Raw genomic sequence first — 112643 nt, forward strand, 5'->3', positions numbered from 1 at the left:
CTTGCGTGTCGAGCACGCCGCGCAGGATGTGGTAACGGACGCCCGGAAGGTCCTTAACGCGGCCGCCGCGGATCAGAACAACGGAGTGTTCCTGCAGGTTGTGGCCTTCACCCGGGATGTAGCACACGGCTTCGATCTGCGAGGTCAGGCGCACCTTGGCAACCTTACGCAGAGCGGAGTTCGGCTTCTTCGGGGTCGTCGTGTAGACGCGGGTGCAGACGCCGCGGCGTTGCGGGCAGCCCTTCAGGGCCGGGACCTTGTTGCGAACCGGCTTCGGATGGCGCGGCTTGCGGAGGAGCTGGTTAATTGTAGGCATCGTAGGCGATGGCTTTCTTTATGTATGACCTGTGCCGTTTGGCCGAAGCGATCATGGTTTTCAGAAGCTTCCCCCCAAAAACGTGATAGGGCGGAAGCGGCTTGTATTCCGGAGGCCTTTCCGAACAAACGCAAAAGCCGCAACCTGCGCTTTGGAGGTTACGGCGGGGACACAGCCCCTGCATATCTTCGGTTCGGGACGCGCTTTTAACGGCGCACCTCAAAAATGATCCGCGGGCTATAGAGGAAGCGCACCTGAAGGTCAAGGCGATTCACAATTTTCCTTAAAGCGCCTGCCATAGGCTGGCTATTTCGACTTTCATTATTTTCTCTTTATAAAAATTACCGGATAAGAACACCTGCTCCATATCAAGCCTCCAGCCATGCGTCTTATCGAAGCCTTACGTACCCATACCCGCCTGCAGCACGAGGCCCTTCATACGCATCCCCTGCTGAATGGCCTGTCCGACACGTCCCTTACCCTTACGGACTTCCATCATATCCTGCTGGCCTTCGAAGCCTATTACACCCATGCCGAGACCGCCTGCCTGGCCGGCTGGCCGGAAGACGTGCCCAATGCCCCCGTTCTGACCTGGCTCGGCAGCGACCTGGCCCAGCACCGGCTGGAAAGCTGCGCGCGCCATATCGCCTTTGTGCACCCCCCCATCGATACGCGCTCGAAACTGGCCGGCTATCTCTACACCAAACAGGGCTCGACCCTCGGCGGCCACGTCATAAGCAAGCATCTGGAACGCCAGCTCGGCCTGATTCCGCGCCTCGACCAGTGGTTCTTCGCCGGCTACGGCCACGATAACGGCCCGCACTGGAAGACCTTCACCACCTATATCGAAACGCTCGGCGACGCCCTCAATCCCGAGGAAGTGCTGACCAGCGCCCGGCGCGCCTTCGAGACCATCGCCTGGTTTTGCGATTCCCTGTTCGACCTGAAGCAGGCGGGCAGCCCCCTCGCCCGGACGGCGCGCCATGAAGCTTGACCCGCGCACAGAGCTGACCGAGGCCGAACTGGAAGACGCGCTCAAGGAATGCGCCAAGGAACCGATCCATATTCCCGGCTCGATTCAGCCTTACGGCATGCTGTTCGTTCTGGAAGGCGATGACCACCGCGTCATACAGGTGTCTGAGAATGTCGGGCGCTGGCTGCCGCAGCTGAGTGTCGAGGCGGTGCTGAACCGTACACTGGGCGATATCATCGGCCGCGAACAGGCCGAGCAGATTCGCCATATCGTGGTCGAGCGCAGCCTGATGCCGATCCAGTCCACCATCATCAAGATCGACGACCTGTGGTTCGACGCCGTGGCGCACCGTGTCGACGACAATATCGTGGTCGAGCTGGAAATCGTCGACGATAAGAAATCTCTGGTGCGCGACTTCTTCTACGACGAACTGCGCGATTTTGCCGTCGGCCTGCGCAACGCCACCACCCTGCCCGACCTCTACGACTTCGTCACCCAGAAGATCCGCGACATCACCGGCTTCGACCGCGTCAAGCTCTACAAGTTCGATGAAAACTGGAATGGCGAGGTCGTCGGCGAGAACAAGGCCGAATACATGCCGAGCTATCGCGGCCTGCACTTCCCGGCCTCGGATATTCCGGAGCAGGCGCGCAAGCTCTACATGACGAACTATATCCGCCAGATCGCGGATGTGAGCTACGCCCCGGTGCCAATTATCCCGCCGGTGCATCCCGATACCGAACGGCCGCTCGATATGAGCTTAAGCGTCCTGCGCAGCGTTTCGCCGGTCCATGTCCAGTACCTGGCCAATATGGGCGTAGCCGCCTCGATGTCGGTATCGATCATCCAGGATGGCAAGCTGTGGGGGCTTGTCGCCTGCCACCACAATGTCGGCTATCACGTGCCCTATCGTGTGCGCATGGTCTCCGAGATCATGGGCCACATTTTCTCGGCACAGCTGTCGTCGCTGGAAGGCCTGCGTGACCGGCATGAGCAGGAAAAGCGCAACCTGATCGTCGAGCGCCTGACCGCCGGCCTCAAGACAGACTTCAATCTCGAAGAACTGCTGAAGGGCCGCCAGACCCTGGCGCTCAGCGCCCTCAATGCCACCGGTATGGCGGTGATGACCCGCAAGCGCCTGCTGCGCTTTGGCGAAACACCGCGCGAGGAGACGATTCACCGCCTGGCGGACTGGATACAGGCCCAGACCAGCGGCATCTATCACACCCAGGAAGCCGATCAGGCCTGTGCCGCCGATCCGGACCTGTGTCACCTCAAGGGCGGTTTCCTGGCGGCCCCGATCAGCGTGGCCAAGAAAGACTACATCATCTGGTTCCGCGGCTCCGAACAGCAGCAGGTCAACTGGGCCGGCACACCAGAAAAGACGCCGGAAAAGACCAAGGCCGGTTACCGCCTGATGCCGCGCGCCTCCTTCGAGCTGTGGAAGGAAACGGTCCAGCACCGCTGCCGGCCATGGACGCGCGACGACGTGGAGACCGCGCAGAACATTGTGCAGGTCGTGCTCGAAGGCGAGCGCCTGTCGGCCGAACACGCCAATGTCGCCAAAAGCGAATTCCTGGCCAATATGAGCCATGAACTGCGCACGCCGATGAACGCCATCGTCGGCATTGTCAGCCTGCTCGATCGCGGCACCCCGCTGGACGACAAGCAGAAGAAACTGCTGGGCGTGCTGCGCCTGTCCTCGGATTCGCTGCTCAATCTGATCAATGACCTGCTCGACTATGCCAAGATCGAGAGCCATGAACTGGTGCTGGAATCGGCGCCGATGAACATTGCCGACATCGTCTCCGAGGTGGGTTCGATCATGAGTATACGCGCCGCCGAAAAGGACCTGATGCTGAACATCAAGTGCCCGCCGCGCCAGGAACTGCATGCGCGCGGAGACGCGATGCGGCTGCAGCAGGTGCTGACCAATCTCGTCAGCAATGCCGTCAAATTTACCGACGAGGGCTTCGTCAATATCATCGTCCGCACTGAGCCCCGCGACGACAATCAACGGCTGGTCCTGATCGATGTCGCCGATTCCGGTATCGGCATGTCCCACGGTCAGGCAGAGCGCATCTTCGACAAGTTCGTCCAGGCTGACCCCAGCATTTCGCGTCGCTTTGGCGGCACGGGCCTGGGCCTGGCCATCACCCGGCAGCTCACCGAACTGATGGGGGGGACGATCAGCGTCTCCAGTCGCGAAGGCCTCGGCAGCCGCTTTACCGTGGCCCTGCCGATGGAATTCCAGCCGGCGCCGGCCATCGAGGCCGCCAATGACGCCGGGGCTTCAGGCCATTCGACAAAGACGGATGCCCGTGGCCGCATCCTGTTGGCGGAAGACTATGAAGGCAATGTGGTGGTTGCCGTCGCCATGCTGGAAGACCAGGGCTATGCGGTCACCGTGGCGCGCAATGGTCAAGAGGCGCTGGACGCCCTCGATTCTCACAAATTCGATCTGGTCCTGATGGATGTACAGATGCCGGAAATGGATGGTTTCGAAGCCACACGGCGCATCCGCGCGGCGCAAAAGACTGGTGACCTGCCCGACATGCCGGTCGTGGGCGTCACGGCCAACGCCCTGGCTGGCGACCGGCAAAAGTGCCTAGATGCCGGTATGGACGATTATCTGGCCAAGCCGTTTACACCCGCCCAGCTCGAACATGTGGTCAGCAAATATCTCGACCCGAAGGTCGCCGAATAGTCATCAGGCCTGCTTCGATTCCGGGATTATCGTGGCGTCCAGAATTTCAGCTGTTCACCGGCCGGCTCAAACGTCGCAGAGGCAGAGCGACGGCGGCCAGATTATCTATGACATTCGCCGGCTTTTGCTCAACAAACAGATTTTGCAGAAACAGAACACCAGCCGGGCGGGCATTGGCGAAATGGCGTGGGGACCACATGAACATCTACCTTTCAACGCGTGAGGCTTCTGACCTCTTGGCATTATCATGCGCGCGGAAACTGTAAGTTTGGCAGACGATTCCCCGCCCCGTCCATAAGCGGAAAATAAATCCGCTCCAAGCAAGCTTATGACTTCATTACACTTTACTTGCCATTACGGCATTTCACCCCGACGTCCCCTCACCTATCCCTGAATGACAGTCAATAATGGGAGGTTCCGATGGCTAGAGGTATTTTATTATGGCTTCTGGGGGTGCCGATCCCCGTCATCATCATCCTGGCCCTTTTGTTTCGCTAAGGGAGGCAGATCATGGCACTTCCCGATCCGATCGCACCGACCGATGGCCCGAATATGGAATCTTCCCAATCCGGCATCCACTGGGCCTCCATACTGGGTGGCGCTGCCGCCGCGGCCGCCATATCCGCCCTGCTGCTGCCCCTGGGTTCGGCCCTCGGTTTTGCCTCCACCAATGCCTATAACCCCGGCGCCAGCCTCATCACCTTCTCAGCCGGCATGGCTATCTGGCTGGTCATCATGCAATGGATATCGTCCGGTGTAGGCGGTTACATTGCCGGACGCCTGCGGGTGAAATGGGCCGATACTCACAGTGACGAGGTATTTTTCCGTGATACCGCCCACGGCTTCCTGGCCTGGGCGGTGGCAACCCTGCTGACCCTGGGTGTTGCTCTTTGCGTGGCGACCACCGTGGTCAAGACGGGTGTCGAGGTGGCAGACGATATGCCCTATTATGCCGACAGCCTCTACCGCAGCAGCACACCAATCATCGCTACGGCTCCGGAAGCCACGGCGGAAACGGCGCGCATTCTCGCAAAGGGCGCCAGGGAAGGTGTCGTCTCGCCTGCGGACAGGGCCTATCTGGTAAGTCAGGTCGTTACCCGCACGGGCCTGTCTCAGGACGCGGCCGAACAAAGGGTCAGCGGCACCCTGACACAGATCGATACCGCCAGAAGCAAGGCCCTGGCAACGGCGGAAACCACACGAAAGGCCATGGTCGCGTTCCATACGGCCTTAACCCTTTCGCTGCTCATCGGCGCCTTTATCGCTTCGGTCTCCGCTGCCCTGGGCGGCAAGCTGCGCGATAATTATTAGAAGTGCTAGGGTATCAGCGCCTGGAAGGCGGCCGCCTCACAGCTTTCACCCCCACAGGCGGGAATAGTCACTGGGGCCGTATCTCCGGCCGCCAGATCCGTCAGATTGCGGATTTCTTCCAGGGACTGGGCACGATAACGCACACGCACCGTCTCGGCGCCGCTGGCATCGCGCCACTTTTCGAAGATCAGCGCGCCACCTGGCGCCGGGTCATTCTGCGCCAGGCCGGGCGCCTGGAAATTGATGTCCAATGCGCCAGCCACCTGGGCGATATTAGTGTCGTGCCCGACCAGCACCGTATAGACGGCTCCATTACCGAAAAGGCCGGCCTTCACTTCGTCCAGCAAGGGCTTGGCGCCGAAGCGCGCAATCGCCTTCGGCCGCGCAATCGTATTGAATTCCAACGCATGAAGCACCGACAGATCGGCGATTTGCGCCGGTGTCACCTTGCCCCAGCCGACCTGATCCATCGGCTTGCCATCGGTATATTCCAGCAGCAGAATCTGGGCCAGGGTCGAAGCGGTATCGAGCCCGCCGGCAATCTTCACCCGGCCTTCCTTGTCGGCAAAGCGCGTCGGCTGGGCGGTCAGGTCACAGGCCGCGGCGTGACAATCCAACATGCGGGTCAGGAGTGCCAGACGGGTGTGGTTGTCGGCATCAAGCCGTGCCAATCCACCGGTGGGCAAGGCATCCTGAGCTGCCTTCTCCGCTTCACCCGGCATCATTTTGGCCGTGCCCTCAAACGGCGAGAAACGTGCATCAACCTGCCCATCGCCGGCGTTTTCAACCGTCACGGCACAGCCTGGCAACAGGGTATCGGCATAGGCCGAGGCTGTTTTCAGCGTCCGCTGGTCGGTATCGGCCACCACGCGCACACGCCCCTTCTCCGGGCAAGCATTACCCAGCAGCGAACCATAGCTCTGGCGATCAAACGCCCCCAGCCTGTTGATCGCCTTTTCACCATGAGCGGTCAGCCAGCCTGCCGGCACATCCCATTTCGGCCATGCCTGCGACGTATAGACCGGCGGCAGCGGCTGGTCTTTCGTAGGCGGGCGCACGCCATGACGCATAATCACAACAACATGTTCGAGCGTCTCCTGTGCACCGGCAAAAGTGGGGACAGTCATCCCCAGACAAAGAGCGGCGGCGAGCAAGCACGATTTCGACATGGAATACCTCACAAAAACATACCCGCCTGTTACTCGCACCATATGACAGATTGACGACAGAAAACCCATTTGGTCCGCCTGTGTCGTCGCCGATGAAAAGAAAAAGCGGATGGCATCCCTGCCATCCGCTTTCATGTCTTGTGTCCGTCTGAAGCTAGTACCCCGAGCTGGAATAGCTGCTGCTCGAATAGCTGGACGATTCCTCATGCCAGCCGCCATCGCGGTCGCGCCAGCCATAGGCGACCACCTGGCCGATATGCCAGTGGCCGTCATCGTCCTGCCAGCCCACGGCGCGCGGACGGCCATAGTGCCACTGGCCCTGGTCGTCACGCCAGCCTTCATCGGGCCGTGCCGGCTGGTCCGAGCCATAGCGGGAATCAGAACGGCTATCGGCATAAGGGCGAGCCGGAGGCAGGGGTGCCGTATTGTCATAACCCGAGTCGGATGGGCGGCTCTGATAGTCGCTGTTGTCGCTGTAGGCCGGATCATAGCGGCTGTCATCGGCGCGGCTATAGGCGTTATTACCCGACGGCGCGTCATAATAGACATTGTCGTAATAGCCGCTCTGCGGGCGATCGCGGAAGTACAGCACCTGATAGCCATCCGGCGCGGCCGGCGGGGCATAGTACTGGCCCTGGCGATAGGCATAATAGGCGCCATTATAGCATTTCACTGACGACTTGCCGACCTGGTTGCCGATTACGCCACCGATGACCGCGCCGCCAACCGTGCCAAGGCCGCGTTCATGCTTCGAAACCTGGCTGCCGGCCAGGCCGCCGACCACGGCGCCGATCACTGCGCCATTGGTGCCGGCATTGTCCTTCTTGGCGTAGCAGTAGCCGTCATAGGACTTGGTGTCATACTGGGCATGCGCCGCAAACGGCGTGGCCAGGGTGGCCGCCATCAGGCCGAGCACGGCCAGCGAGGGCGCCAGATATTTTTTATGCTGAGTCATCTCAAGGTTCTCCTCCAGGCGCAAAGCCTTTGCCTGCCAGCCTGAACCTCGGAGTATAAGTATGCAATAAGGCGCGCTTGCGGCGGGAATTCGCTTATTCCGCAGGAACTTCCAGCGCGTTACGATGCAGGCCCGCTTTCAGCGCCGCCTTGTCCAGTTCGCCTTCCCAGCGCGAGACCACCACGCAGGCCACGCCATTCCCTACGAAATTGGTCAGGGCGCGGCATTCGCTCATGAACTTGTCGATGCCGAGCACGATGGCCATGCCGGGCACCAGGGCCGGATTGACCACGGCGAGCGTCGCCCCCAGCGTGATGAAACCCGCGCCGGTCACGCCCGATGCGCCCTTCGAGGTCAGCATGGCCACGCCCACCAGGGTCAGTTGCTGCATCAGGCTCAGTTCAAAACCCAGGGCCTGAGCAATAAACAGCGAGGCCAGGGTCATATAGATATTAGTGCCGTCGAGATTGAAGGAATAGCCGGTCGGGATCACCAGCCCCACCACCGGTTTCGAGCAGCCGAGCGCCTCCATCTTGCGCATCAGGTTCGGCAGGGCGCTTTCCGAGGACGAGGTGCCAAGGATGATCAGCAGTTCGTCCTTGATATAGGCGACGAAGCGCAGGATCGAGAAGCCGCATAGCCAAGCGACCGCCCCCAGCACGACCACGACAAACAGGATGGACGTCAGATAGAAGGTGCCGATCAGCATCAGCAGCGAACCCAGAGCCGCTGCACCGAACTTACCCAGCGTATAGGCCATGGCCGCGCCGGCACCGACGGGCGCCAGTTTCATGATCAGGGTGATGATGTCGAAAATGATCTTCGCCCCCTGATCAATCAGGTTGCGGATTTCCTGCACCGGCGGGCCGATGCGCTGGAGCGCGAAGCCGGTCAGGATGGCGACCAGCAGCACCTGCAGGATATTGCCCTCGGCAAAGCCGCTCAGGAAGGTGTCCGGGATCAGGTGAAGAAAGAAGTCGACCAGGGTTTCATGGGTTTCCGGCGCCACGAATTTCGCCACGGCCGCGGCATTGCCGGCGGCGTGCATACCGGCGCCCGGACGCACCACATTGGCGACGATCAGGCCCAGAATGAGCGCCAGGGTCGAGATCACCTCGAAATAGGCGATGGCCTTGACGCCGACGCGCCCGACCTGCTTCGCCTCATTGACCTGGCCGATACCGGAGACCACCGTGCAGAAAATCAGCACGGCGATAGTCATCTTGATCAGCTTGACGAAGCCGTCGCCAAGCGCCTTGACCCAGGGCTGCGCGGCCACCTCGGGCCAGATCAGGCCAATGGCCGCACCGATCGCCACACCGAACAGCACCTGCACATAGAGATGGGAGTAGAAGGGTTTCCGTGTCGCTGCCATAAGCCGCCCCTGTTTGTCATTGGCGGACAGTCTATAAGCGGTTAGGCTGGATCACAATGCGCGAAATACGCCGACTGACCTTGACTGAAATGAACGCCTTGCCAGCTGGCCTGCTGTCGCGACTGCCGGTGGCCGAGGTGCGGCTGGTGAACGCTCATCACTGGGTCTCCTGGCTGGCGCAAGGGATCGGGCGCGGGCCGCAGATCGTGGTGCGCGGGCGGCGGATTTTCTGGCCACGCCTCCTGCCGGATTTCAGCGACAATCCGCTCGCCATGAGCCTGCTGGCGCATGAGCTGGTCCATGTCTGGCAATACGAAACCGGCATGACCCTGTGGTCCTATATCCAGCGCGAACGCGGACATTACCATTACCGTATCGACGGCCGTGACTACCTGGATTACGGCTATGAGCAGCAGGCGGCGATCATGGAGGACTGGATGCGTCTCCGTGCCGGACTGGCGCCGAGATACAGCGCGGTTGATATGGCCACACTGGAGGAGACCCTGCCATTTCTATAATCGACAACACTCCCGATCTCTGGCTAATGAGGCTGCCGGCTTTAAAAGCCCACGGCAGCAAGTATGACCGCGGCCATTGTATCGTGCTGGGCGGGCCTGTGGCCTCGACCGGGGCGGCCCGGCTGGCGGCGCGGGCGGCCCTGCGTATCGGCGCGGGGTTGGTTTCGGTGGCCTGCGATCCGTCGAGCCTGATCGTCTATGCCACGGCGCTGGAGGCCGTCATGACCAAGCCGGTGAAGGACGAGGCCGCCTTTGCCGTGCTGATCGGCGATCCGCGCGTCACCAGCCTGATCATGGGGCCGGCGGCGGGCGTTAATGAGCGCACCCAAGCGCTTGTGCTGGCCGCGCTTAAGGCGGGCAAGGCCTGCGTGCTCGATGCCGACGCCCTGACCGTTTTCAGGGATGATCCGGCCGAGCTTTTTCAGGCTATCCGCTCCCCCGTTCTGCTCACGCCGCACGAAGGCGAATTCACAAGGCTGTTCGGTCCGATCGGAAATCGCGAAACCGCCGCTCAAAACGCCGCCCAAACCAGCGGCGCCGTCGTGCTTCTGAAAGGCCGCGATACGGTCATCGCCGCGCCGGACGGCCGCCTCGTAATCAATCGCGACGCGCCGCCAACCCTTGCCACCGCCGGTTCCGGCGATGTTTTGGCTGGTTTCGCTGGCGGACTGATGGCGCAGGGCATGCCGGTGTTCGAAGCTGCCTGCGCCGCCACCTGGCTACATGCCGAATGCGCCCGCCGGTTCGGTCCGGGCCTGATCTCGGAAGATCTCAGTGAAATCCTGCCCAAGGTTCTGGCCGACCTCAGAAGCCGTTGACCGACACCAGGAAAATGCTCGTCACCAGCACGGCAAAACTGACCGTGGTGGTCAACCACAACAGCAGCGTCTTGATAATGGCGCCGAAAATGCCGGAACCATAGGCGCCGCGCAGGGTCATGAAGATGTTGATCGGTGTCCAGATCGTCAGCACCAGAAAACCAAAACTCATCAGATTGTTCGGCAGGGCCAGCACAAGGGCATTGGTAAAGAAGATAAAGGACATCAGGTTGCACGCCACCAGGAAGTGGTCGAACAGAAAGAACTGGCGGCGGTAAAAATACAGCATACCCAGCACCAGTGTCATCAGCGGCAGGAGCAATACGGCCAGCCGATGCCCCCAGCCAAACATGGTCAGCATCAGGGCTTCGGGATTCTTCAAGGCCTTGTTGATCTTCGCCTGAAGGGAGCCCTCACCGCTTGCCTCGTGACCCAGGGCGGTAACGGCTTCCTCCTCGTCATCCAGCACCGCCATGCCCCTGGACTTCAGTTCCAGATCCTCGATCGCAGCCTTGATGGGATCGGCGGCGATTGCGTCATATTCCGCTTTCGCCGCTCCCTGCCGTTTTGCGTAATTGGCCTCGATCGCCTGCCGGTCAGCCTCGGTTTTCGCCGCTTTCAGGTCCGTCGACTGCTTCTTTTGCAGGGTCGCGGTCGCCTCGGCATAGTCACGCGCCGCCTTCTTCAGCAATGCCTCACCGTGCGTTTTTACCGCTGCGGGATTATGCAGGGCTTGCGCATATTCGTCGGTCTTATGCTCGATTTCCTTGGCCAGATGGTGTGTCAGCCCCTCTGAAACGAAGATAAAGATCAGCAACGCCACCAGAAAGGTACGGAAAGGCGGCACATGGCGCGCCAGCCGCCCCGTCATATAGTCCCTCGCCAGGGTACCCGGCCGGAAAAACAGCGGCGGCAGGGTGCGCCACAGGCGGCCATCGAGATGGAACAGGCTTTCGACGGAATCGACGATCATATGCAGGATATGGCGGTGGTGATTGCTGGCGTCCTGACCGCAGGAAAAGCAATAACGGCCCTTGAGTTCCGTCTCGCAATTCAGGCACTTTTGCCCCGGTTCCGGCACAAATGCCTTGTGCCTGCCGAAAAACGAGCCCAGCCCGTCCAGAGTCAGCAGTTCAACCTCTTTCACGCTCCACGCCCCCGGTAAAAAGATGCCCGCCGCAAGGATTAGGTGCGGCGGGCATTTTGTAAAGCGGTTTCAGCAGAGATCAGATGGCGCAGACCGCCCCTGTACCCTTGAGGCCGCAATAGCCTTCCGGATTCTTGGCCAGATAGCCCTGATGATAGCCTTCCGCGAAGTAGAAGGGCGCATCCGGCATGATCTCGGTGGTGATCAGTCCCTTGCCCATGGCGGTCAGCGTCTTCTGGAAGGCGGCCTTGCTGGTGACAGCTGCATCGTACTGCTCATCCGTCCTGGCGAAAATGGCCGAGCGGTACTGCGTACCGATATCGTTGCCCTGACGATAACCTTGAGTCGGGTCATGATTTTCCCAGAAAACCTTCAACAGTTGCTGGAAGCTGATCTTTTTCGGATCATAGACGACGAGTACGCCTTCGGTATGACCGGTCTGGCCGGTGCAGACCTCCTTGTAGGTCGGGTTGGGCGTATAGCCGCCGATATAGCCGGCGGCGGTGACGTAGACGCCGTCCTGCTGCCAGAACTTGCGCTCGACGCCCCAGAAACAGCCCATGGCGAGGACAACCGTTTCCATGCCGGCCGGATAAGGCCCCTTCAGCGGCGTATGCAGCACGAAGTGGGTTTCCTCGGTCGGGATGGGCTCATTGCGGCCCGGCAGGGCCTGGTTGGCGGAAATCATCTGGGATTTAAGGCCGAACATGTTGTTTTCCTTTTCGTTGCGCCGAATATACGCGCTTGCCGCCAATATAGTTACAAAAAAAGCGGTGGTAAGAGGCAAACTCCCCTTGCTCATTCGCGCGGCATGGGTATAAAGGCCGCCTTCCGCGCACTGCCGACCCGGTGCGACTTGATGGATGGACAGATGGCGGAGTGGTCGATCGCGCACGCTTGGAAAGCGTGTGTACGTGCAAGCGTACCGAGGGTTCGAATCCCTCTCTGTCCGCCATTCCTGTAAAATGCCACACCATGGCTGCCTCAGCATCATAAGCAGGCGGTAATTGCCTCCTTTAAAAAAGCATGAGACTGTGGTTTGCCTCAGGAGGCTGACATGCAAGAAGCTATTGGCGGTATTGAAAGTGCAGAGAACCTGATCCCCAGGATCAACACTTTTGCAAACACCATCACAACCAGGGTGGCAAAGGGCGAGCTGGACCCCGCGCAGGCCGCCGACGATATCGCCGAGATGATCCGCGCCGCACTGGCAGGCGATACCAGTTTCGAGACGCTGCTCGATCTGTCCCAGAGATAGACCAGGTTACCGCTATTGACCTCCCGCATAAACGCAGGCATACGGCCGCCATGTGCAAGATTATTCATCCCGTTAATTGGCAGCAGAACCAGAATAGCTAATTCTGGGGTGCCTCGCTGCGCCCATCAGAGGGTGTAGCTCAACGGTAGAGCACTGGTCTCCAAAACCATTTATCGCAGTTCGATTCTGCGCTCCCCCGCCAAATTCGCCTGACCACTGCAGGTTCAAGCCTCGCCGGTCCAGCCATTCAGCCTTCGTCTAGCGGTAGGATACCTGACTTTGACTCAGGGGAGCGTGGTTCGAACCCACGAGGCTGAACCAACTAAGCCATCAGGCTTAACTTGTACTTGTCTTCAAATCCCTGGATGGCGGCCCTGACTTCGGCGCCCATCATCAGCAGCTCGTTATATTCGCGTGACTCGAACGACGTGTCCGCGCATGCACTCCTGGAAATATTAATGGCTGACAGCTTCTCGAACAGAAGATCGATCACAGCAGAATCAACAGCGATTTCCGCAGTCGTGACACGACCGGCAAGCACTGCAGACGAGCCCGCCAGCGCTTCGGTGATTTCATCTATACGTGTCAGGCGGTCATGCATGCCGGCGAATCTCTGAAGGTTTGCCCTACCCCCTGTATGCGACCCTAACACTGAAGGCTGGGTTAAAACCGGCAGGGCCTCATGTGAAGATCTGTTCCATACGCAAAGACCGGGTCAAGGAGCCAGTCAGGGGCATGACCGCCAGATTAAGCATCAGTATGCACCACCAGGGCACATCTCCGAGCTGTGGGATACGCAGCAAAGCCGCCAGATGGTCATCGAAGCAATACCAGAGAAAAAACATGAAACAACGCCACACAGGTAAAGAACGATCTTGTCCTGCAGGTAAGGCAAATCAAAGGCTGAATAATTTGCAGAATGCGTAGAGAGGTTACACATCGCAACTAAGGGCCGAGTTCGTTAACTGAGCTTGCGTTTTCTCACAGCCTGACGATGGGATATGCCCCGCTCATAATTCTCATCCGGAAAACGCATGGTTTGTTGATGCGCCCCCTGCCACCATGGGATGGAAAACAGGAGGCAGTCATGATCATTACGGACGACATCCAGATTATCAAGGCGCAGATGGCCGCGTTCCTGCTGGCCTTCCGGCTGGAAGACCGTAATGAGGATATTTCCCTGGATATGATCGAACTGGTGGCCCTGCGCATGCGTCGACGCGAGGATGCCGATGTCTTTCAACTGGGGCTTTTCGTCCGGACCAACCTGGCCTGTTTCGAACTGGGCACCCTCTCCTTCCCGGACATCCATGCCCGTTTCATGGCGGCCGCCCTGGCCGCTTCCGTGGGCCCGGCTGAATTCACCGAAACCCTGTATCTCGGCACACGCGGCTGCCAATCCTAGAGCACTTTCCTTGAGCGCCAATCTGATACAATCAGATCGGAAAACGCTCTAGCCCAATCGCCACAGTCCTGCACCATGTGACGGCACGGTCGCGATAAAACGCCCGGTGGCCGGAGCGATATCCGCCTTGGCCCACAGATCGCGAACTCTGGCCGTCTTCAGACCAAGCCGGCCCAGGTCGATGCTGAGATCGGCCGGCTTGTCGGTCGTATTGAATAGCGCCAGATAATGGTCGCCATTCTCCGCCCGCGCCGTCCAGACACGCTGACCATCGGCCAGGAAATGCGGCTGGTTGTCATGGCTTTTCTGATTGACCGCCAGCACTTCGTCATTGGTCAGCAGGTCGAGCGTCGGCTGATCGAGGTGACGCAGATCACCGCCCATGATGAGCGGCGAACGCGCGATCGACCACAGGGTCATCAGGGTCTTCTGCTCATCGGGCGTAAACTTGGTGTCGCGATTGCCGAGGGCCAGACGGCCGAGCGGCAACATGTCGGCATCGGGCCAGCCGCCGATCGTGCGATGCTCGTTCCAGTTTTCCAGACGGGTGAACTGGTTTTCCAGCATGGTCCAGTCATCCCAGAAGTCGTCGCTGATCCGCCACATCTGGGCGTATTTGCGCACGTGGGCCGCGCGCGGCACCGGCGTCTCGCCGGGCGACAGGCTGAGAATAATCGGCCGGCCGCTCTTGACGATGGCGGCGTGCGCGCCCTCGATCTCCGGTGCGTGGGCATCATAGGGCCGGCTCATATCGTCCATCTTGACGAAATCGACGCCCCACGAAGCATAGAGCGCGAACACACTGTCATAATAGGCCTGGGCGCCCGGCTTAGACATATCGACGCCGTACATATCCGGGTTCCACGGACAGGTGCTTTGCGTATTGGCGATATCCTGCGCGCGGACCTTCGTGCCGAAGACCGGCAGGTTGCGCTCGACCGCCAGACGCGGAATGCCACGCATCAGGTGGATGCCGAATTTCATGCCCAGAGCGTGGACCTGATCGGCGATCGCCTTGAAACCCTTGCCTTCAGCCGCCGAAGGGAAGCGGTTGGGCGCCGGCAGGAGACGGCCATAACCATCCAGGGTCGGCACCGGTTTTTCGTTATAGACGTAGCTGGTGGCCGCCGGATCGTACCACTGGATATCGATGGTGAAGATGTCATAGCCGTGCGGCTTAAGCTTTTCCGCCATGATATGCGCGGTTTCCAGCGCCTGGGCTTCGTTGATGGTGGTGGCGAAGCTGTTCCAGCTGTTCCAGCCCATCGGCGGTGCAGGCGCCAGAATCGGGGCCGAAGCTGCCGCAGCCTGCGTCGCTGAACCCACCAGTACTGGCAGCGCGCCCAAACCGATCATCAGGTGGCGTCGATTGGCGGTCATCGTCATGGTATACTCCCGTTCTTATTGTCTGAGGAATAGCAGGTTAAATCGGAAAATCCAGTGCCTCAGCGTTTTATGGAGAATTTACAGCCACTTTCCGGCATCGGCATAATAACCTTACGGCGGGGCGCGTAGAGTGCGATAATGAATTGTTGAAAAACGACAAGAAATCAAGGCGTTGACGTTTCGTCCGCTCACCGGATACCGAAGGAGTCACCATGGCCACCACCGGACCCTCGCAAACCACTCAGGATAAAGGCGCCACCAAGGTCAGGAAGGGCTCAGCCGCACGTGTCAAAACGCAGAACGATACGGACAAGGCTCACAATCCGGCCACACTACAGGACAGCCGCGACCGCGATGAAGGCGAGCCCTTCCACGCCGCTGATGACCGTTCGCAGGTCTCAGGGCGCCGTTGGCGCGAAGAGGGTGATCGCAGACACTATGACGACAACCGCGCCGATCGTGAGCCCTACGAACTAAACGACCGGCAGAACTGCTGGCAGGCCAATCTACGGGTCGATAATCGCGGCGATGATCGCCGGCGTGATGACCGAAGCTACAACAGCAACTGGCGTGACCACCGGTGGCGTGAAACGGCCTATGCCAGCGAAAGCCATCCATGGCGCGAGAATGACGACTGGCGCAACGAACAGCGCAACGGCAGCGAATATGATCGCGACCGCGGCTCTTACGGCAATTCGCGCTTCCGCGACGACGATTACGGTTACCACACCTCGCGTCATGACGACCGCGATTACAGCCGGGATGATAGTAACGTCGACCCCCGCCAGCCACGTGCCTATGCCGCAACTTCGGAACGCGACTACGAGGATCGCAATCCTTCACGCGAATGGACGCGCGACCGCGATCATTCGGGACGCGGCCGCCACCGCTGAATACCAGTTTACGGGCGGATACCCGCTCGTCTTTCCGGGAGGCGTAACATGCATGTCAAGGATATCATGAGTACCGAATTCCACCTCGCCACGCCGCAGACAACGGTGCGCGACGCGGCACAGATGATGCGCGACGGCGATTACGGTTATCTGCCCATTGGCGACCATGTCAAACTGAAGGGGGCGGTGACCGATCGCGACCTGGTGGTGCGCGCCCTGGCCGCCGGCATGGGACCGGATACACCGCTCAGCGAGGTCATGTCGGAAACCATCATCTACTGCTTTGAAGAGGATGATCTGCGCGAGGCCGGCGACCTGATGAAGCGCGAGCAGATCCGCCGCCTAGCCGTGCTCAACGATCACAAACGGATGGTCGGCATTATCACCCTGGGCGATATCGCCCGCGCCGATGAGCAAAGGCTGGCCGGGGAAATCGAGCTTCAGGTGGCCCAGATCTAGCCTATCAGCACGGTCAGAAAACCCGCATTGACTTTTCGGGCGAAAAGCCGACACCTACGCGCTTATCACACCAAAGCAAGGGAGCGATGTGATGGCGAAGGTGACCGGCCTGTCAGGCAATGAAATCTACTGCATGGCCCTGAAAGGCTATCGTTCAGGCGAACTGGTGGTAGGCAACAGCGTCAATTCCATGGGCTTTCTGGGGTCTCTCGGCGCCGGTCTGAACAATATCCTTGGCGGTGAAATCCCGCAGGTGACCCAGGCCATCCAGGATGGCCGCATGCACGCCTTCGCCCGCATGGCCAAGGAAGCCCAGACCCACGGCGCCACGGGCGTGGCCGGCGTTTCGGGCGATCTGCGCGGCCTGTCAGGTAATACCGAGTTCCTGTTCGTCGGCTCCTGCGTTTTCAAGGAAAACAGCGGCCCCTTCTTCACCACCGCCGGCAATGCGCAAGAACTGTGGTGCCACATGGATGCCGGCTATACGCCGATCCAGCACGTCTTCGGCAATATCGCCTATTCCATGGGCATAGGCGGCGGCTTTATCGGCGCGCTCAAGCAGCTGGGCCGCGGCGAAATCTCCGAATATTCCGACGTCTTTAACAAGACCCGCCACAAGGCGCTGGAGCGCATTACTTCAGCGGCGCGGGCTGATGGTGCCAATGCCGTGCTCGGCATCCGCACCACCATCCTGCCGTGGATGGGTACGCACGAAATGGTCATGACCGGTACGGCCATGTCGCATCCGGCGCTCGGCAGCGGCGAGGTCGTCACCTCCGACCTGACCGGCGAGGAATTGTGGTCGATGGCCAGCCTCGGCTATGCGCCAGTCAAACTGCTGATGTCGACCTCGATCTATTCGCTCGGCCTGGTGGGCGGCATCTTCTCGGCGCTTAAGGCCTTCGCCAAAGGCGAGATCAGCGAACTGACCTCGCTGGTGCACGATGCCCGCGAACACGCGCTCGACCGCCTCAAGGCCGAGGCCGACTCCATTGGCGCCGCCGAGGTGGTGGGCGTGAAGACCTATATCATCGAGATCGGCCAGGGCCTGATCGAGTTCATGGCCATCGGCACGGCGGTAAAGAAGGTCTCCGGCATGGGCACACAGACCCAGATGATGCCCGCTCAAGCCATTGTCCATGACAAGGACACCTGGATGGATTCGGATATGGGCATGTCGCTGATGCGCCCGGCGGATAATCAGGGGGCTTGATCCCGCTTCTCGACGATATCACTGCCTGTACGCTTTGTGCCCCATATCTGCCGCTGGGACCACGGCCGGTTTTGCAGGCTGGCGATCCGCGCGCCCGCATCCTGATCATCGGCCAGGCGCCAGGGCTCAAGGTGCATATGACCGGCATCCCATTCAACGATGCCTCCGGCGATCGCCTGCGTGACTGGATGGGCGTGACGCGCGAACAGTTCTACGATCCGTCACAGGCCGCCATTATGCCCATGGGCTTCTGCTATCCCGGCAAAGGCAAAAGCGGCGACCATCCCCCCCGTCCGGAATGCGCGCCTTTGTGGCACGCCCGATTGCGCGCAACCCTGCCGGATATCCGCTTCACCCTTTTGATTGGCGCCTATGCTCAAGGCTATTATCTGGGCAAGCGCCGCAAAGCCAATCTGACTGAAACCGTTCGAGCGTGGCGGGATTACATCGGCGAAGGTATCCTGCCCCTTGTCCATCCCTCACCGCGCAACCGGATATGGTTGAAGCGCAATCCCTGGTTCGAAGCCGAGGTCATACCGCACCTTAAAACCGCAATCATGACAGCGCTGACATAATTCTCGCGACAATTGCCGGGCTTCGTGGTAAGAAGTGCCCGCACAAAGACCACCTCCATGTTCGACCGTACGCAGCGTTATCTCTTCGAGGATTTTATCAGGGACAGCCAGGCCGCTGGAACCGCCGAAGTCTTGTTTGCGCATCTAAAGCGATGCGTCGGGCAATATGGCTATGACCGGCTAATCTTCTCGGTGGCCTATGATCCCAGCCTGCCGGCCGATCATCACCGCCCCAATATCTTTAACCTCTATCCGGAAGACTGGCAGAAGACGTATCTGGAAAAAGGTTATGCCCGCCTGGACCCGGTGCTGCATGCCGCCGTGACGCATAGCTCGGCCTTTACCTGGGCGAACCTCGAAGCCACCTCCAGCTACAGTCCCGCCCAGTCACGCTTAATGAACGAGGCGATCGATGCCGGCCTGAACAGCGGGATCGGCGTACCGATGCGGGCTCTGCGGGCCATTGGCGGCCTGGGCCTTGCCTCAACCCTCGCCCATGACAGCGCGGAAGCCCATCTCGGGCTGATCAACGCCCTATGTACGCAATTCTACCTCTCCTATCGACGGCTTCATGCGCCGCCGCCGCCCGCCGTCTTGCTCTCCGCCAAGGAACGCGAGGTACTCACCTGGGTGGCTGCCGGCAAGACGGATGACGAGGTCGGTGCCATTCTCGGCATCAGCCGCAATACGGTCGATACCCACATGCGCCATATCTTCCGCAAGCTGGACGCCACCAATCGCGTGACCGCCGTGGTGACCGGATTGACACATGGCCATATCTCTCCGTAACGCCATACCGAATTTACGCGACCCGTTCGCAAGTCCATGTTAAAAACGGTCTGCTTTCCGAGATGTCCGCCATGTTTGACCGTGACCTGCATTACCAGTTCGAAGACTTTGTGACCGACACCCGCCAGGCGCGCGCCGATGAGGACCTGTTTCGCCTGCTGAAAAAAGCCGTGGCCCAGCAGGGTTATGATCGTATCAGCCTGTGGGTGATCGACGATCCCGACCTGCCGCAACGCGTACATGGCCGGGGCGTGTTGCACAACTTCCCGGAAGAGCTGCGCGGCTATTACAAGGAAAACAACTGCGATTCCTATGATCCGGTCATGCAGGCCCTGCGCATGCAGACGGGCAGCCTGGATTGGGAAGCCCATGAGGCGCACTCCAATTACCGCCCCCTCCAGACCCGGTTATATAATGTAGCGCGCGAAGGCGGTCTGAACCACGGGGTCTCAACCCCCATATGGGGCCGCAACGGCCTGATGGCCAGCCTGGGCCTGGCCGCGTCTGAAAAACATGACGCCACACATGCTGATCTTGACATGATCGGCGCGCTGACCGCCCAATTCTATCTGAGCTATAAACGTCTGAATGCCCGGCCGGCTTCGCCTTGCACGCCGCCGGCGGGGATCACGCCGAAGGAAGCCGAGATTCTGAGCTGGGTGGCCGCAGGCAAGACGGACGCGGAAATCGCGACCATACTGGGCATCAGCCGCAATACGGTCGATACCCACATGCGCCATGTCTTTGCCAAGCTGGAGACGCACAGCCGCGTTACCGCCGTGGTCAAGGCCATTGCCGAAGGCATTATCCACCCCTGATTTGCAAAATTTTGCAGGAACCGCGTTTTCCTCACGAATTTTCGTGATGGCGCGCAATGAGGTGATATGATTGGCTGACCAAGTGCAGGTGGCGTTTGGAGAGTGTCATGGCGACCAGGATCAGAGCGGAAACGGAACGGCCGCGCGAACTATCCACCTATGACCAGACCTGCATGGAAATCCTGGAGCGGCTCGACGCGCTGAAAGGCCTTGCGCTGAAAACCGGCGATCAGGAACTGGTGGACGGCCTGGGCTATGTCTTCGAAGCCTTCATCACCCGCTATTGCGATTCAAAACACGCCGAGCTGAATACGCAACTGCGCCGGCATTTCCTGCCACCGAAGACCTATATGAATTAACGCCATTAATGAGGCACCGCTCCGAATCGGGGCTTGCACCGGGGGGCGCGGGGGGCCAGAATTGTCCGCACATTGGGAGGCAAACCTATGTGCGGACAATTTGAGGCCGCCCTCTATCTTAATTTCCTGAAAAACACGCTGCACCTGCCGGACGCGCCGGATCAGATGGAGTTCGGGCATCCCTCAAAAGTAGTGCCTACGGGCGGCGCGCCCATCGTGATTGAAAGTCCTGAAAGCGGAAGGCTGGAAATCATTCCGGCGCGTTTCGGCTTGATCCCTCACTGGTATTCCGGTTCGCTGAAAGACTGGAAGGCCACCACCTTCAATGCCCGGCTGGATACGGTGGCGGAAAAGCGTGTGTTCCAGGGCGCGTGGAAATATCGCCATGCGCTCGTACCGGCCGATTGCTTTTACGAATGGTCAGGCGAACGGAATACGCGCCGCAAATGGCGCATTACCCGCGCCGATAACCAGCCGCTGGCCTTTGCCGGCCTGTGGGACTGCGCCAGCCTGGCCGAAGGGGAAATCTGGAGCTTCAGTCTGCTGACACACGAAGCCGGCCACGATATGGCGCCCATCCACGACCGCGAACCGGTTATCCTCGCTCCGGAACAGTGGGATAACTGGCTACGGCGCAGACCGGTCGATCTGGCGGCGCACATACCGCTCAGGCTCTTGGCGGAAACGCCCGCAACCCCTGTTCAGGGGATGCTGTTCTGATCACATCTCTCCGAAGAATTCGCGCTGGGAACGCTCCAGTTCCTCGACATAACGGCGGTTGACGTATTTTTCCGTCAGCAGGCCCAACAGCTTGTGGTTCTCATCCACCACGGCCAGGTCATCGACGCCGAAATGCTCGAAGACACGCATGATGGCCGAAATGTCCATATCCGGCCGCACATAGACCTCGGTCTGGCGCGCCAGTTCGCGTAACGGCGTCAGGGTTTCCTGGGTCTCGATCCACACCTCGGCGGTCAGGACAATGCCGCGATAATCACCCACGCCGTCGACCAGCAGGACGCGCGAGGTCGAGCCCAGCGGCACCTGTTCGCGCATGGCCGCCACGCTGGTATCGTCCGGCAGGGTTGTATGGTTCTTGCGCATCAGGGTCTGGGCCGTCAGGGCCTTTACCCAGCCGATGTCGCGGGCATTGCGCACGGTCTCGCCGCGCAGGTGCAGGCGCCAGGTCGAGAAAGAATAGCCAAAACGCTCGCGGATAATGGCGCTCGAACAAAGCGCCGCCGTCACCACCGCCGCCGTCAGGTTGAAGTCGTGCGTCACCTCCAGCACCATCAGTGACATGGTCATCGGCCCACCGACCACGGCCACGGCCAGCGCCGCCATGCCGACCAGCGAGGCGTTGAGGATATCAAGATCGGCGGCGGGATAGATCTGGTTGACAATCTGAGCGAAGGCCGCGCCGAGCAGCGATCCCAGGAACAGGGAGGCGAAGAACAGACCGCCGCGAAAACCGAAGGCCAGGGAAATGACCGAGGCACACAGTTTCAGGGCGAAGACGCCCAGCAGGGTCACCACCGCTGCCTGCTGCGCCATATAGAGATGCATGGCGCCGTGCCCTGATGACAGGGCCTGCGGCGCCGCCCAGGCCACGGGCATAAGGAACAGGCCGCCAATCATCGGCCGCCAGATATCGCCGATCGGCAGCTTGCGCACTACCGCCTCGACACTCGCCACCAGCCGGATGATGGCGATGCCGACACCGGCGCACATCACCCCCAGCACGGCATAGAGCAGATAGCCGCTGATCTCGATGGACTGCCCTGCGGTCGAGGCAATGACAAAGGGCTCGATATTCATTAGCTGCGCCGCCAGCACCGCCATCAGCGAAGCCGCCGCTACCGGGGCCAGGGCCGCCACCGTATAGCCGCCCAGCACCAGCTCGAAGGCATAGAAGGCACCCGCCAGAGGCGCACCGAACGCAGCACCAATCGCCGATCCCGCCCCAGCCCCGACCAGGGTGCGCAAGGAGACCCGCTTGAGATCGAGCCACTGGCCAATCTTGGAGGCAATCCCCCCACCCAGCTGGGCATAGGCCGCTTCCAGCCCGACCGAGGCGCCGAAGCCATTGGACAGGAAGGTCTGGAACGAGACGATCAGGCTGTCGCGCAGGGGAATACGCCCGCCATAGAGCGCATTGGCCTCGACCACGTCGATCGGCTGGCGGGTGCGACGCGGAAAGATGAAACGCACCAACCCCAGTGCGGCACCGCCGAGCGGCAGGGCGATCAGGTGCCAGGGCTGGATGGCCGGCAAGGCACTAAGTCGCAGATCGGGCGAGAAGCCATACAGCAACGCCTGAAGCGCGTGCGCAAAGTGGCCGAGCAAGGCCGCCATGACGCCAGCGATCAGTCCGACACCGGACGCCAGGACGATGAACCACACCTCCGAGCCTTGCAGATGGCGCTTGATCAGGGCCACACCCCGCAGGACCGGTCGCTTGACGACCTTTCCCAGAATGTAATCACTCAAGTGCGCGTTCGGCAGTGACATGGCGCCAGACGGAGGTTTACGAACAAGATCTCACCCTAAGCCGGCAACATGACCTTGTGAAGACAAATCGTGCTTTCAGATCAATATGATGCGCATTTACTTGTCTTCCACGAACATCTCGCGAATCCCCTGCGTCCAGGGCAGGCAGAGCGCGAAGGCTGCACTCAGCAGACCCACCGGCAACCAGACAGCCGCATGGCCCCAGTGCAGGGTCGCTATCGCCCCCAGCAAGGCGCCGCCGATGAAACAGACACACAGGCACAGGAAAAACAGCGATTCCCGCCGGCTTTCGCGCCCCTTGCCATAGACCAGCCAGGCAATGGTGGCACTGGCGAAATGGCGCAGATTGGCGCTGGTCGTGACCGAGGTATAGGCGAATTCGTTCAGGCGGGTGAACGCCGTGGCCTGAAGCGCCGCCACGAAAGCAATCCCCGTCACCACCAGCATATTGGGCACGCTTTTCGGCAGGAAGGCCACCACAATGAGGAAAGCGATCTCCAGCCCCAGCGAAAAGCGCGCCGGTGACGGCAACAGGGCGCGCAACGGTTTTTCCTTGAGCACCTGCGCCACAGCCACACCGCAGATATAGGCAATGATCGGCGCCGCGAACGGCAGGCTGCCCGCTATTTCGCCCTTCGCCAGTCGCACGACGAGCAGGACAATATTACCCGTCATGGCGTTGGCGAAGACGCCGTCATAGCCGACATAGGTAAAGGCATCGAGCATCCCGGCCGCCATGATCAGCAGCGCCGCCACCGGCAAGGTGCGTTCGGGCTTCTTACCGAGAAGCAGATGGGTGAAATCGACCGTCATTCGCCCTTGTAAAACCAGATAATATCAGGCCGCAAGCAGGATATGCGCCGCCTTTTTGGCGATGTCGAATACCGACGGGTCCTGCTGCATCTGGGCGGTCAGGGCCGCGCCCTGGAACAGCAGCCCGATCTGGCGGCCGGTGTCCTGCGGATTCCGGCACCCCGCCTGTTCGCACAGCGCGATAAACCGGCCTTCGACATAGGTCGAGGCCGCCCGTCCGCGCGCGGCGATGCCTTCATGCTTACCGATATATTCCTGCCCGGCCTTCATGGCGAGGCACCCCCGGCAAGACGTCTCCATCATCTCTCGTCGGACATCGAACAGCGCCAGAATCTGTTCGCCCGGATCGTCGCTACGCGCCAGGGCCGGCCGGAAGAGAAAGGTATCCGTATCCTCGCCGTACTGGTCCAGCACCGCCTCGATCAGGTCTTCCTTGCTGGGGAAGTATTTGTAGAGGGTGCGCTTGGAAATGCCGCTGTTGGCCATGACCGTATCGATGCCGGTGGCATGGAAGCCGCCATCATAAAAGGCATCATAGGCCTGGGCGATGATCTCCTGTTTCTTGGTGGGCGTGGCAGTGTCGGCCATGGCGAAATCTCCTTGAAAAATTTTCTATCATGTCCGCTTGACAATGTAAACCGATCTGTTTACCTATAGCGATGTAAACAGATCGGTTTACATATTTAAGGTACCTCACGTTTATCCAAAAAGTGGCAATCCACTTTTTGGCGCGAGGTTCAATCAGCCGCCTGAACCGACGGCTTTTTCAAAAGGAAGTTCGTCATGTCCTATTCCAACCAAGTTGTCCTCGTTTCCGGCGCAAACCGCGGCATCGGCGCCGCCACCGTCCGCGAACTGCTCAAGACCGATGTAAAGAAGATCTATGCCGGCGCCCGCCGCCTTGAATCCCTGCCCGACTTCGGCGATGCCCGCGTCGTGCCGCTGCAACTCGACATCACCGACCAGGCCTCGGTCGACGCCGCCGTCAAGGCCGCCCGCGATACCGATATCCTGCTCAATAATGCTGGTACCGCCGTCTTCGCCAACTTTATCGAAAGCCCGATCGAACTGATCAATGGCGACATGAACACCAACTATTATGGCACCCTGCGCGTCATCCGCGCCTTTACGCCGGTGTTCGAAGCCCGCAAATCCGGCACTATCGCCAATGTGGTTAGCGTGGTAGGCCTGACCTCGGCGCCGGGCCTGGCCGGTTATTCCGCCTCAAAGGCCGCGCTGCAATCCCTGACCCAGACCCTGCGCGTGACGCTGAAAGAGTCAGGCATCAAGGTGCTCGGCATCTATCCCGGCCCGATCGATACCGACCTCGCCAAGGATATCCCGATGGTCAAGGCCACGCCGGAACACGCCGCCGAGCAGATTGTTAAGGGCATCGCCGCCAACGAGACCTACATCTTCCCCGATCCGGTGGCGCTGCATATCGGCAACCTCTGGGCCACGGATGGCAAGACACTCGATACGGCACTGGCTGGCGAGGGCTAAAGCAACAAAGGCCGGGAGCAATCCCGGCCTTTCCTTTGTCTAAAAGAACACCGGCGACGGACGATCCGTATCCATCTCTCGGCTGACCTGGAGCAGGTCACGCGCATCGCCGTGCAGCCGCATTGCCGTCAGGATTCCGCTATAATAGACGCCGGTATCGATCCCGATCCGCCAGCGCGTATTGGCCGGCACCTTGTGCGGCGAATGGCCGTGGACCACGACATATTCGCATGATTGATCCGCCCGCAGGAAGCGCCCGCGGATATACATGAAGGTGGCGCCGTCCTGCTCCGCCAGGGGGCGATCGGGATCGACGCCGGCATGGACAAACAAATAGTCATCCGCCTGGAAGGATGACGGCATGGCGCGCAGCATCTCCAGATGCGCCGGATCGGCCTTTTCAGCAAACCGGCGGCTGACCTCTTCCCAGATTTCCGCCGACCGTGCCATATAGGGCATGGCCACGCCGTAGGAATCGAGGGTCGCCGCACCGCCCCAGTCGCGCCACGTGTCGCCGAATTCCGGTTCATCCAGGAAGCGCAGCAGGGCCTCTTCGTGATTGCCCATCAGCGCCACCACATCGCACCAGGGCGCATGCTGCAACCGGCGCACCCGCTCCAGCACCTGCCGCGACGCCGGTCCGCGATCGACATAATCGCCCAGAAGCACAATACGCGGACGCTCACCCAATAGTTTCGCATCGACCTGGATTCGGTCGATCATCCGCTCGAACAGGTCGTCATAGCCATGGATATCGCCGATGGCGTAGGTCAGTTGTGCGATGCGGGAGGTCATGTCTGGTATATAGGCCGTGCCAGCGTCATTTTCAAAGCAGAGTTTCGGGCGCCTGGGAAATGCTCAAAAGTAGCAACGTTGCTGCGTGCATATAACACCACAACCAAACCAAGTTCCTGAATTCAAAGCTTTATTTTTTAAAAATTGCGCGTATGCCTAGAGGGAAACAATCCGGGGCGAGGCAAATGGACACAAAGGTATTTCTCGACAGGCGCGGAGTCTGGGCTTTCGGACTGGGCTGCATATGCGTGACCGCCGGCGTATTGCTGCACCTGCCGATGTTCTGGATGGGCAAGGACATGGGCTTTGCCCTGGCCGGCATGCCGATGGACCCCGGCATGATCTTCGGCATGTTCCTGATCATCGCCGGCATCGCCATCGCTGCCTATGGCCTGCTGCCGAAGGGCGTCGATGCGCAGGTCAGGTCCGCCGCCCGTATCGCCGTGGCCGCCCCGGAAGACGCCAGGTTAGGCCCGGCGCATGCCCTGCTGATGCTGGTACTGGTCGTGGCCCTGATCATCGACGTCATGAAACCCGCCTCGCTCGGCTTCGTCATGCCCGGCCTGATCAAGGAATACGGCGTCACCAAGGCTCAGGCCTCGGGCGTACCCTTCTTCGCCCTGATCGGCACGGTCACTGGCTCCATCCTTTGGGGCATCATCGCCGATATCTACGGTCGCAAGGCGTCGATCCTGCTGTCTGCCGTGGTCTTTGTCGGCACCTCCATTTGCGGCGCCATGCCGTCGCTGCTGTGGAACGAGATCATGTGCTTCCTGATGGGCGCCGGCGCTGGCGGCATGCTGCCCGTGACTTACGCCCTGCTGGCCGAAACCATGCCCTCACGCCATCGCGGCTGGGCATTGGTGCTGGTCGGCGGGCTCGGCGCGGTTGGCGGCTATTTCGCGGCATCAGGCTTTTCCTGGCTGCTGGTCCCAACCTTTTCCTGGCGCATCCTTTGGCTGATCAACCTGCCGACCGGCCTGATACTGATCCTGATGGGAGGGCTTATTCCCGAATCCGCGAAATTCCTGCTGTCGCGCGGTCGCGATGCCGAAGCCCACAAGATCATGGCGCGCTTCGGCACGGTCAGCCACAGGCTGGCCACCAATGAGGAAGACACCGACGATACCTTCGCGCATCATCACGCCAAGCACGATGGCAGCGAACCGAAACTGTGGACGCCCGGCCTGATCGGCAAGACGGCGGCCCTGACCATCGCGGCGCTGGCCTGGGGCCTGATCAATTTCGGCCTCTTGCTATGGCTGCCCAATGACCTGGTGGCCAAGGGCTATTCCATGGCGGTATCGTCGAAGCTGCTCGCGGAATCGTCGCTGATCGCCTTCCCGACCGTATTTCTATGTACCTGGATCTACAGCCAGTGGAGCACCAAATGGGCTTTCACTACCATGGTCACCATTACGCTTGCCGGACTGATCTGGGTGCTGCTGCTGGAAACCGGTAAGGGCGGCAGCCCGGTCCTGCCGATCGCCTTGCTGATCATCGGCTCCAACGGCATCCTGGCCATCCTCCTGCCCTATGCCTCGGAAAGCTATCCGCTGAAGATCCGCGGCCGCGCCACCGGCTGGATCGCCGCCTGCACCAAGGGCGGAGGGGTGCTGGCCCAGACGCTCAGCATCACCGCCCTGGTGCCGCCGCTGGGCATCGCCGCCGGCATGATCATCGTGCCGATCGTGGCGACGCTCGGCCTGTTTATCAAGTACGGCACCGAAACGCGCGGTCTCGACCTGAGGCAACTGGAGCGCTCGCAAAAGTAGGTGGCGCGACTCCCCGGCTTGTATTAACGTAATTCAAAATAAGAATTACATTTGGGGAGAGATATGCGTCTCAATATGAAGGCGGTCGTGATCGCCAGTTTGGCTGGGCTTCTGTTCGGCTTCGATACCGCCGTGATTTCCGGTGTCACCCACGCCCTGCGCGATGTCTACCAGCTCGATGACCAGGGCCTGGGCCTCGCGGTTTCGGTCGCGCTGTGGGGCACCTTCTTCGGCGCCCTTTTCATGGGCCGGCTGGGCGACGCCATTGGCGGACGCGATGCGCTGCGGGTCATCGGCCTGATGTATATCCTCGCCTCGCTGGGCTGTGCGCTATCGCCTTCTCTGCCACTGTTTGTCGTTTCGCGCTTTGTCGTCGGGCTGGCGATCGGTGGCTCATCTGTGTTGGCACCGGTCTATATTTCCGAAATCGTGCCGGCTGAGCGACGCGGTGCGCTGGTCGGGCTGTTCCAGTTCAATATCGTTTTCGGCATCCTTCTGGCTTATTTGAGCAACTATCTCGTCGGGCAGATGATTGCTGACGCGTCAGTCTGGCGCTGGAAACTCGGCCTGGCCGCTCTGCCCGCGACTGTCTTCTTCCTGCTACTGTTCACCATCGGCCAGAGCGCACGCTGGTTGGCGGCCAAGGGACGAATCGATGAGGCCGTAAAAAGCCTGACTCAGTTAGGCATTCCCGATCCGGCCGCCACCATCGCAGACTTCCAGAAATCGGATGTCGGCCAGGGCAAACTGAGCTGGACTAAACACAAAAAGCCGATCCTGTTCGCCCTGCTGCTGGCCCTGTTCAACCAGTTCACCGGCATAAATGCCATCCTCTATTATCTCAACGATATCTTTGCCGCCGCCGGGTTCAGCGCGGTTTCGGCCGACCTGCAAAGCGTGGCCGTGGGCGGCGCTAATCTTGCCGCCACCCTGCTCGGCATGGCGCTGATCGATCGCTTCGGCCGCAAGAAGCTGCTGACCCTGGGGGCCATCGGCATGGTCATCGCCCTTGCTGGCGTAACAGTCATCATGGCCACCGGCCAGGGACAGGGCTTCCTGCTCGCCCTGCTGATCCTGTTCATCGTCTCATTCGCGGCCTCGCAAGGCGCGGTGATCTGGGTCTATCTGGCGGAAATCTTCCCGACTCCGGTGCGGGCGCGCGGCCAATCTCTCGGCAGCGCTACTCACTGGATCGTCAACGCCATCATCTCGGCCGTCTTCCCGCTGGTCGCTGCCCATACCAAAGCCTTGCCTTTCGCGGTCTTCGCGGCCGTGACCCTGATCCAGTTCATCGTGGTGTCGAAATTCTTCCCCGAAACCAAAGGGGTCGAGTTGGAGGATATGGAAAAGGCGCTCTGACGGCTTGCCAGTCCGGCGCTTTGGCTCGACAATGCGGCAACTCAAGGAGCCGTTATGTCTGATACCTCTCTCGATGCCTTTGTCGCCGGTCTGCCAAAAGCCGAACTGCACCTGCATATCGAGGGGTCTCTGGAGCCGGAGCTGATGTTCGCGCTGGCCAGGCGTAACGGCATCGACCTGCCCTACCCATCGGTCGAAGCTCTTCGTGCCGCCTATGATTTCTCCAACCTGCAGGACTTCCTCGATATCTATTATCAGGGCGCCAATGTCCTGCGCACCGAGCAAGACTTCTACGATCTCGCCATGGCCTATTTCCAGAGGGCGGCCGCCGATAATGTCCGCCACGCCGAGATATTCTTCGATCCGCAGACCCATACGGATCGCGGCGTTCCCTATGCCTATGTTATCGAGGGCCTGAGCCGCGCGGCAAAGGACGCCGAGGCGCTGGGGCTGTCGGTTTCGCTGATCCACAGCTTCCTGCGCCATCTGTCCGAAGAAGCGGCGTTCGAAAGCCTGGCCATGGCCATGCCATACCGCGATAAGATCATCGGCGTCGGGCTCGATTCCTCCGAAGTCGGCCATCCGCCGTCGAAATTCACCAATGTCTTTGCCAAGGCGAAGAAACTAGGGTTGAAGCTCTGCGCCCATGCCGGCGAGGAAGGCCCGCCGGCCTATGTCTATGAGGCGCTGGACGTGCTGCATATCGACCGCATCGACCATGGCAACCGTTCGCTGGAAGACCCGGTGCTGGTCAGCCATATCGTCCGCGAAGGCCTGACCCTGACGGTCTGTCCGCTTTCCAATCACAAACTCTGCGTGGTCAAGGACCTCACTGACCATCCGATCCCCGACATGCTGCAAAAAGGCCTGCGCGCCACGATCAATTCCGACGACCCGGCCTATTTTGGCGGCTATGTGAACGACAACTTCCTCAGCCTGACCCGCCGCGGCCTGATCGACCGCGCGGATTGCCTGACCCTGGCGCGCAATTCGATCAATGGCGCCTTCCTACCCGATGACCGTAAGGCCAGTCTAATCGCTGAAATAGAGGCGTTCGCGGCGGAAGACTGAAGGCGTGGCTTCCGCCACCGCCGGCAAATCGACAGGAAGTTCGGCCGGCGGCTCCGCTGGCGCCTCCTCAAAGACCGGCCCGCGCGGCAGCGGGGAATGACGCCGGCGCGGTACCGCTTTCGCCGGCGTCGTGAACAACGTGCCTAAAGCCGCGCTTAAGGTCACAACCAGGCCCCCGCCGGCCAGCAGGCAGAGCGCCAGGCGCAGACTGCCCGGATCGCGGTTTTGATGATAGAGCCCGCACAACACCACAAAACTGACCAGCCAGGCGATCAGACCGCCGCGCACCGGATATGCGGGCGCGATCCGCCGCGCCAGCAGGGAGGTAAACAAATAGAGCCCCTGCAGATAGAGGTGCAGCCCGATCACAAAGGCCGAGGCCCGCCAGGCATTGGCCCAGTAAAGCCCCCAGTCGCCATTCATGAAGTTCTGCGTCATAAAGGCGGCATCGGCGAGACTATTGTCCAGGGTCTCGCGCATACCAGCACCAAAGGCGTGGATATCGACATAGCTTGCCGAAGAGACGGGCAACAGAAATTTCACCGCCAGCAGCAGGGCAATCGCCAACTGCCACTCGACCAGTCTTTCACCCAGCCAGAGGATAAAACGCCTGAGGGTCATGAAACCGTGCCTGGAAATACCGGGCCAGTATAGGCGCTAAGGCTTTCAAACACCATAACGGTAATGACCGGTGATTTCATAGCTCAGAAGCTCGTTATCCTGACGGGTGCCGAACCCCTTGTTCTGGATCACCATCAGGTTGCCGCTGCCGAACCAGGCGCGCACGTCGCTGACAATGGCGATATGGGGTCGCGTGATCGGCCGGGTCGTCAGGATGTCGCCGGGCCGGTAATCGGCGGGATTATGCGTGATCGGCAGGCTCTTGCCAAAGCGGCTGAAAAACACCCGCAGATTGGGCACGCGGCGATGATCGATATTCGGATCGGGCGCCTTCAATCCCCATAGATCGGGATAGAGATGGAAATTGGCGGTCATGTCTTCATGCACCAGCTTCTGCAGATCGATACCGATGCCGCGATAGGCGCGAATGACCACATCGGCGCACACGCCCCTATCCGGCGGCACATCGCCGCCCGGATAGGGCAGAACGGCATATTTGGCGTCATAATGCACGAAATGCCGTGTCTGGGCGTGCGCCGCCGCCAACAGCTCCGCCGCCTTTCCCGCCAAGCTCATTCGCTGGGCCGGCAACCGCCCAGGCCCACTAAAGGCAGGCCAGCCAGAAAAGCCCGGCGGTCCATGATCAGTGCGTCGCGTCTTCCATGCCCTTGCCGACGGCGGTGATATCCTTGCCGACACCCTGGATGGTGTGACAGGCAGACAGCACGGGCAGCAGGGCGATAACGGCGACCAGAACGAGACGTTTCATGATGGAATCCTCAGATTGAATAGCTTGCGAGCCTGACTCGCAATTGCGGCAAATTTACGGGAAATATGTCCGTCTGCAAGCCCCTCGCAAACAGGCAAAAGGCCCGCAACGCCAGCGTCACGAGCCTTTTTTAACATGTCTTGCGGCGATCAGTTGCTGGCGGCGCTTTCCATGCCCTTGCCGACAGCCGTCACGTCCTTGCCAGCGCCCTGAATGGTATGGCAGGCAGCCAGGATCGGCAGAACGGCAATAACGGTAAACAATGCGATGCGCTTCATGTCAGGTGTCCTTCTCAGGTTTTGGCTCATATTGAGTGGCCTCAGACGCCACGCAGGATCAGAATTGAGTTTTGCGCATAAGGATTCAATGAGTGCGGGTTATGGATAAAATCATGGCGGCATCGGGTAACCGTGGCGCCTCGCGCCGTAACAGCGTATGAGCGCGCGTATGAAAGATCCGATTGTCATTATCGGCGCCGGCCCCGCAGGGCTTATGGCTGCCGAAATCTTAAGCGCCGCCGGAAAGCGCGTCGAGATTTACGACCGTATGCCGAGCGTGGCGCGCAAGTTCCTGATGGCCGGGCGCGGCGGCCTGAACCTGACGCATTCCGAACCGTTCGATCGCTTCGCCACCCGCTACGGCAAACGCGCGCCCCTGCTGAAGGCGGCTCTGGAAGCCTTTACGCCGAAAGACCTGCGGACCTGGGCCGATGGGCTGGGCGCCGAGACCTTTGTGGGCACCTCAGGGCGGGTATTTCCGAAGGCCATGAAAGCCTCACCCTTGCTGCGTGCCTGGCTGAAACGGCTGGAGGCGCAGGGCGTGGTTCTGCACACCCGGCATGAGTGGCGCGGATGGCAAACAGGCGCCCTACAGTTCAATGACGATGTATACGTAAAACCCGCTGCGACGATCCTGGCGCTTGGCGGCGCCAGCTGGCCAAAGCTCGGCGGCGATGGCAGCTGGGCGGATATTCTGGCGGACAAGGGGGTTGAGATCGCGCCTTTCCAGCCAGCCAATGTCGGATTCCAGACCGTATGGAGCGCGCATTTCGCCGATAAATTCGCCGGTGAGCCACTGAAGAATATTGCCGTCAAATTTGCCGGCCGTGAGGTGAAAGGCGAACTGATGCTGACTCGCGCCGGCCTCGAAGGCGGCGCCATCTATGCCATCAGCGCAGCCCTGCGTGACGCCATAAGCAAGGATGGCCACGCCGATCTGGTCATCGACCTGCGGCCGGACCTCTCGTCCGATCAGGCGATCAACAAGCTGAAACGCGCTTCGCCTAAGGATTCCTTGAGCAACCGCCTGCGCAAGGCGCTCAACCTGTCGCCGGCCGCCATTGCTCTGGTGCATGAAAAGCCGGGCGCCGACTTCAAGACCGTGACCGTGCGTCTGAGCGGTGCGCAAGGACTGGACCGCGCCATTTCCTCCGCCGGCGGCATTCGCTTCGATGCCCTGACGTCGGATTTCGAACTGAAGGCCCTGCCGGGAGTCTATGCCATCGGCGAGATGCTTGACTGGGAAGCCCCGACCGGCGGTTATCTGCTGCAGGGCTGTTTTTCGACGGCGGTCGCGGCCGCGCAGGCGATATCAGGCCGGTAAGAGTCTCTCCACCGACGCACGGGCGCTTGACATTGTTTCGTGTCCGTCGAAACTTACAGCCTCAGTTTTCGGGGGGATCTATGCTGTCGCGTCGCTCATTACTGGCCTCGGTCGCGGCTACCGGTCTGTCTGCGGGCCTGCCGCGCCTGGCCTTCGCGCAAACCGGCGGTTTCAGCCAGTATGTCGATCCGATGATCGGCACGGGTGGCCATGGCCATGTCTATCCCGGCGCCAGCGTGCCCTTCGGCATGATCCAGTTGTCGCCCGATACCGATAATGCCCGCTGGGACGCCTGTTCGGGCTATTATTACGACGACAAGACCCTGCTCGGCTTCTCGCATACCCACCTCTCCGGCACCGGCGCCTCGGACATGCTCGACCTGCTGGTCGTACCCGCCATCGGAGAGGTACGTATCAAGCCTGGCACCCTGGCCGATCCGGAAGGCAGCTACCGCACGCGGATGAGCCATGATCAGGAACAGTCGCGCCCCGGCTATTACAGCCTCGTCCTGCCTGAAACCGGCATCCGCGCCGAACTGACCGCCTCGGCGCGCGCCGGCCTGCACCGTTATACCTTTCCGGCAGGCCAGGATGCCCACCTGCTGATCGACTGGGCGCACGGTTTCCGCAGTTACAACGGCACGCCGACGCGGATCATCGCCTCGTCGATCGAACTGCGTGACCAGCAGATACTGGTCGGCGCGCGTCAGGTCCGGCAGTGGGCGCAGGGCCGCTACATCCACTTCGCCATGAAACTTTCCCAGCCGGCCGACTCGATGACCTTCTACAAGGATGACACCGAGATTACCGGCGCCACCACCTATGAAGGCCAGTCCCTGAAGGTGGCCCTGCACTTCGGACAGGGGCTGAAGGGACCGCTGCTGGCCAAGGTGGGGCTGTCGGCGGTCGATATCGCCGGAGCGCTGAAAAACCTGGAGGAGGACGGACTCGGCTTCGATTTCGAGGCCATGTCGAGCCAGGCGGCGGCACAGTGGGATACGCACCTCTCGCCCATAGAGATCACCACGACCGATAACGGCCAGCGCGCCACCTTCTACACCGCCCTCTATCATGCGCAACTGGCCCCGACCCTGTTCTGCGACGCCGACGGGCGCTATCGCGGCATGGACAAGCAGATCCACCAGCTGGAGCCGGGCAAGACCAATTACAGCACCTACAGCCTGTGGGACACCTACCGCGCCCTGCATCCGCTCCTCACCCTCATCGCGCCGGATCGCGCCGCTGCCTTCGCGCAGAACCTGATCGAACAGGGCGAACAAAGTCCTTCGGGCCCGGTGATCTGGCCGCTGCAGGGGATCGAGACCTTCTGCATGATCGGCTGGCATTCGGCCGTGGTCATCGGCGAGGCGGTTCACAAGGGCCTGCCGGTCGATGCCAAACGCGCCTGGGCGCTTTATCGTCAGCTGGCCTTTTCCCGCAATACGCCCGGCCTGAACGCCTATCGCGGCTTCGGCTACATCCCCTGCGACCTGGAAGGCGAGTCCGTCTCCAAGACGCTGGAATATGCCTATGACGACTGGGCCATGTCGCATATCGCCCAGGCCGCCGGCGACTATATGAACGCCGCCATCCTGCGCGAACGCTCACGCAACTACCGCAACGTGTTCGATGCGAAGACGCAGTTTTGCCGCCCGCGTCTGATCAATGGCCAGTGGGCCCTGCCCTTCGATCCGCGCAGCATGGGCCACGATTCCAAGCGCTGGTGGGACTACACCGAAAGCAACAGCTGGCAGGCTACCTTCCTGAACCAGCACGACCTCTATGGCCATATCGGCCTGTTTGGCGGCGACGCGCGCTTCGAAGCCAAGCTCGACGCCCTGTTCAATGCGCCGTCCGACCTGCCGCCCGATGCGCCGCCCGATATGACGGGTATGATCGGGCAATATGTCCATGGCAACGAACCCAGCCACCATATCGCCTATCTCTATGCCTATTGCGGCGCCCATTGGAAAACCCAGGCCCGTATCCGCGACATCCTCAAGACCCAGTATCGCGCCGCCCATGACGGCATGGCGGGCAATGAGGACTGCGGCCAGATGAGCGCCTGGTATATCCTCTCGGCGCTCGGTTTCTATCCGGTCGATCCGGTCGGCGCGATCTATGTTTTCGGCTCGCCCCTCTTCCCGCAGGCGCGCATCCACCTGCCGCAAGGTCGCACCCTTACCATCCGCGCCGAGGGGACGGAGACAAAGCCCTATATCGACCATGTGACCTGGAACGGCCGCGCCAGCCTGAAGTCTTGGATAAGCCATGCCGACCTGATGCAGGGCGGTGAGCTGGTGTTCGTGATGTCCGATACACCCAATCCGGCCTTCGGAGGCGATATCACCGACCGGCCGCCGTCCTTTCAGTTCAGCTGACGGGCCAGTCTAGCTTTCAGACCGGCAAATCGAATGCGCCCGTTTGCTTGACCCTTGTGTGACAGAGGTGTTACCCCTGCCGCATGTGGTTGGATGACGCCAGAAAAGTTCAAACATTCGAAGCCGTTGATCGTCAGGTCTTCGAGCACGACATCCTGCCCTTGCAGAGGCCGGCCATCCTGTGCGGCGCGGCGCGCCACTGGCCGGCGGTCGCGGTCGCGGCAAAGGGGCCGGAAGCCCTGTGCGACTATTTCAAGGCCTATGCCAATGACCAGAAGGTCATGCTTCAATCGGCCAGACCGGAAATTGCCGGCCGTTACAGCTTCAGTGACGATCTGCGCGGTCTCAATCATCAGCAGCGTCAGCTTCCCTTTGCCACCATTGCCGATCTCATCCTGCGCGACCGTGACGATGTGTCCTCCCCTACCCACTATGCCGGCGGAGTGCCTGTTCAGCACATCATGCCGGGCGTGCTGGCCGATAACAGCCTCGACCTGATGCCGCCGGAAAAGCCGAAGCAGATTTCGCTGTGGATCGGCAACCGGACGCGCACAGCCGCGCACTGGGACCTGCCGCAGAATCTCGCCTGCGTTATCGCCGGGAAGCGCCGGTTTACCCTGTTCCCGATCGATCAGATCGACAATCTCTATATCACGCCGCTCGATCTCACCCTGGCGGGGCAGCCAACGAGTCTTGTCGATTTTTACAATCCCGATTTCGACGCCTTTCCGAAATTTCACGAGGCGATGCCACATGCCGAGGTCGCCGATCTGGAACCGGGAGACGTGCTTTACCTGCCCAGCCTGTGGTTCCATCATGTGGAATCCCTGGAAAATTTCGGCGCCATGATCAATTTCTGGTGGCGCGAAGGCCCGGCATCCCTTTATCGCCATACACCGCTGACCACGCTCATGCATGGCCTGCTGACCCTGCGCGACTTGCCACTGGAAGAGCGCCTTCGCTGGCGCACCCTGTTCGACCACTACCTCTTCCAGCCAGACGGCGAGGCCATGGCCCATATCCCGGACCACGCCCGTGGTCTCTTCGGTGCCCTGACGACGGAAAATGAGCAAAGGCTCAAGGCCTACCTGGCGCAAACCCTGAACCGCTAAGGCTTTACCGCGCAGTCCTTCTATTGAGGCGCGCAGAGAATCCCCTTACATCTGTAGGAATAGTGCCGCATGAAAGAGTTCCGTTGATCGCACCGCCCCATCCGCTTGTTCTGAAGGGCCGTCAGGCGTTCCAGGCCGGTGATACGGCCGGCGCCCTCAGCCTTTGCGGCATGCGGCTGAACGAAGCGCCCGATGACGGTCATGCGCTGGAACTGAAGGCCGTCATCCAGTCTGCCCGCCGCGATTATCGTGCCGCCGAAGCCACCATGCGGCAAGCCATCGCCTTTGATCCGACCAGTGACTGGGCGCTTAACGATCTGACGCAACTGCTCCATTCCCTGGGCCAGAAGGAACCGGCCGAAACCGCCGCGCGAGCCGCCATCGTCGCCCGGCCGGACGATCCGCAGGCCCATTTGCAGCTCGCCGTCATACTGGGGGAAAAGGACGACCTGCCGGCCGCAGAATATCATAACCGCCGCGCGCTCGAACTGGCCGGTCCGCACCCGCAGATCCTCGTTAACCTCGGCCTGACCCTCTATAATCAGGGGCGCATCGACGAAGCCCTGCCGGCCTTCCTGGAGGCGAACCGCCTGCAGCCGGAGACGGCGCAGGTCATGGCGCATATCTCACGCGCCTTCGAGGCCATGCGCGACATGACCGAAGCCCTGGTCTGGCTGGAGCGTGCCGAAAAAATTGGCAAGCGCACCGGTGAGGACTTCACCCTGCTGCGCGCTCTCTACCTGCGCCAGGCCGACCAGCCGCAGCAGGCGCTGGACCTGATCGACCGCTCCAGCGACAAACCCGGCCCGCCGGCCCAGCTGGAACGCGCCGTTCTGCTGGACAAGCTGGGCCGTCATGACGAGGCCATGCAGGGCTTTGTCACCGCCAAGGCGCGGCTGGCCCAGGATATGGGCATGCGTTATGACGCCGCCAAGGTGACGGCCGAGTTCGAGGCGCTGAAGACCACTTTTACTGCCCGGACCTTTGCTCGCCTGCCGAAGGCCACCGTGCGTCACGATACGCCGCAGCCGGTCTTTATCCTTGGCTTTCCACGCTCCGGCACCACCATGATCGAGCAGATGCTCAGTTCGCACCCCGATGTCAGCGCTGGCGGCGAGCTGCCCTTTGTGCACGAATGGCAAAAGCTGGTGAGCAATCTGCTACCGGGAGAACAGCCTTTCCCGCAGCGTATCTTCCAGACCGAGGCCGCCGACTTTCACCATATCCCCGGCCTGATGCGCGACTATTATCTCGGCCGCGCCGAAACCTACGGCCTGATGCGCGAAAACCGGCCCCTCTTTACCGACAAGATGCCGCTGAACGACATCCACCTGCCGCTGATCCGGCTGGCCTTTCCGCAGGCGACGATCATCCGTATGATCCGCCATCCGCTCGATGTCACTCTGTCCATGCTCTCGCACAACCTGACGCACGGCTATAATGCCGGCTATCGGCTGGAAACCATCATTGCCCACATGGTGGCCATGCACGACCTAACCCAGCACTATAACGCAGCGCTTGGCCACCCGACGCTCGACCTGAAATATGAGGACTTCGTCACTGACCAGAAAGGCCATACTCTGCGTGTGCTTGGCCATGCCGGTCTGGGTTTCCATGAGGCGACCCTGCGCTTCCATGCCAATCCGCGCCACGCACCAACCCCTTCCTACGCCCAGGTCTCGAAGCCACTCAATGATCGTTCGATTGGCCGCTGGAAGCCCTATGCGCGCCATTTCGCCCCCTACATGGACCGTATCGGACCTGTCATCGAGGCGCTCGGTTACGATGCCATCCCATAAAAAACAGGCTCCGGTTTGCACCGGAGCCTGTTCAGGGAATGCCGCCTCAGGATCAGGGGGATTGAACCGCATACCCCCCGCCATACGGTCCTTGGGAAAACTGATCCTTTGGCAGACCGTCCGAATGGCCGACGCTTAAACAGCCATCCGGAAGCGCAGGCCGAAGGCGGCGTGCACCGCCTTCGAAGTCGTCTAGTACTTCAGACGCACACCCAGATACCAGGATTGGCCGTTATCATAGTAAGCGCGTGGAATGCTCGGATCGCCAACAAAGTAATAGAGCTTTTCGTGAGCGATGTTCTGGGCATCCAGGGTCAGCGCAACGTGCTCATTCAGATTGTAACTGAATGAACCATCGAGCGTGCCGTAATCGTCCTGCCACATGGCCGAACCACGATCGACGCCCGACTTGAACTTCGAACGGAAGTTATAGGCCAGACGGCCGCTGAATTTCTCGTTTTCGTAGTAAACCGTCGCATTGTAGGTATGCTTCGAGCTGCCATCGATAGCCTGACCGTCCTTGCCCTTGGAGTCGGCGTAGGTGTAGTTAAAGATGAAACCGGCCCCCGTATCGGCGAAAGGTTGCTGCCAGGCGAACTCATAGCCCTTGCTTGTGGCCTTGCCGCCGTTGGCCGGACCGGTCATCAGGAAGTCATGACCCTGCGGCGTCTGTTGTGTGGTGTAGAACTGGGTGAACTGTTCCTGCGTGATGTAGTTACCGATATCCAGATCAAAGACACCGAACGACACCATGGAGTCAGCGCCATAATAGTATTCCGCCGCCAGATTATACTGCCAGGCGCGGTACGGATCGAGATTCGGGTTCCCGCCGGCACCGCCGGTATAGGTAGCATCAACCAGGTAGAAATAGCCCGCCAGCTGTGAATAGGACGGACGGGTCATGACTTTCGCAGCACCTGCACGCAGCAGCAGATCGTCGCTGAGCTTGTAGGTGAAGTTGGCGCTCGGCAGAATGTCGGTGTAGTTATTTTCCGTTACGACCGCACCCCAGCTGCCAAAGATATTTGAAATGGTGATGGTCGGCGCGTTGGCGGAATACTGGGTCGATTCTTCCTTGGTCTCGACCGCGCGGACGCCGACATCGGCTTTCCACTTTTCGCCGCCAAGCTTGGCCATAACATAGGCCGCGCTCGTCTTTTCACTGACCGCGAAGCTTTGCGGCGCGTAGAAGGCGAAGGTCCGGCCGCCGTTATTGCTGTCCAGATAGTTGTAGACCGCATCGGCACTGGCAAAAGAATAACCAGGGATAGGGCCAAGATCGTGCGCATAGTTCGAAGGCGTCACGCCGCCATCGAACACCGAAGCCAGATTGGCGGTGGCAGCGCTGTTCCCCGGCCAGGCATAGGCCAGATAGTTCAGTTCACGCGTGTGATCGGTAGCGCGAACACCGAACTTCAGGGTTTTCAGCACCCCATCGGCGAAGTCGTACTGGGCATCCAGCTTGGCGTAAGATTCTTCATCCGGCGCCGAGATAGTGCCACCCCAGGACCAGCTATACTTGTTATTCAAGTAAGCTGCCGAGGTCGGATCAGACGGCAGGCCATAGCTGACCGTCGTGACCGGATTGCCGAGCGTATAGCTGACGGCAGTATTATCCCAGTAGGTTTCCCAGGCAGCGGTGTCATCGGTGACGCCTTCACCATGGGTATAGCCCACCTGGCCGGTAATGGTCAGGGCATCGGTGGCCTTGTAAGTAAAGTCGACATTCAGGTCATAGGTATTGGAATGGGCTTTGCGGAAGATGTCATCCTGAACGATGGCATTCAATCCCGGCGCCGCCGACCAGCTGGCCGAGGTGACGTAATCACCGCTGACCGTATAGGTGTCAGGCGTAACGGCCGAAAGCTTGGAACCCCACATCATGAAGTTGTGGTTTTCATTATCCGCCTTCAGATTGGTGTAGAGGCCAGAGAAATCGATTTCGAGTTTGTCGCTCGGTTTCCACTGCGCCATGAAGTTGCCGCCTTCACGAATGCGCTCCTGCGTGAAGTAAGCCGAACCGATCAGCGAAGGGATATATTTGGTCTCGCCCGTGCCGGCAAAATCGGGCGTGGCGGTAAAGCCGAGGATTTCCTGACCGTCACGGCGGAAAGCCCGCTTTTCATAGAAGGCGCCAAACAGGATGCCGAAGGTGCGGGCCTCGTTCTTCCAGCTGTACATGCCCGAAACATTTGGGTTCCACTTGTCGGCAAGCGTCGAATACATACCCTGCGCCGATGCCGCAAAGGTATTGGCCGGCAGGTCGAGTGGCTTGCGCACATGGACATCAACTGTACCGCCGATGCCGCCTTCGACAACGTCGGCCGACGAGGCCTTGATCACTTCAATGCTCCCGACCACTTCGGATGGCAGCATGGTATAGTTGAAGGAGCGGCTACCCGAGGTCTGGTCCAGCACGAACCAGTCACCGGTCGCCATGTTGTGGCCGTCAAGCAAGGTCAGATTCAGGTTCGGGTCGGTGCCACGGATCGAGATGTGTTCATTTTCGCCGAAGCCCCCAGCGGCAGCCGTCCCAGTGACGACATTGACGCCCGTGGCCCGCGAAAGCGAGTCTGCCACGTTCTTGTCGGGGAACTTGCCGATATCCTCGGCGGTAATGATTTCCGACACGCGGTCGGAATTGCGCTTCTGTCTCAGAGCCGATTGCAGCGACTTGCGGATGCCTGTGACGACAACGGTTTGGGTATCGTCGGCCGGCGCGGCGGCAGGTGCCCCGTCCTGAGCGTGGGCGCCCATGGACAGACTAAGCGCTAGGCTGGCAACCGCGCTGGTCATGAGAATATGACGTTTGAATTTCATATGTATAGCTTCCCTATTATGCATTATGCCGCCCGCGGCTGGCGGCCCCCGAAACACCCGTTAACTGCCGCAATCTTAACTGGTCAGGTCAGAATCGAGCGCCACATACATACCAAATAGCACCAATAACATACCTAACTCACCATAAGTGCTATCTTTGGTTCCGCAAAACTGTCAACTCAGAATCGCAGTTATATTCAATTGGTCTACATAAGTGTCGCAAATGTTACAATTTTGCCGCATATTTTGCGGGATAATCTCCACCAAATCACATAAATTTCGAACAAATGACATCCGATCGCAGAAATTTGCCGAAGCCGATTGCTTTTTGGATTTATTTGAGCCATACCACTTAGGTAAATTGGTATTATAGGGGAAAACATAAGCCATGCCGACGCCCGGAATTTCATCCGCCGCCAATGCACCACAGAAAACACCCTGGGGCGCGGTGCTTCTGTTTTGCCTTCTGTTCTTTATCTTTGGCTTCGCCACCTGGCTGAATGGCCCGCTGATCACCTTCTCGAAGCTGGCCTTCCACATTCCGGATCAGCTGGCCTTCCTGGTCCCCTCGGTCTTCTATCTGTCCTATTTCTTCCTGTCGCTGCCTGCGGCCTTCCTGCTGCGCAAGACCGGCATGAAGCGCGGCATGGCGGCCGGCCTGGTGGTCATGGCCATCGGCGCCGCCTGCTTCGCCGAGTTCGCGGCCATGCGCCAGTTCGTCCCGACCCTGGTCAGCCTGTTCATCATCGGCGCGGGCCTGTCGATTCTCCAGACGGCGTCCAATCCCTATATTTCGGTTCTAGGCCCCATCGAATCCGGTGCGCAGCGCATCGCCATTCTCGGCCTGTTCAACAAGGGCGCCGGCTTCCTGGCCCCGGTTCTGGTCGGTACCTATATCCTGCACGGCATCGGCGAACTTCAAACCCAGGTCGATACAGCGGCGACTGCCGGCGCGCGCGACATCATACTCAGTGAATTCGCCCAGCGTATTCACACGCCTTATCTCGTCGTCGCCGCCTTCCTGGTCATCCTCGCTGTAGGCGTCTGGTTCTCGCCCCTGCCCGCCATCAGCGACGACGCCAATCCCGACTCCGGTCAGGGCAGCCGCAAGGCCATTATCCAGATGCTGTTCGGCTTCCTCGCCATCTTCTTCTATGTCGGCATCGAAGTGCTGGCCGGCGATGCCATCGGCACCTATGGCAGCGGTTTCGGCCTGCCGCTCGATGAGACCAAGTTCTTCACCTCCGCCACCCTGATCTGCATGATCGTCGGCTATGTTGTCGGCCTGGTCGCCATTCCGCGTTTCATCAGCCAGGAAAAGTACCTGACCGGCTCGGCGATCCTCGGCATCATCCTGGCCATCGGCGCCCTCCTGACCAAGGGCTATGTCAGCGTCGGATTCGTCGCTGCCCTCGGCTTTGCCAACGCCATGATGTGGCCGGCCATCTTCCCGCTCGGCATCAAGGGTCTGGGCAAGCTGACCGAATTCGGCGCTGCCTTCCTGGTTATGGGCATCGCCGGCGGCGGCATCATCACCCAGGCCTATGCCATGCTGAAGGAACACTACAACTTCCAGCTCGTCTTCACCGGTCTGGCTGTCCTCTGCTACGCCTATATCCTGTTCTTCGGCATCATCGCGGGACGCAAGGGCAAGCCAGCCACAGCGGCCATACCGGCGGACGTCTGAAAAGCCGTCCCCTCACCGAAACCTGACGAGTCCCCCAAAGACAACCATGTTATGCTGCCTCTCATGAACACTACCGATCCCCGCCTTCAGCTTTTTGCCGGCGTCGATGGCGGCGGCACCAAGTGCCGGGTCCGCGTACGCGATGCCGAAGGCGTCCTGCTGGGCGAGGCCGAAGGCGGTCCGGCCAATATCCGCCTGGGCCTGAACATGGTTTGGGCCAACATTCTGGGCGCGCTCGACCAGGCCCTGGTCCAGGGCGGGCGTACGTCCGGTGAATGGCAGAACATCAGTATCGGCCTGGGTCTGGCCGGCATTTCCGCCCTGGAAGATGCCGAACGCACCCTCAAGGCCGGTCCGAAATTCGGCCGCTGCGATGCCGCGTCCGATGCCCATACCGCCTGCCTCGGCGCCTTTTCCGGCCGTGACGGCGCCATCCTGATTTCCGGCACCGGCAGCGCGGCCTATGCCTGGGTCGGCCAGAAATCCACCCAGATCGGCGGCTGGGGCTTCGAGGTCTGCGACAACGGCTCCGCCGCCGATCTCGGCCGCATGGGCCTGCGTGCCGCGCTCGAAGGCCATGACGGCCTGGCGCCGCATAGCGACTTCACCCGCGCCATGATCCAGCACTTCGGCGGTCATCCCGCCGATATCGTTCACTGGGTCACCACCGCCAAGCCGCGCGACTATGGTTCCCTGGCGCCGCTGATCATGGGTTTCGCCAATGGCGGCGATGTCGTGGCCGAAGCGATCGTGCAGCGCGCCGCCGACGACCTGGCGCGCTATATCACCCGCCTGAATGCTGTCGGCGCCCATAAGGTCTGCCTGGTCGGCGGCATGGCGCCTATCTTCCTGCCGTGGATCAATCCGCAGGCCCGCTCAAGCCTGGCCGAAGCCGAGCATGACGCCATGGAAGGCGCGCTGCTGATGGCGCACGGGATCAGCAATGGCCTTGGCGAAACGGTGACCGCCTGATGCCCAAGGATTTGCACACAGCCGTAACCGCCCCCCTGCTTGAAGTCGTGGTCGATACGGCCGCCGGCCTGCGCACGGCCATGGATCACGGCGCCGACCGCATTGAACTGGTAGCGGCCCTGGTCGAAGGCGGCCTGACCCCTTCCGGCGGCCTGATGCGTCTGGCGGCCGAAAGCGGCAATGAGCGCGGCATTCCGACGCGCGCCATGATCCGCCCGCGTGCCGGTGACTTCACCTATACCGCCGACGAACTGCATATCATGCATAATGATATCGTGGCCGCCGCCTCATGCGGGCTGGAAGGCGTGGTGCTGGGCGCCAACCTGACCTCCGGCGCGCTCGATGAGGCCGCGCTCAAGGGGCTGGTCATCCATGCCAAAGCGCACAATCTGGCCGTCGCCCTGCATCGTGGCTTCGACCTGGCGCCCGACCTCTCCGAAGCGCTTGAAACCGCCATATCGCTCGGCATCGACGCCATCCTGACCTCGGGCGGCGGACAGACCGCCGCGCAAGGCACCGAAGGCCTGGCCATGCTGGTGAAACAGGCGGCGGGACGTATCGAGATCATGGCCGGAAAAGGCATTACGGCGGAAAATGTCGGCCCGATCCTGGAGACTGGCGTCACCGCCATCCATGCCTCCTGCAATGCGCCGATTCCGCCGCACGACAACCGCGCCTTCGCGCTCGGCTATGTCAATGCCAACATGCGCGACACCGACGCCCAGGCGGTGGCGCATCTGAGATCCATTCTGACCAGCCGGGGGAAGGCCTGATGAACGCCCCGTCCCGCACCCGAACCTACGCTGCCCAGACTTCCGCAGCTTTGAAAGCGCCTGATATGTCGTTTGCCGAAACCATAGGCCGCCTGGCCAAGGACGATCCCGCACCGCTTTACCTGCAACTGCAACGCGCCCTGCGCGAGGCCATCCAGAGCCGGCAACTGCATCAGGATGACGCTATCCCGCCAGAACGCGATCTCGCCGAGGAATTCGACGTCTCGCGCATCACGGTCCGCAAGGCGATCGACGGCCTGGTGTCCGAGGGACTGCTAACCCGCCGCCGCGGCGCCGGCACCTTCGTCGCTTCGCGCGTCGAAAAGAGCTTCTCCAAGCTCAGCTCTTTCTCGGAAGACATGATCTCGCGCGGCCGCAAACCCCATTCGGAATGGGTGTCGAAATCGGCCGGCGCCGTCACGCCGGAGGAATCCCTGTCGCTCGGCCTCTCGCCCGGCGCCCTGGTCTATCGCTTCCACCGCGTGCGTTACGCCGACAACACCACCATGGCGCTGGAATATTCGACCATCCCCGGCTACTGCCTGCCTTCGCCCGAGGCCGTCACCCATTCCCTTTATGACGCGCTGGAAAAGACCGGCCATCGCCCGGTGCGCGCCCTGCAGCGCCTGCGCGCCGTCTCCTTCCTGCCGGAACAGGCCGAACGCCTCGGCGTCAAGCCGGGTGATCCCGGCCTCTTCATCGAACGCCGCGGCTTCCTCCAGGATGGCCGCGCCGCTGAATTCACCCAGTCCTACTATCGCGGAGACGCCTACGACGTGGTCGCGGAACTCAACGATATCAGCTGACTGTATTTTACCAAGGAATGATTATGCCTGCTACGCTTACTACCCCGCTGATTGACGCCGAAAAGACATTGATGTTTTCCGAAGCCGCGGAAGGCGGCGCGGCCGTCCAGCGCTTTCTGACCCATAACAAGGAAGCCCTCGCCCGGCTCGGCACCCGCCTGAAGGCCAGCCCGCCACGTTCGGTAACCACCGTCGCGCGCGGCTCCTCCGACCACGCGGCAACCTACGGCAAGTACCTGATCGAGACCTATCTCGGCGTGCCGACCTCCACCGCTGCCATGTCCGTCTCCTCCATCTATGCCGCACCGGTCGTGGCTGAGGAGTCGCTGTGTATCGCCATCTCGCAATCGGGCCGCTCGCCGGACCTTCTGGCTACCGTGGAAGCGCATCGCAAGGCTGGCGCCTACGTCGTGGCCCTGGTCAATGACGAAACCTCGCCTCTGGCCGCCCTGGCCGACGAACTGCTGCCCCTGTGCGCCGGTCCGGAAAAATCGGTGGCCGCCACCAAGTCCTATATCGCTTCGCTCGGCGGCCTGGCCGCCATCGCCGCCGCCTGGTCAGGTGACGAAGCCCTGGCCGATGGCTTGCGCGACCTGCCTTCGCAACTGACCGCCGCCTTCGCGCTCGACTGGACTCCGGCCCTGCCGGTTCTGCAATCGGCCCGCAACCTGTTCGTCATCGGCCGTGGCTATGGCTTCGCCGTCGCCCAGGAAGCCGCGCTGAAGCTCAAGGAAACCTGCGCCCTGCACGCCGAGGCCTTCTCCTCTGCCGAAGTCAAGCACGGCCCCATGGCCATCATCAATGACGGCTTCCCGATCATCGGCTTCGCCACCTCGGATGTCGCCGGCGATGGCGTGCGCGACGCCGCCCAGGAATTCGCGGCACGTGGCGCCTCGGTCCTGCTCGCCAATCCGGCTGGTCCTCTTGAAAACACCGTCCACCTGCCGGCTCTGCTGAGCGCGCCGGCGCTGGAGCCGATCCTGCAGATCCAGAGCTTCTATCGCCTGGCCAACAGCCTGTCCGTGGCCCGCGGCCTCGATCCCGACAGCCCGCCTCACCTCAACAAGGTCACGAAAACCGTATGAGCCAGACCAGCTTTATCAATGCCCGGATCGCCACGCCCGATGCTCGGCTGATCACCGGCACCCTGACCTGTGAAGGCGAAACCATCACGGCGATCGGCGACCATGCCCCCATCGGGGAGATTATCGATGTCGCCGGCGGCTATCTGCTGCCCGGCTTTATCGACACCCAGGTCAATGGCGGCGGCGGCGTGCTCTTCAATGACGAGACCAATGCCACCGGTATCGCCGCCATCGGCAAGGCGCACCGCCCCTACGGCACCACCGCCTTTCTGCCGACCCTGATCAGCGACGAACTGAGCGTGATCGATGCCGCCATGCGCGCCACCGAGGCCGCCATTGCCCAGGGCGTGCCCGGCGTGCTCGGCATCCATATCGAGGGGCCGTTCATTTCCAAGCAGCGCAAGGGTATCCACAATGCCGACCTGTTCCGCACCCTGGATGCCGAAAGCAAGGCTTTGCTCAAGAGCCTGAAGCACGGCAAGACCATGGTCACCCTGGCCCCGGAAAACTGCACGCCGGAAGATATCGCTGAGCTGGCTCAGGCCGGCGTGATCCTGGCCGCCGGCCATACCAATGCGACCTATGAGACCACGGTCGAGGCGCTGAAGGCGGGCATCACCGGCTTCACCCACCTGTTCAACGCCATGTCGCCATTCACGCACCGCGCGCCGGGCGTGGTCGGCGCCGCGCTGGAAGACCTGACCAGCTATTCCGGCCTGATCGCCGACGGCCACCATGTCGACTGGGCCGCCCTGCGCATCGCCCTGCGTACGCGCCCGATCGACCGCTTCATGCTGGTGACCGACGCCATGCCGACCGTCGGATCGGAAACCAAGACCTTCGTGCTCAACGGCCAGACCATCATCGTGCGCGATGGTGTCTGCGTCGGCCCGGATGGAACGCTTGCCGGTTCTGATCTCGACATGGCCACCGCCGTACGCAATACGGTCACCCATATAGGCCGTTCGCTGGCCGAGGCCGCCATCATGGCCGCCACCGCTCCGGCGCACTTCCTCGGACTCGGCGCCTCGCGCGGCTCACTGGTTGTTGGCCAGCGCGCCGATATCGTCTGGATGGACGCAGATATGCAGATGAAGGGCACCTTTATCGGCGCCAAGTCGGAAGAGGCCTTGGCGGCTTAAGATTAAGGAATTCGACCACGGACAGGTACGGAAAGACGCGCTCCGCGCGTCACACGGAAAAAACACGGAATATGTATTTGCTGTATCTTCATTGCCCATAGGGCAAACGATAGATGACGCTTTACGTCGAAAGCCACACGCAAAAATTCCGTGTCTTTCCGTGGTCAATCTTTAAATATACGCCATACGCGCATTGCCAGCCATTCAGGCAATAATATCCGGACGAATCTTGTCCTCGATCTTGGATATCTGATCGCGCAGGGCCAGCTTCTTGCGCTTCAGGCGCGCAATCAGGATCTGGTCCGGCAGGGGAACGATTTCCAGCGCACTGATCGAATCGTCGAGGTCCTTGTGCTCCTGCTTCAGCAGGGCGCACTGATTGCGCAGCGCCACCACTTCTCCATCGATCGGCAGTTCGCGAACGCGCGGTTCGAGATCGTCAGCTTGAGCCGGCGCTTCTTCGGGCACAAGGCCGATATAGCTGTGCTCGCCTTCGAGACGCTGGGCGATGCGGCGCTCGATATCCTTGTCCGTGTCCCCCTTGCCCGTCTGTTCATCCGACTTGACCAGATGCAGATTGTCTTTTCCGCGCAAGCTCCGGATGTTGCTGTCGTCGTGCATGAGCCGCCGACTCCTCTCAGGCTTAAAGGTTTGAAGCTAAAGGATAAAAGAAGGATCGAAGATCGCCTGCTTTTAACTGTTATACCGCAAAACAAGCCCCTCCGAAAGAGCTTGCGTCAATCTTGCCAGCTTTTCCGCTGGAAAGTCCTGCGACCACACCGAGGCCACGGCCAGCAAGGCATCCAGAATGACGACCGGCAAAAGACTGTCCGGGATAGCCCCCGAACGGACGCTCAAGGCCGCCAATTGTTCCAGCAGGACCTTTTCAGACTGCAATTCGACCACTTTTACCTGTTCGCGCAGGGCGAGGCGCATCGTCGCATCACCGTCCGATAAAGGCGCCTTCAGCCGCCGCCGTACCCCACGCAGCGGCACGATCACCGCATCGGACCACGTCCGTGCCATATCCGCGGCCCTTGCCGCCAGTGCCTGATCAACCGCGCCATGAGTGGCAGCCCAGGCGGCCCATAACAACAGGGGCACATTCTGATCATGCTCATCCTGTAGGTTCAGGCACTGCTCTGCCACGCCGGGCGCAGCGTAGACATCAATGACCCAGGGCCAGATATCAGTCGACTCAGTCATTCAGGCTGATATCCTCGCCCCAGCGCGTCATCGGCACATCGATATCGAACAGGGCCAGGCTACGCGCCACGCTCTGGCGAACCATGTCATCCAGGCTCTGGGGCCGGGTATAGAAGGCCGGCACGGGCGGCGCGACAATGGCGCCCATTTCGGTCACCGCCGCCATGGAGCGCAGATGTCCGAGATGCAGCGGGCTTTCACGCGCCATCAGCACCAGCCGGCGGCGCTCCTTGAGGCAGACATCCGCCGCCCGGCTGACCAGGGACGAGGTGACGCCGGTCGCGATCTCTCCCAGCGTCTTGATCGAACACGGCGCAATCAGCATGCCCAGTGTGCGGAAGGAGCCCGACGCAATGGCCGCGCCGATATCCGCCGGCTTGTAAATGACATCGGCCAGGGCCTGGACATCGGACAGCGACAAGTCTGTTTCGGCCTCCAGCGAGAGCGCCGCCGCCTTGGAGACGACAAGGTGCGACTCTATGCCCGCCCCCTTCAGCATTTCCAGCGCGCGGATACCGTAAACTGCTCCGGACGCGCCGCTTATGGCAACAATAAGACGTTGATTGGGTTTCATTTTATCATTTATCATCCGAAAAACCGCTTAACGCATCCTATACTATAATTCTCTCATTACCGTGATCGAATGAAACCGATTGTGATTCCACATTGCCGGCTTACGGGTGTTCCCTGAGAGGCCCGGACATGGGGTCCGGACAGAGAGACTGAAGGATACTGCCGTATGAGCATTGAAGCGAGAGTTCGTGAACTCGATCACCGTCATCAATCCCTCAAATCGATCATTGCCCGCGAAGAACGAAGCCCCTCCGTGGACTCTCTATACCTAAAGGAACTCAAGCGAAAGAAGCTCAAGCTGAAAGAGGAAATTGAACGCATCAAGACTCTTCAGCGACAGGATGCGTTGGAAACCGTCCAGTAGGTCTCGCCTGAGACTCATAAATCAGAAGAATTCTGAATGCGCCAGGTTCGAGCGGCGCAACAGAAACAACCTCCGGGAGCAGGCGATCCCGGAGGTTTTTCTTTGTCCCGCAGGATTTCCGCCGCCAGTTCCGTATCAGTCTTCACAGACTTGAAGAGACGGAGAGACAGGCGTAGAGCGGTGAGATATTTTCTCGACATGACGGATGGCGGGCCGTTTGCGATACAGATGACGAGCCTTCTGACGGACGAACAGCTGATGGTGCAGGTGGCGCGCGGTGAGGCCGCGGCCTTCCGCCAGCTGGCCGGCCGTCATCTCAACCGTGCCTATGCCATCGCGTTGCGCCTGTTGCACAATCGCGAAGACGCTGAGGAAGTCTCTCAGGAAGCCATCTCCAGGGTATGGCAAAAGGCCGTCGGATTCGATTCCGCGCGCAGCGCCTTCGGCACCTGGTTCTACCGTATCGTCACCAATGCCGCGCTCGATCGCCTGCGCCGCCGCAAGGTCCCGGCGGAAAACCTCGACGACCATGCCGAGCGCCTGAGCGATACAGGTCCGACCGGCGAGGATCTGCGTATCCAGGCTGATGAAGCCCGCCGCATTAAACAGGCCATATCTATCCTGCCCGTGACTCAGCAGATGGCGCTAACCCTCGTCTATTACGAAGATTTCCCGCAGGCTGAAGCCGCCCGCATCATGAATATCACCACCGGGGCCCTGGAATCCCTCCTGTTCCGCGCCAAAAAAACTCTCAAGCAAAGCCTGAAGCCCACGTCATGACACAGCCCATCGATCCCGAACTGCAATCGCGCCTGGCCCCCTGGCGGATCGAACCGCCGGCGGATGATATGTCCGCCCGCCTGATCACTGCCGCCCTGCAGTTGCCGCAGGCTCAGCCATGGCATGTCATGGCGCTTGGAAACCTGCAACGCGCCCTGACCGAATGGCAATACGCCATCGGTTACAAGCTGGCGGCCCTGGCCGGCTGCGCTGCCCTGGGCCTGGGCATCGGTATCGCCACCGGCGAAACGCTCGATGTCGCCGGCATCGCCCTGATGAGTGGACTGGGAGGCTAAGGATGAAAAGCTGGAAAACGGGCGCCATCATCGCCATCCTGCTCGGCCTGAACGTCATTCAAGGCGCGGTCCTGACCGGACTGTTTATCAAGTCACGGCTGGCCCGGCATGATTCAGCTCCCATAGCCTTGAGCGACGAAAAGATTGCGCAGATGCCGCCGGAAACCCGGGCCGCCGTCAAGACCAGCCTGGCCGAAGCCCGCCCTGTCCTGCGCGCGCGCCTGGCTGAGGTGCGCAAGGCGCGCCTCGACCTGAAGCAATATATCTCCAGCCCGCACTATAACCGGGCCGAGGCGCAAAAACGCTTCGAAGCCCTGCGTGAAAAGAGCAACCAGGCCCAGATCGTGGCGCAGGAAATGCTGCTCAATGCCGCCGATCAGATGGCGCCGGAAGATCGCGCCGATGTCACCCAGGCCATCAGCGAGAACGACGCGTCGAACTAGCCTGCCGGCCATTCCTGTTCCGGCCAATTGCGCGAGGTATGAATAACGCGGAGAATATAGACGGTTTCCGCACCATCTGCTTCCGCTTTCAGGGCGTAAGCCAGAATGTAGGGCAGACCGGACACAACCTTTTCATAGGTGCCGACAACCCGCCCCTGCCGGCCGGTCGCCATCCGCCCCAACCCAATGCCCGTCTCGTCCAGACTATCGACGACCCGACGTGCGGCTGAGGGATTATCTTCCGCGATAAAGGCGACAATCTCGGTAAGGTCGCTGCGGGCCTCCGTCGACCAGACCACCCGCCTCATGCAGTCTTTGTCGCTTTTCTTGCCTCGGCGTCGGCCACGATCTGCCTTAGTTCAGCCATGACATCTTCGTGGGGCACGCCTGGCTGCAACGTCATGCCGTCGATGGCCCGTTCAATACCCTCTACAATCTGGAGTTCGCGGGCCACATAGGTTTCGATCGCCTCACCGGCCAGCCAGGACTTGCTGCGTCTTGTATGCGCGGCTATCCGTTCCAGTTTGTCCTTAAGCTCGGTGCTGACCCGTATGGTCATGGTGGAACTGGCAGTCATGTCAACCTCCTGTACGCGGATGTACACAAGGTAACACAACCTGAAAAAAAGTCAGCCCATCTTCACGGTACGAATTGAAAAGCTGGATGCCAGTTTGGAAACGCCCGGCATGATCGAGAGCACATCGCGGTGGACATCCTCATAACTCAGGGATTCCCGCAGGACGATCTTCAGCAGGTAATCCGCCTCGCCCGACATCAGGTGGCATTCCTCGATGGCGGCGCAGGCCAGGGCCGCCCGCTCGAACTTTTCGAAGGTCTCGCGGCGCTGGTCGGTCAGGGTGACGTGCACGAACACGGTGCCCTGCTTGCCCTGGACATTTTCGGCGATCACGGCGCGATAACCAGTGATGACGCCCTTCTGCTCCAGAATTTTCACCCGACGGTGGGCGGCGGACGGGCTCAAACCCACGGCCTCGCCCAGATCGGCGGAGGTGGCGCGGGCATCGTTGCGCAGGACCTTGATCAGTTCGCGGTCGAAGGAATCAAGATCGGAAAATTTATCGCTGCTGGCCATGAAATTGAGAATATATCCTCTGACTTGCCAGATCAACGTACAAAATTGCGAAAAATTGTCGCTCCAACAGGATCATAGTAGGCCGCAGGTGAAACTAAAATAACATCACAGGAAACGGGAGCATAGCCATGAAGATCAGCGTCCCAAAGGAAATCAAGAACCACGAATATCGTGTGGGCCTGGTGCCGAATTCGGTGGCCGAACTGACCCATCAGGGTCATGAGGTCTTTGTCGAAACGCAAGGAGGCGCCGGGATCGGTTTTTCCGACGAAGACTACAAGGCCGCTGGCGCGAAGATCGTCATGACCGCCGAAGAGGCGTTTGACGTCGCCGAGCTGATCGTCAAGGTGAAGGAACCACAACTGAACGAATGCCAGCGTCTGAGAGCCGATCAGACGCTTTTTACATACCTGCACCTCGCCGCCGACAAGCCGCAGGCCGAGGCCTTGATGGCGTCCGGCGCCACGTGCATCGCCTATGAGACCGTGACCGAACCGCAGGGCGGACTGCCCCTGTTGCGACCGATGTCGGAAGTGGCCGGCCGGATTTCCGTCCATGTGGGCGCCACCTATCTGCACAAGGCTTTCGGCGGCCGCGGCGTCCTTCTGGGCGGCGTGCCGGGGGTAGCGCCGGCCAAGGTAGTGATCATTGGCGGCGGCGTTTCCGGCGTCAATGCCGCGCAGATGGCCGCGGGGCTTTCGGCCGATGTGACGATCTTCGATGTCAATGCCCACAAGCTGATCGAGATCGACCAGATGTTCAATGGCCGCGTCAAGACGGCCTATTCTTCCAAGGCGGCGCTGGCCGAAGCCCTGAAAGAGGCCGATCTGGTCATCGGCGCTGTGCTGATCCCCGGTGCGGCCGCGCCCAAGCTGGTGTCGCGCGAACAGTTGAAGACCCTGAAACCTGGCGCAGTGCTGGTTGATATCGCCATCGACCAGGGCGGCTGTTTCGAGACCTCGCATCCCACCACGCACCAGGAACCCATCTTCATTGTCGACGGCATTGTCCACTACTGCGTCGCCAACATGCCGGGCGCCGTGGCGCGCACCTCGACTCTGGCGCTCAATAACGCGACCCTGCCCTTCGTGGTCAAGATGGCGCGCATGGGCGTTTCCGCCGCCTTGGCCGCCGATCCGCATCTGCAAGCCGGACTGAATATCGCGGGCGGCAAGGTGACTTACAAGGCCGTGGCCGAGGCCCTCGATTTACCTTTCGCGGCCTGATTTCTCCCCAGGCTGCTGAGTGCCGCCGGAACGGCCTCCTCTCCGGCGGCTTTTTTATGCCGCGTTCTCCGCTGACTGCATCGCCTTCCACACCTCTTCAGCCTTTTGTTTGGCGTCTGCGATCTGGGCGGGCGTCAAACCCTTTTCTGCCAGGTCCACATCTGCCTGGCGATCACCCGGCGTGTTCAAGAGATAGACATTGAACCACATGTCAGCGGCGAATAGGTCTTTGACCTTATCAGAGCCATTCAGGTAGGCTTTTGCCAGGTTTAGCTGGGCCACAGGATAATTGGTCTCTGCTGACTGCTTTAGCCACGTAATGCCCACCTCTTCGTTTTTGGCAGTGCCATCGCCCAACAAATACAAGATACCCAGAACATACATGGCATGCTGATGATGTTGATTGGCCGCCAAGGTGTACCATTTTACGGCTTCGGCCTTGTTTTGAGCGATACCCTTACCGTCATAGTAAGCCTCGCCCAGCATGGTTTGTGAATTGGCGAGTCCTTTAGCGGCGGCCTTTTGAAACCACGGCACGGCCATGGCCGGATTGGCTTCTATCCCATCGCGGCCATAATACAGGATAATGGCGTATTGGTTTTGCCCTTCAACCAGGCCCTGCTTGGCGGCTTTCAGATGCCAGGCCAGCGCCTTATGCAGGTCCTTGGCAACACCATCGCCTTGTTCATACATCGAGCCCACGAAGAACTGTGCCGGCGCATAATCGGCTTGCGCCGATTTCAGGAACCACTTGAAGGCTTCCGCCTCGTTATGGTTCCGGTCTTCGGCCGCAATGCCGCGACAGAACAGACCGCCAGGCGTTGTTTCATCTTGTTGATTACGCGAGGTTGCGCCGTCCAGGCGGCAACGCTCAAGCGCCTGGTCGACCGTATCGCCTGGATGCGCGCACCCCGTCAGGCTTGTGCCAATCACGATACTGAGCGCTGACAGATAATGACTTAGTCTTCTCATGTCCCCCTCCATTTGATCCCGAAACTAACACAGTTTCAAAAATGTCGAAGGCTCAGATGATCCAAAAACCGTTGTTATGCGTATTCTGGCTATTACGGTGCCGTTTCCCCTGTTGCGGTCACCGGGGCGTCCGGACTCCCCCCTCCGGACGCCATTTTTTTGCTCGCATGACCACCGGACAATAAAACTGTCATGATTTGCCCCCTATGACACAACGAGTGTTTCAGGAGCTTGTCATGACCGTTAAATTCGCTGGTAAATCCGTTCTTCGTGGCGCGTGCATGATGGCCTTAGGCTTCATGGCCTTGACGAGCGCACAGGCTCACGCGGACAAACCGCGCAACATCATCGTCTTCGTGGCGGACGGCCTGCGCTACGGTATCGTCAATCACGACACCGCCCCGACCCTGGCTGACGTTCAGAAAAACGGCGTCGATTTCCGCAACTCGCACTCGGTCTACCCCACCGTCACCACCGCCAACGCCTCGGCCATCGCCACCGGCCACGGCATCGGCGACACCGGCGAATGGTCGAATTCCCTGGCCCTGCCGCCGCTGAAATATGAGCCGGGCGCCGTTCACTTCATGGAAAACGATCCGATCCTGAAGGAAACCAACGCAATTTACGGTGGCAACTACCTCAACGAGATGAGCCTGCTCGCCCTCGCCCGCCAGAACCATTATCAGACGGCCGCCATCGGCAAGGAAGGCCCGGTCCTGATCCAGGACATTACCGCCGCCGACGGTATGAGCACCCTCTTCATCGACGACAACACCGGCACCCACTGGGAAAAGGGCCGCGCCATTCCGGTGCCGGCTGATGTGATGCAGGCGATCAAGGACGCCGGGCTGGAAACCGAAGCCCGCGACCGCGGCCTGAACCAGTCCGCCGGCGCCTATAACCTGCCAGGCGTGCAGGTCGCCAATACCTATCAGCAGCAATGGTTCACCGATGTGACGACCAAGGTTGTCCTGCCGCGCTTTGTGGCGTCCGGTCAGCCCTTCGCCCTGGTATACTGGTCGCGCGATCCGGACGGCACCCAGCACAATACCGGCGACAGCCTGAACACACTGTCACCCGGCATCAATGGCCCGACCTCCCTGGCCGCGGTGCGCAACGCCTCCGACAATCTCCAGCGTCTGATCGACAAGCTGAAAGAACTGGGCGTCTACGACAATACCGATATCTTCGTCACCGCCGACCACGGCTTCTCGACCATTTCGCGCCAGTCGAAGACCTCATATGCCCTGAAACACGCCTATCCCGACGACACGGTGAAGGGTTTCCTGCCGGAAGGCTTCCCGGCCATCGACCTGGCCCACGCTCTGAACCTGCCGCTGATCGATGCCTACAAGGTGCCGATCGAACTGGAAAAGGGCGAACATCCGCACAGCTATTCGGCGCTCGGCACCGATGCCGACCATCCGGATGTGCTGGTGGTCGGCTCCGGCGGTTCGGACCTGCTCTATCTCGATCCGGCCAAGGCGAAGGACCTGGCCCCGAAGATCATCGCCGCCCTGACGCAGCAGGACTATGTGGCGGCCCTGTTCGTCGACGATGAACTCGGCCCGATCCCCGGCGCTCTACCGATGAGCGCGGTCGGCCTGCGCGGTTCGGCCCTGACGCCACGCCCGGCCATCTATATCGGCTTCTCGGACTATGTCCTGCCGTCGTGCCTCAAGACCTGGAAGCAGCCGGAACTGTGCTCGGTGATGATCACCGACACCAACCTCCAGCAGGGTCAGGGCAATCACGGCGGCTTCACGCGCGCCAATACGCGCAACTTCATGGCCGCCATCGGTCCGGACTTCAAGGCGGGTTATGCTGACCTGGCGCCGATCTCCAATGCCGACATCACCCCGACCCTGGCCCATATCCTTGGCTTCGATCTGCCGTCGAAGGGCCCGCTCAAGGGCCGCGTCATCAATGAAGCGTTGCTCAACGGCCCGCAAACCACGGACAGCGTGCCGCAGGTAACGCGCTCGGCGCCCGCGGCCAATGGTTTCGTTACCATTCTCGAAGGCCAAAGCGTCGGCGATGAGCATTATTACGACGCCGCCGGCATGCCCGGCCGTGTGGTCGGCCTCAAGACCGAGAAATAGTTTTTTCTTGGTCTTTATGGAAATGTGCCACATAGTCTCTATCTAAAGGCAGAAATCGCCTGAATAATAGGGAAGAGACTATGGCCCGAACCGTCCGGATACGTCGCATCGGCGTTGATGAACTGGAAATTGTGCGCGAACTGGCCCTGATCATCTGGCCTAAATGTTACCGTAACATCATCGGGCCTGACCGGGTCGACGCCATGCTGGCCGTGCTCTATTCAACCGACAATCTCGAACGCGAAATGCGGGAAGAAAAGCACGTCTTCTGGATCGTACGCGTCAATGACCTCGATGTCGGTTACGCCTCCGCCTACATCGAAGGTGACCGCCTGTGGCTGAAAAAACTGTATGTGCGTGATGAATTTCGCGGCCTCGGGCTCGGCAAGGCCCTGATTGACACGGCTCTGGAACACTTTACCGCAGAAGAACTGGCGCTCTATGTCAACAAGGACAATACGCCGGCGATAAACTATTATTTGCGTTCAGGTTTTCAGGTCGAAGCCGAGGTGCCGGTGCAGATGGGCCCCTACCAATTTACCGACTATGTGATGCAGCGGGCGCTTTGAATTAACTTTTTATTAATGAATGACAACGTTAGCCACACGCTAATCTTTACCTTTTATTAGATATACTCGCAATGCGAGAATTCACGGCATATAACAAGCCTGTTACCACTCATTTATCAACTTACCCGCGCACTTTTTCTGTGTTAACCTCTCCTAACGCTTCATTAAAGCGCCGGTGAAAAGAAGTTCGCCCCATTTCTGCACAAATTGTGGAGTCTGATAAAGCTGATCTGAGGTCGAGTCCCTACTCTCATTTAAAAGCCATGGAGCTACGCCATGACCCTCACGCCGCAAACCCGCCCTATCTCCATTTCCGAACTTGATACTGTGCGCGATATCGCCATGCAGGTCTGGCCCAAATCCTACCGGGCCAGCATTCCCCCTGATCAGATCGACATGCTGGTCAGCCAGGCTTTCGATCTCGACCGCCTGGAAGACGAGATCATGAACAAGGGGCACGTCTATTTCGTCATGCGCGTCGGCCGCGTCGATGTCGGCTTCTGCTCGGCGCACTTGGAAGGCACCCGCATCTGGATTACCAAGCTGTGCGTCTTGCAGGATTTCCGTGGCTTCGGCCTCGGCAAGGCTCTGATCCACGCTGCCCAGGACTATTTCAGCCCGGCCGAAGACGTCGTCATGTGCATCCACAAGGATCACGATCCGGCGGTCAATTTCTGCCTGCGCAGCGGTTTCAAGATCGCCCGCGAAATCCCCTCCGATCTGGGGGACCTGACCGACTACGTCATGCACAAGCCCCTGGCGCATGCTCAGCTTTATGCGGCGTGAGCCAATAATTGTCTGATATCCGGCCCGCCGAACCCCGTCTGCCATGTCCACACCAGGAGGGCATGGAGGATGACGGCGGGCCATATCGAACCTGTGCGATAGCGTATCAAGGCACAGCCCAGTCCCAATAGACCCGCACACAACAGAAACGCCGGTGTCATAAACAGGTGCGCGCCCGGCAGGATGAAAAGCGCCTCCACCACATGCCAGGCAGTGAAGGCCAGCACCGCCAGCCCGATCCATAAGCCGGGTCGGCGCGTTTCGCCGCGATCCGGCACCAGCAGACCACGAAAGACCAGCTCCTCGCTAAACGCCGGCACGCACATCACGCTGAGCAGGCGCATGAGCCAGCCACTGGGATGCGGCTGCCAGATGAACAGGCCATTCGGCGCGGCAATCGATACGATAAGGGCCAGGGTCACCGCGCTGATCAGCCCAGATTGCAGCCAGCCTGCCAGGTCAGGCCATGTGAGCAGCGAACGGATCAGGCGACGGATCATCCTGCCGTCTTAAACCTTTTTGCGCAGCGCGTGAACGGCCAGCCAGATCATCAGCAGGACGCCCGATACATCCAGTACGATCTTGCCATAGAGATCAATACCGCTGCCGAAGCCGATGAACAGACATCCAAAATTGCCCCAGACGATCGCGAATGTCATGGCGATCATATGTCCGGTCGTCCACTGCGGCGAGGCCATCCACCCCGGCACAAATCCCATCATCAGCAAGGCCAGAACGACACCCGCCAAAACCGGCACGACGGTCGGCACCTGTGGCGCGGCGCCGAAGGCCAGGACCTCGATGGCGAAGATGCCCCCCGCCACCAACAGGCCGAGCCCCGCCAGCACAAGCGGGTGCGGCGGATTGGCCGGTTTTGCCGGCGCCGCCAGCCGGCGCCGAAACGGCCCGATGGCCAGGCCAATCAGAACGAGGAGGACCACAACGGAAATAATCGCCAGATTTTGCGGCAGATAATAGGGCGGCAGATGGAAGGTATTGGCCCGCGCGATGATATTCCAGCCGTACCAGGCGGCGAATGCGGCCGGCACGAACAGGATCACCAAAGGGATAATGCCCCAGATATTCAGCCACGGGCCATCCTTACGCGTCGGATAGAGCAATTCGCACAATGCCACCGGCACGCAGACCACGAAGATCGCTTCATAAAGCAGGGCCCAGGTGAAATAGACGTAGTTGAAACCAAAGGCGCGGCCGTATTCCACGCCCTTGACCTGCACCACCAGAGACGCGAAGGAGGTCTGCTGGATCAGACATTCCTCAGCCACGGCCAGGGCCAGGGCGAGCAGAACCAGATTGAACCAGCCCAGCCGAAACCGGCGCACGCAGTAGCGCGCCAGCACGGCGCCCGTTCCCCAGATCAGGACTTCCATGATGAAGATGGCCGGAAAGCCAAGCAAGGCACTGACGCGCGTGGCGCCGGGCAGGACCTCGGCAATCAGCGGCGCCATGACCATCAGCGTCAGGGCTGGCAATATCTTGTGTAACCACGATTTTTTCACCGCATCAGGCATGTTTTCGTCTTCCCCGCCCCACATATCTCATGTATAAATATCTTATGTCTAAGATAAATGCAATGCCGAACCCCGGCCGTGAACTGGCCACCGCCGTTATCACCTTTCATGAAACCGTGGCGCGAAGGCTCGGCATGAGCGCGGCGGAAAGCCGTTGCCTGGGCGTTCTGCGCGATCTGGAAGTGGCCACGCCAGGCCAGTTAGCGCAGGCGACCGGCCTGACCACCGGCGCCATCACCGGTATTGTCGACCGTCTGGAAAAAGCCGGATATGCCAGCCGCGCCCCCAATCCCGATGATCGCCGCAGCCTTCTGGTCCGCATCCGCCAGCCGGAAAAAATTGCGGAGATACTCGGACCGATCTACGGCTCACTCAGCGTCGCGATGACGGATATGGCCAGTCAATATACGCCAGAGCAATTAGAGGTCATTGGCCGCTATCTGACTCAAACGATCGACGTGTTGAAGTCCGAAACCGAAAAGCTCAGACACATCTGATGACATCGACGATTTATTTCACCGCCGTATTCATTCGCCAGATAAAGCATAACCTCAGTATAAATTCACACAACAGAATAATGTAACAGCGTTCAATGAACACCGTATGTGTCTAATATACGGCACAAAGATCTATTGAGCCCCATGTCACCAAACCTTCATCTGATTTGTAAGAAAAGTGCCATAAGCGCCGTTAAGCACCCCCTCAGCAAAAACCTTTCATTTACAGCGGTCTAAACGGAAACAACCGTTTTTCCCGGCGGATAACTGCGTCCCTTATGAACGGCATTGCTGTGTACTCTATCACAATGGGGAATGCTTCCTATGAAATTGACCAAATCACTTATCCTGGCCGGCACTGCGCTGACCGGCCTGTTCGTTGCCGGCATGGCGTCGGCGCAGTCCACCGCCACCCAGGAACTGGAAACCACCACCGTCGTCGTAAAAGGCGCCGGTAAGAAGTCGGCCGCCGGTCTCGGCGTCGAGCAAACCGTCACCAAGACCCGCTCGTCGATCACGTCGGATTATCTCGACACCCAGGCACCCGGCTCACCGCTCGATGCGATCAACCTGCTGCCGGGCGTAAACTTCACCGACCAGGACGCCACAGGTTCGGTGGGTTTTGATATCACCCTGCGCGGCTTTGATTCACAACGCATCGCCCTCATCCTCGATGGCATGCCCCTGAACGATACTGGCAACTACGCCATCTATCCGACCATGAATATCGACAGCGAACTCTACTCACGCATCGACGTAAATCTGGGCAGCACCGATGTCGACAGCCCCACAGCAGCAGCCGGCGGCGGCACCGTCAACTTTGTCACCAAAAAGCCGTCCGAGAAAATGGGCTTCCAGGTCAAGGAAACGCTTGGCGACAACAGCTATCACCGTGAATTTCTGCGTTTCGACAGCGGCAAGTTCGGTCCCTGGGGCACCACCGCCTACCTCACCTATTCCAACCTGATTTCGGACAAGTGGAAGGGCTACGGTTCGGTCAAGCGCCAGCAATATAATGGCGGCCTCTACCAGCCCTTCGGTGACAAAGGCGATTTCGTCTCGTTGAACTTCACCTATAACCGCAGCCGCAATAACAGCTATTATGATGTCAGCGCATCGGAATACACTTCCGACTATGACATGGACTTCGCCGGCACGATCAATTCATCGACGTCAACAGCGACCGGTTCCAGCTCCGGCGCCTATTACGGCTGGAAGATCAACCCGACCGACAACGGCAGTCTGCGCCTCCAGTCGAAGTTCCACCTGCGTGACAACCTGGTTCTGACGATTGACCCCAGCTTCCAGTACACCAAGGCCGACGGCGGCACCCAAGTCTATCTGCTGGATGAAAGCACCGGCAAGATCGGCTCGCAGATCTACAGCCAGTTGATCAATTATGACGCCAATGGCGACGGCACGATTGGTTCGGAATATGTGTTCTACCCCAGCCTGACTCGCACCAAGCGCTATACGCTGAACAGCTCGCTGATCTGGTACCTCAACGACACCAACACCCTGCGCGTTGCCTATACCTATGATCATGGCGATCACCGCCAGACCGGCGCCACCACCTTCCTGACCAGCGACCTGAGCATTCCGGACCCGCTATCAAAGGACGACAGCTACGCCGTGATCGGCTCGGACGGCCAGCAGATCCAGCGTCGCAACCGCCAGTCTTATGCCGATCTCAGCCAGTTCGCCATCACCTACGGTGGCTACTTCTTCGACAACAAGCTGAAGGTCGATCTGGGCTTGCGCATTCCGGACTTCAAGCGCGAGCTGAACAACTACTGCTACCAAGCCGCAAGCTACGCCTATTGCGAACCGACCGATCCGGGCGACACCACCGTTTTCGGCACCAGCGCCCTGAAATCCGGCGCATACCAAGCTGCCACCAGCTTCAAGGTCGATTACCAGAAGTACCTGCCGAACCTGGGGGTGAGCTACAAGATCGCCGACCACCAGTCGATCTATGCCAGCTATTCGGAAATGATATCGGCGCCGCGTACCGATTCCCTGTACTCACTAACCACGCCGAATCTGCAACCGGAAACCTCCCAGACCTTCGATCTGGGCTATCGCTACTCATCGCCTCTGATCAGCGCTTCGGCCTCATTGTGGAAGACCGACTTCCAGCACCGCATCGAAACCGGCTGGGATGAAGAACTGCAGCTTTCTATCGCCACGGATGTCGGCAACGCCCGCATGACCGGTGCCAATGCCGAAATTGGCGTTCGCCCGCTGAAGGGACTGAACCTCTATGCGTCGGCCTCCTATACCAAGACGGAGATGCTGAACGACTACGAGTATGCCGCCGGTAAGTACGATTACACCAAGGGCATGCAACTGGGTAAGGTGCCGCGCCTGATGTACGCCTTCAACGCGGATTACAAGATCGGCGACTGGCAATTCGGCCTGAATGGCAAATATACCGGCAAGCGTTATGCCTCTTTGGCGAACGTCGATTACGCCCCGGCCTACACCTTGTGGAACGCCGATGTGCAGTACAAGCTCGGCAAGGTCGGACCGCTTAACGAAACCTACCTGCGTCTGAACATCAAGAACCTGTTCGACGTGCAGTACAAGGCTCAGATATATTCGGGCAATGCCTTCTACGACAGCGGCAACTATTACTATCCGGGTCAGTCGCGCACAGCCATGCTGACGCTCGATACCCGTTTCTGATCTTCGGGCAGACTTGACTATGACGCCTCCCGGTTTTGCCGGGAGGCGTTTTTTATTGGCTGTCCGTCGGCTTGAAGGCATCCGCCTGGGTTTGCGCCGCATGAACATCGAAACCCGACATCTGCTTTTTCAGGGCTTCGACGGCTTTTTGCGCATCCTCGTTTTTCTGGGCCGCTGACAGAAGATACCACATCAGGGCCGTCTTGCGGTCCTGCGGCACACCCTGGGCATTTTCATACATGGCGCCCAGCTGGTACTGAGCATCGTCATCGCCTTGCGCGGCCGATAGCCGCAGCCATTTCAGCGCCTCGACATAGTCCGCCTTGACGCCATACCCCTTGGCATAGAGGTACCCCACCTTGTACTGTCCCGGCGCATAGCCCTTGTCCGCGGCCTTCTGATACCATTTGAGCGCCTGACCGTAATCGCTGGGCAGGAACCAGCCATAGAAATAGCTGCTTCCGAGCTTGACCTGGCCCAGGCTGCTTCCGTTCATCGCCGCCAGGGCGAAGTATTTGAAAGCTTCTCCATCGTCCGTCGGACCGGCTATACCTTCATCGTAAAAACGCCCCATGGCCAACTCACCACCGATGCAGTCTTCGTCCGCCGCCGCCTGGTACCATTTCCGTGCTTGCGACAGGTCCTTGGGTTGCCCGCTCTCTCCTTTTTCGTAAATGCGCCCCATGGCGTACAGGCCACCGCACTCCTTCACCTCGGCCGCCTTACGATAATTTTCCAAGGCCAGCCCCGCATCCTTGGCCACGCCCTCACCATTTCTGTACATATCGCCCAGGGCACTATAGCCATAGCCATCTCCCTGCTCGGCCGCACGACGATACAAAGCCATCGCCTGAACATAGTCCTTAGCGACGCCCCGACCTGAATAGTAGAGATCACCCAAATGATTAAGCGCACGGGCAAAGTTCTGATCCGCTGAAAGCTTGTACCATTTGGCTGCTTCCGCGTCGTCTTCGTCGACACCTTCGCCATTCTCGTACATCCAGCCGACGCTGTACTGGCCATCGGCATTGTTCTGGGCGGCCGCCTGACGATAGAGCTTCAATGCCATCGCCGGATCCCGGCTCACACCACTGCCCGAAACATAGAGGTCGCCAAGATCGACCTCAGACTGGGCGTCGCCGGTGGCCGCGGCCTTGTCCAGCCATTTGAAGGCCAGGTCGTAATCCGCCTGCACACCCTTGCCGCGATAATAGATCTCTCCCAGTTCATCCATGGCCCGCACATCGCCGACCTCGGCCTTTTTAGTCAATTCATCGATATTCGGCGAGGTGTCGGCAGTTTCGCCCGAGATCGCACGCATGGGCAAAACAACCAGCGCCAGAACGGCACAGGTCACGGACAGTATGGCAGATTTCATGATATTCCCCCTCGATAGCCTTATGAGCATAGACCAGATTCCGGCACCTGTCTCCCGCACTCTGCAACCGGAAGTGAAAGCTTTTGCGGCCGCCCCTTCCGGCCCCCTTTAAATTGGGTTAAGAAGGGCCACATAAGGACGGCGTTGGGGGCGCGTTTGGCAGTCTCCCGCGCATCGGGCAACAAAGGAGCGCCTTTCATGAAATTTACGCGTATTCTCGGTCTTGTCGCTGCCGCCGGTCTTGCGCTGAGCCTCGTCGGCTGCGGGGTCAATAATATCCCCACCAAGGAAGAACAGGCCAAGCAATCCTGGGCCGATGTCCAGAACGCCTACCAGAACCGCGCCGACCTGATCCCTAACCTCGTCGCCACCGTCAAGGGCGCCGCCGCCCACGAAGAAGGCACCCTGACCGCCGTGGTCGAGGCCCGCGCCAAGGCGACCTCGGTGACGGTCGACGCCTCGACGATCAGCGATCCGGAAAAGTTCAAACAGTTCCAGCAGTCGCAGGACGGCCTGTCCTCGGCGCTCGGCCGCCTGATGGTCATTCAGGAGCAGTACCCCAACCTGAAGGCCAATGAGAACTTCCTGACCCTGCAAAGCCAGATCGAAGGCGTCAATAATCGTATCACCATTGCGCGCCGCGACTATAACGCCGCCGCCACGCAATATAACCTCAGCCTGCGCACCTTTCCGAGCGTGATCTGGGCGAAGACCCTCTATGGCTCCAGCAAGCCGATGGAACTCTTCACCGCCCAGGCCGGTGCCGAAACGGCGCCGGTCGTCAGCTTCGACAAGCCGGCCGCCCCGGCCGCCGCAGCTTCGAACTAAGTCGCCAGCAAGGCCACCCGGATGAACCGTTTACTCAAACCCTTCTGGGTGGTCTTGGCTGTGCTTATCGCCAGCCTTTGGGGTAATGCGGCTTTTGCCGAACCCAAATATCCCGATCTGAATAACCAGCGCGTCGTCGATGATGCGCACCTGCTATCCGATGCCACCAAACAGGACCTGACCGCCAAGCTGAAGGGCCTGGAAGACGCCACCACCGATCAGGTGGTCATCGTCACCGTGCCGGATCTGCAGGGCTATGAGATTTCCGATTACGGCTATCAACTGGGCCGCCATTGGGGCATCGGCCAGAAGGCCGGCGGACCGGCGGCTTCCAATGGCCAGACCTACAAGGATAACGGCATTCTGCTGATCGTCGCGCCCAATGAGCGTAAGGTCCGCATCGAGGTCGGCTACGGTCTGGAACCGGTGATGACCGACGCCCTGTCGTCTCTGATCATCCAGCGAGCCATCCTGCCGGAGTTCAAGGCGGGCAATTACGAGGCCGGCATCGTGGCGGGCACCGACCAGATCATTGCGCAGCTGGCGCAGGATCGCGGCGTTGCTATCCAGAAGGCACAGGCCGCCCAGGCGGCGGCCGATACTGGCAATGACCGGAAAGGCGGCATTCCCCTGCCCCTGCTGATCTTCATCATCATCATCTTCGTGCTGTTCTCACGCGGCTGGCTGCCCTGGTTCCTGCTCGGCAATATCCTGGGTGGCGGCGGACGCGGCGGTGACTGGGGTGGCGGTGGCGGCTTCGGCGGCGGCGGTGGTTTCAGTGGCGGCGGCGGCTCGTTCGGCGGCGGCGGCAGTTCGGGAAGCTGGTAACATGACCTTGAAAATCGACCATAGCCGCATCAATGCGGCCATCGCCAAAGCAGAGGTGAATACGTCCGGCGAGATCACCTGCGTCATCAAAACCAAGGCGCTCGATTACGGCGAGACCCCGCTTGGCTGGGCGGCAGTGACCGCCTTTATCGCGCCCCTGCTGCTGGCGACCTTCGGCGCCCTGCCGCATGAATGGCTGGAGCCTTTGCTGACCCGCATCTTCGGCTGGAACGGCCTTGGCGTCAGTGGCGATTTCGCCGACTGGGAAGTCCTGATCAGCTATGGCTTCTTGCAGGTCATCGTGTTTGCCATCGTCTACGCGCTGATCCGCTTCACCGGTCTGAAACTGATCCTCACGCCCAAGGCCACGCGCAACCGCAAGGCCCACCAGAAGGCGATGGAGCAGTTCTATGCCCGCGGCCTGCACCTGACCCAGGGCCAGACCGGCGTCATGATCTTCTGCGCGCTGGAAGAACATTTTGTCGAGGTCATCGCCGATCAGGGCATCTATGCCAAGGTCGATAAGAGCCTGTGGAACGACACCATCGCGGCCCTGCTCAAACATGTGAAGGATGGCGACCTGACCAGCGGTTTCGAGGCCGCCGTTGAAAAGTGCGGCGAAGCCCTGGCCGCCCACTTCCCGCCGGGCGAGGACAATCCCAACGAACTGCCGGATGTGCTGATCGAGATTTAGGCTAGTCTTGAAGGGGAAAGACGGTTAAAGACGCCGGCCCTTCTCCCCAAAGGTCGCTCCCATGTCTCGCCCCTATTGCGGTATCGATTTCGGTACATCCAACTCTGCTGTCTGCGTCGGTCAGGGCGAGCGCCTGCAACTGGTGCCGATCGAAGGCGAGTCGGTTACCCTGCCCTCGGCCATCTTCTTCAACTTCGAAACCGACCAGACCGTGATCGGCCGCGCCGCCATCGCGCAATATCTTGACGGCTACGAAGGCCGGCTGATGCGCGCGCTGAAATCGATCCTTGGTTCCTCGCTGATCAAGGAAACGACGCAGATCGGCAGCGGTCGCAAGGATTTCCGCGCCATTATCGGCCTCTATATCGCCGAGCTGAAGCGCCGCGCCGAGGCCTTTGCCGGCGAAACCATAGAAGACGTGGTGCTGGGCCGTCCGGTCCATTTCGTCGATGGCGACGAGGTGGCCGATGCCCGCGCCGAAGCCGAACTGCGCGGCATTGCCGAGGCGCAAGGCTTCACAAACATCAGCTTTGAATACGAGCCACTGGCGGCGGCGCGCGACTATGCGCAAGCGCTCGACCGCGAGGAAATCGTTCTGGTGGTCGATATCGGCGGCGGCACGTCCGACTTCTCGGTACTGCGCCTGGGCAGCGGAAAGCGCGATATCCTGGCCAATGCCGGCGTCCATATCGGCGGTACCGACTTCGATACCCGCCTCAGCCTGGAAACCGCCATGCGCGATCTCGGTTTCCGCGGACGGCTGAAGAACGGCAATGAGATGTCGAGCCAGCCCTATGTGCAGCTAGCCACCTGGCACCTGATCAACTTCCTCTATACGCAGAAGGCCATGACCTCCCTGCGCCAGACCCACTATCTGTCGGGCGAACGCGAAAAGACGGCGCGCCTGCTGGAGGTGATCGAACGTCAGGCCGGTCACGATATCGCCAACCGCATCGAAAAGGCCAAGATCGCGCTCTCTGACTCTGAGACGACGACCGTCGATTTCACGACCATCGATCCGGACTGGCAACTGGATATCAGCCGCGAAACCCTGGCCAGCAGTGTCGAAAAGGAAGTCAGCAAGGTCGTGGCCACGGCGCTGGAAACCGTTATCGAGCGGGCGGGATTGGCGCCTGAGGCCATCCAGACCCTGTTCATGACGGGTGGCTCGACGGCTTTGCCCGGTTTTGAAGCCGCGATGCAGGCGGCTTTCCCGTCCGCACGGATGCACTATGGCGACCGCTTCTCCTCCGTTGCCAGCGGTCTGGGCCTGGCAGCGAAAGAGCGGTTCGCTGGTTGACGTCATAAGTGAGTTCACGCACAAAAAGGCATGGCCCCTAAAACAAATGAATACCGCATCAGCTTCGGCAATCAGTCAGCGTTTGTCTGGGTCTGGCTGCGAAAAAATTGGATGGGTAAGAGAAATCGCCAGCGCTTCATGATCTACACAGGCATTATATGCCTGCTGATGCTTTTCGGCATGGCGCCTTCCTACGGTCAGCTGTCCACAGGCCTTGGCAACTACCTTATATGGTTCGCCATACTCATGCTCTTGGTATTCGCCATCAGTGCCGCAGTCATGGCCGGCGTAATGGTCTTTATTCTCGGCCCCTTGCTTATTTTTGCCTGGCAATCTGTGAGCTACCTGTTCGGGCCAGCTTCAAAACGCAGGCAGAGCGTCGCTCTTTCCGCTTCCGGCCTGACAAAGCACGTCGGTGAAACCTCCAGCCATCTGGAGTGGAACCAGATATTTGATCTGGTGGAAACGCCCGGGACACTTCTTCTGTTCACAAATCCGAACTGCGCCATGATCGTTCCCAAGTACGCGTTTACATCTCCCGAATAAGCCGATCGGTTTACAAAAACGGTTCAATCGAATTACACGAACGCTAAAAGCGTTTTCTGAAATTCCGCATTTCCCGCTTGCGCACCTGCATGTGTTAATGTATCAGCACGATAACACACTACTACGGTGACACAGTGGCGCTCAACGACGGCAAAATCAGCAGGCAGGACTCCGACGCACTCGCCGAAGCGCTGCTCGGTCTGGAATCGATCGAGGAGGTCAAGGCCTTTCTCGATGACCTGTGCACGCCATCGGAACTGCGCGCCTTTGCCGAACGTTTCAAGGTGGCCCGCCTGCTCGATGCCGGCGATCTGAGCTACCGCGAAATTTCCGAGCGCACCGGCGCCAGCACCACGACGGTCACCCGCGTGGCCCGGTTCCTGCGCGAAATGCCACATCAGGGTTACCGGCTTGTGCTGGATAAACTGAAGACGAAGTAAGAAACCCCACCACCGCGCCTTCGGTGCGGTCCCCCTCCCCGACAAGCGGGGAGGTACAGAGACAAGAGTAGGTTATGACTGAACCCCGCTTACGCATTGCTGTTCAAAAATCCGGCCGTCTGGCGGATCGCTCGGGCGAGTTGATCTCCGGTGCGGGCCTGCGCATCATCAAGGGCGCCAACGAACTGCTGTACCGCATCGAAAATCAGCCAATCGACCTGCTGCGCGTGCGTGACGACGACATCCCGACCTTCGTGGCCGACGGCGTCGCCGAACTGGGCATCGTCGGCTACAATGTGCTGGCCGAGCACTTTCCGGACCGCGATCTGGAAGACATGATCGTTCAACGTCTGGGCTTCGGTTCCTGCACGCTGAAAATCGCCGTACCGAACGATGTCGATTACACCGGCCCGAAATGGCTGGAAGGCAAGCGTATCGCCACCTCCTATCCCAATATCCTCGGCAAATGGCTGAAGGACAACGGCGTCACGGCCGAGATCGTCGAGATGCGCGGCGCGGTCGAAGTGGCCCCCCGCATGAAGATCGCCCAGGCCATCTGCGATCTGGTCTCGACCGGCGCGACCCTGGAAGCCAACGGCATGAAGGCCACCGATCTGGTGCTGAAATCCGAAGCCGTGCTGATCAAGGCGCCGCATGCCCCGCCGCCGGAACTGGCCCATACCTATGACATGCTGCTGCGCCGCTTCGATGGCGTCACGGCCTCGACCGGCGCCAAGTACGTCATGATGAACGCCCCCAAGGCGCATCTCGACGAGATCATCCGCATGATCCCCGGCGCCGATGCTCCGACGATCATGCAACTGGCCGGGCGCGAGGATACGGTCGCCATCCATGCGGTCTGCCAGGAAAACGTGTTCTGGGACACGCTGGATAAACTGAAAGCGGCCGGCGCCTCGGCGATCCTGGTCCTGCCGATTGAGAAGATGATGAAGTGAGGCGAGGAGCCTCTGAGTAACGATGAAGACCTTTGTCTGGAAAAATCTGAACGCCACTGAGCGCAAGGCGGCCCTGGCGCGCCCGGAAAACCGCCGCGATGCGCGTGTGGCAGAGACTGTCCGCACCATATTTGACGACGTGGACGCACGCGGTTTTGCCGCCGTCTCCGACTGGTCGGTCAAGCTCGATGGCCACGCCCCGCGCTATGTGAAACTGGACCGTGCCACGGTCGATGCCGCACGCTCAAGTCTGACCACCGAAGATTTGGCGGCCATGGAACTGGCGGTCGAAAATGTCCGCGCCTTCCAGCAAGCCGAACTGCCCACCGACGGTCCGCTGATCGCGCCGAAACCGGGGCTCAGCCTGCAACGCGTCTATCGCCCGATCACCACGGCCGGGCTTTATATCCCCGGCGGCACCGCGCCGCTGTTCTCGACCCTGATCATGACCGCCGTGCCCGCGCTTGTGGCCGGCGTGCCCAACCGTGTCTGTGTCATGCCACCGGCGCGCGATGGCTCAATCCACCCCATGATGATTGCCACCGCTGCCGCTTCCGGCCTGGAAGACATGTGGCTGGTCGGCGGCGCGCACGCCATTGCCGGTCTGGCGCTCGGCGCCTTTGAAGGCACGCCCCCCGCCGACAAGCTGTTCGGACCGGGCAACAAGTATGTCGCCGAAGCCAAACGTCTGGCCACGGAGCGTGTCTCTGGTCTGGCCATCGACATGCCGGCCGGGCCTTCCGAACTGCTGGTCATTGCCGATGACACCGCCCATGTAAAACTGGTCGCCGCAGACCTCCTGTCACAGGCCGAGCACGATGCCGACGCGCAGGTGATCCTGGTGGCGCTCTCAGCCGAAATCGCCGCGAAGATCGATGCCGAGGTCGAGGCGCAGGTGTCGCGCCTGCCGCGCGAAACCATCGCCCGCGCCTCGCTGGAACAGGCCCGCCTGTTTGTCGTGTCGTCGCTTAGCGAAGCCGCCGAGGTCTCCAACCTCTACGGCCCGGAACACCTGGCGATCCAGGTGGTTGACGTCGATGCTCTGATCCCGCAATTGACCGCCGCCGGCACCATCTTCGCCGGCACCTATGCCGCCGAAACCTTCGGCGACTATGCCGCGGGCCCCAGCCACGTCCTGCCGACCGATGGCGCCGCACGCGCCTGGGACGGCATCACGGTCCGCTCGTTCCTGACCAGCTTTGTCGTCCAGAAAGCGACCCGTGAAGGGGCCGCCGCCATCGCCCCCGCCGCCGCCCGCCTCGCCCGTCTCGAAGGCCTTGAGGCCCACGCGCTGGCAGCTGACTTTAGATTGGAAGTTTAGATGTTTAACTCGCCCTTCTCTTCCCTGAACGCCTCCGGTTCCGGTCTGGAATCCCTGCCTCCCTCGCTGGAACCCCTGCGCGAGCGCATGGCCGATTATTACGGCGTCGAGGCGCACCAGCTGATGGTAACGCGCGGCGCTTCGCACGCCATGGAAATCCTGATGCGCCGCCTGCGCGTGCATGGCCACGAGTTCCTGTGGGCCAATAACGACCACTATCTGGAAGACCTGTGCGGCGTCTATAACCTGAGCATCCGCAAGCCGCCTGAAAACGGCCCTCTCAGCAAGGGCGGCGGTTTCTACCTCGTCCACAATCCGCGCCAGACCGACGGCAAGGCGTGGAGCCTGACCGCTGCGCGCGCCCTGGCGGTTGATCTGTTCCCGACCCTGCTGGTGATCGACGAAAGCTATTTCGACGCCTGCACGGCCCCTAGCCTGGTCGAGCTGGCAACCGTCGAGCCCAATGTGGTCGTGCTGAAAAGCCTGTCCTACCTGTTCGGCATGGCCGGAGCCCGTGTCGGCGCCCTGATCGCCAACACCAAGACCCTGCAGGGCCTGCTGAAGTTCTGCGAACCGCACCCGCTGCCGACGCCTTCGGTCCGCGCCGCCGAAGCCGCCTTGTCGCCATCCCGCGCGCTTACCCTGCAATCGCGCGTCGACCTGATCCGCAACGAGCAGGACCGCGTGCGCGAGGCCCTGTCGCGATCGAAGCAACTGGAGAGCTTCGATCTCAATGACGGCCCCTTCATGCTGTTGCGCCCGAAAGCCCTGCTGCAGACCCAGACGGCGCTCAAGCGATTGGGCCTGAGTCCGCAGGTGACGCCGACCGGATTGCTGCTGGCGCTGGGCGATGTCGCCACCAATAACCGAATCTTACGTGCCCTCGATGTGGCGCCGGCCGACAAGGCACCGCGCGTCGGCGAAATCCTGCGCGACACCAAGGAAACCAGGATCTCGGTGCAGGTCAATCTCGACCAGCCAAAGCCGGTCAAGGTTCATACCGGTGTCGGCTTCTTCGATCATATGCTCGATCAGGTGGCCACGCATGGCGGCTTCTCGCTGCAACTGGCCTGTGAAGGCGACCTCGAAATCGATGCCCACCATACGGTTGAGGACTGTATGCTGGCCTTCGGTCAGGCGCTGAAGATCGCGCTCGGTGATCGCGTCGGCATGGCGCGCTTCGGCTTTGTCCTGCCGATGGACGAGACCGAGGCCAAGGTCTCGATCGATCTCGGCGGCCGTCCGTTCTGCGTCTTCAAGGGCGAGTTCCAGTCCACGCATATCGGTGACTACCAGACGGAAATGACCGCGCACGCCTTCCGTTCGCTGTCGGAAACGCTTGGCGCCTCGATCCATGTCGAGGTCACCGGCGGCAACGACCACCACAAGACGGAAGCCTGTTTCAAGGCGCTCGGCCGCGCCCTGCGTCAGGCGACACGCATCGAAGGCGACGCCCTGCCCTCCACGAAAGGCATGTTGGCCTAGTGATTACCGTTATTGAAATCGGCTGCGCCAATACCGCCTCCGTTCTGTTTGCCCTGGAACGACTGGGTGCGGAAGCCCGTCTCAGCTCCGATCCGGCGGAAATCGCGGCAGCGTCGAAAGTGGTCCTGCCCGGCGTCGGCGCAGCGGGCTTCGCCATGTCGCGCATCCATGAATTGGGCCTGTTCGACACCATCCGTGGCCTGAAAGTGCCCCTGCTCGGCGTCTGCCTCGGCCAGCAACTGCTGTTTGAAGGGTCGGAAGAAGGCGATGTCTCGTGCCTCGGCCTGATCCCCGGAAAGGTCACGAAAATGACCGCCACGCCCGATATGGTGGTGCCGCATATGGGCTGGAACCAACTGGAGGTCCTCAAAGACGATCCGCTGACCGCCGGTCTGGAAAACGGGGACTTCGCCTATTTCGTCCATAGTTTTGTCTGCCCGGTCAATGACTTCACCCTGGCCACCAGCACCTATGGCGCGCCCTTCGCTGCCATGGTGCGCAAAGGCAATGTGTTCGGCTGCCAGTTCCACCCGGAGCGTTCCAGTGCGACGGGTGCCCGGATTTTAGAGAATTTTCTGCGAGTAGACCTGTGATCCTTTACCCTGCCATCGACCTGATCAACGGCGAATGCGTCCGCCTGGCGCAGGGGCGTTTCGATGCCGTGACGAAATACGATTCCGATCCGTTCAAGCGCCTGGCCCTCTTCAATGAGGAGTTCGCGCAATGGGTTCATATCGTCGACCTGGACGGCGCCAAGGCCGGCTCACCGCAACAGCACGAACTGATCGGCCGCCTGGCCCGTGCGTCGCGCGCGAAAATCCAGACTGGCGGCGGCGTGCGTACTCGCGAACACGTCCAGACCCTGCTGGACCAGGGCGTTTCAGCGGTCGTGGTCGGCTCGGCCGCGGTCAAGAATCCGGAAGAGGTGCGCGGCTGGTTGCGCGATTTTGGCAAGGACCGCATTACGCTGGCGCTAGACGTCTTCCCGAGTATTAATCATCCCGATCATGAGATGTTCTTTCATGTAGCAACACATGGCTGGGTCGAAGGGTCAGGTTTAGACCTATTTGAGGTGCTCGACTACTATCCGTTCGGCGTGGCCCAACGCATATTGGTCACCGATGTGTCGCGCGACGGCATGCTGATGGGGCCGAACATGGACCTGATGAAAGCCCTGCGCAAGAAGCGTCCCGATCTTGAAATCCAGGCCTCCGGCGGGGTGAAATCCGTGGAAGACCTCTATGATCTCAAGGCCTTGGGCGTCCATGGCGCCATTGTGGGCAAGGCCATATATGAAGGGATTATCGATCTGAAAGCGGCCCTCAATGTTGGCTAGACGCATCATCCCCTGTCTCGATGTCAAGGACGGCAAGGTCGTCAAGGGCGTGCAGTTTGTCGGCCACGAAGTGCTCGGCGATGCCGTCGATATGGCCCTGCGCTATCGCGATGAAGGCGCCGACGAGCTGGTACTTTACGATATCACCGCCTCCGCCGAAGGCCGCACGGTCGATTACAACTGGGTGTCCCAGATCGCCCGCGCCCTCGATATTCCCTTCTGTGTGGCGGGCGGCATTCGCTCGGCCGAACAGGCGGTGAAATGCCTGAACAGCGGCGCCGACAAGGTCTCGATCAATTCGCCAGCGCTCGAACGCCCGGACCTGATCAACGAACTGGCGGAAATGGCCGGCTCGCAGTGCGTGGTCGTCGGTATCGACAGCCGCGAGATGGACAATGACTACTATGTCCACCAGTATTCCGGCGATCCCGACAAGATCCGTCAGGCCGGGCGTCGCACGCTCGACTGGGTGGTCGAGGCGAAAAACCGCGGTGCCGGCGAGATCGTGCTCAACTGCATGAACCAGGACGGCGTGCGCAAGGGCTATGATATCAAGCAGTTGCGGCTGGTGCGCGACCTGATCGACATTCCGCTGGTCGCCTCCGGCGGTGCCGGCGCGCCCGAGCATTTCGAAGAGGTATTCGATCAGGCCGACGTTTCCGGCGCCCTGGCCGCCAGCGTGTTCCACAAGAAAATCATTGCCATTCCGGACCTGAAGCGCGACCTTCGCGCCGCCGGAATAGCCGTACGGATTTAAAATGCCCGAAGCTCACAAACTGCCCAATCCGCTGACCATCGCCGATATCGACCGGATCGATTTCGCCAAGGGCGACGGCCTCGTGCCCGCCGTGGTGCAGGACGCCGATACCCTCCAGGTTTTGATGCTCGGCTATATGAACGCCGAAGCCCTGAAAGCCACCCTGCAAGGCGGATTGGTCACCTTCTGGTCGCGCTCGAAGAACCGCCTGTGGAAGAAGGGCGAGACCTCCGGCGATACGCTGGAACTCGACCGCATCCTGACCGATTGCGACGAGGATGCCCTGCTTGTCTATGCCCGCCCGAATGGCCCGACCTGTCACACCAAGACCACCTCCTGCTTCGGCCATGAAGACGCCCCTGGCATCGGCTTTATGGGCCATCTGGCCCATGTGGTGAAGGATCGCGCCCAGGCTTCCCCGGCCGACAGCTATACCGCCCGCCTGATGCAGAAGGGCGTCGCCAAGATCGCCCAGAAGGTGGGTGAGGAAGGCCTGGAGACCGCCCTGGCTGGTCGCGCCGGTGATCTCGACGAACTGCATAACGAGGCCGCTGACCTGCTCTATCACCTGTCGGTCCTGTTGATGGCGCGCGACACAAAACTGGAAAACGTTCTGGATATCCTGCGCGAACGCCACAAAGGCTGATTTACAGATCACGCCATTTGTGATCAGTTAGGTTGCATATTCCCGGGGCTATCGCCTTTATGGCCAAACATCATATTCTCGTCGGCGCCAACGCCATGTTTTCACCGCGTGGCCGCATCAACCGCCTGCAATTCGTGCTGAATTTCTGGGCCTGTCAGGTGCTGATCTTCATCATCTGGTTCGGTGTCGCCATCCTGCCCGATGCCCTGAGCGACGAATGGGCGGCGCGCCTTGACCAGCCCATGACCTGGCTGACCATGGTGCTGACGGTCCTGCTCTATTACGCCCTGTTTTGCCTGTGTGCCACGCGCCTGCACGATATCGGCTTCTCGGCCTGGCTGGGCCTGATCCTGTTCGCCGGGTTCATCCCCGGCCTGCTCAGCAGTGTCGGCGGCGACCTCATCGAATCCGCCGGCCTGACCGACATGCTCAACTTCGTCGCCTTCCTCGGCAATCTGGCGGTTCTGATACTGGGGATCGCGCTTTCCGTCTGGCCTGGACAGCCAGACGAAAACATGTACGGCCCGTCTCCAGACGCCCCCGCTGCCTAATCCTGCAGATTTTGACCGATGGCACGCCGGATCGCCCTGCGCTGTTCCGGCGTGATATTGCCCTGGATTCCACGCACTTCAGGCGCCAGATGCCCCCCCCTCTCGCCACTGAAGACAAGATGCTCGAACATAGCTTTCCACGCCCGCTTCTGGTCGGCAGGCAGGTCACGCAGCCCCAGCATGGCCAGCATCAATACCTGCATCGGCGCACCCATTTCGGCGCCCGCCGTGTTCCACCAGTAATTGACCTGTACATTCAGATCTTCGCTCGAAGAGACATGGTGCCACCACATATAGGGCACATAAAGCGCGTCCCCCGGCGCCAGATCAGCCACCACGGCATTGCCCAAGGCCTCGCGGAATCGTGGATGCGCCTCGAAGTCCGGATTTTCCAGTGAAGCCATGGCCGTCGGCACCCCGGAAACCGTGGCTTCCAGTGGCCCCATATAGAGGTTCGCGGTCTGCGCAGGCGGGAAAAGGACGAATCGCTTCCGTCCCGCCACCAGGCAGGCCAGGTTATAGTTGATGTCGAAATGGGTCTGGGTCACCGAACGGTTGCCGATCCAGATGCGCGGCTCCGCGCCCGGTACATCGAGCGGGTTTTCCGCCTTGAACCGTGGCAAAAAGTCCTTCAGCGGCGCCGACTGGATATAGATATGCTCCGCCTCCGGCTTACCGCGCAGAGCGTTCAGGCGATCGAGCGTGACCGCCAGCGGCAGGGGGGCGCGCTGAAAATTGAAGCCGCCGTTCCGTCCCTTCTGCGGCAGGTCGCCGTAAAAATACTTGCCGTCCCCGCCCGGCGCCTGACGGAAAGTTTCCGCCGGAATACCGGCATCGCAGGCCTTCAGATAGGCAATCAGCTCGGATGTCGACCGGCGCGCCACCGCCACTGCCGGCCAGTCATTGACCAGTCCCTTGAGGATCAAAGGCGTTTCCTGCCCGGCCAGTAACGCCACCGCCTCACCCGGGCGAACATCGTGGCGGATATCAACGGAAGGAAAATCCATGCAGGCCTGCCTCACAATACCCGTTGGTGCCCATTGGTGATAGAGCAAAGGCCGGGGAGCGGCAACCTCTTTACAGGCCGGCCCGCCAGGCATAGCCTGCCTCTGACGGAGGCCTTTTCATGATCGCATTCCTCTTTTCGCCGAAGGGCCGGATCAGCGGCACGCAGTTCTTCTCCAGCCTCGCCATACTGATGCTGGTCATGGTGATAATCGGCTTTGGCCTGGGCACCGTACCGGCGGTCAATGGACCGATCGTGCTGAGCGTCTGCTGGGTTCTGCTGGCCTGGCCGCTGGCCTGCCTGGTGATCAAGCGCCTGCACGACACCGGCCGTTCGGCGCTTTGGCTGTGGGGACTGGCGCCGCAACCGCTCATCGCCTGCCTGTCACTTGCCATGGGGGGCTTTATGCCGGCCGGCCTGCTCTGGCTGATGACCCTGCTGGGCGTGCTGGCCAACCTGGCCTGCTGGAGCCTGCTGTTTTTCCTGGCGCTGAAGCCCGGTGACGAAGGCGATAACGATTACGGTGCCGATCCCCATCAGCGTGACCGGATTAACGCAGCCGAAACTTAATCGGCGACAGCGATTGCCCTATAGTCCGAACTAGGCCATGGTTAATACCGCATGCCTGCGTCTAGTCGGGCCACTTGATCACCAGCCTGGAGGGGGCTCCCGCGTGTCCTGGTTCATAAATCTGCTGACCGGACTGATCGCCCTGCTGATCTCGGCCGCTATGGCGCACTTTGGCGGCGATAGCCGTGTCGCGCCCCCAGTCCCCTCACAAGTCACACCGCCGCCCGCCAGTGCGCCGGACAATGCCCGTCCTGAAGAACCTTCCGCGCCTTCGGCGGACCCTGACCGTTAAGCGCGTTTTAAGCCTAATACAATCTTGACAAAAAGCTTTGCGAAAATCGCAAGTTGACGTAGCTTTCTCCTGCTGGGAGAAACAGGTCCCAACTTTCGGAAAACGCGTCGCCCGGCCGTAAAAGAACGGCCTCAGGATACTATTGATGAAACCACCTCGCACGCCGCAGACACCCTCCGAACCGAAACTGAACCTTTTCGGCCGCCCCAAACTGAGGCCCCTGTTTGACGAGCCGGCAGCGCCAGCGGCAACAGACAGCCAAGCGAAGGCTGGCGCGAACGACATCATGGAAGCGCCGTTCGACAACCCCACCCATGTGGCGCCGGACGCCAAGCCTGAACCCCTGCCCGAAGACAATGGGCCCGAGCCATCTGCCACCTTCGACACCAGTCTCGATATTCCCGAACCGGCACCGGTGCCCCTGACCGAGCTGAAACCGCCGCCCGAAACCACGCCGCCCGTCGTCAAAAACAGCGACGCACCGGCCAAATCCAGCACGCACAGGTCACACCGGCGCAGCAGCCGCGACCTGAGCCCGCAAAAGACGCGGTCGGAACCGGTGACGCGCAAGAACGAAGCCTCCCCCGTCCTGGTCTGGGGTCTGGCCACCTTTGCCAGCCTGCTGTGGGCCTGCGGCCTTGCGGCTTTTGCTCTGGGCGCTCAGGCCGACCTCGCCGCGCTGACCTATGAGCCGTTCCGCATCGTGGTCCTGGCCTGCCTGGCCCTCTTCCCCATCGGCCTGATCTTCGCCACCGCACTGGCCCTGCGCCACGCCACCCGCCTGTCGAACCAGGCCCAGCGCACCGCCGAACTGGCCGATGCCCTGCTGGCGCCCGCCGCCACGGCGGCCCACCAGACCGGTGATCTGGTGACCGCCCTGCGCGAACAGGTCGATCATGCCGTACGCGCTGTGCGCCTGGCCCATGCCGATATTACCGAACTCAGCGCCCAGCTGAAAAACGAGACCGAGCGCCTGACCGCCGCCGCTGAAAATGCCCGCGCCGCCACGCAGAACATCACCCAGTCCCTGCATCATGAGCGCGAGGCCATCGGCGCACTGAACGAAACCCTGGGCACCCAGACCACCGGCATCATCGAGGCCGTCGACCGGCAGGCGCGCATGGTGGCCGATGCTTCCGATCTCGCCCAGGCGCAGCTGCGCGAGGCCGAGGCCAGCCTGGCCGCCTCCACCGGCGCCATCGTCAATGCCGCCGCCGATGTGGCCGATGTCGCCCGGACGGCCTCCGAGGATCTCGACCGCCAGACTGTGCGTCTGGAAACCGCCGGCACCGGCGTCGCCGATCAGGTGCGCAATGTCGAGGAAGGCCTGTCGCAGCAGCGCGCCGGTCTGGTCTCCGCCGCCTTGTCCCTGCGTGCCGACCAGGAAGACTTTGCCGTCCATATCGAGAACCAGCGCGCCCAGCTGACCGAGGCCTTGTCCATCACCCGCGTCGCCACCATCGACCTCGGCGAAACCTCGGCGCGCGGCATCGACGTGCTGCGCGATATCGTCGTCTCGGCGCAGGAGCATTTCAATGCCGTCCAGGGCGCCGCCGAAAACGAGCGGACCGCTTTTGAGACGCGCATTCACGCCACCCTGTCCAATATTTCCCTGATGGCCGCCGATGCCCGCGACGATCTGGTCGAGGAAACCCGCAAGGCGCTGGAGCAGCTCAACACCTCGGCAGAGGACGCCAAGCGCGCCGCCGATCAGGCTGCGCAGACGGCCCAGATACGCGTCGATCGACTGAACGAATCGATTTTCGAGGCCAGCAAGAAGGCCGACGAGGTGTTCGACAGCCGTTTCGCCGCCGCCCGTCGCCTGATCGAGGACTCCGCCGATCTGATCGGCGAGGCCGGCGACCAGACGGCGCAGAAGCTCGACGCCAGTTTCGCCCATACGCGCGACACCATTGCCGAGGTTAATGCCGCCCTGAACGACCTGGCCAACGGCGCCGACCAGTTGCCGACCATGGCCCAGGCGCGCATCGCCGAAATCCGCCAGAGCGTGGAAGACGGCATCAATGCCATGCTGGAAGCCGCCCGCAAGGCGGCGCAGGAAACCGAGGCGGTCGATACAGCCTTCCAGGACCGGGTCAAGCGCAATTACGACATGCTGACCGAGGCCGTGCGGCTAATGGGCGTTATTTCCGGCGACCAGACCCTGCCCCATCCGCCTGCTGAACCGGCAGCGCCACGGGATCGCGGCCTGACGCCGCGCCGCGCTATCGAACGGGCCGCGGACAAGGTGGCTGAGATGACGCCGCCACCAGTCTCGTCCCCAGTCTCGCCACCAGTCCCGCCCGCATCCGTGACGCGCCCGCGCCTGTCGCGCCTGAGCATGCCGGCCTCCGAAACCCGGCCGTCCCCCGGACCGGAAGCCACGCCCGCCCCAGCCCCTGCGCCGCGCGAAACCGCCAGGCCGGCGGCCCGCTCGGTTCAGGAAGGCTGGTCATGGCGTGAGCTGCTGGGCGGCATGGAGGGGCGCGAAAGGGCCGCGCCTGTCGAGGCCGCGCCCGTGCCGGAAATCGCCCCGGAAACCGCTGCAGAACCGCCGCACGATCCGGAATTCGACAGCCTGGACGACCTGATGATCGCCGAGGTCAATGCCATGGGGGTCGATGCCGCCGCCCTGCTCAGCCGCGCCCGCATCGAGGAAGTCATCGGCGCCATCATGGCCGAGGATAATGAAGGCGCTCGTCTCGTGGTTCGCCGCGTGGCGCCCGCCGCCATCCGCCGTCTGAGCCGTCGCCTGCTGTCGGACCCGCAGGTGCGTCAGCACGCCAATGATTTTGCCACCTTCTACGACCAGCAGATCAACATGGCCCTGCTCGGCAAGGACGTGATCAAGGGGCTGAACGAAGTGCTGGCCAGCGATTCCGGACGCGCCTACCTGCTGCTCGACGCCGCACTCAGCGACCTGATATGAGGCTTATTCTTCGCGAAGAGACCTTCCCGATCACCGGGCGGTTCACCATTGCGCGCGGCTCGAAAACCGAAGCGCGTGTGCTCTATGTCGAGCTGGAAGACCAGGGCCATGTTGGACGTGGCGAGGCCGTACCCTATGCGCGTTACGGCGAGAGCATCGAACAATCCCTGGCCGATATCGAGGCCGTGCGGCCGCGTATCGAAGCGGGCCTGAGCTTCAGCGACCTGCACGACCTTCTGCCGGCGGGTGCGGCGCGCAATGCCATCGATTGCGCCCTGTGGGACCTGAATGCCAAACTGACCGGTATACCGGCCTGGCGGACGGCCGGGCTGAAACGGCTCGACCCGCTCAAGACGGCCTATACTCTGAGTCTGGATACCCCTGAGGCGATGGGGGCGCAGGCCGCCGCCAATGCCCGCCGTCCGCTGCTCAAGCTCAAGATCGGGGGGGCGGACGATCTCGACCGCATCGAGGCCGTGCGGGCCAATGCGCCTAAGTCGCGCCTGATCGTCGATGGCAATGAAGGCCTGAGCTTCGATGATCTGGTGCGCATGGCCCCGGAGATGCAGAAGCTCGATGTCAAGCTGATCGAGCAACCGCTGAAGGTTTCGGAAGACGAACAGCTGCTGGGCTATCAATCGCCGGTGCCGCTGTGCGCCGACGAAAGCCTGCACAGCCGCGCCGAACTGGACCGCTGCGCCCGGCTTTACAGCCACGTCAATATCAAGCTCGACAAGACCGGCGGCCTGACCGAAGCACTGGCCCTGAAGGCGGCGGCCATGGAAGCGGGTCTGGGCATTATGGTCGGCTGCATGGTGGCGACCTCGCTATCGATGGCTCCGGCCATGCTGGTGGCGCAGGGGGTAGAATTTGTCGATCTCGACGGCCCGCTCCTTCTGGCGCGCGACCGCGAACATGGGCTGGAGATCACGGGCTCCATCCTGCATCCGGCTACGCCGGCGCTATGGGGCTAGTTTAAAGTTTAGCCACGGAAAACACGGAAGCGCTGCCTTGCAGGCAGCGACACGGAAAAACACGGAAGCGCTGCCTTGCAGGCAGCGACACGGAAAAACACGGAAACTCTTTGCATGGTTATTTCGACGCGAAGCGTCATTTTTCGAAATGGCTGATGATATTTTTTCCTGCCCTTCCGGCGAGAATGACAGCAAACTCAGATTTCCGTGTCTTTCCGTGTGACGCGCGAAGCGCGGCCTTCCGTGCTTTCCGTGGCTAAACCATTGCCGCCATCAGTCGCATGCGCTGGCTATAAAGCCAAAGGGCACTTCCCAGTCCCAGAACGGCGACACCGGCCATCACGCCGTAGCCCTTCGCCGCAAAGACCGTGTAGATGGCGCCGGAGGCAATCGTCCCCATGCCCATCATCACGCCATTGGCATAGGCGGCATTGATCGTCTGGCCCAGGCTTTCATAACCCTTCGGCGTCAGACGCTGCACCAGTTCCAGCCCCGCCAGATAGGTGGCGGCGAACGACATGGCGTGCAGGCACTGCAGGGGATAGAGCGCCCACAGAGGCGGTGAAAAGGCCATCAGCCCCCAGCGCGTCACGGCCAGCACGCCGGCAATCACCAGCATGCGCCAAGGCCCCATCCGGCGCCGGATACCTTCGCCCAGCCCCATGAAGGCAACCTCGGCCACCACGCCGACGGCCCACAGATAACCGCAGGTGGCCGATGAGAGGCCGCGCTCCTTCCAGATGATGGTGGAAAAGGCATAGTAGAAACTGTGTGAGGCCTGCAGACAGCCGATGGCGGCCAGCAGCCACAGGAAGCCTTCGTCGCGCATCAGCACGTTCAGGCGCTCCAGTCCCGTGCCGGCCGTGCCGACGGATGCATGTCCGGGCCGCACCAGACCGGCCAGCAGATAACGGCCACCCAGCGCGGTCAGTATCGCCGCCACAACGAGCCAGACGAGGATCAGGTCCGTCGGCCAGATCACCAGCAGGAAGCCCAGCACGATATTGGTGACGATAAACGAACTGGAGCCGACCGCGCGCGGCACGGCATAGGTGAACCTATCCTGCCTCGCCAGTTGCAGGGTCATGGCGTCATTGAGCGGCGCCAGGCTGGTCATGCAACTGAAGGCCAGTGTGTACAGCATCAGGTAAAGTGGGAAACGTACGGCCGGCAAAAGTCCTCCCGCCGCCATCAGCGCATAGAACAGCGCGCCACAACAGGCCAGCCAGACCAGCGGGGTGCGGTAGAGGCGAAAACCATCGGCCCACAGGCCGCTGACCGGGCCGGTGACGGCGCGCAAAAGCAGGGGCGAGGCCAGGATGATACCGATCTCACCCGCGGTCATGCCATGGGTTTTCAGCCACAATGGCATGAAAGGCAGGGAGGCGCCCGTGCCGGCATAGGTCAGGGCGTAAAAGATCGCCTGGCGGCGCTGGCTGGTCAGCGGGAAAAGGCTTGTGAGCGAAGGCATTTTACGTCTTTAGTGAGGGCAGACACATACTGACATTGATCTCAAGCCTATGACCGATTCTGTGACTGCACCAAAAAGCACGACCGTCCGCGGACTTTACCCTGATATCGAGCCCTATGACAGCGGCCATATGCCGACAGGCGGCAAACACAAGATATATTATGAGCAGAGCGGCAATCCTGAGGGCCTGCCGGTCGTGGTGGTGCATGGCGGCCCCGGCGGCGGCACCTCACCTAACCTGCGCTGCTACTTCAATCCGGATGGCTATCGTATCATCCTGTTCGACCAGCGCGGCTGCGGGAAATCAACACCGCATGCCTCTGAAGACATCTCGCTGGAAGACAACACCACCTGGCATCTGGTGGCCGATATGGAGACCCTGCGCCAGAAGCTCGGCATTGAAAAATGGATCGTTTTCGGCGGCTCCTGGGGCTCGACCCTGTCGCTGGCCTATGCCCTCACCCATCCGGATCGCGTCAGCGGCCTGATCCTGCGCGGCATCTTCCTGGTGCGTCCGGCGGAGCTGAACTGGTTTTACCAGGAAGGCGCCAGCCATATCTATCCGGATATCTGGGAGAAGTTTGTCGCGCCGATCCCGCAAGGCGAGCGCGGCGACCTGCTTTCGGCCTATGTCAAACGGCTCAATGGCCCTGATCGCGCGGAAAGCCTGCGCTGCGCCCTGGCCTGGAGCGGCTGGGAAGGCGATACCCTCTCCATCGACGGCCCGTCCGAAATGGCGTCGAAATTCTCCGACCCTGCCTTCGCGCTGGCGTTTGCGCGCATCGAAAGCTGGTATTTCAAGAATGGTGGCTTCTTTGAAAGCGAGAACTGGGTGCTGGAAAATATCGGCCGCCTGCGTCACATCCCCGGCTGGATCGTGCAGGGGCGTTACGATGTGGTCACCCCCATGGCCACGGCCTGGGATTTGAAAAAGGCCTGGCCTGAAGCGCGTTTCAACCTGGTCAAAAAAGCCGGCCACTCCTCCAGCGATCCGGGCATACTGGAAGGCCTTGTCGCGGCGGCCGATGAAGCCCTGGTGGCCCTGAGCTGAATAAAAGGGCTAGGGCACGACCGGCGCCGTTCGGCCATTCATCGTGCCGTTGGCCGTGGGATCGGCAGCGGTGGGTTTGATATTATCAGCGCCCGGTTTGTCGTGCGGGCCTGACGGTGCGATCAGAATCGCGGCGATAATGATGACGATCACGGCAATGAGAGTCGCGGCGGCCCATAGCGTGCGCCGGCTTTCGCCTTTCGTGACCGGAGGTTCATTTGTCGTCATGACGGCAAATTGCCCGCCAGCACATAAAAAATCAGCGCGTATTACTTCCCACGCACCGGTGCGTAAAAGCCAGAGATTTGCGGCGAATAGCAGGCGGCAAGCGACGCGGGTATATAAGCGCAGCCAACTCGCGAGTCGACCAAAGACCTGGCTTTTACTCGAAGCGCTGGAAGATGGAGGCTTGTCGTGGCAATTCCTGATAGCGGTGAACCTTGACGCCCAGCACCAGGCCAAAGCCGGTCATCACCATCAGCATGGCCGAACCGCCGTAGGAAACCAGCGGCATGGGCACGCCGACCACCGGGAACAGGCCCATCACCATGGCGCCATTGATCAGCACATAGAGGGCGAAGGTGGCCGTGGCCCCCGCCGCCGCCAGACGGCCGAAATGCGAGTGCGACAGCGAGGCCATACGCAAGGCCATCAGGATGATCAGGGCATAGAGCAAGAAGATGACGAAACCGCCGGCAAAGCCCAGTTCCTCGCAGACCGCCGCCATGATGAAGTCGGTATGCTTTTCCGGCAGGAAGTTGAGCTGGCTCTGCGAACCGAGCCCCAGCCCTTTGCCAAGCAAGCCACCGGACCCCATGGCGATCTTCGATTGCAGGATGTGATAGCCATCGCCGGAAGGATCGCCTTCCGGATTCAGGAAGGTCAGGATGCGCTTCTTCTGGTAATCGTGCAGCACGTACTGGAAGGCCAGGGGCACAGTGATGACGGCGCCGACGGCGGCGGCGGCGATAACTTTCCAGTTCAACCCGGCCAGGATCATGACCGAAGCGCCGGTCAGCGAGATCAGCACGGCAGTGCCTAGGTCAGGCTGGTGCATGACCAGGGCTGCTGGCAGGCCGATCATGCCGGCCGGGATCAGCAGCTTCCATGACAGGTTGGCGTCCTTGGCCGAGCACTCGTGATAGAATTTGGACAGGGCCAAAACGATGGCCAGCTTCATGAATTCGGACGGCTGGAAGCTGACAGGCCCCAGGCTCAGCCAGCGCTGCGCCCCCATGCGGACATCGCCCACAGCCTCGACCGCGATAAGCAACAGCAGCGAAGCGCCGTAAAACCAGTAGGCTCCCATCAGCCAGACGCGCAGGTCGACCAGCGCCAGCGCGCACATCATGACCAGGCAGACAGCGAAGAAAATCAATTGTTTGTAGGCCCAGGGCTGCCAGCTCATGCCGCCCACGCTGTACAGCAGCAGAATGCCGATGCCGGTCAGGGCGCACAAAAGGCCGACAAACAGCCAGTCGATCTGGGCGATCTTGCTTTCGTAGCGATCGCGTTGTCCGGGGCGGGAAAGAGCGGAATCGACCATGCGGTTACCTATGCGCTGATGTCGTCGGTCGGCGGCGGCACGACATCCGGATCGGATTGCGGCGCCGTGTCTTCCGGAATGGGTTTGTCGACCAGGTCGGCCGGGTTGATACCGACAATCCGCTTCTGGATTTCGGGATCCTTCAGCAGGGCCATGCGCATGACCTCGCGCGCCTTGGGCGCCGCAGAAGAACCGCCGAAACCGCCGTGCTGGACCAGAACGCTCATGGCGTAACGCGGCGCATCGGCCGGGGCAAAGGCAACGAACCAGGCATGATCGCGCTTTTCCCAGTCACCGACCGCACCGTGCGCACCGCGGCTGCCGACATCATAGGTGTGCGGCTGGGCGGTACCGGTCTTGCCGGCCATCATGATCGGCCCCAGATTAAGCTGGGCACCGGCACCGGTGGCGCCCCGGATCTTGGCGGCGACCACGTCGGCCATGGCGGCGCGGACGAAAGCGATGTTTTCCGACTTGAAGGGCAGCGGCGGCGGATTGAGGTCTTCCTTGTAAGGCTTGCCACCGATCGACTTCACCAGTCGCGGCTCAACCGCCTTGCCGCCATTGGCCAGACGCGAGACCATGACGCAGAGCTGAAGCGGATTGAGGTTGGTCGCCCCTTGCCCGATGCCGAAACTGGGCGTTTCGCCGGGAAACCACTTGGTATTGGCCGGATTGCGTTTGGCGTAATATTCCTTCTTCCACTCGGTGGTCGGCACCAGGCCCGGCCGCTGGCCGGCAATGCCGATATCGAAGGTCTGGCCCAGGCCGAACTTGCTGGCCACGGCGGCAATTTTGTCCGGCCCCCCCATGGCCAGGGCGCACTGGTAGAAATAGATGTCGCATGAGGTGACAATGGCCTGGTGCAAATTCAGCGGCCCGTGGGCGTCATCGCAGCCCCAGACGCGGCCGCCCCAGGCCCAGTGACGGTTGCAGACATGGACCGTATTCGGATCGTAACCATTTTCCAGCGCCGCCAGGGCGGTCATGGTCTTGAAGGTCGAGCCCGGCGGGAAGGTCGCGCTCAGGGCCTTGTCAAGCAATGGAATATGATCGTAGTCGGCCAGCAGCTTGTAGGTATCGGAGGAAATGCCGGAAACGAACAGGTTCGGATCGAAGCCCGGCGAGGAGGTCATGCACAGAACGTCGCCATTCTCGATGTCCATCATTACCACCGAGCCGGATTCCTGTCCGAAGACCTCGACCGCCCGCTGCTGCAGGTCGGCATCGATGGTCATGACGATATCCTTGCCGGGTGTCGGCTCGATGGAGCCGTCATCGTCCTGCGCCACCACCTTGCCGCGGGCATCGACCTCGACCTTCTTGCCGCCCGCCACGCCGCGCAAGTCCTTGTCGAAACCGCGCTCTATGCCCGACTTGCCGATGCGGAAGCTGGGGTGATGCAGCAGGTTGAAGTCACTTTCCGAAGCGCCCTTTTCGTTATCGAGATCCTTCTGGTTGATCTTCGAGACATAGCCGACAACGTGCGAAAAGGCCCCGCCGTAGTAATAGGCGCGCATCTCGTCCATATCCGCCACCACGCCCGGAATATCGTTGGCATAGAGGCTGACCTTGGAGAAATCCTCCCAGCTCAGGTCGCTGGCAATAATGGTCGGCACCGAGCGCTGGTTCTGGTTGATGTCGCGCAGAATACGGCGGCGGCTGGTCAGGGTCTGGGGCAGGACATAGGAGACCTGATCCAGGGTATCGTCAATGTTCTTGACCTCATTGGTCTCGATCATGACGCGGAAGGACGGGCGATTGCCGGCGATCAGCTTGCCATTACGGTCATAGATATCGCCACGCGGCGGCGGCACAAGGCGGAAATTGAACTGGTTGGCGGCAGCCAGCTTCTTGTACTTGCCGCCCTGGACGATTTGCAAATGCGCCAGCCGGCCGGTGAGCGCGAACATGCCAAACGCCACGACGCCGCCCATGACAAAAATCCGCCGGTTGAACATCCCCTGGCGTTCATTGACATCCGTAAAGACGATTGAGGGCTCGGCCATTTTTTTTAAACGCTTACTGGAACCGGGCGTCCGAATGGACGTACTTTTCGAGCAGGATCAGCACAAAAGGAAACAACAGGGTTGTGGCAAACATTTGTTCGAAAACGCCCCACAGCCGCACCACCGCCCCCGTATCGATCAGCGCCAGAATGACGTTCACGCCGAAGAACACAAACTCGGTCAACAGAAAGAGACCGAACAGCACGCCCCATTCCTGGCCGATCAGATAGGTACGCGCCAGGGCCAGGACGCCATAGACCAGCACCAGGCTGAGGGTCCAGAAACCAAGCGGCGCCCCCCAGAAGAAATCGAGGAAGAAGCCCAGGGCGCCCAGGACGAACGGCGCGATATAGGAGGGACGGATCAGCGGCCAGGTAAAGGCCAGGATGAAGGGCGATACCGGCTCCGGCAAGTAGAGTCCGAAGGGCTGGAAGGCCGTCGCCAGCACAATGGTCAGGGCCACGCTCATCAGGGCCGGCGCGAACAGCCAGTCCCACGCGGTAATTACCTTGGCCGCCTTTGTGGCGCGCACGCCGCGATGAATCACCGTACCGGCAAAACCACGCTTCTTCAGACCGAGCAGCCCCGGCACCTTCATCAGTTCTGTCCCGCGGAAGAGGCACCGGCCGAAGCAGACGGCACATAGGGCCTTAGCTCGGGCGCGGAAGGCGCCGCAGCCGAAGCTGAAGACGTCGTGGCCGGTTTCGGTATTGCGGGCTTGGGCGTCACGGGCCTGGAGGGGCCAGACTGGGGCTTTGGCGGTGCGGAAGCAGTCGAGGCACTGGCGCTGGAAGCTTTAACATTGGCGGCCACAGACGCGGACGACGATGCAACGCCGCTGGAGGCCGAAGCCGAGGCAGAGGTCTGCGCCACGGGCTGGGCCGGCGGCGGCAGCACATCGCTGACCGGCGGCGTACGCAGGATGGTGTCGGCGTTCGGCAGCTGCGAGAAGTCCTTGAAAAGCAGAACCTTGACGAAATCGATCGCCGAACGGTTCGAATAGAGGCGGACGCGCCAGACGCCATCGACACCCTGCACCGCCTCGCCCACCGGCAGGCCGCGCGGGAAGATGCCGCCATCGCCGGACGACAGGATCTGATCGCCCTTCTTCACCGAATCCTTACCGCGCACGAAATCGAGCTTGGGATAGCCGCCGCCGTCGCCGCTCATCATGGCGCGGGCATCGGAGCGCAGGATCATAACAGGCACATGACTGGTGACATCGGTCACCATCAGAACGCGGCTGACATCGGGCGAAACCCCGACGACACGGCCGACCAGGCCCTGATCGGTGATGACCGGATTACCGAAGGAAATCTGCTTGTTGGAACCGGCATCGATCAGGCGGTTATTGGCAAAGGGTCCGCGCGACACGGCCACGGAACGCGCCGTCACGGTGACCACCGGCGGCTCGGTGCGCAGGTTGAGCAGGCGCTCATAGCGCGTATTGATGTCCTTTTCCTCGATATAGAGGTCGCGGTACTGGGTCAATTCGGCGACCTTCATCTTCAGCTTGCGGTTTTCACGCACCGCAAAGAAGTAGTCGTCGAACCAGTTGGTGCCGTCGCCGATCTTGTGGACCGGATAGGCCAGCACCTTGTCGGGGAAGCCCGCTACCGTATCGAAGCCGGCGCGGTTGGCATAGGCGGCGGATTCGGCATCCTCGCGCCGGTCACCGAGGAACAGCAGAGCCGCGACCACGCAAACCAGCGCGACCACGCCCATGACCGCCCAGGTCACGGGCAGTTTCAGGTGTTCGAAATGTCCGCTCTTGTCCCCGTAGGCCACGCTGCACTTTTCCTGATCCGGGCGTTACTACCCGCCGATTACGACATGGTCGCGTCGAGGATGCCCTTCATCCAGCGCGGATGCTCCAGTACGCGGCCGCAGCCGATAGCGACGCAGGACAGCGGGTCCTCGGCGACGGAAACCGGCAGCCCGGTCTGGTCGCGGATTTCGATGTCGAGACCGCGCAGCAGCGCGCCGCCGCCGGTCAGCATGATGCCCTTGTCGGCGATATCGGCCGCCAGTTCCGGCGGGGTGGCTTCCAGGGCTACCTTCACGGCGTCGATGATCTGCGCCACCGGCTCGGCCAGGGCTTCCGCCGCCTGGCGCTCGGAGATGCGCACTTCGCGCGGCACGCCCTGCATCAGGTCGCGGCCCTTGACGTCAATCGCCAGGCCCTCGCCATCATGCGGCACGCGGGCGGTGCCGATGTCTTTCTTGATGCGCTCGGCGGTGGTTTCGCCGATCAGCAGGTTGTGGTTGCGGCGCATGAAATTGGTGATCGCCTCATCCATCTTGTCGCCGCCGACGCGGACCGACTTGGAATAGACGATACCCGAAAGCGACAGAACGGCCACTTCCGTAGTGCCGCCGCCGATATCGACGACCATCGAGCCGGTCGGCTCGTGGATCGGCAGGCCGGCGCCGATGGCGGCCGCCATGGGCTCATCGAGCAGGCCGACGCGGCGGGCCGAGGCATTGAGGCAGGAATCGTTGATGGCGCGGCGCTCGACGGCGGTGGCGCCCGAAGGCACGCAGACGATGACCTTGGGGTTCACGAAGCCCTTGCGGTTATGCACCTTGCGGATGAAATACTTGATCATTTCCTCGGCGACTTCGAAGTCGGCGATGACGCCATCACGCATCGGGCGGATGGCTTCCATGTGACCGGGGGTACGGCCCAGCATCTGCTTGGCCTCGATGCCCACGGCATGCACCAGCTTGCGGCCGCCGACATTACGCAGCGCCACGACGGAGGGTTCGTTCAGCACGATCCCGCGGCCCTTCATATAGATCAGCGTATTGGCCGTACCAAGGTCGATAGCGATGTCGTTGGAAAATCCGCCGAAGAAGGACTTGAGCATTGAGATAAACTACCTTGGTTTTTTAAAGATGGCCCTGGCAAAGCCGGACATTTTTTAATTGGGGGCGTACCCCTAGAGGCGAAGGAAGGCATTTTGGGGGCAAGCCATACAGGCGTCTGTGGAATAAGGGCAGATTTGCCTTGAGTCTACAGGTTTTTGCTCCCGGAATTTCCTCACTTGCCCTTATTGAAATCATATTTCAAGGGGGTTCCGAAAAAAGATGGTTTCACCCGACAAGCGAATTAGTCAATTTACTGTTTTTAAAAGATAAAATGAAGACGATCACGGAAAATGTCATTGGAAAAAACGCCGTGGCCGTTTCGGTTTTCGGATCAGGCTTTCACAAGCGGGGCGGCGCCCAGAAAGGTTACCCTTAGCCGGCGTCCGGCTGGCGGTTTTTCGCCGCCGTATAGACCTTGCGCGCCACCAGCATCAGGCCGAGCCAGGCCAGGGCGATCACCGCCATCAGGAGCCCCATCTTCCAGTTGCCGCCCTTCACCGAGACGTAGGACGAGCCGAACATGGCCACCAGAGCCGTTTTCGGAATGATGCCGAGCGCACAGCCGGCAACGAAGCCGATGAAGGGCGCGCGGGAAGCGCCGAAGGCCATGTTGACAACGATGAACGGCGCCGAAGGAATATTGCGGACGATGAATGAGGCCGAGAAAGCGTTCTTGCCGATATAGTCGCTCAGGCGCTCGACATGATTGCCGCCCAGGCGCTGCATGACGCCCGCGCCGGCGAACCGCCCCATATAGAAGGTCATGACGGCCGAGATCACCGTGGCGAACCAGCTGTAGAACCCGCCCCACCAGGGTCCGAAGGCCACCACGCAGGCGGCGATCAGCACGAACTGCGGCGCACCGAACAGGGCCGACGCACAGAAGACGATGGTAACGATCACCACCGCCATCGGCGAATTGCGATACCGCTCCATCCAGGCTTCCAGCCCCTTCAGGACCTCCTGCCCCCAGGGCGACTTGCCGATCAGGAAAACGGCCACGACCAGCGCCAGAAGCAGCAGGCTGGCCCACAGGGCGCGCATGGCCTTGGCGTCCAGATGCAGGAAGAGGCCTGTTACGCTTCGCCATAAATGTTGTAATCGGTTGTGCATTGCCCGCTGTATGACTTCAAAGCTATGTTCCGGGCAAGTAAATAAGCCGCAAAATCGTGTTTTTGGAAACAGATGAAACCGGTTCCCCAGCATGACCGCCCCAGGCCTGCCTTTTAAGAGAGAAATTAGCCAAATGATGGACGATGAGAGTTGGACAAATGAGCGCGTGCGGGTAAAGAGGGGCCTGCATTTTTCCCTGACCCCTTCCGATCCGGTCACTCGCCCGGAGAGCGGGGTCGCATCCATGAGCATTCCTATGGCCGACTTCTCCGAATCCGAAACGCTGAAACGCGTGAAACCCTCCCCGACCCTGGCCGTCACCGCCAAGGCCCGCGAACTGGCCCGCCAGGGCAAGAAGGTGATCTCGCTGGGCGCCGGCGAACCCGACTTCGACACCCCGGAAAACATCTGTGATGCCGCCATCAAGGCGATCAAGCGCGGTGAAACCCGCTATACCGACGTCGACGGCATCCCCGAACTGAAGGCGGCCATCGTCGCCAAGTTCAAGCGCGAGAACGGCCTTGACTACAAAACCACCCAGGTGTCGGTCTCGCCCGGCGGCAAGCCGGTCATCTATAATGCCTTCATGGCCTCGTTGAACCCCGGCGACGAAGTCATCGTGCCGGCGCCTTACTGGGTGTCCTACCCGGATATGGTCCTGCTGGCCGGCGGCACGCCCGTCTTCGCCGTGGCCGGCATGGACACCGGCTTCAAGCTGAAGCCGGAGACCCTGGAAGCCGCCATCACCCCCAAGACCAAGTGGCTGATCCTCAACTCGCCCTCCAACCCGACCGGCGCCGTCTATACCGCCGACGACCTGAAGGCGCTGGGCGAGGTGCTGAAGCGTCACCCGCAGGTCTGGATCCTGACCGACGACATGTACGAGCACCTGCTGTTCGACGGCTTCGAGTACGCCACCATCGCCCAGGTCGTGCCTGAACTCTATGACCGGACGCTGACCATGAACGGCGTGTCCAAGGCCTATTCGATGACCGGCTGGCGCATCGGCTACTGCGCCGGCCCCGAGCCGCTGATCAAGGCGATGTCCAAGATCATCTCGCAATCGACCTCCAACCCCTGCTCGATCGCGCAGTGGGCCGCCGTCGAAGCGCTGAACGGCACGCAGGACTTCATTCCGCCGCGCGCTGCCGCCTTCCAGAAGCGCCGCGACCTCGTCGTCGCCATGCTGAACCAGGCCCAGGGCATCACCTGCCCAACCCCGGAAGGCGCCTTCTACGTCTATCCGTCGATCGCCGGCTGCATCGGCAAGACCGCGCCTTCGGGCAAGGTCATCACCAGCGACGAGGACTTCGCCGGTGAACTGCTGCAAACCGAGGAAGTCGCTGTGGTTCACGGTGCCGCCTTCGGCCTGTCGCCCTTCTTCCGCATCTCCTACGCCACCTCGGAAGCCGTGCTGACCGAAGCCTGCTCTCGCATCCAGCGCTTCTGCGCCAGCCTGAAGTAAGCGATAAACCTTCAGGAATAATCAGGCGCGGTCGGGCATCCGGCCGCGCCTTTTTCTTTCGCATTCCTGCCATTGCAGACGATAAGATGTGCGTAACACCGCCAAAAGTTGAACGGTATAAACTTGCGCTTGCCCTCTTTGGAAAAACAAGGCAAGCAATGCGCAAATGACGGATTTCTGGCAGATAACATGGCTGATCCCGCCGGGCCTGCTGCTGGGCGCCCTGGTCGCCTCCGCCTGTGTCAGCGCCCTGCTCAGCCTGCTGGTGATCAAGGGCGGCCCGATCGATAATCCCCGCGAACGCGGCGCCCATTCGGACCCCACCCCCACAAGCGGCGGGCTGGCCATCATGGCAGCCTCCGCCCTCACTATTGGCCTGATCATCTGCTTTCAGGGGCACGATATCCCGGGCAGCTGGCGCGATGGCCTGATCCTGTTCGGTTTCGCCAGCCTGATGGGCATTTGCGGCGCAATAGACGATGTGGCCGACCTGCCGGCAAGCTGGCGCCTGGCCTTCCAGATCAGCCTCTGCCTGGTCTTTGCCTGGTTCTATCGCGTGACGACGCTCGATTTCGGCCCAGGCCTGATCGTGCAGGTACCACCGCTCCTGGGCCTGCTCGGCAGCGCCGCCTGGCTGATCCTGACCCTGAACACCATCAACTTCATGGACGGTTCCAATGGCCTGGCCATCGGCGCCCAGACCATTGCCCTGCTGGTCTTCGCCGGCCTGATCCTGCTGATGGCGCCCTTGAGCCTTTTCGGCGCCTATCTCGGTGTGGTTCTGCTGATCTGCATCTGTGTGGCCGGCGCCCATATCGGTTTCGCGCCGTTCAACCTGCCGCCGGGCCGGCCGCAAAAGGCCAAAGCCTTTCAGGGCGATGCCGGATCGATGTTCGCCGGCGCCCTGATCGGTGGCGCCACCCTGGTGGTCAAGGCCTATGGCGTCGGGTCGGTGTGGTTCGGCGGCTTCCTGCTGGCCCCCCTGCTGGTCGATGTCGTCCTGACCCTGATCGTGCGCACCCGCAAGAAAGAGAACATTCTCAAACCGCACAAGGAACACCTTTACCAGATCTGGCTGCAGCGCCGGGATGGCTCACACTGGCGGCTGGCCCTGCGGGTCTGGGGACTGTGCCTGCTTTCCAGCCTGATCGGCGTGGGCGCCCGGCTGGTGGATCGTATCTACCATACCGATATCCGCTTCCTGCTGCTCGTGGCCCTGATCGCGGCCTATTCCATCGGCTGGCTTCAGCTGCGCACCGCCCTGCTCAAGCGGCCCCTGTTAAATAAAGCGCCATGAGCAGGTCATCGAGGTAGGGCTGCCCCTCGCCCTGCCAGACACGGCCTTTCAACCGCCCCTCAAAGACAAACCCCAGGGACTGATAAAGGTCGATGGCGCGCTGGTTATCCTCGCGGCAATAGAGTTCGATGATGCGGAATTGCGGATAGGCCCTCGCCGCCGCGATCAGGTGCCCGAACAGGGCGCGTCCAACCCCGCGACCCTGCGCCGCCGGATCGACCGCCACGGTCAGGTTGGTCAGGCAGTGCCCAAGTTGCCGGGTTTCCGATGGCCAGGCGTGGATTTCACCCAGTATGCGACCGTCGTCGGTTTCCGCCAGCAGGGAAAAGCCGATGCGGAGGCTGTTTTCCAGATTGTGCCGGATATAGGCGTCGGTAATCTCGTCCTCACGGCGCAGCAGCCCCCCGCCCTGACGGGCCGCCGCCTGATAGACCTGGCGGATGCCGGCCTCATCGCCCGGCGTCGAGGCGCGTATCCTATAGCTCATCGTTCTCCTCCGGCCGTTTGCGGTTCGATTTGACGGTAGCGCGTATGGCCTTGCCCTCCAGGCGACGCCTCACCGCGCCGCGGGTCGGCTTGGTGGCGATGCGCGGCGGAGGTGGCGGAGCGGCGGCCTTCTGCACCAGTTCGACGAACCGCTCCAGGGCCGCCTTGCGGTTCATGTCCTGAGTCCGGTGCGTCTGGACGAACAGCACCAGTTCGCCCTCCTGTGTCACCCGCCGTCCCCCCAGTTTGATCAGCCGCTGCTTGACCTCATAAGGCAGGGTCCAGTTGTTGGTAATGGAGAAACGCAGTTCGACGGCGGTCGCCACCTTGTTGACATTCTGCCCGCCAGCCCCCGACGACCGCACGAAGCTTTCGTGCAGTTCTTCGTCAGGCACGGAAATGCGGGGCGTAATGAAGACCATGGCGTCTTGTGGGCGAAAACACGGGTGGCTTCAAGCGTTTCTCCGCCTGTTTCTTACAAGCATTCAGTCGGCCTGATGGATGTCGGCGCGCAGCTTCAGGTCCAGGCCCAGCAATATCGCGTTGCCATCCAGCAGGGGCGCAGTCGGCAGCCCCGCCGCCGCCAGCTGATCGGCGGTCCAGTTGTTGCAGACGCGGAGAATGGAAAAATGCTCGCGGCTGACAAAGAAGACCTCATCCGTCGGCAAGGCCGCCACGACCGGGGCGCCATTTTCCGCCACGAAAGACGTCTCCATATGACGGGCCATGGCTTCAAAGCCTTCAGGTGTCAGCACGGCACCCGAGGCGGTGTTTCCAGCGAAAGCCTGATCGGGCCGTAACGAAACACCGAAAACACGAATAACCGAGGGATTGCCGGGCCGGAACAGGGCCCGCAGGCCGTCAAGCGCGCGACCGACAGACAGACCCTGTGCGGTAAAGAAGCCGGCATCTCCCCATCCATAGACCAGCCATTTGCCTTCTCTGACATCTGCGCCCGATCGCCTGGCGGCATCGGCGAGGAGCCCGCCCCTGGACATGACCGCTCCGGCCGGCAGGGCGATATCCGTGTGGAAGCCATTATTGACAATATAGATGGGCACAGCATCTGTTCGCGCCGGATAAAGCGCGCGGTCTCCGCCCTTCAGGGTCAGGAGGGCCGCAGACAGATAGAGAAACACCAGCAGGCATACGCCTTTACGCCACGGGTGTTTGATAGAAAAAGCCATGACATTCCCCCTTTGAACGGAAGAACATCATGGCTTTTGAACATTGTCCAATCACATTATCACGAAACCGTGATCAATGATCCTAACCCTCAAGCGTCGCCTTGATCATCCAAAGGTGCTTTTCGTGGGCCGTCAGGCGCGTGGTGCAGAGATCGGCCGTGGAGACGTCACCGGCATCTTCGGCAGCCTTCACGGCAGCCTTCAGGGTCGCGACGACCGTGGCGTGATCCTTGGCGAGATCCTTCAGCATGTCCTGCGAAGAGGCGGTCGGATCGCCGTCCTTGATCGAGGTCAGGTTGCCGAACGCATCGGCGCCCATCGGTGCGGTCTGGCCCAGAGCGCGGATGCGCTCGGCGATCTCGTCGATCGAGGTCCAGATTTCGTTATATTGCTCTTCCAGCAGCAGGTGCAGGCCGCGGAAATTAGGACCGACAACGTTCCAGTGATAACCGTGGGTCTTCTGGTAAATCGTGAAGGTATCAGCCAGAACCTTGGACAGTTCCAGACCTACCTTCTTGCTGTTGTCGACGCCGGATTCGCTCATAATATCTCTCCTCAGATAGGCTCTAAAAGCGCAATCCGATAAGGTGCACAGCACTTTTCGGCTATATTGCGCGTACTTCAATGTGAATGGTTCACATATGAGAATACCGCCATAAAGATACAATGAGGGAAAGGCGTCTAGTCGAATATTTCCCTTATCTGCGCTGATCCGCCGCATAATCACGCTCGGCCAGGGATTTCATGTAGGTCATGATGCGGAAATGAATATGCCGCGTCACATCTCCGGCCCACCATTCGAAATAAGGGACAGGCCTGACATGCAGGCGATACCGGCCAGTCATGGTAATACGCGTATGGCTGGCATCCAACGGTGTAAGGGCGATTTCGCCTTCATCGAACGTGACATGACCGAAAATTTCCGGATGCTTCATCTGCTCGGTAACGCGAAAAGCCAGCATTTTCCCCGGTTCCAGCTTGGTAATAACTTCGCCATAGGTATAACCACCGCTGAACCGGCATTCGCGGTACGCGCCCACAGCCTGAACCGTCGCCACCGAACGGGTCGGTAGCGGCAACCCTGCCTGCCAGAGCCAGTAATCCGGCGGATTAGGATTATCAGGATAGTCGACAATATAACGCCAGACGTAATCGGCCGGGGCATCGACCGTTATGCCGTCACTCACCACGACAGGCGTGTCCGGCAAGGGACCGGCGGTTTCCATCACCACGCCAAGGACAGCGAGGGGCGCCAGGCTTACCGATAGGGTCCGCGAACGGCGCCGGCGTACCAGGGCCCGGCCGATCGCGTAGCCCAGCGCGATCATGCCTGACAGAAGAGGTGAAGCCATGATGACGCAAATCACCCCCTCCCGCATGAAAAAGGTCGCCAGCAGGATATCCAGCGCCATGATCACCACGATCAGCGCGAAACCGGATCTTCTTCCGTGCCTCTCCCTGCCCCGCGCCAATCCGCCGGCAAACCCCTGGATCAACGGCAAGAGAAGCAGCAGGCTGACATTGTAGTCATAGGTCCATGCGGACCAGACGGAGTCGCCCATATCCAAAAGACTGTGCTTGGCCAACAGCGTAACTGCGTAAGGTATAAGGACCAGGACCCAGCCTGAAATCGTACCCCACACTACGCCCCGCCAGAAATGCGTAACTGCCGCGCCCGCCTCAACACCTCGATTGCCTGCACCCTGATCATCCATATCGCCCACCTCAATATAGTTATTTAGCTTAATGACTAATTGTTATGTGGCAAGCTACGGAATGTCAAGTTGTCATAAAACGTGATGGTTCGTGATCGCAAAGGGGTTGCAATATGCGGCCATCGGACTATTTTATACGTACCTTATGCTGAAATTGAGCATAAGTCATTTGGAGAGAAACGATGGCCGATACGGCTGCCCATCTGGAATTCACACCGGCGATCGAAGCCGAGACCGCGGATATCTATGCCCGTCTGAAGGGCAAGGTATCGCCGCTGGAATGGCAGCTGCAGGCGCCGCTGATCGCCGAGATCAATCGCCTCAAAAAGGAAATGAACGCGGTCATCCTGGCGCATAACTACATGACGCCGGATATCTTCCACGGTGTGGGCGACTATGTCGGTGACAGCCTCGGGCTTGCCAGGGAGGCCGCGAAATCCTCGGCCGATATCATCGTCCAGGGCGGCGTCCACTTCATGGCCGAAACCTCCAAGATCCTGGCGCCGCAGAAGACCGTGCTGATCCCCGACATGTTGGCTGGCTGTTCGCTGGCCTCGTCGGTCACCGGCGAGCAGGTGCGTCTGATCAAGCAGCGCTATCCCGGCCTGCCGGTCGTCACCTATGTCAACACCACGGCCGATGTGAAGGCCGAAACCGATATCTGCTGCACCTCGGCCAATGCCGTGCAGGTGGTCGAGCATATCGCCGCCGAATGGGGCGTCGATACGGTCATCATGCTGCCGGACCAGTTCCTGGCCAAGAACGTGGCGCGCCAGACCCATATCAAGATCATCGCCTGGGCCGGCGCCTGCGAGGTGCATGAACGCTTCGATGCACAGGATATCGCCGATGTCCGCGCCGCCCACCCCGGCGCCGTCGTTCTGGCGCACCCGGAATGCCCGCCGGAGGTTATCGCCGCCTCGGATTTCACCGGCTCGACCACGGCCATGGCCGATTACGTCACGCACAACAAGCCGAAGCAGGTGGTGCTGATCACCGAGTGCTCGATGGCCGATAACGTGACGGCCGAGGCGCCGGGCGTCGAATTCCTGCGGCCATGCAACCTGTGCCCGCACATGAAGCGCATCACCCTGCAGGGCATCTATGACAGCCTGCGTTACCGTCAGTACGAAGTGACGGTCGACCCGGCTCTGATCCCGCGCGCCGCGCAGGCTGTGCAGCGCATGATCGACATGCCGCCGCTGAAAACGCCCGCCCGCTACGACATGGTCAAGGCAAAGCATCACGTCGATGTCGAGATGATCAGCTAATCCGCTCCATAATTAACTGCCCCTCACCCCACCCCTCTCCCACATGTGGGGAGAGGGGGTTCGGAAGGAGGCCATCTTGGCCGAAGTCTATATCCATAACGGTCCGCTGGTGATCGGCGCGGGGCTCGCGGGCCTGAGCGTCGCGCTCAATACCGCCCCACACAAGACACTGGTGTTAGCGCCGGTGGCCCTGGGTGTCGCCTGCTCCTCGGCCTGGGCGCAGGGCGGGATTGCCGCCGCGCTTTCCCCCGAAGACTCCCCCAAGGCCCACGCCCTCGATACCGTCAATGCCGGTGCCGGCATCGTCGATGAACTGGCCGCCAAAACCCTGACCGAGGCCGGCCCACAAACCGTGCAACGCCTGAAAGCCATGGGCGCGCCCTTCGATCACAAGCCCGACGGTTCCTTCGTACTCAACCGCGAAGCCGCGCACGGCCTGGCTCGTGTAGCACGCGTCGGTGGCGATCTCGCCGGCAAGGCCATCCTCGAAGCCGTCGTCCACCAGGCGCTCAATGCCCCGCATATCGAGATCTGGGAACGCGCTCATGCCTTGGGTCTGATCAAGTCCGAAAGCGGCGAGGTGATCGGCGCCCTGATCCAGCACGCCGACAGGCAGGTCGAGGTGTTCGCGCCGGTCGTGATCCTGGCCAGCGGCGGCTCTGGCGGCCTGTTCGCCGTCACCACCAACCCGGCCAATCTGCGCGGCGAAGGCATGGCCATGGCCGCACTGGCCGGGGCCGAAATCGCCGATCCGGAATTTGTCCAGTTCCACCCCACCGCCCTGAAATTCGGCCTTGACCCCGCGCCCCTTGCTACCGAAGCCCTGCGCGGCGAAGGCGCCACCCTGATCGACCAAAATGGCCACCGCTTTGTTTTCGATGACCACCCGGATGGCGAACTGGCCCCACGCGATATCGTCGCCCGCGCCGTTCATAAGGCGGACCAGAACGGCGGCGCCTTCCTTGATGCCCGCACGGCGATCGGCGACCATTTCCCAGCCGAATTCCCGACCGTCTTTGCCTCCTGCATGAGCCAGGGCGTCGACCCGCGCACCCAACCCATGCCGGTGGCCCCGGCGGCGCACTATCATATGGGCGGCATCAAAACCGATATCTTCGGCCAAACCTCGCTGAAAAACCTCTATGCTGTCGGCGAATGCGCCTGCACGGGCGTCCATGGCGCCAATCGCCTGGCCTCCAACAGCCTGCTGGAAGCCGCCGCCTTCGGTGAACGGATCGGCAAGGCGGCCATTGCCAATCTGCCGGAAGCCTTCACGCCTGAGACCGCCAGCGCGCTGCGCCCCGCCGTACCGCCGTCCCTGAACGAAAGCGACCTCAAGACCTTGCGCGACGCCATGGCGCATGACGCCGGCGTGGTGCGCAATGAAGCCGGACTGACCCGCCTGCTCGACCTGATCACCGACCTTGACGCACACGCCCCCGGCGCGCTCGCCCTGGTCAGCGCCCGCCTGATCGCAACTTGCGCCTTGCAAAGACGCGAAAGTCGGGGTTCACATTACCGCAGCGACTATCCGCAGACCGACGCGGTAGCCGCACGGACCTTTACAAACTGGCCCCAAGTCTACAAGGCAGGCCAGGAAAAAACACATGGGGAGTTGAGTACATGTACCTCACCGGATTGCCTGACCTCCTGATCGAACCGATCATCCGTGACGCCCTGAAGGAAGACTTAGGCCTGGCAGGCGATGTCACCGCCTCGGCGGTCATTCCGCCCAAGGCGCGTTTCAAGGCCGAATTCCGCGCCCGTGGCGCCGGGGTCTCCGCCGGCATCGATTGCGCCCGCCTGGCCATGAGCCTGATGGACCCGCAAATCCGCTTCGAAACCCTGCTTCCCGATGGCAGCGCCGTAAAGAAGGGCGATGTCATCGCCCGTATCGAAGGCAATGCGCGCGCCATACTGGCAGCCGAGCGCGTGGCGCTCAACCTCTTATGCCATCTTTCCGGTGTCGCCTCGCTAACGGCGAAATATGTCGCCGCCATCGAAGGCTTCAAGAGCCGCATCGTCTGCACGCGCAAGACCATGCCGATGTTACGCGGCCTGCAGAAGCATGCGGTCAGGTGCGGCGGCGGCTACAGCCATCGTTACGGCCTCGACGACGCCATCCTGATCAAGGACAACCATATCGCCATCTGCGGCGGCGTGGCTCCCGCCATGGAACGCGCCAAGGCCTCTGCCGGCCATACCATGAAGATCGAGCTGGAAGTCGACAGCATCGACCAGCTCAAACAGGCCCTGCCCTACGCCCCGGACGTGCTGCTGCTCGATAACTTCTCGCTCGACATGTATGTCGAGGCGGTGAAGCTGGCCAGCGGCAAGGCCATCCTGGAAGCTTCAGGCGGGGTCAACATGGATACGGTCCGCGCCATTGCCGAAACCGGCGTGGACGTCATCTCGGTCGGCGCCCTCACCCATTCGGTGCCCAACTTCGATATCGGCCTGGATGCGGTCTGACTACAGGAACTCGCGCCTGACCCATCCTATCGTCTTATCTGCCAGTACCACAACAACGGCGGTAAGCAGGTAGAATTCGCATAGGCCAACCATGCCGCGAAGCCAGTCCTGGCGCGTCTGGTTCGGTTCAAGAAACGGATACGGCACCTCGTGTACCAACAGCCAGCGCACATAGATGAACACCATATAGGCGGCGGGCGGCACCAGCCACCACAGCAGGGTAACAAAGCGCGCCTTTCCATTGGCACTGGCCAGCCACCACAGTAACATCAAAATCGGCGTGACATAGCGGAGCAAGGCATCGCTTAGCCAGAACAAGCCCTTGGACGCCCATAGCGGGGCCAGCACGAAATGATACATTACGCCGCTTGCCAGCATCATGGTGGTGACCGCACCTGATATATTGCGGCGGTGAAAGGTTTTCAGTCTGTCCAGCGGTAAGACCTGCGCCGCATGACTGATCACCGCCCCAATATTGGCCGGAATTGTGAAAAAGGAAAAATAGAACAAGACCGACAGCGCGAAACCGCGTCCGGCCGCCATCGATGCGGGTATGGTAATCGCGAATTGCAGCAGGAGCCCTGCAAGTCCAGTAATAAGCCCCCATGTCGCGATAATACGCGCCACCTTCTTCATGCCCACCTCCGGCATCGAGTGTAGCGTGTATTTTCGCTTTTAGATACCGCCCTTTACAAAGGAAAGACGTGAAATCCGCTGGCTTAGCGGCTTATCGATCAGGGCATCGAACAAAAAGGCCGTTACAATGGCGACCAGGACGCCCGCGATCCACAAACTCCATTGTGCCATCACGCCCAGATTGAAATGAGCCATAATCCTGGGGCTAAGGCCGAACCAGATAGCGCCGACCAGAGAATGTGTCAGAAACAAGGCAAAAGAGGCGCGCCCCATGCGATGAGTCACCAGGTTTTCATGAAAGGTGACACCACCGGAGACCGCCAGCACCAGGCCGAGCAGACTTAAGATCAGGCTGTCGGTAAGGGCATGGCGCGGCAGCAGGCTCAACCCGCTGATGGCGATAAAGGCCAGAGCCAGGCTGCCCCAGAAGACCGGTTTCGAAACACGAAGCCCCGCTGTCATGCGCTCGATCAGGTTGCCGAGCAGGAACAATGGAATCGCGCGCAGGAGTGCCCAGGCAAACGGCAGATCGACCAGGGGATGATGCGCCAGCCCGAGCGCCAGCCCATGCGCGATCAGCAGGACGGCGAGGGACAGGCCGATCATAACCGGCAACGAGCGTTTATAGACAAAAGGCACATAGACACTGAACAGGCCGTAGCAGATCAGCAGGGCCGATAGCGTCCAGGTGGGGGTGTTCCATGACTCAGCGCGCATGATACCCCAGCCATGCACCAGGAAGGCCTGGGCAATGAAATCGGCCGCGCCGTATTTTTCAGCATGGTTAGGGGCAAATCCCGCCACTGAAGAAGCCAGCACGAAGGCGCCGAACACCAGCAGGACCAGAATATGTGACGGCCACAGCCGCGCGAACCGGCGCAGGAAGAAGTGCGTGCGCCGCATATGCGAGGTCACCAGCCGCTGACCGTAGGCGCGCGACAGGATGTAGCCGGAGAGCAGCAGGAAGAAATCGGTCGCCAGCCAGCCTTGCCTGAAGACCGGCAACAGGGTGGCGAGATCGACCGGCGCGGTCGAGCCATAGTGAAACAGGAGGATGAAACTGGCTGCCATGAAGCGTAGCACGTCAAGGCTGGCCCCACCGGCGCGCGGCTGAGCGTCAGGGGCGTGAGGCGTCCGGAACAGGGCAAAGGTGAGTGGTTTCACCCGCTCACCCTACGCGTCATGCGTTAATATTAGGTCTTCGGCATCAGGTCTTGGCTGGCACCGCTGGTTTCGGCGCTTCGCGCGTGACGCCGGCCTTCTCGCCCGGCTTCATGAACTTCACCAGAACGCGTTGACCGATCAGGAAGGGTGTATTGTCGGCCGAGACCACGACCTCGACCACGCGTTCATCGCTGGCTTCGCTGGCGCTGTCGGATTTCAGCTTGCGCGCACCGAAGGTGGCGGCGATGCGTATCACCTTGCCGACATAGATCTTGGAAGGATCGGCTTCGGGGATGATTTCGGCTTCCTGGCCAACACTGACATCCGGAATGGAGCTTTCGACGATTTCCGAACGAATGATATGCGGCACCGCCGGCTCAAGATCGAACATGGTCGAGACATTGAGCGTCGAGGCGCCGGAGCCAGGATTGGCGTAGCGGCGGATGATCTTGCCATCCATCGGCGCGCGGATGATAGTCAGGTCCTGCTGATATTCCGACTGGGCGAGCTGCGCCTGGGCCACAGCCACGGCCGCCTGCTGCGCCTCCAGGGTAGCACGCGCGGTATCGATGGCGTCGCGCGCCTCGTCGAGCTTCTGCTGGGCCACAAAATTGGTGGGGGCCAGCTTTTCCAGACGGTCATACTCCCGCTGGGCCGTGCGGATATTGACCTGGGTCAGGCTGAGAGCCGACTGGGCCTCGGCGACCGCAGCCCGGGAATTATTGACCGCCAGCAAGGTGTCCTCGTCTTCCTGACGCGCCAGAATCTGTCCCTTTGTGACCAGATCGCCTTCCTGCACGAACACCTGGTCGACAATACCGGCGCGGCGGGCGGCCACCTCGATCACCCCGCCTTCGACATCGACCTTGCCGGCGGCAATAGCGGCATAGGGGCTGAGCGGTGCCTTGACTGCGGCGGTCTGGCTTCCGCCGGGCGCGCCGGGCTTCTGGCAGGCGGTCAGGGACAGGCCGCTTACAGCCAGGAGGCCGAGCGTCAGGGCGGTTGAGGCAGCGAATTTACGAGACATATGATTTCTCTGGTGCGTTTCTCTGGTTTTCATGTTCAGGCGACAGGCGGTTCAGCAACCATGGTGTCGCTTAGGATCTTGCCGTCTTCCATGTGAATGACGCGGTCGGCATAGGCTTCGAGGCGCGGATCGTGGGTCACCACCACAACGGCGGCGCCGCGCTCCTTCGCCGCCTGATGCAGCAGCTTGATGATCACCTGCCCGCTGACCGAATCGAGCGCCGAGGTCGGTTCGTCGGCGAAGATCAGCTGCGGCTGCTTGGCCAGGGCGCGGGCAATGGCGACGCGCTGCTTTTCCCCGCCTGAAAGTTCAGCGGGATATTGCTTCAGGCGATGCCCCAGCCCGACCGATTGCAGCACATCGACGGCACGCTTTTTTGCCTCCGATTTCGGCACCTTGCAGTATTTCAGCACCTGCTCGACCTGCTCGGTCGCGTGCAGGGCCGGGAACAGGTTGAAGCCCTGGAAAATGAAGCCGCAGTGATCGAGGCGGAACCTGTCGACCTTGCCGCGCTTCTTCTTCCACAGGCTTTCGCCCAGGGCCATGACCTCGCCCTCGTCCGGCTTCATCAGGCCCGACAGGGCGGCAATCAGGGTTGACTTGCCGGAACCCGAAGGCCCCATGACCATGGTGACCTGGCCATGATAGGCGTTGAAATCCACACCCTTGAGCACCTGCTGTTTGATCTTGCCGATCTTGTAGCTTTTTGACAGTCCCCTGGCATCGAGGGCCAGCTTGCCGTTGGTAAGTTCCTGGGTCATCGCAACAGGTCCGCGGGCTGGCTTTTCTTGAGGACGCCGAGCGAGAACAGGCCCGACAGGATGGCGATGACCATCAGCATGATGGCGACCGGAATATCGATAAAGAGCGGGAAGCTCATCGGCACGCCGCCCCACTTGGCGAGGGTGGCCACGCCGGCCACCAGCACGGCGGTCAAGGCCAGGCCAGCTACGCCCACCCAGAAACTCAGCTCCATGATGATCAGGTTGAGCGTGCCCACCGAAACGCCCAGCGCGCGCAGGGAGGCGAACTCCTTGATATTGGCCAGAATGGCGCCTTGCAGGGTCTGCCAGGTGATCACGATACCGATAAAGACGCCAACCACGGCCATGAAGCCGATCATGATCGAGATGCCGCCTTCCTTCATCATGCCCTTTTGCGAACTTTCCGACAATTGCTCACGGGTCCAGGCCTTGAACTGGCCCTTGCCCATCACGGTCAATTCGGCGGCCACCTGTTTGGCGCGGGTGGGGTCACGCAGTTTGACCAGCAGCGGACCGACACGCGGACCGTCATCATAGACATAGATCAGCTTGGCCGTCTGGATCGAAGTGAAAACCTGGGTGTTGAACATGTTCGGGTAACCATCGACTACGCCGGCCACAGTGACCGTGCGGCCGTTCATCTTGGCCTTGTCGCCGACCTTGACCCCCAGCTTGCCAAGACTTGAGCGATCCAGCACGACCGCAAACGGCTCCTTCAATGCCTCAATGATCTCATCCGAAAAGTCGTTGGGCAGAGTGACGGCGCCCTTGACCGGATTGACGACCACGACGCGCACCCCGTCGTTCTTCGCCGGCTGACCGTCCTTGGGAAAGTTGGTCCAGCCGGCCCAGTTGATGATCATGGGCTGCACCTCGGTCACGTCCGGATGCTCATAAATTGTGGGAATCAGGCGGCGCGGCTGGCCGGAATCACCAAAAATCCCGTCAGCCTGCGGCGGCAGAATCAATATCTGGGCGGGTGAATGGTCCACCGTGGCGGTAAATGACAAGGCCATGCCCATGAACATACCGGTCATGGCCAGCACCAGCAGGCCGGCCACGGCCAGGGCAATCACGGCTGCCAGATAACGCCGCCATTCATATATCAGGGTAGATAAGGCGAGAGACATATTACCACTTTTAAGTGCGCAATGCACGATCGTGGCAACATCCATAAGTTTTTGATAAACGTCCAATTAAATCGACGTAACCTGGATTGTCAGCGCCATCTGTTGTGTTATGGCACCGCTCTCAAAAATGTGCGTTTCCGAACAGGATAAGGTAGTTATCGCGTAAATTGGCAGGCTTGAGATGAGTGTCCGCCGGCCAGCGACGCAGGTATACTAAAATACCTGCAAGCGACGACTGCACCGCAATCGTCCAGGAATGCCAATTTACAAATCCTTGCTGGCGGCGATGAAGTAGGCAATCCCGGTCCATAACGAGATAATGGCGGCGATCCACACCAGGCCGTAACCGATGGCCAGCACCAGCGACGATCCATCCGGCTCCAGGCCGAAGGCTGACCAGGCATCGGCAAACAGCAGCACGCCCAGGGCAATGAGCTGGATGGTGGTCTTGATCTTGCCGAGGAAGCTGACCGGGACCGTGACGCCCTTGGCGGCGGCCGCCTCGCGCAGAGCGCTGACGGCGAACTCGCGGAACAGGATGAAAGCCGCCGGCAGGGCGAACCACGGGTCGCCGGAATGGATGGCGAAGACACCCAGGATGGTGCCGCACACCAGAATCTTGTCGGCGATCGGATCGAGAATGGCGCCGAGCTTGCTTTCGGCATGCAGCTTGCGCGCCAGTATGCCGTCGAACAGATCGGTCAGGGCGGCGATGACGAAGACATAGACGCTCCAGCGCTGCATGCTGAACAGCACATCCGACTGGGCATTGAGGAAGGGAATGCCGCCCGCCATGCCCGCCAGCAGGATAAAGATCACCACGCCGAAGACCAGGCGCACGCCGGTCAGGAGATTGGGGATCGGATTGACGTTTTCGCCGGTCATGCGGGGCACCTTGGGGGAATTATAACTGGCGCGCATACTAGAGAGAAAAAATAAAGGGCCAAGCCTTTTATCCGAAAGGGTGTGGTTTGTTGTTGATGGCCGCGGCCGGTCATTCCCCGTCAGATTTCCCAATGTCCGGTTTCGGACATCTGCGGCAAGGGAATAACGCATCCAGGCACTGAAAACAGGTCGAAAAGCAAATATTATCATGGCATTAGGCCATGGGGGCTCGACCATGATAGGCTTGCTTTGCGGCCGGTTGTCTGCGCTTAAAAATAAAAGCGCGCGAAGACGCCAAAATCACCGGCCTAAGGGCGGCAGCACAGGGCGCTGCCTCATATCGACAGACTGGTGCTGTAATGGTCAAATCCGCGTTGCTCGCCTTCTTCCGGTCGTTCCGGCGCCATCCGCTCTATGCCCTGCTCAATATTCTGGGCCTGTCCTTCGGCATCGCGGTCTTTATCACGCTGAGCCTGCTCTACCGCTTCGAGACCAGCTATGAAAGCTGGAGTCCCGAGCGGCAGCATATCTATGCCATGGGGGTGCGGCTGCATACCCCCGGCATACCGGATGATCTCGTCATGGAAACAATGGGCGGTCTTCTGGAAGAGATTCAATCTGCCTACCCCCAAATCGAGGGCACGCGGGATATGCCCGATACGGCAATCGTGCAACGCGGCGCCGATGTCTTCAGCGAAAACCTGAAACTCGTGGATCAGAACTTCCTGACCTTCTTTCGGGTACCTGTCCTGCGCGGCAATGCGAGTGGCGCATTGACCGCGCCATCCTCGATCGTGCTGAGCGCTTCCTGCGCGCGCAAATATTTCGGCACGATCGACATCATCGGACAAGGGCTGACGCTCACCGATCTGGAAGGCAAAAAGACCTACACCGTCAGCGCGGTCATCGCCGACCTGCCCAGAAACAGCGACATGCAGATCAATATGCTGCGCCGCCTGACGCCGCAACGCGCCGCCCTGGGTGGGCTTTGGCACCAATGGGGCGTTATTGCGACGAGCACCTATCTGAAATTCAAAAACCCGGCGGATGAAGCCGCTTTCGCAGCCCAGATCCCGGCCTTTACCGATCGACAGGCGGGCACAACCTTCCATGATGTCGTGCCGCACAAGGTCCTCGAACTGGCGCTTGTGCCCCTGGCCGATCGGCATCTGATCAATCCCAAGCTCAGGACCGCGATCATGTCTCTGGGCGTGGTCGGCATCCTGACCCTGGCGCTGGCCCTGATCAATTACGTCAACCTGGCCACCGCGCGCGCCGGGCTCCGGGCACGGGAAGTGGCGGTGCGCAAGACCCTGGGCGCCTCCCCCGCCGCCTTGCGCCTGCAATTTCTTATGGAGGCGATCCCCACGCTCGTCCTGTCCTTCCTCATCGCCCTGTCGGTCGTGGAACTGAGCCTGCCGCTGATCAATGCCGTGGGCAGCCTTTCGCTGATGCTCGATTACCGCGCCGATGGCCAATGGCTGCTGAGCCTGTTCGGTGGCGTCCTTCTGGCGGGTCTGATGGCGGCACTCTATCCGGCCTTGATGTTGTCTGCCTTCAAACCGGCCCAGGTTCTGGCCGCCAGCCGGATGCCAGGCGGCGGTCGGGCCGCGGGCGGCGTGCGCACCGGCCTGGCCATGCTGCAATTCACCATCGTGGTTGTCGCCTTTGTTCTGATGGCCGGTTTCATCCTGCAGATCCGTCATATGCAGACAGCCGATCTCGGTTTTCGCCGCGATCATCTGATGATCGTCAATGCCTTGCGAAATCCCACCGTCACGCCCGCGCAGCGCGAAGCCTTCATCACCGCGAGCCGCAAACTCCCCGGTGTCCGAGACGTCGCGGCGGGCAATGCCATGCCTGGACCCGGCGGCGGATTGGGCGGGTTCTCGAAAATCTTCCGGCCGGGTCAGAATAATGAAGCCCTGGCGCCTAATCTCAAAATCGCAATTGTGGGGCCTGACTATTTCCAGATGCTGGGCACCCGCTTACTGGCCGGCCGGTTCTTCGACCCGCAACACGGGGAAGACCAATTGCGCGACGTACCGGATGGCGCCGCCAAAGGCCATGTAACAAGCGTCATCATCAGTCGTCAGGCCGTTGCGGCCATGGGGTTTGCCTCGCCTCAGACTGCCGTCAACCAGATGGCCAATCTGGGCAATGACAGTGACGGCCTCGTGCGCATTGTGGGGGTCGTCGATGACATGCGCTTCGAAAGCCCCAATGAAGCCCTCCCCCCACGACTTTACATGTTCGATACAGGGCTTGAAGGCGCTATCGCCATGATCCGTTATCAGGGCGTGACGGAGACAGACATGCGTCACCTGCTGAAAAACCTGTGGCAGTCAATCATTCCCGATGTCCCTTTCGATGCCATCAGCGCCGAGTCGAGCCTTGACGGCTATTACAAACCCGAACGCGACCGCAGCCATCTGTTCAATATCGGCGTCGGCATGGCGGCGGTGATCGGCTGTATCGGCCTCTACGGCATGGCCGCCTTCAATACCGGCCGGCGCGTGCATGAAATCGGCATGCGCAAGGTGCTAGGCGCCTCGCGCCGGCAGATCGTCCGGCTGCTGCTGGTGCAGTTTCTCCGACCTGTCGCCATAGCCAGCCTGATCGCCTGGCCCCTGGCATGGATCATCCTGCAGCGCTGGCTATCCCAGTTCGACGATGTCATCGCCATGCCGCTGTGGGTCTTTCCGCTGGCGTCGGTCGCGGCCCTGCTGATCGCGCTGGTGACGGTGACGTGGGTCGCTTTTACCGCCGCCAGCACCGAACCCGGCAAGGCCTTGCGTCAGGACTGAGGTATCAGTTCCCTTGCGACTGGCTGTTGAAGACCGCCAGCTGCCCCTCGAAAGCGCGTTGATAGGCCGGTCGCGCTTCACCCCGCGCGACATAGGCCGCCAGAGCCGGAAATTCAGCCAGAAGACCAGACGCCCTCAGGCGGAGCAGCACGGAGACCATCAAAAGGTCGCCGGCGCTGAAAGCGCCGTCCAGCCATTCGGCATCGCCCAGCCGGTCCGATAACTGAACCAGCCGTCCCCTTATGCGGTCCATGATCAGCGGCAGGCGCGCCTGGCTCCACGGCTTGTCACCCTCCAGGAATCTGGCGGTGACGATTTCCAGGATCGGCGGCTCCACCGTGCTCAGCGCGGCAAACATCCAGGTGATGGCCCGCGCCCTTGCCCCGGCATCATCGGGCAGCAGACCGGCATGGGTTTCGGCGATATGGAAGACAATCGATCCCGATTCGAACAGGCTGAGATCGCCTTCCTGATAGGTCGGTATCTGGCCGAAGGGGTTATGGGCCAGATGCGCGGGCGCTTTCAGCGCCTGAAAGGAAACGAGCCGGACCTCATAGGGCTGACCAATCTCTTCCAGGGCCCAGCGCACCCGCGTATCGCGCGCCAGTCCCTTGCCACCATCGGGAGAGCGCTCAAAGGCCGTGATCGTCGGTGTCATGACAGCTCCTTTCTTGCCAGCCATATCGTGGCGCCGCCGCAGGCGGGATCGGATGTGACATGACGGACCTTCTGAAAGCCGTTGCGCGTCAGCAGGGCTGAGTATTCGTCGCTGTCAAGACTGGCGTGATAGAGCGGTTGCCCTTCAAACTCCCCCAGGCTTTCGCCTCTTGCCGGACCGCTGGTGAAAAGCAGTCCCGCGCCGGGCCTGGTCAGACGCCCCATAGTCTCGAACATCGTGCCTTGCGCTTCAGGCGACAGATGAAAGAAGCTGTGCCAGGCGATCAAACCGTCGAACGCTGGCAGGGGTGGCAGGTTTCGCATGTCGGCGACCAGCCAGGTCTGATCCGGAAAGGCCGCTTCGGCCTGCGCGATCATCGCCTCGGCGCCGTCCACACCGGTAATACGCCCGCCCTTGCCAATCAGGTATTCGGCGACAGGCCGGCCGGAACCGCAACCAAGGTCCAGTATCTGCGGCTCACTCGCGGGCAGGAGGTCAAGAAAGGCATCCAGCCATGCCCGTTCGAAAAGGTCATGGCGACGCGATCTCACCCAGGCCGCAGCATGGGTCTGGTACAGGTCGATTACAGTTTCGGCGATCGACGAGGACATGCTGCCTAGCCACCGCCATGGAAAAAGTCATGAATCTTCTGCGCCAGGGCCGCGCTGATGCCTTCGATCTTCATCAGTTCATCGACCGTGGCGCGGCCGACCTCACGCCCTGAACCGAAGGCCGCCAGCAGGGCACGCTTCTTGCGCGGGCCGATGCCCTCGATCTCATCGAGCGGATTTTTGGTGATGGCCGCATCGCGCTTCTGGCGGTTGGCGCCGATAGCGTAGCGGTGGGCCTCGTCGCGCAGGCGCTGGAGATAGTAGAGCACCGGCGATTTCGGCTCCATCATGAAGGGCAGACGGCCGGGCATGAAGAAGCGCTCCATGCCGGCGTCGCGATCCGGTCCCTTGGCCACGCCGACGATCGGAATGTCCTCCAGCCCCAGTTCCTTCATGACGGTCAGCACCGCATCGAGCTGCCCCTGCCCGCCGTCCACCAGAACGAGGTCGGGGCGGCCAAAGTTCTTCTCCCCTTCAGGCAGGTCTTTTTCCCGGATCAGACGCATGAAGCGACGCCGAAAGACCTCCGCCATCATGGCATAGTCGTCGCCCGGCTTGGTATCGAGATCGCGGATGGTGAACTTGCGGTACTGGCCTTTCAGGAAGCCATCGGGCCCGGCCACCACCATGCCGCCCACCGCATGGGTGCCGCCGAGGTGCGAATTATCATAGACCTCGATGCGCGAGGGCGGCGCGTCCAGCCCGAAGGCCTCGCACACGCCCTGCAGCAGCTTCGATTGCGCGCTGCTTTCCGCCAGACGGCGGCCGAGCGCGGCGCGGGCATTGTTAAGCGCATGCTGAACGACCTCGAACTTGTCGCCGCGCTGGGGCCGCACCACCTGTACCCTTCGCTCAGCCTTGAGCGACAGCGCCTCCATCATCAGCTCGGCTTCGTGCAGATCGTGCGAGACCAGGATCAGGCGCGGCACCGGCCGGTCCTGGTAGAACTGCCCGAGGAAGGCATCGAGAATGGCGCCGGCATCGTCTTCCTGATCGACGCGCGGGAAATAGGCCCGGTCGCCCCAGTTCTGGCCGGCGCGATAAAACACCGTCTGGACGCACGCCGCCCCGCCTTCGTTGAAGACGGCGAAGACATCGGCCTCTTCTTCGCGCAGATCGACCGAGGACGACAGCGACACATGGTTCAGCGCCCGCACCCGGTCGCGCAGATGGGCGGCGCGCTCGAAATCCATCTCGTCGGAG

General features: G+C 60.9%; 116 protein-coding genes and 3 tRNA genes (1 of these 119 running past the window's edge). 67 read left to right on the forward strand and 52 right to left on the reverse strand.

All coding sequences use genetic code 11. From position 1 onward, the window contains the following. Positions 1 to 316 (reverse strand): 30S ribosomal protein S12 (gene rpsL / locus QM647_RS00005; RefSeq protein ID WP_414993416.1); only part of this gene is annotated, 316 nt, incomplete at its 3' end. 382 nt (positions 317 to 698) lie between these two features. On the opposite strand from rpsL, the gene QM647_RS00010 reads away from it, so the two are divergent. Together QM647_RS00010 and QM647_RS00015 are read left to right on the forward strand one after the other, a co-directional pair. Further along, positions 699 to 1310, forward strand: a complete 612-nt coding sequence (locus QM647_RS00010) for a biliverdin-producing heme oxygenase (RefSeq protein ID WP_414993417.1) — start codon at positions 699 to 701, stop codon at positions 1308 to 1310. Next, positions 1300 to 3996: a response regulator gene (locus QM647_RS00015; protein WP_414993418.1), complete on the forward strand. Its 2697-nt coding sequence runs from the start codon at positions 1300 to 1302 to the stop codon at positions 3994 to 3996. The genes QM647_RS00010 and QM647_RS00015 overlap by 11 nt, the downstream gene beginning before the upstream one ends. A 46-nt stretch (positions 3997 to 4042) precedes the next feature. Here the strand turns inward: QM647_RS00015 and QM647_RS00020 are convergent, their stop codons facing one another. Then, positions 4043 to 4195 (reverse strand): hypothetical protein, encoded by a 153-nt coding sequence (locus QM647_RS00020; RefSeq protein ID WP_414993419.1) that lies wholly within the window; start codon positions 4193 to 4195, stop codon positions 4043 to 4045. A gap of 311 nt (positions 4196 to 4506) precedes the next feature. Here QM647_RS00020 and QM647_RS00025 point away from each other — a divergent pair, with 311 nt between their 5' ends. Beyond that, positions 4507 to 5307: a hypothetical protein gene (locus QM647_RS00025; protein ID WP_414993420.1), complete on the forward strand. Its 801-nt coding sequence runs from the start codon at positions 4507 to 4509 to the stop codon at positions 5305 to 5307. Positions 5308 to 5312: 5 nt separating this feature from the next. Here the strand turns inward: QM647_RS00025 and QM647_RS00030 are convergent, their stop codons facing one another. From QM647_RS00030 to dctA, 3 genes are all read right to left on the reverse strand, one after another. Then, positions 5313 to 6476, reverse strand: a complete 1164-nt coding sequence (locus QM647_RS00030; protein WP_414993421.1) for a histidine-type phosphatase — start codon at positions 6474 to 6476, stop codon at positions 5313 to 5315. Between the two features lie 154 nt (positions 6477 to 6630). Continuing rightward, positions 6631 to 7431, reverse strand: coding sequence for a glycine zipper 2TM domain-containing protein (locus tag QM647_RS00035; protein ID WP_414993422.1), 801 nt, complete (start codon positions 7429 to 7431; stop codon positions 6631 to 6633). 94 nt (positions 7432 to 7525) lie between these two features. Beyond that, on the reverse strand, positions 7526 to 8806 hold the full coding sequence (gene dctA / locus QM647_RS00040) for a C4-dicarboxylate transporter DctA (protein WP_414993423.1): 1281 nt from the start codon (positions 8804 to 8806) through the stop codon (positions 7526 to 7528). Positions 8807 to 8862: 56 nt separating this feature from the next. Here dctA and QM647_RS00045 point away from each other — a divergent pair, with 56 nt between their 5' ends. Both QM647_RS00045 and QM647_RS00050 read left to right on the forward strand, forming a co-directional pair. Then, on the forward strand, positions 8863 to 9324 hold the full coding sequence (locus QM647_RS00045) for a hypothetical protein (protein ID WP_414993424.1): 462 nt from the start codon (positions 8863 to 8865) through the stop codon (positions 9322 to 9324). 26 nt (positions 9325 to 9350) lie between these two features. Continuing rightward, positions 9351 to 10142, forward strand: a complete 792-nt coding sequence (locus tag QM647_RS00050; protein WP_414993425.1) for an NAD(P)H-hydrate dehydratase — start codon at positions 9351 to 9353, stop codon at positions 10140 to 10142. On the opposite strand, the gene QM647_RS00055 is transcribed toward QM647_RS00050, so the two are convergent. After that, positions 10129 to 11289 (reverse strand): DUF3667 domain-containing protein, encoded by a 1161-nt coding sequence (locus tag QM647_RS00055; protein WP_414993426.1) that lies wholly within the window; start codon positions 11287 to 11289, stop codon positions 10129 to 10131. The two genes, QM647_RS00050 and QM647_RS00055, sit on opposite strands and share 14 nt — an antisense overlap. Before the next feature lie 79 nt (positions 11290 to 11368). After that, positions 11369 to 11998, reverse strand: a complete 630-nt coding sequence (msrA, locus tag QM647_RS00060; protein WP_414993427.1) for a peptide-methionine (S)-S-oxide reductase MsrA — start codon at positions 11996 to 11998, stop codon at positions 11369 to 11371. 156 nt (positions 11999 to 12154) lie between these two features. On the opposite strand from msrA, the gene QM647_RS00065 reads away from it, so the two are divergent. The 4 genes from QM647_RS00065 to QM647_RS00080 all read left to right on the forward strand — a co-directional run bounded on the left by QM647_RS00065 (position 12155) and on the right by QM647_RS00080 (position 12868). Then, positions 12155 to 12244 (forward strand) — tRNA-Ser (locus tag QM647_RS00065). Between the two features lie 102 nt (positions 12245 to 12346). Next, on the forward strand, positions 12347 to 12547 hold the full coding sequence (locus tag QM647_RS00070; protein WP_414993428.1) for a hypothetical protein: 201 nt from the start codon (positions 12347 to 12349) through the stop codon (positions 12545 to 12547). Between the two features lie 128 nt (positions 12548 to 12675). Beyond that, positions 12676 to 12749 (forward strand) — tRNA-Trp (locus QM647_RS00075). A gap of 45 nt (positions 12750 to 12794) precedes the next feature. Further along, positions 12795 to 12868, forward strand: a tRNA-Gln gene (locus QM647_RS00080). Position 12869: 1 nt separating this feature from the next. On the opposite strand, the gene QM647_RS00085 is transcribed toward QM647_RS00080, so the two are convergent. Together QM647_RS00085 and QM647_RS00090 are read right to left on the reverse strand one after the other, a co-directional pair. Then, positions 12870 to 13148, reverse strand: a complete 279-nt coding sequence (locus QM647_RS00085) for a hypothetical protein (RefSeq protein WP_414993429.1) — start codon at positions 13146 to 13148, stop codon at positions 12870 to 12872. A 79-nt stretch (positions 13149 to 13227) separates the two neighbouring features. Further along, positions 13228 to 13392: a hypothetical protein gene (locus tag QM647_RS00090; RefSeq protein WP_414993430.1), complete on the reverse strand. Its 165-nt coding sequence runs from the start codon at positions 13390 to 13392 to the stop codon at positions 13228 to 13230. Positions 13393 to 13634: 242 nt separating this feature from the next. Between QM647_RS00090 and QM647_RS00095 the strand changes: the two genes are divergently transcribed. Next, positions 13635 to 13952 carry a hypothetical protein gene (locus QM647_RS00095; RefSeq protein WP_414993431.1) on the forward strand — a complete coding sequence of 106 codons (318 nt, stop codon included), beginning with the start codon at positions 13635 to 13637 and terminating at the stop codon, positions 13950 to 13952. A 48-nt stretch (positions 13953 to 14000) separates the two neighbouring features. Here the strand turns inward: QM647_RS00095 and QM647_RS00100 are convergent, their stop codons facing one another. Beyond that, complete coding sequence (locus QM647_RS00100) at positions 14001 to 15338, reverse strand: glycoside hydrolase family 27 protein (protein WP_414993432.1); 1338 nt, start codon at positions 15336 to 15338, stop codon at positions 14001 to 14003. Between the two features lie 212 nt (positions 15339 to 15550). Here QM647_RS00100 and QM647_RS00105 point away from each other — a divergent pair, with 212 nt between their 5' ends. The 8 genes from QM647_RS00105 (at position 15551) to QM647_RS00140 (ending at position 21164) form a co-directional block, all read left to right on the forward strand. Beyond that, positions 15551 to 16231, forward strand: a complete 681-nt coding sequence (locus QM647_RS00105; RefSeq protein ID WP_414993433.1) for a hypothetical protein — start codon at positions 15551 to 15553, stop codon at positions 16229 to 16231. Between the two features lie 66 nt (positions 16232 to 16297). Beyond that, positions 16298 to 16690 carry a CBS domain-containing protein gene (locus tag QM647_RS00110; RefSeq protein ID WP_414993434.1) on the forward strand — a complete coding sequence of 131 codons (393 nt, stop codon included), beginning with the start codon at positions 16298 to 16300 and terminating at the stop codon, positions 16688 to 16690. A 91-nt stretch (positions 16691 to 16781) separates the two neighbouring features. After that, entirely contained in the window at positions 16782 to 17903 is a 1122-nt protein-coding gene (locus QM647_RS00115) for a heavy metal-binding domain-containing protein (protein WP_414993435.1), read from the forward strand. Beyond that, positions 17900 to 18478: a uracil-DNA glycosylase family protein gene (locus QM647_RS00120; protein WP_414993436.1), complete on the forward strand. Its 579-nt coding sequence runs from the start codon at positions 17900 to 17902 to the stop codon at positions 18476 to 18478. The genes QM647_RS00115 and QM647_RS00120 overlap by 4 nt, the downstream gene beginning before the upstream one ends. 57 nt (positions 18479 to 18535) lie before the next feature. Further along, on the forward strand, positions 18536 to 19267 hold the full coding sequence (locus QM647_RS00125) for a LuxR family transcriptional regulator (RefSeq protein WP_414993437.1): 732 nt from the start codon (positions 18536 to 18538) through the stop codon (positions 19265 to 19267). Positions 19268 to 19338: 71 nt separating this feature from the next. Further along, on the forward strand, positions 19339 to 20085 hold the full coding sequence (locus QM647_RS00130) for a helix-turn-helix transcriptional regulator (protein ID WP_414993438.1): 747 nt from the start codon (positions 19339 to 19341) through the stop codon (positions 20083 to 20085). A 107-nt stretch (positions 20086 to 20192) separates the two neighbouring features. Then, positions 20193 to 20444 carry a hypothetical protein gene (locus QM647_RS00135; protein WP_414993439.1) on the forward strand — a complete coding sequence of 84 codons (252 nt, stop codon included), beginning with the start codon at positions 20193 to 20195 and terminating at the stop codon, positions 20442 to 20444. An 87-nt stretch (positions 20445 to 20531) separates the two neighbouring features. Then, complete coding sequence (locus QM647_RS00140) at positions 20532 to 21164, forward strand: SOS response-associated peptidase (RefSeq protein WP_414993440.1); 633 nt, start codon at positions 20532 to 20534, stop codon at positions 21162 to 21164. Here the strand turns inward: QM647_RS00140 and QM647_RS00145 are convergent, their stop codons facing one another. From QM647_RS00145 to QM647_RS00155, 3 genes are all read right to left on the reverse strand, one after another. Next, on the reverse strand, positions 21165 to 22955 hold the full coding sequence (locus tag QM647_RS00145; RefSeq protein ID WP_414993441.1) for a chloride channel protein: 1791 nt from the start codon (positions 22953 to 22955) through the stop codon (positions 21165 to 21167). It abuts the gene before it with no gap. Between the two features lie 96 nt (positions 22956 to 23051). Next, complete coding sequence (locus QM647_RS00150) at positions 23052 to 23768, reverse strand: YoaK family protein (RefSeq protein ID WP_414993442.1); 717 nt, start codon at positions 23766 to 23768, stop codon at positions 23052 to 23054. A 24-nt stretch (positions 23769 to 23792) separates the two neighbouring features. Further along, complete coding sequence (locus QM647_RS00155) at positions 23793 to 24356, reverse strand: TetR/AcrR family transcriptional regulator (RefSeq protein WP_414993443.1); 564 nt, start codon at positions 24354 to 24356, stop codon at positions 23793 to 23795. Positions 24357 to 24551: 195 nt separating this feature from the next. Between QM647_RS00155 and QM647_RS00160 the strand changes: the two genes are divergently transcribed. Next, positions 24552 to 25271: an SDR family NAD(P)-dependent oxidoreductase gene (locus QM647_RS00160; protein ID WP_414993444.1), complete on the forward strand. Its 720-nt coding sequence runs from the start codon at positions 24552 to 24554 to the stop codon at positions 25269 to 25271. Positions 25272 to 25310: 39 nt separating this feature from the next. Here QM647_RS00160 and QM647_RS00165 read toward each other — a convergent pair whose 3' ends face one another. Next, entirely contained in the window at positions 25311 to 26066 is a 756-nt protein-coding gene (locus QM647_RS00165; protein WP_414993445.1) for a metallophosphoesterase family protein, read from the reverse strand. Positions 26067 to 26251: 185 nt separating this feature from the next. Here QM647_RS00165 and QM647_RS00170 point away from each other — a divergent pair, with 185 nt between their 5' ends. From QM647_RS00170 to QM647_RS00180, 3 genes are all read left to right on the forward strand, one after another. After that, entirely contained in the window at positions 26252 to 27841 is a 1590-nt protein-coding gene (locus tag QM647_RS00170; protein ID WP_414993446.1) for an MFS transporter, read from the forward strand. 63 nt (positions 27842 to 27904) lie between these two features. Then, positions 27905 to 29200: a sugar porter family MFS transporter gene (locus QM647_RS00175; protein WP_414993447.1), complete on the forward strand. Its 1296-nt coding sequence runs from the start codon at positions 27905 to 27907 to the stop codon at positions 29198 to 29200. Positions 29201 to 29254: 54 nt separating this feature from the next. Next, the gene (locus tag QM647_RS00180) at positions 29255 to 30271 is read left to right on the forward strand and encodes an adenosine deaminase (protein WP_414993448.1); all 1017 of its coding nucleotides are present in this window, start codon (positions 29255 to 29257) and stop codon (positions 30269 to 30271) included. Here QM647_RS00180 and QM647_RS00185 read toward each other — a convergent pair. The 4 genes from QM647_RS00185 to QM647_RS00200 all read right to left on the reverse strand — a co-directional run bounded on the left by QM647_RS00185 (position 30233) and on the right by QM647_RS00200 (position 31939). Next, positions 30233 to 30892, reverse strand: a complete 660-nt coding sequence (locus QM647_RS00185) for a hypothetical protein (protein ID WP_414993449.1) — start codon at positions 30890 to 30892, stop codon at positions 30233 to 30235. The genes QM647_RS00180 and QM647_RS00185 overlap by 39 nt on opposite strands. A gap of 45 nt (positions 30893 to 30937) precedes the next feature. Then, a complete protein-coding gene (locus tag QM647_RS00190; RefSeq protein WP_414993450.1) occupies positions 30938 to 31468 on the reverse strand; it encodes a DUF1287 domain-containing protein in 531 nt (176 codons plus the stop codon). 67 nt (positions 31469 to 31535) lie between these two features. Continuing rightward, the gene (locus QM647_RS00195; RefSeq protein WP_414993451.1) at positions 31536 to 31661 is read right to left on the reverse strand and encodes an entericidin; all 126 of its coding nucleotides are present in this window, start codon (positions 31659 to 31661) and stop codon (positions 31536 to 31538) included. A 149-nt stretch (positions 31662 to 31810) separates the two neighbouring features. After that, positions 31811 to 31939: an entericidin gene (locus tag QM647_RS00200; RefSeq protein ID WP_414993452.1), complete on the reverse strand. Its 129-nt coding sequence runs from the start codon at positions 31937 to 31939 to the stop codon at positions 31811 to 31813. Positions 31940 to 32108: 169 nt separating this feature from the next. On the opposite strand from QM647_RS00200, the gene QM647_RS00205 reads away from it, so the two are divergent. The 4 genes from QM647_RS00205 (at position 32109) to QM647_RS00220 (ending at position 38555) form a co-directional block, all read left to right on the forward strand. Beyond that, positions 32109 to 33263, forward strand: coding sequence for an NAD(P)/FAD-dependent oxidoreductase (locus tag QM647_RS00205; protein WP_414993453.1), 1155 nt, complete (start codon positions 32109 to 32111; stop codon positions 33261 to 33263). 80 nt (positions 33264 to 33343) lie between these two features. Further along, positions 33344 to 35644, forward strand: coding sequence for a GH92 family glycosyl hydrolase (locus QM647_RS00210; RefSeq protein WP_414993454.1), 2301 nt, complete (start codon positions 33344 to 33346; stop codon positions 35642 to 35644). 83 nt (positions 35645 to 35727) lie between these two features. Further along, positions 35728 to 36756 carry a cupin-like domain-containing protein gene (locus QM647_RS00215; RefSeq protein ID WP_414993455.1) on the forward strand — a complete coding sequence of 343 codons (1029 nt, stop codon included), beginning with the start codon at positions 35728 to 35730 and terminating at the stop codon, positions 36754 to 36756. Positions 36757 to 36839: 83 nt separating this feature from the next. Then, positions 36840 to 38555, forward strand: a complete 1716-nt coding sequence (locus QM647_RS00220) for a tetratricopeptide repeat-containing sulfotransferase family protein (RefSeq protein WP_414993456.1) — start codon at positions 36840 to 36842, stop codon at positions 38553 to 38555. 192 nt (positions 38556 to 38747) lie between these two features. Here the strand turns inward: QM647_RS00220 and QM647_RS00225 are convergent, their stop codons facing one another. After that, positions 38748 to 41375, reverse strand: a complete 2628-nt coding sequence (locus tag QM647_RS00225; RefSeq protein WP_414993457.1) for a TonB-dependent receptor — start codon at positions 41373 to 41375, stop codon at positions 38748 to 38750. A 388-nt stretch (positions 41376 to 41763) separates the two neighbouring features. On the opposite strand from QM647_RS00225, the gene QM647_RS00230 reads away from it, so the two are divergent. The 6 genes from QM647_RS00230 (at position 41764) to nagA (ending at position 47840) form a co-directional block, all read left to right on the forward strand. Next, positions 41764 to 43062, forward strand: coding sequence for a sugar MFS transporter (locus QM647_RS00230; protein WP_414993458.1), 1299 nt, complete (start codon positions 41764 to 41766; stop codon positions 43060 to 43062). Between the two features lie 51 nt (positions 43063 to 43113). Continuing rightward, positions 43114 to 44034, forward strand: coding sequence for a BadF/BadG/BcrA/BcrD ATPase family protein (locus tag QM647_RS00235; RefSeq protein WP_414993459.1), 921 nt, complete (start codon positions 43114 to 43116; stop codon positions 44032 to 44034). Continuing rightward, positions 44034 to 44807 carry a copper homeostasis protein CutC gene (locus QM647_RS00240; RefSeq protein WP_414993460.1) on the forward strand — a complete coding sequence of 258 codons (774 nt, stop codon included), beginning with the start codon at positions 44034 to 44036 and terminating at the stop codon, positions 44805 to 44807. Before QM647_RS00235 ends, QM647_RS00240 begins: the two co-directional genes overlap by 1 nt. A gap of 65 nt (positions 44808 to 44872) precedes the next feature. Further along, positions 44873 to 45613, forward strand: a complete 741-nt coding sequence (locus tag QM647_RS00245) for a GntR family transcriptional regulator (RefSeq protein ID WP_414994539.1) — start codon at positions 44873 to 44875, stop codon at positions 45611 to 45613. Positions 45614 to 45636: 23 nt separating this feature from the next. Beyond that, positions 45637 to 46698: an SIS domain-containing protein gene (locus QM647_RS00250; protein ID WP_414993461.1), complete on the forward strand. Its 1062-nt coding sequence runs from the start codon at positions 45637 to 45639 to the stop codon at positions 46696 to 46698. Next, positions 46695 to 47840, forward strand: coding sequence for an N-acetylglucosamine-6-phosphate deacetylase (gene nagA, locus QM647_RS00255; protein ID WP_414993462.1), 1146 nt, complete (start codon positions 46695 to 46697; stop codon positions 47838 to 47840). Before QM647_RS00250 ends, nagA begins: the two co-directional genes overlap by 4 nt. A 204-nt stretch (positions 47841 to 48044) precedes the next feature. On the opposite strand, the gene QM647_RS00260 is transcribed toward nagA, so the two are convergent. From QM647_RS00260 to QM647_RS00270, 3 genes are all read right to left on the reverse strand, one after another. Then, entirely contained in the window at positions 48045 to 48461 is a 417-nt protein-coding gene (locus tag QM647_RS00260; RefSeq protein ID WP_414993463.1) for a YdcH family protein, read from the reverse strand. 72 nt (positions 48462 to 48533) lie between these two features. Then, entirely contained in the window at positions 48534 to 49046 is a 513-nt protein-coding gene (locus tag QM647_RS00265; RefSeq protein WP_414993464.1) for a TIGR02444 family protein, read from the reverse strand. Further along, entirely contained in the window at positions 49039 to 49620 is a 582-nt protein-coding gene (locus QM647_RS00270) for a UbiX family flavin prenyltransferase (RefSeq protein ID WP_414993465.1), read from the reverse strand. The genes QM647_RS00265 and QM647_RS00270 overlap by 8 nt, the downstream gene beginning before the upstream one ends. 165 nt (positions 49621 to 49785) lie before the next feature. Here QM647_RS00270 and QM647_RS00275 point away from each other — a divergent pair, with 165 nt between their 5' ends. The 4 genes from QM647_RS00275 (at position 49786) to QM647_RS00290 (ending at position 51502) form a co-directional block, all read left to right on the forward strand. Beyond that, complete coding sequence (locus tag QM647_RS00275) at positions 49786 to 49983, forward strand: DUF465 domain-containing protein (protein ID WP_414993466.1); 198 nt, start codon at positions 49786 to 49788, stop codon at positions 49981 to 49983. A 180-nt stretch (positions 49984 to 50163) separates the two neighbouring features. Continuing rightward, entirely contained in the window at positions 50164 to 50763 is a 600-nt protein-coding gene (locus tag QM647_RS00280) for a sigma-70 family RNA polymerase sigma factor (RefSeq protein ID WP_414993467.1), read from the forward strand. Further along, a complete protein-coding gene (locus QM647_RS00285) occupies positions 50760 to 51059 on the forward strand; it encodes a hypothetical protein (RefSeq protein WP_414993468.1) in 300 nt (99 codons plus the stop codon). The genes QM647_RS00280 and QM647_RS00285 overlap by 4 nt, the downstream gene beginning before the upstream one ends. A gap of 2 nt (positions 51060 to 51061) precedes the next feature. After that, positions 51062 to 51502 (forward strand): periplasmic heavy metal sensor, encoded by a 441-nt coding sequence (locus QM647_RS00290; RefSeq protein WP_414993469.1) that lies wholly within the window; start codon positions 51062 to 51064, stop codon positions 51500 to 51502. Here the strand turns inward: QM647_RS00290 and QM647_RS00295 are convergent. From QM647_RS00295 to QM647_RS00305, 3 genes are read right to left on the reverse strand one after another with little or no spacing between them, the layout of a single operon-like run. Beyond that, the gene (locus tag QM647_RS00295) at positions 51499 to 51810 is read right to left on the reverse strand and encodes a type II toxin-antitoxin system RelE/ParE family toxin (RefSeq protein WP_414993470.1); all 312 of its coding nucleotides are present in this window, start codon (positions 51808 to 51810) and stop codon (positions 51499 to 51501) included. The genes QM647_RS00290 and QM647_RS00295 overlap by 4 nt on opposite strands. Then, positions 51807 to 52079 carry a CopG family ribbon-helix-helix protein gene (locus QM647_RS00300; protein ID WP_414993471.1) on the reverse strand — a complete coding sequence of 91 codons (273 nt, stop codon included), beginning with the start codon at positions 52077 to 52079 and terminating at the stop codon, positions 51807 to 51809. Before QM647_RS00300 ends, QM647_RS00295 begins: the two co-directional genes overlap by 4 nt. Before the next feature lie 51 nt (positions 52080 to 52130). Continuing rightward, positions 52131 to 52595 (reverse strand): Lrp/AsnC family transcriptional regulator, encoded by a 465-nt coding sequence (locus QM647_RS00305; RefSeq protein WP_414993472.1) that lies wholly within the window; start codon positions 52593 to 52595, stop codon positions 52131 to 52133. Between the two features lie 128 nt (positions 52596 to 52723). On the opposite strand from QM647_RS00305, the gene ald reads away from it, so the two are divergent. After that, positions 52724 to 53821 carry an alanine dehydrogenase gene (gene ald / locus QM647_RS00310; protein WP_414993473.1) on the forward strand — a complete coding sequence of 366 codons (1098 nt, stop codon included), beginning with the start codon at positions 52724 to 52726 and terminating at the stop codon, positions 53819 to 53821. 54 nt (positions 53822 to 53875) lie between these two features. Here ald and QM647_RS00315 read toward each other — a convergent pair whose 3' ends face one another. Further along, complete coding sequence (locus tag QM647_RS00315; protein WP_414993474.1) at positions 53876 to 54793, reverse strand: tetratricopeptide repeat protein; 918 nt, start codon at positions 54791 to 54793, stop codon at positions 53876 to 53878. Between the two features lie 236 nt (positions 54794 to 55029). On the opposite strand from QM647_RS00315, the gene QM647_RS00320 reads away from it, so the two are divergent. The 3 genes from QM647_RS00320 (at position 55030) to QM647_RS00330 (ending at position 58250) form a co-directional block, all read left to right on the forward strand. Next, positions 55030 to 56895, forward strand: coding sequence for an alkaline phosphatase family protein (locus QM647_RS00320; RefSeq protein ID WP_414993475.1), 1866 nt, complete (start codon positions 55030 to 55032; stop codon positions 56893 to 56895). Between the two features lie 80 nt (positions 56896 to 56975). Next, positions 56976 to 57464 (forward strand): GNAT family N-acetyltransferase, encoded by a 489-nt coding sequence (locus QM647_RS00325; protein ID WP_414993476.1) that lies wholly within the window; start codon positions 56976 to 56978, stop codon positions 57462 to 57464. Positions 57465 to 57740: 276 nt separating this feature from the next. Next, positions 57741 to 58250: a GNAT family N-acetyltransferase gene (locus tag QM647_RS00330; protein ID WP_414993477.1), complete on the forward strand. Its 510-nt coding sequence runs from the start codon at positions 57741 to 57743 to the stop codon at positions 58248 to 58250. Here QM647_RS00330 and QM647_RS00335 read toward each other — a convergent pair. Continuing rightward, positions 58238 to 58750, reverse strand: coding sequence for a type II CAAX prenyl endopeptidase Rce1 family protein (locus tag QM647_RS00335; RefSeq protein ID WP_414993478.1), 513 nt, complete (start codon positions 58748 to 58750; stop codon positions 58238 to 58240). The genes QM647_RS00330 and QM647_RS00335 overlap by 13 nt on opposite strands. A 9-nt stretch (positions 58751 to 58759) precedes the next feature. Continuing rightward, on the reverse strand, positions 58760 to 59782 hold the full coding sequence (locus QM647_RS00340) for a hypothetical protein (RefSeq protein ID WP_414993479.1): 1023 nt from the start codon (positions 59780 to 59782) through the stop codon (positions 58760 to 58762). A 62-nt stretch (positions 59783 to 59844) separates the two neighbouring features. On the opposite strand from QM647_RS00340, the gene QM647_RS00345 reads away from it, so the two are divergent. After that, positions 59845 to 60279 (forward strand): MarR family winged helix-turn-helix transcriptional regulator, encoded by a 435-nt coding sequence (locus QM647_RS00345; protein WP_414993480.1) that lies wholly within the window; start codon positions 59845 to 59847, stop codon positions 60277 to 60279. A gap of 324 nt (positions 60280 to 60603) precedes the next feature. Beyond that, positions 60604 to 62967: a TonB-dependent receptor domain-containing protein gene (locus tag QM647_RS00350; RefSeq protein WP_414993481.1), complete on the forward strand. Its 2364-nt coding sequence runs from the start codon at positions 60604 to 60606 to the stop codon at positions 62965 to 62967. A 52-nt stretch (positions 62968 to 63019) separates the two neighbouring features. Here QM647_RS00350 and QM647_RS00355 read toward each other — a convergent pair whose 3' ends face one another. After that, positions 63020 to 64345 carry a tetratricopeptide repeat protein gene (locus QM647_RS00355; RefSeq protein WP_414993482.1) on the reverse strand — a complete coding sequence of 442 codons (1326 nt, stop codon included), beginning with the start codon at positions 64343 to 64345 and terminating at the stop codon, positions 63020 to 63022. Between the two features lie 198 nt (positions 64346 to 64543). Here QM647_RS00355 and QM647_RS00360 point away from each other — a divergent pair, with 198 nt between their 5' ends. The 14 genes from QM647_RS00360 (at position 64544) to QM647_RS00425 (ending at position 76033) form a co-directional block, all read left to right on the forward strand. Continuing rightward, complete coding sequence (locus tag QM647_RS00360) at positions 64544 to 65173, forward strand: LemA family protein (protein WP_414993483.1); 630 nt, start codon at positions 64544 to 64546, stop codon at positions 65171 to 65173. Between the two features lie 21 nt (positions 65174 to 65194). Beyond that, entirely contained in the window at positions 65195 to 66001 is an 807-nt protein-coding gene (locus QM647_RS00365; protein WP_414993484.1) for a TPM domain-containing protein, read from the forward strand. Between the two features lies 1 nt (position 66002). Beyond that, positions 66003 to 66695 (forward strand): TPM domain-containing protein, encoded by a 693-nt coding sequence (locus QM647_RS00370; protein ID WP_414993485.1) that lies wholly within the window; start codon positions 66003 to 66005, stop codon positions 66693 to 66695. A gap of 61 nt (positions 66696 to 66756) precedes the next feature. Further along, the gene (locus QM647_RS00375; RefSeq protein ID WP_414993486.1) at positions 66757 to 67995 is read left to right on the forward strand and encodes an Hsp70 family protein; all 1239 of its coding nucleotides are present in this window, start codon (positions 66757 to 66759) and stop codon (positions 67993 to 67995) included. A 30-nt stretch (positions 67996 to 68025) separates the two neighbouring features. Then, positions 68026 to 68541, forward strand: coding sequence for a YcxB family protein (locus QM647_RS00380; RefSeq protein ID WP_414993487.1), 516 nt, complete (start codon positions 68026 to 68028; stop codon positions 68539 to 68541). A 134-nt stretch (positions 68542 to 68675) separates the two neighbouring features. Further along, on the forward strand, positions 68676 to 68981 hold the full coding sequence (locus QM647_RS00385; RefSeq protein ID WP_414993488.1) for a YerC/YecD family TrpR-related protein: 306 nt from the start codon (positions 68676 to 68678) through the stop codon (positions 68979 to 68981). Positions 68982 to 69055: 74 nt separating this feature from the next. Then, positions 69056 to 69937 carry an ATP phosphoribosyltransferase gene (gene hisG, locus QM647_RS00390; RefSeq protein WP_414993489.1) on the forward strand — a complete coding sequence of 294 codons (882 nt, stop codon included), beginning with the start codon at positions 69056 to 69058 and terminating at the stop codon, positions 69935 to 69937. Between the two features lie 22 nt (positions 69938 to 69959). Then, a complete protein-coding gene (gene hisD / locus QM647_RS00395) occupies positions 69960 to 71258 on the forward strand; it encodes a histidinol dehydrogenase (protein ID WP_414993490.1) in 1299 nt (432 codons plus the stop codon). Further along, entirely contained in the window at positions 71259 to 72743 is a 1485-nt protein-coding gene (gene hisB / locus QM647_RS00400; RefSeq protein ID WP_414993491.1) for an imidazoleglycerol-phosphate dehydratase HisB, read from the forward strand. Next, a complete protein-coding gene (gene hisH, locus QM647_RS00405) occupies positions 72743 to 73336 on the forward strand; it encodes an imidazole glycerol phosphate synthase subunit HisH (protein WP_414993492.1) in 594 nt (197 codons plus the stop codon). Before hisB ends, hisH begins: the two co-directional genes overlap by 1 nt. Continuing rightward, complete coding sequence (hisA, locus tag QM647_RS00410) at positions 73333 to 74079, forward strand: 1-(5-phosphoribosyl)-5-[(5-phosphoribosylamino)methylideneamino]imidazole-4-carboxamide isomerase (RefSeq protein WP_414993493.1); 747 nt, start codon at positions 73333 to 73335, stop codon at positions 74077 to 74079. The genes hisH and hisA overlap by 4 nt, the downstream gene beginning before the upstream one ends. Beyond that, entirely contained in the window at positions 74069 to 74836 is a 768-nt protein-coding gene (gene hisF / locus QM647_RS00415; protein ID WP_414993494.1) for an imidazole glycerol phosphate synthase subunit HisF, read from the forward strand. Before hisA ends, hisF begins: the two co-directional genes overlap by 11 nt. Position 74837: 1 nt before the next feature. Next, positions 74838 to 75482, forward strand: coding sequence for a bifunctional phosphoribosyl-AMP cyclohydrolase/phosphoribosyl-ATP diphosphatase HisIE (gene hisIE, locus QM647_RS00420; RefSeq protein WP_414993495.1), 645 nt, complete (start codon positions 74838 to 74840; stop codon positions 75480 to 75482). Positions 75483 to 75541: 59 nt separating this feature from the next. Further along, positions 75542 to 76033: a DUF805 domain-containing protein gene (locus QM647_RS00425; RefSeq protein WP_414993496.1), complete on the forward strand. Its 492-nt coding sequence runs from the start codon at positions 75542 to 75544 to the stop codon at positions 76031 to 76033. Here QM647_RS00425 and QM647_RS00430 read toward each other — a convergent pair. Next, positions 76030 to 77040, reverse strand: a complete 1011-nt coding sequence (locus QM647_RS00430) for a cupin-like domain-containing protein (RefSeq protein ID WP_414993497.1) — start codon at positions 77038 to 77040, stop codon at positions 76030 to 76032. The two genes, QM647_RS00425 and QM647_RS00430, sit on opposite strands and share 4 nt — an antisense overlap. Positions 77041 to 77159: 119 nt before the next feature. Between QM647_RS00430 and QM647_RS00435 the strand changes: the two genes are divergently transcribed. The 4 genes from QM647_RS00435 to dgcA all read left to right on the forward strand — a co-directional run bounded on the left by QM647_RS00435 (position 77160) and on the right by dgcA (position 81804). Further along, entirely contained in the window at positions 77160 to 77609 is a 450-nt protein-coding gene (locus QM647_RS00435) for a DUF805 domain-containing protein (protein ID WP_414993498.1), read from the forward strand. Positions 77610 to 77712: 103 nt separating this feature from the next. Beyond that, positions 77713 to 77901 (forward strand): hypothetical protein, encoded by a 189-nt coding sequence (locus tag QM647_RS00440; RefSeq protein ID WP_414993499.1) that lies wholly within the window; start codon positions 77713 to 77715, stop codon positions 77899 to 77901. Positions 77902 to 78046: 145 nt separating this feature from the next. After that, entirely contained in the window at positions 78047 to 80830 is a 2784-nt protein-coding gene (locus QM647_RS00445; protein ID WP_414993500.1) for a tipN, read from the forward strand. Next, a complete protein-coding gene (gene dgcA, locus QM647_RS00450) occupies positions 80827 to 81804 on the forward strand; it encodes an N-acetyl-D-Glu racemase DgcA (protein WP_414993501.1) in 978 nt (325 codons plus the stop codon). Before QM647_RS00445 ends, dgcA begins: the two co-directional genes overlap by 4 nt. Before the next feature lie 256 nt (positions 81805 to 82060). Here the strand turns inward: dgcA and QM647_RS00455 are convergent, their stop codons facing one another. Next, entirely contained in the window at positions 82061 to 83275 is a 1215-nt protein-coding gene (locus QM647_RS00455) for an MFS transporter (RefSeq protein WP_414993502.1), read from the reverse strand. A 49-nt stretch (positions 83276 to 83324) separates the two neighbouring features. On the opposite strand from QM647_RS00455, the gene pip reads away from it, so the two are divergent. Further along, on the forward strand, positions 83325 to 84326 hold the full coding sequence (gene pip, locus QM647_RS00460; protein WP_414993503.1) for a prolyl aminopeptidase: 1002 nt from the start codon (positions 83325 to 83327) through the stop codon (positions 84324 to 84326). Positions 84327 to 84335: 9 nt separating this feature from the next. Here pip and QM647_RS00465 read toward each other — a convergent pair whose 3' ends face one another. The 7 genes from QM647_RS00465 to QM647_RS00495 form a co-directional block, all read right to left on the reverse strand. Beyond that, complete coding sequence (locus QM647_RS00465) at positions 84336 to 84554, reverse strand: hypothetical protein (RefSeq protein WP_414993504.1); 219 nt, start codon at positions 84552 to 84554, stop codon at positions 84336 to 84338. A 154-nt stretch (positions 84555 to 84708) separates the two neighbouring features. Beyond that, entirely contained in the window at positions 84709 to 85872 is a 1164-nt protein-coding gene (gene rodA, locus QM647_RS00470) for a rod shape-determining protein RodA (RefSeq protein ID WP_414993505.1), read from the reverse strand. Between the two features lie 8 nt (positions 85873 to 85880). After that, positions 85881 to 87881 (reverse strand): penicillin-binding protein 2, encoded by a 2001-nt coding sequence (gene mrdA, locus QM647_RS00475; protein ID WP_414993506.1) that lies wholly within the window; start codon positions 87879 to 87881, stop codon positions 85881 to 85883. A 13-nt stretch (positions 87882 to 87894) separates the two neighbouring features. Beyond that, positions 87895 to 88479 (reverse strand): hypothetical protein, encoded by a 585-nt coding sequence (locus QM647_RS00480; protein WP_414993507.1) that lies wholly within the window; start codon positions 88477 to 88479, stop codon positions 87895 to 87897. Then, entirely contained in the window at positions 88479 to 89669 is a 1191-nt protein-coding gene (gene mreC, locus QM647_RS00485; RefSeq protein ID WP_414993508.1) for a rod shape-determining protein MreC, read from the reverse strand. Before mreC ends, QM647_RS00480 begins: the two co-directional genes overlap by 1 nt. A 38-nt stretch (positions 89670 to 89707) precedes the next feature. Next, positions 89708 to 90751, reverse strand: a complete 1044-nt coding sequence (locus tag QM647_RS00490) for a rod shape-determining protein (protein WP_090644799.1) — start codon at positions 90749 to 90751, stop codon at positions 89708 to 89710. A 373-nt stretch (positions 90752 to 91124) separates the two neighbouring features. Next, the gene (locus QM647_RS00495; protein WP_414993509.1) at positions 91125 to 91796 is read right to left on the reverse strand and encodes a TVP38/TMEM64 family protein; all 672 of its coding nucleotides are present in this window, start codon (positions 91794 to 91796) and stop codon (positions 91125 to 91127) included. Positions 91797 to 92121: 325 nt separating this feature from the next. On the opposite strand from QM647_RS00495, the gene QM647_RS00500 reads away from it, so the two are divergent. Both QM647_RS00500 and QM647_RS00505 read left to right on the forward strand, forming a co-directional pair. Continuing rightward, positions 92122 to 93330 carry a pyridoxal phosphate-dependent aminotransferase gene (locus QM647_RS00500; protein ID WP_414994540.1) on the forward strand — a complete coding sequence of 403 codons (1209 nt, stop codon included), beginning with the start codon at positions 92122 to 92124 and terminating at the stop codon, positions 93328 to 93330. A gap of 166 nt (positions 93331 to 93496) precedes the next feature. Next, entirely contained in the window at positions 93497 to 94627 is a 1131-nt protein-coding gene (locus tag QM647_RS00505; RefSeq protein ID WP_414993510.1) for a glycosyltransferase family 4 protein, read from the forward strand. Here QM647_RS00505 and QM647_RS00510 read toward each other — a convergent pair. The 5 genes from QM647_RS00510 to QM647_RS00530 all read right to left on the reverse strand — a co-directional run bounded on the left by QM647_RS00510 (position 94596) and on the right by QM647_RS00530 (position 97862). Continuing rightward, positions 94596 to 95114 (reverse strand): GNAT family N-acetyltransferase, encoded by a 519-nt coding sequence (locus tag QM647_RS00510; RefSeq protein ID WP_414993511.1) that lies wholly within the window; start codon positions 95112 to 95114, stop codon positions 94596 to 94598. The two genes, QM647_RS00505 and QM647_RS00510, sit on opposite strands and share 32 nt — an antisense overlap. After that, entirely contained in the window at positions 95104 to 95535 is a 432-nt protein-coding gene (gene arfB / locus QM647_RS00515; protein ID WP_414993512.1) for an alternative ribosome rescue aminoacyl-tRNA hydrolase ArfB, read from the reverse strand. The genes QM647_RS00510 and arfB overlap by 11 nt, the downstream gene beginning before the upstream one ends. A gap of 63 nt (positions 95536 to 95598) precedes the next feature. Then, positions 95599 to 96300 (reverse strand): DUF2459 domain-containing protein, encoded by a 702-nt coding sequence (locus QM647_RS00520; RefSeq protein ID WP_414993513.1) that lies wholly within the window; start codon positions 96298 to 96300, stop codon positions 95599 to 95601. A gap of 82 nt (positions 96301 to 96382) precedes the next feature. Further along, positions 96383 to 96844 carry a Dps family protein gene (locus QM647_RS00525; protein WP_414993514.1) on the reverse strand — a complete coding sequence of 154 codons (462 nt, stop codon included), beginning with the start codon at positions 96842 to 96844 and terminating at the stop codon, positions 96383 to 96385. A gap of 154 nt (positions 96845 to 96998) precedes the next feature. Then, complete coding sequence (locus QM647_RS00530) at positions 96999 to 97862, reverse strand: SRPBCC family protein (protein WP_414993515.1); 864 nt, start codon at positions 97860 to 97862, stop codon at positions 96999 to 97001. A 335-nt stretch (positions 97863 to 98197) separates the two neighbouring features. On the opposite strand from QM647_RS00530, the gene nadA reads away from it, so the two are divergent. The 3 genes from nadA to nadC are packed head-to-tail and all read left to right on the forward strand — an operon-like array spanning position 98198 to position 101758. After that, complete coding sequence (gene nadA, locus QM647_RS00535) at positions 98198 to 99286, forward strand: quinolinate synthase NadA (RefSeq protein ID WP_414993516.1); 1089 nt, start codon at positions 98198 to 98200, stop codon at positions 99284 to 99286. Positions 99287 to 99329: 43 nt separating this feature from the next. Next, on the forward strand, positions 99330 to 100940 hold the full coding sequence (locus QM647_RS00540) for an L-aspartate oxidase (protein WP_414993517.1): 1611 nt from the start codon (positions 99330 to 99332) through the stop codon (positions 100938 to 100940). Continuing rightward, positions 100910 to 101758 (forward strand): carboxylating nicotinate-nucleotide diphosphorylase, encoded by an 849-nt coding sequence (nadC, locus tag QM647_RS00545; RefSeq protein WP_414993518.1) that lies wholly within the window; start codon positions 100910 to 100912, stop codon positions 101756 to 101758. The genes QM647_RS00540 and nadC overlap by 31 nt, the downstream gene beginning before the upstream one ends. Here nadC and QM647_RS00550 read toward each other — a convergent pair whose 3' ends face one another. The 6 genes from QM647_RS00550 to pgsA form a co-directional block, all read right to left on the reverse strand. Continuing rightward, entirely contained in the window at positions 101759 to 102394 is a 636-nt protein-coding gene (locus tag QM647_RS00550) for a Pr6Pr family membrane protein (protein WP_414993519.1), read from the reverse strand. A gap of 39 nt (positions 102395 to 102433) precedes the next feature. Beyond that, positions 102434 to 103558, reverse strand: a complete 1125-nt coding sequence (locus tag QM647_RS00555; protein WP_414993520.1) for an acyltransferase family protein — start codon at positions 103556 to 103558, stop codon at positions 102434 to 102436. A 43-nt stretch (positions 103559 to 103601) separates the two neighbouring features. Then, positions 103602 to 104585: an efflux RND transporter periplasmic adaptor subunit gene (locus tag QM647_RS00560; RefSeq protein ID WP_414993521.1), complete on the reverse strand. Its 984-nt coding sequence runs from the start codon at positions 104583 to 104585 to the stop codon at positions 103602 to 103604. 35 nt (positions 104586 to 104620) lie between these two features. Then, entirely contained in the window at positions 104621 to 105346 is a 726-nt protein-coding gene (locus QM647_RS00565; protein ID WP_414993522.1) for an ABC transporter ATP-binding protein, read from the reverse strand. Further along, positions 105343 to 106479 carry an ABC transporter permease gene (locus QM647_RS00570; protein ID WP_414993523.1) on the reverse strand — a complete coding sequence of 379 codons (1137 nt, stop codon included), beginning with the start codon at positions 106477 to 106479 and terminating at the stop codon, positions 105343 to 105345. Before QM647_RS00570 ends, QM647_RS00565 begins: the two co-directional genes overlap by 4 nt. Positions 106480 to 106743: 264 nt before the next feature. Beyond that, the gene (gene pgsA / locus QM647_RS00575) at positions 106744 to 107364 is read right to left on the reverse strand and encodes a CDP-diacylglycerol--glycerol-3-phosphate 3-phosphatidyltransferase (protein WP_414993524.1); all 621 of its coding nucleotides are present in this window, start codon (positions 107362 to 107364) and stop codon (positions 106744 to 106746) included. Positions 107365 to 107723: 359 nt separating this feature from the next. Between pgsA and QM647_RS00580 the strand changes: the two genes are divergently transcribed. Then, on the forward strand, positions 107724 to 110171 hold the full coding sequence (locus QM647_RS00580) for an ABC transporter permease (RefSeq protein ID WP_414993525.1): 2448 nt from the start codon (positions 107724 to 107726) through the stop codon (positions 110169 to 110171). Between the two features lie 4 nt (positions 110172 to 110175). On the opposite strand, the gene QM647_RS00585 is transcribed toward QM647_RS00580, so the two are convergent. The 3 genes in view from QM647_RS00585 to uvrC are tightly spaced (at most 5 nt apart) and all read right to left on the reverse strand, a layout consistent with a single transcriptional unit that may run on beyond the window. Next, on the reverse strand, positions 110176 to 110829 hold the full coding sequence (locus QM647_RS00585; RefSeq protein WP_414993526.1) for a glutathione S-transferase family protein: 654 nt from the start codon (positions 110827 to 110829) through the stop codon (positions 110176 to 110178). Next, positions 110826 to 111440 (reverse strand): class I SAM-dependent DNA methyltransferase, encoded by a 615-nt coding sequence (locus tag QM647_RS00590; RefSeq protein WP_414993527.1) that lies wholly within the window; start codon positions 111438 to 111440, stop codon positions 110826 to 110828. Before QM647_RS00590 ends, QM647_RS00585 begins: the two co-directional genes overlap by 4 nt. 5 nt (positions 111441 to 111445) lie before the next feature. Further along, on the reverse strand, positions 111446 to 112643 hold the 3' portion of the coding sequence (gene uvrC, locus QM647_RS00595; protein ID WP_414994541.1) for an excinuclease ABC subunit UvrC. 677 nt of this gene lie beyond the right edge of the window; only the last 1198 of its 1875 coding nucleotides appear in the window; its start codon lies beyond the right edge, outside the window; it ends in the stop codon at positions 111446 to 111448.

This window comes from Asticcacaulis sp. (assembly GCF_047605585.1).
Lineage (GTDB): Bacteria > Pseudomonadota > Alphaproteobacteria > Caulobacterales > Caulobacteraceae > Asticcacaulis.

Bases quoted from the DNA above. Each gene is read 5' to 3' on its own strand.
- QM647_RS00320 (WP_414993475.1), top strand. From the start codon at position 55,030: ATGACCGTTAAATTCGCTGGTAAATCCGTTCTTCGTGGCGCGTGCATG.
- QM647_RS00140 (WP_414993440.1), top strand. From the start codon at position 20,532: ATGTGCGGACAATTTGAGGCCGCCCTCTATCTTAATTTCCTGAAAAAC.
- QM647_RS00010 (WP_414993417.1), top strand. From the start codon at position 699: ATGCGTCTTATCGAAGCCTTACGTACCCATACCCGCCTGCAGCACGAG.
- nadA (WP_414993516.1), top strand. From the start codon at position 98,198: ATGGCCGATACGGCTGCCCATCTGGAATTCACACCGGCGATCGAAGCC.
- msrA (WP_414993427.1), bottom strand. From the start codon at position 11,998: ATGTTCGGCCTTAAATCCCAGATGATTTCCGCCAACCAGGCCCTGCCG.
- QM647_RS00185 (WP_414993449.1), bottom strand. From the start codon at position 30,892: ATGACCCTCAGGCGTTTTATCCTCTGGCTGGGTGAAAGACTGGTCGAG.
- QM647_RS00105 (WP_414993433.1), top strand. From the start codon at position 15,551: ATGGCCACCACCGGACCCTCGCAAACCACTCAGGATAAAGGCGCCACC.
- nagA (WP_414993462.1), top strand. From the start codon at position 46,695: ATGAGCCAGACCAGCTTTATCAATGCCCGGATCGCCACGCCCGATGCT.
- QM647_RS00585 (WP_414993526.1), bottom strand. From the start codon at position 110,829: ATGACACCGACGATCACGGCCTTTGAGCGCTCTCCCGATGGTGGCAAG.
- QM647_RS00070 (WP_414993428.1), top strand. From the start codon at position 12,347: ATGCAAGAAGCTATTGGCGGTATTGAAAGTGCAGAGAACCTGATCCCC.
- QM647_RS00315 (WP_414993474.1), bottom strand. From the start codon at position 54,793: ATGAGAAGACTAAGTCATTATCTGTCAGCGCTCAGTATCGTGATTGGC.
- QM647_RS00290 (WP_414993469.1), top strand. From the start codon at position 51,062: ATGAAAAGCTGGAAAACGGGCGCCATCATCGCCATCCTGCTCGGCCTG.
- pgsA (WP_414993524.1), bottom strand. From the start codon at position 107,364: ATGACCGGCGAAAACGTCAATCCGATCCCCAATCTCCTGACCGGCGTG.
- QM647_RS00355 (WP_414993482.1), bottom strand. From the start codon at position 64,345: ATGAAATCTGCCATACTGTCCGTGACCTGTGCCGTTCTGGCGCTGGTT.
- QM647_RS00125 (WP_414993437.1), top strand. From the start codon at position 18,536: ATGTTCGACCGTACGCAGCGTTATCTCTTCGAGGATTTTATCAGGGAC.
- QM647_RS00590 (WP_414993527.1), bottom strand. From the start codon at position 111,440: ATGTCCTCGTCGATCGCCGAAACTGTAATCGACCTGTACCAGACCCAT.
- QM647_RS00270 (WP_414993465.1), bottom strand. From the start codon at position 49,620: ATGAAACCCAATCAACGTCTTATTGTTGCCATAAGCGGCGCGTCCGGA.
- QM647_RS00380 (WP_414993487.1), top strand. From the start codon at position 68,026: ATGGCCCCTAAAACAAATGAATACCGCATCAGCTTCGGCAATCAGTCA.
- QM647_RS00435 (WP_414993498.1), top strand. From the start codon at position 77,160: ATGATCGCATTCCTCTTTTCGCCGAAGGGCCGGATCAGCGGCACGCAG.
- QM647_RS00165 (WP_414993445.1), bottom strand. From the start codon at position 26,066: ATGACCTCCCGCATCGCACAACTGACCTACGCCATCGGCGATATCCAT.
- hisF (WP_414993494.1), top strand. From the start codon at position 74,069: ATGTTGGCTAGACGCATCATCCCCTGTCTCGATGTCAAGGACGGCAAG.
- QM647_RS00225 (WP_414993457.1), bottom strand. From the start codon at position 41,375: ATGAAATTCAAACGTCATATTCTCATGACCAGCGCGGTTGCCAGCCTA.
- QM647_RS00300 (WP_414993471.1), bottom strand. From the start codon at position 52,079: ATGACTGCCAGTTCCACCATGACCATACGGGTCAGCACCGAGCTTAAG.
- dgcA (WP_414993501.1), top strand. From the start codon at position 80,827: ATGAGGCTTATTCTTCGCGAAGAGACCTTCCCGATCACCGGGCGGTTC.
- QM647_RS00020 (WP_414993419.1), bottom strand. From the start codon at position 4,195: ATGTGGTCCCCACGCCATTTCGCCAATGCCCGCCCGGCTGGTGTTCTG.
- QM647_RS00580 (WP_414993525.1), top strand. From the start codon at position 107,724: ATGGTCAAATCCGCGTTGCTCGCCTTCTTCCGGTCGTTCCGGCGCCAT.
- QM647_RS00150 (WP_414993442.1), bottom strand. From the start codon at position 23,768: ATGACGGTCGATTTCACCCATCTGCTTCTCGGTAAGAAGCCCGAACGC.
- QM647_RS00100 (WP_414993432.1), bottom strand. From the start codon at position 15,338: ATGACGATGACCGCCAATCGACGCCACCTGATGATCGGTTTGGGCGCG.
- ald (WP_414993473.1), top strand. From the start codon at position 52,724: ATGAAGATCAGCGTCCCAAAGGAAATCAAGAACCACGAATATCGTGTG.
- QM647_RS00190 (WP_414993450.1), bottom strand. From the start codon at position 31,468: ATGAGCTTGGCGGGAAAGGCGGCGGAGCTGTTGGCGGCGGCGCACGCC.
- QM647_RS00160 (WP_414993444.1), top strand. From the start codon at position 24,552: ATGTCCTATTCCAACCAAGTTGTCCTCGTTTCCGGCGCAAACCGCGGC.
- QM647_RS00565 (WP_414993522.1), bottom strand. From the start codon at position 105,346: ATGACCCAGGAACTTACCAACGGCAAGCTGGCCCTCGATGCCAGGGGA.
- dctA (WP_414993423.1), bottom strand. From the start codon at position 8,806: ATGGCAGCGACACGGAAACCCTTCTACTCCCATCTCTATGTGCAGGTG.
- QM647_RS00045 (WP_414993424.1), top strand. From the start codon at position 8,863: ATGCGCGAAATACGCCGACTGACCTTGACTGAAATGAACGCCTTGCCA.
- QM647_RS00525 (WP_414993514.1), bottom strand. From the start codon at position 96,844: ATGAGCGAATCCGGCGTCGACAACAGCAAGAAGGTAGGTCTGGAACTG.
- QM647_RS00230 (WP_414993458.1), top strand. From the start codon at position 41,764: ATGCCGACGCCCGGAATTTCATCCGCCGCCAATGCACCACAGAAAACA.
- QM647_RS00445 (WP_414993500.1), top strand. From the start codon at position 78,047: ATGAAACCACCTCGCACGCCGCAGACACCCTCCGAACCGAAACTGAAC.
- QM647_RS00370 (WP_414993485.1), top strand. From the start codon at position 66,003: ATGACCTTGAAAATCGACCATAGCCGCATCAATGCGGCCATCGCCAAA.
- QM647_RS00265 (WP_414993464.1), bottom strand. From the start codon at position 49,046: ATGACTGAGTCGACTGATATCTGGCCCTGGGTCATTGATGTCTACGCT.
- QM647_RS00520 (WP_414993513.1), bottom strand. From the start codon at position 96,300: ATGGCTTTTTCTATCAAACACCCGTGGCGTAAAGGCGTATGCCTGCTG.
- QM647_RS00455 (WP_414993502.1), bottom strand. From the start codon at position 83,275: ATGCCTTCGCTCACAAGCCTTTTCCCGCTGACCAGCCAGCGCCGCCAG.
- QM647_RS00035 (WP_414993422.1), bottom strand. From the start codon at position 7,431: ATGACTCAGCATAAAAAATATCTGGCGCCCTCGCTGGCCGTGCTCGGC.
- arfB (WP_414993512.1), bottom strand. From the start codon at position 95,535: ATGGTCTTCATTACGCCCCGCATTTCCGTGCCTGACGAAGAACTGCAC.
- QM647_RS00135 (WP_414993439.1), top strand. From the start codon at position 20,193: ATGGCGACCAGGATCAGAGCGGAAACGGAACGGCCGCGCGAACTATCC.
- QM647_RS00085 (WP_414993429.1), bottom strand. From the start codon at position 13,148: ATGCATGACCGCCTGACACGTATAGATGAAATCACCGAAGCGCTGGCG.
- QM647_RS00115 (WP_414993435.1), top strand. From the start codon at position 16,782: ATGGCGAAGGTGACCGGCCTGTCAGGCAATGAAATCTACTGCATGGCC.
- QM647_RS00530 (WP_414993515.1), bottom strand. From the start codon at position 97,862: ATGGGCGACTCCGTCTGGTCCGCATGGACCTATGACTACAATGTCAGC.
- pip (WP_414993503.1), top strand. From the start codon at position 83,325: ATGACCGATTCTGTGACTGCACCAAAAAGCACGACCGTCCGCGGACTT.
- QM647_RS00110 (WP_414993434.1), top strand. From the start codon at position 16,298: ATGAGTACCGAATTCCACCTCGCCACGCCGCAGACAACGGTGCGCGAC.
- QM647_RS00365 (WP_414993484.1), top strand. From the start codon at position 65,195: ATGAACCGTTTACTCAAACCCTTCTGGGTGGTCTTGGCTGTGCTTATC.
- QM647_RS00155 (WP_414993443.1), bottom strand. From the start codon at position 24,356: ATGGCCGACACTGCCACGCCCACCAAGAAACAGGAGATCATCGCCCAG.
- QM647_RS00200 (WP_414993452.1), bottom strand. From the start codon at position 31,939: ATGAAGCGCATCGCATTGTTTACCGTTATTGCCGTTCTGCCGATCCTG.
- QM647_RS00025 (WP_414993420.1), top strand. From the start codon at position 4,507: ATGGCACTTCCCGATCCGATCGCACCGACCGATGGCCCGAATATGGAA.
- QM647_RS00360 (WP_414993483.1), top strand. From the start codon at position 64,544: ATGAAATTTACGCGTATTCTCGGTCTTGTCGCTGCCGCCGGTCTTGCG.
- rodA (WP_414993505.1), bottom strand. From the start codon at position 85,872: ATGGTCGATTCCGCTCTTTCCCGCCCCGGACAACGCGATCGCTACGAA.
- QM647_RS00275 (WP_414993466.1), top strand. From the start codon at position 49,786: ATGAGCATTGAAGCGAGAGTTCGTGAACTCGATCACCGTCATCAATCC.
- QM647_RS00570 (WP_414993523.1), bottom strand. From the start codon at position 106,479: ATGTCTCTCGCCTTATCTACCCTGATATATGAATGGCGGCGTTATCTG.
- QM647_RS00495 (WP_414993509.1), bottom strand. From the start codon at position 91,796: ATGCGCGCCCTGTGGGCCAGCCTGCTGCTTCTGGCGCTGGTCGTGGCC.
- QM647_RS00465 (WP_414993504.1), bottom strand. From the start codon at position 84,554: ATGACGACAAATGAACCTCCGGTCACGAAAGGCGAAAGCCGGCGCACG.
- QM647_RS00180 (WP_414993448.1), top strand. From the start codon at position 29,255: ATGTCTGATACCTCTCTCGATGCCTTTGTCGCCGGTCTGCCAAAAGCC.
- QM647_RS00305 (WP_414993472.1), bottom strand. From the start codon at position 52,595: ATGGCCAGCAGCGATAAATTTTCCGATCTTGATTCCTTCGACCGCGAA.
- QM647_RS00210 (WP_414993454.1), top strand. From the start codon at position 33,344: ATGCTGTCGCGTCGCTCATTACTGGCCTCGGTCGCGGCTACCGGTCTG.
- QM647_RS00560 (WP_414993521.1), bottom strand. From the start codon at position 104,585: ATGTCTCGTAAATTCGCTGCCTCAACCGCCCTGACGCTCGGCCTCCTG.
- QM647_RS00215 (WP_414993455.1), top strand. From the start codon at position 35,728: ATGTGGTTGGATGACGCCAGAAAAGTTCAAACATTCGAAGCCGTTGAT.
- QM647_RS00250 (WP_414993461.1), top strand. From the start codon at position 45,637: ATGCCTGCTACGCTTACTACCCCGCTGATTGACGCCGAAAAGACATTG.
- QM647_RS00500 (WP_414994540.1), top strand. From the start codon at position 92,122: ATGGCCGACTTCTCCGAATCCGAAACGCTGAAACGCGTGAAACCCTCC.
- QM647_RS00295 (WP_414993470.1), bottom strand. From the start codon at position 51,810: ATGAGGCGGGTGGTCTGGTCGACGGAGGCCCGCAGCGACCTTACCGAG.
- QM647_RS00540 (WP_414993517.1), top strand. From the start codon at position 99,330: ATGTGGGGAGAGGGGGTTCGGAAGGAGGCCATCTTGGCCGAAGTCTAT.
- hisD (WP_414993490.1), top strand. From the start codon at position 69,960: ATGAAGACCTTTGTCTGGAAAAATCTGAACGCCACTGAGCGCAAGGCG.
- QM647_RS00130 (WP_414993438.1), top strand. From the start codon at position 19,339: ATGTTTGACCGTGACCTGCATTACCAGTTCGAAGACTTTGTGACCGAC.
- QM647_RS00205 (WP_414993453.1), top strand. From the start codon at position 32,109: ATGAAAGATCCGATTGTCATTATCGGCGCCGGCCCCGCAGGGCTTATG.
- QM647_RS00145 (WP_414993441.1), bottom strand. From the start codon at position 22,955: ATGTCACTGCCGAACGCGCACTTGAGTGATTACATTCTGGGAAAGGTC.
- QM647_RS00350 (WP_414993481.1), top strand. From the start codon at position 60,604: ATGAAATTGACCAAATCACTTATCCTGGCCGGCACTGCGCTGACCGGC.
- QM647_RS00505 (WP_414993510.1), top strand. From the start codon at position 93,497: ATGACGGATTTCTGGCAGATAACATGGCTGATCCCGCCGGGCCTGCTG.
- QM647_RS00050 (WP_414993425.1), top strand. From the start codon at position 9,351: ATGAGGCTGCCGGCTTTAAAAGCCCACGGCAGCAAGTATGACCGCGGC.
- QM647_RS00285 (WP_414993468.1), top strand. From the start codon at position 50,760: ATGACACAGCCCATCGATCCCGAACTGCAATCGCGCCTGGCCCCCTGG.
- nadC (WP_414993518.1), top strand. From the start codon at position 100,910: ATGTACCTCACCGGATTGCCTGACCTCCTGATCGAACCGATCATCCGT.
- QM647_RS00325 (WP_414993476.1), top strand. From the start codon at position 56,976: ATGGCCCGAACCGTCCGGATACGTCGCATCGGCGTTGATGAACTGGAA.
- QM647_RS00510 (WP_414993511.1), bottom strand. From the start codon at position 95,114: ATGAGCTATAGGATACGCGCCTCGACGCCGGGCGATGAGGCCGGCATC.
- QM647_RS00235 (WP_414993459.1), top strand. From the start codon at position 43,114: ATGCTGCCTCTCATGAACACTACCGATCCCCGCCTTCAGCTTTTTGCC.
- QM647_RS00095 (WP_414993431.1), top strand. From the start codon at position 13,635: ATGATCATTACGGACGACATCCAGATTATCAAGGCGCAGATGGCCGCG.
- QM647_RS00345 (WP_414993480.1), top strand. From the start codon at position 59,845: ATGCCGAACCCCGGCCGTGAACTGGCCACCGCCGTTATCACCTTTCAT.
- QM647_RS00175 (WP_414993447.1), top strand. From the start codon at position 27,905: ATGCGTCTCAATATGAAGGCGGTCGTGATCGCCAGTTTGGCTGGGCTT.
- QM647_RS00245 (WP_414994539.1), top strand. From the start codon at position 44,873: ATGTCGTTTGCCGAAACCATAGGCCGCCTGGCCAAGGACGATCCCGCA.
- QM647_RS00430 (WP_414993497.1), bottom strand. From the start codon at position 77,040: ATGGATTTTCCTTCCGTTGATATCCGCCACGATGTTCGCCCGGGTGAG.
- QM647_RS00335 (WP_414993478.1), bottom strand. From the start codon at position 58,750: ATGATCCGTCGCCTGATCCGTTCGCTGCTCACATGGCCTGACCTGGCA.
- QM647_RS00030 (WP_414993421.1), bottom strand. From the start codon at position 6,476: ATGTCGAAATCGTGCTTGCTCGCCGCCGCTCTTTGTCTGGGGATGACT.
- QM647_RS00480 (WP_414993507.1), bottom strand. From the start codon at position 88,479: ATGAAGGTGCCGGGGCTGCTCGGTCTGAAGAAGCGTGGTTTTGCCGGT.
- QM647_RS00340 (WP_414993479.1), bottom strand. From the start codon at position 59,782: ATGCCTGATGCGGTGAAAAAATCGTGGTTACACAAGATATTGCCAGCC.
- QM647_RS00195 (WP_414993451.1), bottom strand. From the start codon at position 31,661: ATGAAACGTCTCGTTCTGGTCGCCGTTATCGCCCTGCTGCCCGTGCTG.
- mrdA (WP_414993506.1), bottom strand. From the start codon at position 87,881: ATGGCCGAGCCCTCAATCGTCTTTACGGATGTCAATGAACGCCAGGGG.
- QM647_RS00330 (WP_414993477.1), top strand. From the start codon at position 57,741: ATGACCCTCACGCCGCAAACCCGCCCTATCTCCATTTCCGAACTTGAT.
- QM647_RS00550 (WP_414993519.1), bottom strand. From the start codon at position 102,394: ATGAAGAAGGTGGCGCGTATTATCGCGACATGGGGGCTTATTACTGGA.
- hisG (WP_414993489.1), top strand. From the start codon at position 69,056: ATGACTGAACCCCGCTTACGCATTGCTGTTCAAAAATCCGGCCGTCTG.
- QM647_RS00375 (WP_414993486.1), top strand. From the start codon at position 66,757: ATGTCTCGCCCCTATTGCGGTATCGATTTCGGTACATCCAACTCTGCT.
- QM647_RS00260 (WP_414993463.1), bottom strand. From the start codon at position 48,461: ATGCACGACGACAGCAACATCCGGAGCTTGCGCGGAAAAGACAATCTG.
- QM647_RS00240 (WP_414993460.1), top strand. From the start codon at position 44,034: ATGCCCAAGGATTTGCACACAGCCGTAACCGCCCCCCTGCTTGAAGTC.
- hisB (WP_414993491.1), top strand. From the start codon at position 71,259: ATGTTTAACTCGCCCTTCTCTTCCCTGAACGCCTCCGGTTCCGGTCTG.
- QM647_RS00170 (WP_414993446.1), top strand. From the start codon at position 26,252: ATGGACACAAAGGTATTTCTCGACAGGCGCGGAGTCTGGGCTTTCGGA.
- QM647_RS00425 (WP_414993496.1), top strand. From the start codon at position 75,542: ATGGCCAAACATCATATTCTCGTCGGCGCCAACGCCATGTTTTCACCG.
- QM647_RS00015 (WP_414993418.1), top strand. From the start codon at position 1,300: ATGAAGCTTGACCCGCGCACAGAGCTGACCGAGGCCGAACTGGAAGAC.
- QM647_RS00090 (WP_414993430.1), bottom strand. From the start codon at position 13,392: ATGTTTTTTCTCTGGTATTGCTTCGATGACCATCTGGCGGCTTTGCTG.
- QM647_RS00490 (WP_090644799.1), bottom strand. From the start codon at position 90,751: ATGCTCAAGTCCTTCTTCGGCGGATTTTCCAACGACATCGCTATCGAC.
- hisIE (WP_414993495.1), top strand. From the start codon at position 74,838: ATGCCCGAAGCTCACAAACTGCCCAATCCGCTGACCATCGCCGATATC.